General features: G+C 51.4%; 89 protein-coding genes (2 of these 89 cut by a window edge). 47 read left to right on the forward strand and 42 right to left on the reverse strand.

Going from position 1 to position 115,343, the window contains the following annotated elements; genetic code table 11:
* Positions 1 to 1,868: the 3' portion of a PAS domain S-box protein gene (locus ACYVK4_RS32735; protein ID WP_461131794.1), read on the forward strand. 1,837 nt of this gene lie to the left of the window's left edge; only the last 1,868 of its 3,705 coding nucleotides appear in the window; its start codon lies beyond the left edge, outside the window; it ends in the stop codon at positions 1,866 to 1,868.
* Between the two features lie 151 nt (positions 1,869 to 2,019).
* Here ACYVK4_RS32735 and ACYVK4_RS32740 read toward each other — a convergent pair whose 3' ends face one another.
* From ACYVK4_RS32740 to namA, 4 genes are all read right to left on the reverse strand, one after another.
* Complete coding sequence (locus ACYVK4_RS32740; RefSeq protein WP_461131795.1) at positions 2,020 to 5,295, reverse strand: CotH kinase family protein; 3,276 nt, start codon at positions 5,293 to 5,295, stop codon at positions 2,020 to 2,022.
* 172 nt (positions 5,296 to 5,467) lie between these two features.
* On the reverse strand, positions 5,468 to 6,001 hold the full coding sequence (locus ACYVK4_RS32745) for a collagen-like protein (RefSeq protein WP_461131796.1): 534 nt from the start codon (positions 5,999 to 6,001) through the stop codon (positions 5,468 to 5,470).
* Between the two features lie 242 nt (positions 6,002 to 6,243).
* On the reverse strand, positions 6,244 to 7,098 hold the full coding sequence (gene ypfJ, locus ACYVK4_RS32750) for a KPN_02809 family neutral zinc metallopeptidase (protein ID WP_461131797.1): 855 nt from the start codon (positions 7,096 to 7,098) through the stop codon (positions 6,244 to 6,246).
* Between the two features lie 96 nt (positions 7,099 to 7,194).
* A complete protein-coding gene (namA, locus tag ACYVK4_RS32755) occupies positions 7,195 to 8,265 on the reverse strand; it encodes an NADPH dehydrogenase NamA (protein ID WP_461131798.1) in 1,071 nt (356 codons plus the stop codon).
* Positions 8,266 to 8,347: 82 nt separating this feature from the next.
* Between namA and ACYVK4_RS32760 the strand changes: the two genes are divergently transcribed.
* Positions 8,348 to 8,605, forward strand: a complete 258-nt coding sequence (locus tag ACYVK4_RS32760; RefSeq protein ID WP_461131799.1) for a DUF6582 domain-containing protein — start codon at positions 8,348 to 8,350, stop codon at positions 8,603 to 8,605.
* A 108-nt stretch (positions 8,606 to 8,713) separates the two neighbouring features.
* Here the strand turns inward: ACYVK4_RS32760 and ACYVK4_RS32765 are convergent, their stop codons facing one another.
* Positions 8,714 to 8,998, reverse strand: coding sequence for a hypothetical protein (locus ACYVK4_RS32765; protein WP_461131800.1), 285 nt, complete (start codon positions 8,996 to 8,998; stop codon positions 8,714 to 8,716).
* Between the two features lie 120 nt (positions 8,999 to 9,118).
* Positions 9,119 to 10,168: an SDR family NAD(P)-dependent oxidoreductase gene (locus tag ACYVK4_RS32770; protein ID WP_461131801.1), complete on the reverse strand. Its 1,050-nt coding sequence runs from the start codon at positions 10,166 to 10,168 to the stop codon at positions 9,119 to 9,121.
* A gap of 131 nt (positions 10,169 to 10,299) precedes the next feature.
* Between ACYVK4_RS32770 and ACYVK4_RS32775 the strand changes: the two genes are divergently transcribed.
* Complete coding sequence (locus ACYVK4_RS32775; protein WP_461131802.1) at positions 10,300 to 11,067, forward strand: cupin domain-containing protein; 768 nt, start codon at positions 10,300 to 10,302, stop codon at positions 11,065 to 11,067.
* Positions 11,068 to 11,113: 46 nt separating this feature from the next.
* Here ACYVK4_RS32775 and ACYVK4_RS32780 read toward each other — a convergent pair whose 3' ends face one another.
* The 3 genes from ACYVK4_RS32780 to ACYVK4_RS32790 all read right to left on the reverse strand — a co-directional run bounded on the left by ACYVK4_RS32780 (position 11,114) and on the right by ACYVK4_RS32790 (position 13,477).
* On the reverse strand, positions 11,114 to 12,007 hold the full coding sequence (locus ACYVK4_RS32780; protein WP_461131803.1) for an alpha/beta hydrolase: 894 nt from the start codon (positions 12,005 to 12,007) through the stop codon (positions 11,114 to 11,116).
* 239 nt (positions 12,008 to 12,246) lie between these two features.
* Positions 12,247 to 12,702: a YybH family protein gene (locus tag ACYVK4_RS32785; protein ID WP_461131804.1), complete on the reverse strand. Its 456-nt coding sequence runs from the start codon at positions 12,700 to 12,702 to the stop codon at positions 12,247 to 12,249.
* Positions 12,703 to 12,802: 100 nt separating this feature from the next.
* Complete coding sequence (locus tag ACYVK4_RS32790) at positions 12,803 to 13,477, reverse strand: YMGG-like glycine zipper-containing protein (protein ID WP_461131805.1); 675 nt, start codon at positions 13,475 to 13,477, stop codon at positions 12,803 to 12,805.
* Between the two features lie 272 nt (positions 13,478 to 13,749).
* Here ACYVK4_RS32790 and ACYVK4_RS32795 point away from each other — a divergent pair, with 272 nt between their 5' ends.
* A complete protein-coding gene (locus ACYVK4_RS32795) occupies positions 13,750 to 14,247 on the forward strand; it encodes a DinB family protein (RefSeq protein ID WP_461131806.1) in 498 nt (165 codons plus the stop codon).
* A gap of 74 nt (positions 14,248 to 14,321) precedes the next feature.
* Here the strand turns inward: ACYVK4_RS32795 and ACYVK4_RS32800 are convergent, their stop codons facing one another.
* The 3 genes from ACYVK4_RS32800 to ACYVK4_RS32810 all read right to left on the reverse strand — a co-directional run bounded on the left by ACYVK4_RS32800 (position 14,322) and on the right by ACYVK4_RS32810 (position 18,252).
* On the reverse strand, positions 14,322 to 15,275 hold the full coding sequence (locus tag ACYVK4_RS32800; RefSeq protein WP_461131807.1) for a T9SS type A sorting domain-containing protein: 954 nt from the start codon (positions 15,273 to 15,275) through the stop codon (positions 14,322 to 14,324).
* 360 nt (positions 15,276 to 15,635) lie between these two features.
* Positions 15,636 to 16,778, reverse strand: coding sequence for a DEAD/DEAH box helicase (locus ACYVK4_RS32805; protein ID WP_461131808.1), 1,143 nt, complete (start codon positions 16,776 to 16,778; stop codon positions 15,636 to 15,638).
* A gap of 130 nt (positions 16,779 to 16,908) precedes the next feature.
* Positions 16,909 to 18,252 carry a DEAD/DEAH box helicase gene (locus ACYVK4_RS32810; protein WP_461131809.1) on the reverse strand — a complete coding sequence of 448 codons (1,344 nt, stop codon included), beginning with the start codon at positions 18,250 to 18,252 and terminating at the stop codon, positions 16,909 to 16,911.
* 207 nt (positions 18,253 to 18,459) lie between these two features.
* Here ACYVK4_RS32810 and ACYVK4_RS32815 point away from each other — a divergent pair, with 207 nt between their 5' ends.
* On the forward strand, positions 18,460 to 19,785 hold the full coding sequence (locus tag ACYVK4_RS32815; RefSeq protein WP_461131810.1) for a DEAD/DEAH box helicase: 1,326 nt from the start codon (positions 18,460 to 18,462) through the stop codon (positions 19,783 to 19,785).
* Positions 19,786 to 19,802: 17 nt separating this feature from the next.
* Here ACYVK4_RS32815 and ACYVK4_RS32820 read toward each other — a convergent pair whose 3' ends face one another.
* Both ACYVK4_RS32820 and ACYVK4_RS32825 read right to left on the reverse strand, forming a co-directional pair.
* A complete protein-coding gene (locus tag ACYVK4_RS32820; protein WP_461131811.1) occupies positions 19,803 to 20,453 on the reverse strand; it encodes a hypothetical protein in 651 nt (216 codons plus the stop codon).
* Positions 20,454 to 20,486: 33 nt separating this feature from the next.
* Positions 20,487 to 20,708 (reverse strand): serine hydrolase, encoded by a 222-nt coding sequence (locus ACYVK4_RS32825; RefSeq protein ID WP_461131812.1) that lies wholly within the window; start codon positions 20,706 to 20,708, stop codon positions 20,487 to 20,489.
* Between the two features lie 131 nt (positions 20,709 to 20,839).
* Here ACYVK4_RS32825 and ACYVK4_RS32830 point away from each other — a divergent pair, with 131 nt between their 5' ends.
* The 3 genes from ACYVK4_RS32830 (at position 20,840) to bla (ending at position 24,459) form a co-directional block, all read left to right on the forward strand.
* Positions 20,840 to 21,955 carry an aminotransferase class I/II-fold pyridoxal phosphate-dependent enzyme gene (locus ACYVK4_RS32830; protein ID WP_461131813.1) on the forward strand — a complete coding sequence of 372 codons (1,116 nt, stop codon included), beginning with the start codon at positions 20,840 to 20,842 and terminating at the stop codon, positions 21,953 to 21,955.
* Positions 21,956 to 22,170: 215 nt separating this feature from the next.
* A complete protein-coding gene (locus tag ACYVK4_RS32835; RefSeq protein ID WP_461131814.1) occupies positions 22,171 to 23,352 on the forward strand; it encodes a cystathionine gamma-synthase family protein in 1,182 nt (393 codons plus the stop codon).
* A 63-nt stretch (positions 23,353 to 23,415) separates the two neighbouring features.
* Positions 23,416 to 24,459: a class A beta-lactamase gene (gene bla / locus ACYVK4_RS32840; protein ID WP_461131815.1), complete on the forward strand. Its 1,044-nt coding sequence runs from the start codon at positions 23,416 to 23,418 to the stop codon at positions 24,457 to 24,459.
* 193 nt (positions 24,460 to 24,652) lie between these two features.
* Here the strand turns inward: bla and ACYVK4_RS32845 are convergent, their stop codons facing one another.
* The 6 genes from ACYVK4_RS32845 to ACYVK4_RS32870 all read right to left on the reverse strand — a co-directional run bounded on the left by ACYVK4_RS32845 (position 24,653) and on the right by ACYVK4_RS32870 (position 32,455).
* Positions 24,653 to 26,524: a proton-conducting transporter transmembrane domain-containing protein gene (locus ACYVK4_RS32845; RefSeq protein ID WP_461131816.1), complete on the reverse strand. Its 1,872-nt coding sequence runs from the start codon at positions 26,522 to 26,524 to the stop codon at positions 24,653 to 24,655.
* Between the two features lie 9 nt (positions 26,525 to 26,533).
* Positions 26,534 to 29,029, reverse strand: a complete 2,496-nt coding sequence (locus ACYVK4_RS32850) for a YbcC family protein (RefSeq protein ID WP_461131817.1) — start codon at positions 29,027 to 29,029, stop codon at positions 26,534 to 26,536.
* A gap of 657 nt (positions 29,030 to 29,686) precedes the next feature.
* Positions 29,687 to 30,382: a hypothetical protein gene (locus ACYVK4_RS32855; protein WP_461131818.1), complete on the reverse strand. Its 696-nt coding sequence runs from the start codon at positions 30,380 to 30,382 to the stop codon at positions 29,687 to 29,689.
* Positions 30,379 to 30,756 carry a GntR family transcriptional regulator gene (locus ACYVK4_RS32860; protein ID WP_461131819.1) on the reverse strand — a complete coding sequence of 126 codons (378 nt, stop codon included), beginning with the start codon at positions 30,754 to 30,756 and terminating at the stop codon, positions 30,379 to 30,381. Before ACYVK4_RS32860 ends, ACYVK4_RS32855 begins: the two co-directional genes overlap by 4 nt.
* Before the next feature lie 2 nt (positions 30,757 to 30,758).
* Positions 30,759 to 31,493: a hypothetical protein gene (locus tag ACYVK4_RS32865; RefSeq protein ID WP_461131820.1), complete on the reverse strand. Its 735-nt coding sequence runs from the start codon at positions 31,491 to 31,493 to the stop codon at positions 30,759 to 30,761.
* Between the two features lie 89 nt (positions 31,494 to 31,582).
* The gene (locus ACYVK4_RS32870) at positions 31,583 to 32,455 is read right to left on the reverse strand and encodes an ABC transporter ATP-binding protein (protein ID WP_461131821.1); all 873 of its coding nucleotides are present in this window, start codon (positions 32,453 to 32,455) and stop codon (positions 31,583 to 31,585) included.
* A 315-nt stretch (positions 32,456 to 32,770) separates the two neighbouring features.
* On the opposite strand from ACYVK4_RS32870, the gene ACYVK4_RS32875 reads away from it, so the two are divergent.
* The 5 genes from ACYVK4_RS32875 to ACYVK4_RS32895 all read left to right on the forward strand — a co-directional run bounded on the left by ACYVK4_RS32875 (position 32,771) and on the right by ACYVK4_RS32895 (position 35,171).
* Positions 32,771 to 33,049 (forward strand): hypothetical protein, encoded by a 279-nt coding sequence (locus ACYVK4_RS32875; RefSeq protein ID WP_461131822.1) that lies wholly within the window; start codon positions 32,771 to 32,773, stop codon positions 33,047 to 33,049.
* Positions 33,050 to 33,152: 103 nt separating this feature from the next.
* Entirely contained in the window at positions 33,153 to 33,419 is a 267-nt protein-coding gene (locus ACYVK4_RS32880) for a hypothetical protein (protein WP_461131823.1), read from the forward strand.
* Positions 33,420 to 33,435: 16 nt separating this feature from the next.
* Positions 33,436 to 34,533 carry a DKNYY domain-containing protein gene (locus ACYVK4_RS32885; RefSeq protein WP_461131824.1) on the forward strand — a complete coding sequence of 366 codons (1,098 nt, stop codon included), beginning with the start codon at positions 33,436 to 33,438 and terminating at the stop codon, positions 34,531 to 34,533.
* Between the two features lie 42 nt (positions 34,534 to 34,575).
* On the forward strand, positions 34,576 to 34,782 hold the full coding sequence (locus ACYVK4_RS32890; protein WP_461131825.1) for a hypothetical protein: 207 nt from the start codon (positions 34,576 to 34,578) through the stop codon (positions 34,780 to 34,782).
* Positions 34,783 to 34,835: 53 nt separating this feature from the next.
* Positions 34,836 to 35,171 carry a hypothetical protein gene (locus tag ACYVK4_RS32895; protein ID WP_461131826.1) on the forward strand — a complete coding sequence of 112 codons (336 nt, stop codon included), beginning with the start codon at positions 34,836 to 34,838 and terminating at the stop codon, positions 35,169 to 35,171.
* 31 nt (positions 35,172 to 35,202) lie between these two features.
* Here the strand turns inward: ACYVK4_RS32895 and ACYVK4_RS32900 are convergent, their stop codons facing one another.
* The 5 genes from ACYVK4_RS32900 to treZ form a co-directional block, all read right to left on the reverse strand.
* The gene (locus tag ACYVK4_RS32900) at positions 35,203 to 35,397 is read right to left on the reverse strand and encodes a hypothetical protein (protein ID WP_461131827.1); all 195 of its coding nucleotides are present in this window, start codon (positions 35,395 to 35,397) and stop codon (positions 35,203 to 35,205) included.
* Between the two features lie 108 nt (positions 35,398 to 35,505).
* Positions 35,506 to 35,877, reverse strand: coding sequence for a hypothetical protein (locus ACYVK4_RS32905; RefSeq protein WP_461131828.1), 372 nt, complete (start codon positions 35,875 to 35,877; stop codon positions 35,506 to 35,508).
* Positions 35,878 to 35,908: 31 nt separating this feature from the next.
* On the reverse strand, positions 35,909 to 36,889 hold the full coding sequence (locus ACYVK4_RS32910) for a TIGR03885 family FMN-dependent LLM class oxidoreductase (RefSeq protein ID WP_461131829.1): 981 nt from the start codon (positions 36,887 to 36,889) through the stop codon (positions 35,909 to 35,911).
* Between the two features lie 38 nt (positions 36,890 to 36,927).
* Positions 36,928 to 41,208, reverse strand: a complete 4,281-nt coding sequence (gene treY, locus ACYVK4_RS32915; RefSeq protein ID WP_461131830.1) for a malto-oligosyltrehalose synthase — start codon at positions 41,206 to 41,208, stop codon at positions 36,928 to 36,930.
* On the reverse strand, positions 41,150 to 43,075 hold the full coding sequence (treZ, locus tag ACYVK4_RS32920) for a malto-oligosyltrehalose trehalohydrolase (RefSeq protein WP_461131831.1): 1,926 nt from the start codon (positions 43,073 to 43,075) through the stop codon (positions 41,150 to 41,152). The genes treY and treZ overlap by 59 nt, the downstream gene beginning before the upstream one ends.
* 396 nt (positions 43,076 to 43,471) lie before the next feature.
* On the opposite strand from treZ, the gene ACYVK4_RS32925 reads away from it, so the two are divergent.
* The 8 genes from ACYVK4_RS32925 to ACYVK4_RS32960 all read left to right on the forward strand — a co-directional run bounded on the left by ACYVK4_RS32925 (position 43,472) and on the right by ACYVK4_RS32960 (position 50,651).
* Positions 43,472 to 44,131: a DUF6766 family protein gene (locus ACYVK4_RS32925; protein WP_461131832.1), complete on the forward strand. Its 660-nt coding sequence runs from the start codon at positions 43,472 to 43,474 to the stop codon at positions 44,129 to 44,131.
* 28 nt (positions 44,132 to 44,159) lie between these two features.
* On the forward strand, positions 44,160 to 45,017 hold the full coding sequence (locus ACYVK4_RS32930) for a hypothetical protein (RefSeq protein ID WP_461131833.1): 858 nt from the start codon (positions 44,160 to 44,162) through the stop codon (positions 45,015 to 45,017).
* Between the two features lie 101 nt (positions 45,018 to 45,118).
* Positions 45,119 to 46,744 (forward strand): sensor histidine kinase, encoded by a 1,626-nt coding sequence (locus tag ACYVK4_RS32935; protein ID WP_461131834.1) that lies wholly within the window; start codon positions 45,119 to 45,121, stop codon positions 46,742 to 46,744.
* Entirely contained in the window at positions 46,741 to 47,493 is a 753-nt protein-coding gene (locus tag ACYVK4_RS32940) for a LytR/AlgR family response regulator transcription factor (protein WP_461131835.1), read from the forward strand. The genes ACYVK4_RS32935 and ACYVK4_RS32940 overlap by 4 nt, the downstream gene beginning before the upstream one ends.
* A gap of 187 nt (positions 47,494 to 47,680) precedes the next feature.
* Positions 47,681 to 48,469, forward strand: coding sequence for a hypothetical protein (locus ACYVK4_RS32945; RefSeq protein WP_461131836.1), 789 nt, complete (start codon positions 47,681 to 47,683; stop codon positions 48,467 to 48,469).
* Positions 48,470 to 48,586: 117 nt separating this feature from the next.
* A complete protein-coding gene (locus tag ACYVK4_RS32950; protein ID WP_461131837.1) occupies positions 48,587 to 48,925 on the forward strand; it encodes a hypothetical protein in 339 nt (112 codons plus the stop codon).
* Positions 48,926 to 48,967: 42 nt separating this feature from the next.
* Positions 48,968 to 50,122 carry a zinc-dependent alcohol dehydrogenase gene (locus tag ACYVK4_RS32955; protein ID WP_461131838.1) on the forward strand — a complete coding sequence of 385 codons (1,155 nt, stop codon included), beginning with the start codon at positions 48,968 to 48,970 and terminating at the stop codon, positions 50,120 to 50,122.
* Positions 50,123 to 50,132: 10 nt separating this feature from the next.
* Positions 50,133 to 50,651, forward strand: a complete 519-nt coding sequence (locus ACYVK4_RS32960; RefSeq protein ID WP_461131839.1) for a hypothetical protein — start codon at positions 50,133 to 50,135, stop codon at positions 50,649 to 50,651.
* 316 nt (positions 50,652 to 50,967) lie between these two features.
* Here ACYVK4_RS32960 and ACYVK4_RS32965 read toward each other — a convergent pair whose 3' ends face one another.
* Positions 50,968 to 51,597, reverse strand: coding sequence for a DUF4142 domain-containing protein (locus tag ACYVK4_RS32965; RefSeq protein ID WP_461131840.1), 630 nt, complete (start codon positions 51,595 to 51,597; stop codon positions 50,968 to 50,970).
* A 225-nt stretch (positions 51,598 to 51,822) separates the two neighbouring features.
* On the opposite strand from ACYVK4_RS32965, the gene ACYVK4_RS32970 reads away from it, so the two are divergent.
* From ACYVK4_RS32970 to ACYVK4_RS33020, 11 genes are all read left to right on the forward strand, one after another.
* Positions 51,823 to 53,139, forward strand: coding sequence for a sensor histidine kinase (locus ACYVK4_RS32970; protein WP_461131841.1), 1,317 nt, complete (start codon positions 51,823 to 51,825; stop codon positions 53,137 to 53,139).
* Positions 53,140 to 53,264: 125 nt separating this feature from the next.
* Positions 53,265 to 53,780 carry a DUF2231 domain-containing protein gene (locus ACYVK4_RS32975; protein ID WP_461131842.1) on the forward strand — a complete coding sequence of 172 codons (516 nt, stop codon included), beginning with the start codon at positions 53,265 to 53,267 and terminating at the stop codon, positions 53,778 to 53,780.
* An 85-nt stretch (positions 53,781 to 53,865) separates the two neighbouring features.
* Positions 53,866 to 54,267, forward strand: a complete 402-nt coding sequence (locus ACYVK4_RS32980) for a hypothetical protein (RefSeq protein WP_461131843.1) — start codon at positions 53,866 to 53,868, stop codon at positions 54,265 to 54,267.
* 473 nt (positions 54,268 to 54,740) lie between these two features.
* Entirely contained in the window at positions 54,741 to 55,079 is a 339-nt protein-coding gene (locus ACYVK4_RS32985; protein WP_461131844.1) for a hypothetical protein, read from the forward strand.
* A 504-nt stretch (positions 55,080 to 55,583) separates the two neighbouring features.
* Positions 55,584 to 58,385, forward strand: a complete 2,802-nt coding sequence (locus ACYVK4_RS32990) for a TonB-dependent receptor (protein ID WP_461131845.1) — start codon at positions 55,584 to 55,586, stop codon at positions 58,383 to 58,385.
* 214 nt (positions 58,386 to 58,599) lie between these two features.
* Positions 58,600 to 59,502, forward strand: a complete 903-nt coding sequence (locus ACYVK4_RS32995) for an SDR family oxidoreductase (protein WP_461131846.1) — start codon at positions 58,600 to 58,602, stop codon at positions 59,500 to 59,502.
* Positions 59,503 to 59,540: 38 nt separating this feature from the next.
* A complete protein-coding gene (locus ACYVK4_RS33000) occupies positions 59,541 to 59,789 on the forward strand; it encodes a hypothetical protein (RefSeq protein WP_461131847.1) in 249 nt (82 codons plus the stop codon).
* A gap of 74 nt (positions 59,790 to 59,863) precedes the next feature.
* Positions 59,864 to 60,604, forward strand: coding sequence for a succinate dehydrogenase/fumarate reductase iron-sulfur subunit (locus tag ACYVK4_RS33005; protein WP_461131848.1), 741 nt, complete (start codon positions 59,864 to 59,866; stop codon positions 60,602 to 60,604).
* Positions 60,605 to 60,778: 174 nt separating this feature from the next.
* A complete protein-coding gene (locus ACYVK4_RS33010) occupies positions 60,779 to 61,165 on the forward strand; it encodes a hypothetical protein (protein ID WP_461131849.1) in 387 nt (128 codons plus the stop codon).
* A 190-nt stretch (positions 61,166 to 61,355) separates the two neighbouring features.
* A complete protein-coding gene (locus ACYVK4_RS33015; RefSeq protein WP_461131850.1) occupies positions 61,356 to 62,225 on the forward strand; it encodes a glycosyltransferase family 2 protein in 870 nt (289 codons plus the stop codon).
* Positions 62,226 to 62,291: 66 nt separating this feature from the next.
* Positions 62,292 to 62,900 (forward strand): hypothetical protein, encoded by a 609-nt coding sequence (locus tag ACYVK4_RS33020; protein ID WP_461131851.1) that lies wholly within the window; start codon positions 62,292 to 62,294, stop codon positions 62,898 to 62,900.
* 29 nt (positions 62,901 to 62,929) lie between these two features.
* Here the strand turns inward: ACYVK4_RS33020 and ACYVK4_RS33025 are convergent, their stop codons facing one another.
* Entirely contained in the window at positions 62,930 to 63,109 is a 180-nt protein-coding gene (locus ACYVK4_RS33025; protein WP_461131852.1) for a hypothetical protein, read from the reverse strand.
* Positions 63,110 to 63,594: 485 nt separating this feature from the next.
* Here ACYVK4_RS33025 and ACYVK4_RS33030 point away from each other — a divergent pair, with 485 nt between their 5' ends.
* Complete coding sequence (locus tag ACYVK4_RS33030) at positions 63,595 to 65,349, forward strand: hypothetical protein (protein ID WP_461131853.1); 1,755 nt, start codon at positions 63,595 to 63,597, stop codon at positions 65,347 to 65,349.
* Positions 65,350 to 65,524: 175 nt separating this feature from the next.
* On the opposite strand, the gene ACYVK4_RS33035 is transcribed toward ACYVK4_RS33030, so the two are convergent.
* On the reverse strand, positions 65,525 to 65,848 hold the full coding sequence (locus ACYVK4_RS33035; RefSeq protein WP_461131854.1) for a nuclear transport factor 2 family protein: 324 nt from the start codon (positions 65,846 to 65,848) through the stop codon (positions 65,525 to 65,527).
* Positions 65,849 to 65,897: 49 nt separating this feature from the next.
* Positions 65,898 to 66,686 (reverse strand): SDR family oxidoreductase, encoded by a 789-nt coding sequence (locus ACYVK4_RS33040; RefSeq protein WP_461131904.1) that lies wholly within the window; start codon positions 66,684 to 66,686, stop codon positions 65,898 to 65,900.
* 129 nt (positions 66,687 to 66,815) lie between these two features.
* Here ACYVK4_RS33040 and ACYVK4_RS33045 point away from each other — a divergent pair, with 129 nt between their 5' ends.
* Positions 66,816 to 67,181, forward strand: a complete 366-nt coding sequence (locus ACYVK4_RS33045) for a winged helix-turn-helix transcriptional regulator (protein WP_461131855.1) — start codon at positions 66,816 to 66,818, stop codon at positions 67,179 to 67,181.
* 36 nt (positions 67,182 to 67,217) lie between these two features.
* On the opposite strand, the gene ACYVK4_RS33050 is transcribed toward ACYVK4_RS33045, so the two are convergent.
* On the reverse strand, positions 67,218 to 67,574 hold the full coding sequence (locus tag ACYVK4_RS33050; protein ID WP_461131856.1) for a winged helix-turn-helix transcriptional regulator: 357 nt from the start codon (positions 67,572 to 67,574) through the stop codon (positions 67,218 to 67,220).
* Positions 67,575 to 67,671: 97 nt separating this feature from the next.
* Here ACYVK4_RS33050 and ACYVK4_RS33055 point away from each other — a divergent pair, with 97 nt between their 5' ends.
* From ACYVK4_RS33055 to ACYVK4_RS33065, 3 genes are all read left to right on the forward strand, one after another.
* Positions 67,672 to 68,586, forward strand: a complete 915-nt coding sequence (locus ACYVK4_RS33055) for a pirin family protein (protein ID WP_461131857.1) — start codon at positions 67,672 to 67,674, stop codon at positions 68,584 to 68,586.
* Between the two features lie 68 nt (positions 68,587 to 68,654).
* The gene (locus ACYVK4_RS33060) at positions 68,655 to 69,203 is read left to right on the forward strand and encodes a YceI family protein (protein ID WP_461131858.1); all 549 of its coding nucleotides are present in this window, start codon (positions 68,655 to 68,657) and stop codon (positions 69,201 to 69,203) included.
* 453 nt (positions 69,204 to 69,656) lie between these two features.
* On the forward strand, positions 69,657 to 71,579 hold the full coding sequence (locus tag ACYVK4_RS33065) for a glycoside hydrolase family 97 protein (RefSeq protein ID WP_461131859.1): 1,923 nt from the start codon (positions 69,657 to 69,659) through the stop codon (positions 71,577 to 71,579).
* 1,065 nt (positions 71,580 to 72,644) lie between these two features.
* Here ACYVK4_RS33065 and ACYVK4_RS33070 read toward each other — a convergent pair.
* Complete coding sequence (locus ACYVK4_RS33070; RefSeq protein ID WP_461131860.1) at positions 72,645 to 74,969, reverse strand: hypothetical protein; 2,325 nt, start codon at positions 74,967 to 74,969, stop codon at positions 72,645 to 72,647.
* Positions 74,970 to 75,225: 256 nt separating this feature from the next.
* On the opposite strand from ACYVK4_RS33070, the gene ACYVK4_RS33075 reads away from it, so the two are divergent.
* On the forward strand, positions 75,226 to 75,879 hold the full coding sequence (locus tag ACYVK4_RS33075; protein ID WP_461131861.1) for a hypothetical protein: 654 nt from the start codon (positions 75,226 to 75,228) through the stop codon (positions 75,877 to 75,879).
* Between the two features lie 314 nt (positions 75,880 to 76,193).
* Positions 76,194 to 77,075 carry an AraC family transcriptional regulator gene (locus ACYVK4_RS33080; RefSeq protein ID WP_461131862.1) on the forward strand — a complete coding sequence of 294 codons (882 nt, stop codon included), beginning with the start codon at positions 76,194 to 76,196 and terminating at the stop codon, positions 77,073 to 77,075.
* A 70-nt stretch (positions 77,076 to 77,145) separates the two neighbouring features.
* On the opposite strand, the gene ACYVK4_RS33085 is transcribed toward ACYVK4_RS33080, so the two are convergent.
* The 4 genes from ACYVK4_RS33085 to ACYVK4_RS33100 all read right to left on the reverse strand — a co-directional run bounded on the left by ACYVK4_RS33085 (position 77,146) and on the right by ACYVK4_RS33100 (position 85,719).
* Entirely contained in the window at positions 77,146 to 80,550 is a 3,405-nt protein-coding gene (locus ACYVK4_RS33085; protein WP_461131863.1) for a DUF5107 domain-containing protein, read from the reverse strand.
* Positions 80,551 to 80,746: 196 nt separating this feature from the next.
* On the reverse strand, positions 80,747 to 81,466 hold the full coding sequence (locus tag ACYVK4_RS33090; protein WP_461131864.1) for an SGNH/GDSL hydrolase family protein: 720 nt from the start codon (positions 81,464 to 81,466) through the stop codon (positions 80,747 to 80,749).
* 8 nt (positions 81,467 to 81,474) lie between these two features.
* The gene (locus tag ACYVK4_RS33095; protein ID WP_461131865.1) at positions 81,475 to 84,246 is read right to left on the reverse strand and encodes a sugar-binding domain-containing protein; all 2,772 of its coding nucleotides are present in this window, start codon (positions 84,244 to 84,246) and stop codon (positions 81,475 to 81,477) included.
* A 132-nt stretch (positions 84,247 to 84,378) separates the two neighbouring features.
* On the reverse strand, positions 84,379 to 85,719 hold the full coding sequence (locus ACYVK4_RS33100) for a sugar porter family MFS transporter (protein ID WP_461131866.1): 1,341 nt from the start codon (positions 85,717 to 85,719) through the stop codon (positions 84,379 to 84,381).
* Between the two features lie 341 nt (positions 85,720 to 86,060).
* Between ACYVK4_RS33100 and ACYVK4_RS33105 the strand changes: the two genes are divergently transcribed.
* From ACYVK4_RS33105 to ACYVK4_RS33115, 3 genes are all read left to right on the forward strand, one after another.
* Positions 86,061 to 89,120 (forward strand): SusC/RagA family TonB-linked outer membrane protein, encoded by a 3,060-nt coding sequence (locus ACYVK4_RS33105; protein WP_461131867.1) that lies wholly within the window; start codon positions 86,061 to 86,063, stop codon positions 89,118 to 89,120.
* A gap of 29 nt (positions 89,121 to 89,149) precedes the next feature.
* Positions 89,150 to 90,718 carry a RagB/SusD family nutrient uptake outer membrane protein gene (locus tag ACYVK4_RS33110; RefSeq protein ID WP_461131868.1) on the forward strand — a complete coding sequence of 523 codons (1,569 nt, stop codon included), beginning with the start codon at positions 89,150 to 89,152 and terminating at the stop codon, positions 90,716 to 90,718.
* Positions 90,719 to 90,812: 94 nt separating this feature from the next.
* Positions 90,813 to 94,172, forward strand: coding sequence for a VCBS repeat-containing protein (locus ACYVK4_RS33115; RefSeq protein ID WP_461131869.1), 3,360 nt, complete (start codon positions 90,813 to 90,815; stop codon positions 94,170 to 94,172).
* Positions 94,173 to 94,587: 415 nt separating this feature from the next.
* Here ACYVK4_RS33115 and ACYVK4_RS33120 read toward each other — a convergent pair whose 3' ends face one another.
* A complete protein-coding gene (locus ACYVK4_RS33120; protein ID WP_461131870.1) occupies positions 94,588 to 96,342 on the reverse strand; it encodes a hypothetical protein in 1,755 nt (584 codons plus the stop codon).
* Positions 96,343 to 97,098: 756 nt separating this feature from the next.
* Here ACYVK4_RS33120 and ACYVK4_RS33125 point away from each other — a divergent pair.
* Positions 97,099 to 99,867 (forward strand): DUF1553 domain-containing protein, encoded by a 2,769-nt coding sequence (locus tag ACYVK4_RS33125; protein ID WP_461131871.1) that lies wholly within the window; start codon positions 97,099 to 97,101, stop codon positions 99,865 to 99,867.
* A gap of 1 nt (position 99,868) precedes the next feature.
* Positions 99,869 to 101,377, forward strand: a complete 1,509-nt coding sequence (locus ACYVK4_RS33130; RefSeq protein WP_461131872.1) for a DUF1501 domain-containing protein — start codon at positions 99,869 to 99,871, stop codon at positions 101,375 to 101,377.
* 231 nt (positions 101,378 to 101,608) lie between these two features.
* Here ACYVK4_RS33130 and ACYVK4_RS33135 read toward each other — a convergent pair whose 3' ends face one another.
* On the reverse strand, positions 101,609 to 104,497 hold the full coding sequence (locus ACYVK4_RS33135; protein WP_461131873.1) for a glycoside hydrolase family 2 protein: 2,889 nt from the start codon (positions 104,495 to 104,497) through the stop codon (positions 101,609 to 101,611).
* Between the two features lie 509 nt (positions 104,498 to 105,006).
* Here ACYVK4_RS33135 and ACYVK4_RS33140 point away from each other — a divergent pair.
* A complete protein-coding gene (locus ACYVK4_RS33140) occupies positions 105,007 to 106,119 on the forward strand; it encodes an acyltransferase family protein (RefSeq protein WP_461131874.1) in 1,113 nt (370 codons plus the stop codon).
* A gap of 159 nt (positions 106,120 to 106,278) precedes the next feature.
* On the opposite strand, the gene ACYVK4_RS33145 is transcribed toward ACYVK4_RS33140, so the two are convergent.
* Complete coding sequence (locus tag ACYVK4_RS33145; RefSeq protein WP_461131875.1) at positions 106,279 to 107,319, reverse strand: ScyD/ScyE family protein; 1,041 nt, start codon at positions 107,317 to 107,319, stop codon at positions 106,279 to 106,281.
* Between the two features lie 680 nt (positions 107,320 to 107,999).
* Between ACYVK4_RS33145 and ACYVK4_RS33150 the strand changes: the two genes are divergently transcribed.
* Positions 108,000 to 110,456, forward strand: a complete 2,457-nt coding sequence (locus ACYVK4_RS33150) for a sensor histidine kinase (protein ID WP_461131876.1) — start codon at positions 108,000 to 108,002, stop codon at positions 110,454 to 110,456.
* 261 nt (positions 110,457 to 110,717) lie between these two features.
* Here ACYVK4_RS33150 and ACYVK4_RS33155 read toward each other — a convergent pair whose 3' ends face one another.
* Genes ACYVK4_RS33155 through ACYVK4_RS33165 form a run of 3 tightly spaced genes read right to left on the reverse strand, consistent with a single transcriptional unit; the run spans position 110,718 to position 113,786 of the window.
* The gene (locus tag ACYVK4_RS33155; RefSeq protein WP_461131877.1) at positions 110,718 to 111,146 is read right to left on the reverse strand and encodes a nuclear transport factor 2 family protein; all 429 of its coding nucleotides are present in this window, start codon (positions 111,144 to 111,146) and stop codon (positions 110,718 to 110,720) included.
* 46 nt (positions 111,147 to 111,192) lie between these two features.
* Positions 111,193 to 113,097, reverse strand: a complete 1,905-nt coding sequence (locus ACYVK4_RS33160) for a sensor histidine kinase (RefSeq protein WP_461131878.1) — start codon at positions 113,095 to 113,097, stop codon at positions 111,193 to 111,195.
* A 53-nt stretch (positions 113,098 to 113,150) separates the two neighbouring features.
* Complete coding sequence (locus ACYVK4_RS33165; protein ID WP_461131879.1) at positions 113,151 to 113,786, reverse strand: response regulator; 636 nt, start codon at positions 113,784 to 113,786, stop codon at positions 113,151 to 113,153.
* Positions 113,787 to 114,169: 383 nt separating this feature from the next.
* On the opposite strand from ACYVK4_RS33165, the gene ACYVK4_RS33170 reads away from it, so the two are divergent.
* Positions 114,170 to 115,018 (forward strand): hypothetical protein, encoded by an 849-nt coding sequence (locus ACYVK4_RS33170; protein WP_461131880.1) that lies wholly within the window; start codon positions 114,170 to 114,172, stop codon positions 115,016 to 115,018.
* A 172-nt stretch (positions 115,019 to 115,190) separates the two neighbouring features.
* Here the strand turns inward: ACYVK4_RS33170 and ACYVK4_RS33175 are convergent, their stop codons facing one another.
* A protein-coding gene (locus ACYVK4_RS33175) for a nuclear transport factor 2 family protein (RefSeq protein ID WP_461131881.1) crosses the window boundary here: on the reverse strand, positions 115,191 to 115,343 show its 3' end. It continues 291 nt past the right edge of the window; only the last 153 of its 444 coding nucleotides appear in the window; its start codon lies off the right edge, out of view — the gene reads right to left on this strand; its stop codon occupies positions 115,191 to 115,193.

A 115,343-nucleotide genomic window follows, 5' to 3' on the forward strand; every position in this document is an offset into this window, starting at 1 on the left:
AGCGGATGGGCTATACGCCCGATGAAGTATTAGGGCAGGACATCACCCAATATTTTATCGACGAAAACGACATACGTCATGCCATGTTCAAACTGGGTCGCAATCGAAGCCTCCGCAACTTCGAAGCGAGTATGCGACGGAAAGACGGCACCGAGCGCCAGTTTATGTTTAACATGCTCATGCTCCACGACGGTACCGGCGAATCGAACCGGGGTAGCGATTCGGTGGTGGCGGTCCTCGCCCGCGACATTACTGAACTCAAACGGCAATCGGCAGAATTGGTGAAAGCCAAAAACGAAGCCGAACGGTCGCTGAAGGTAAAAGAGCAATTTCTGGCCAACATGAGCCACGAAATCAGAACACCCATGAACGGGGTCATTGGCATGATCGACCTGCTCAACGACACGAAGCTGGACGAGGAGCAACGCAGTTACGTAAAAACCGTGAAACGCTCGTCGGAAACGCTGTTGAATATTCTGAACGATATTCTGGATCTGTCGAAGATGGAGGCTGGCAAGATGGTGCTGCACGAAGCGCCCGTTGCGTTCAAAGAAATATTTGAGAAGCTGATCGCCCTGTTCGGGCAGCAGGCCAATTCCAAGAATAATCAGCTCACGTACCACCTTGGCCCCGACCTGCCCACCTTTGTCATTGCCGACCAGACCCGACTGTTGCAGGTTCTGTCGAATCTAACCTCCAACGCCATCAAATTCACCGAAAATGGCACGATACGGATCGAGGCAAAGCTGCTGAGCAAGCACGGCAAATTCAACCGGATTCGGGTGTCGGTGAATGACTCCGGCATTGGCATTTCTCCGCAGAACATTAACCTGCTCTTCAACTCGTTCAGCCAGGTAGACACGTCCTCCCGAAAGTCGTTTGGTGGAACGGGACTGGGTCTGGCGATCTCGAAAGAATTGGCCAGCCTGATGAAAGGGGAAATTGGTGTCGACTCGACGGTAGGTATGGGCAGTTCGTTCTGGTTTACCATCGAGCTGAAAGAAACCAGCATTAGCCCAACCCAGCAGGCGACCGAAGTGGCCGAAATTGCCCTGGCCAACTTCTTCAGCGATTATCACCCCAGGGTGTTGCTGGTCGATGACAACGCGGTGAACCGTAAAGTAGCCAGCGAAATTCTGCGCAAATCGGGCTGCGTGGTCACCACGGCCGATAGTGGACCCGCTGCGATTATGGAGGTTCAGAAATCGTATGAACGCCAGGAAGATGACAAACAAAGCGGCTTCGATGTGATCTTCATGGACATTCAGATGCCCGACATGGATGGTGTTGAAACGACAAAAAACCTACGTGGTCAATTTGGTAATCTTTTACCAACCATTGTGGCAATGACCGCCTACTCCATGCGCGAAGACCGCGAACGCTTCATCAGCCAGGGACTCGATGATTACATAGCCAAACCCATTCGGGCGCAGAGCCTGGTAGCGAAAGTAAAGGAACTGACGGATGCCAACCGGGCGAAACACGCATCGACAACACCCGCTCCACCCAAGCCCGCACCCGTTACCGAAGAGCCGAAACTTCCGATTATCGACGAAGAAATCATTGGCCAGCTGCGGGACATTGGCGGCCAGGAACTGGTTGACAGTATTCTGGAGGAATTCGTAACGGAGGCTTCTGATTTGGTTAATGGGGCCCTGTCGGCCTATGACCTCGGCGACATACCCACGGTAAAAAGCCACCTGCATACGCTGAAAGGCAGTGCCGGTACCATTGGCGTAGCGCGCATGGCCGATATTTCCCGGACTGCCGAGGGCAAACTTAAAGTCAATGATACCAGCGGTTTATCAGACGCACTTCAGGCCTTAAAACAGGCGTTTGATGAATTCCTGACCGAATGGAAGAAGTAACGAAGCAAGCTTAAAACAAACATGACCCGTGTCTCCACGGGTCATGTTTGTTGGGGTATGCATAACGAAAAATACGTAGCTTGTCGGAAGGTTTCCTTTATATGTGTGACACAAAACCGATTTCTTTTTTCATTCCGGAATTGTCTCAGCGCTATTGTTGGATCAGCAATGAGGCTACCGGCGTCGTGTATTGAAGACGGGCATTTGAATCAAATCGAACGCTTTTGGCAACAGCACCAGCCGTTGCCAAATTAACCGTATGGCCCGTACTTATCCGGACATCATCACAAACGGTGGGCACCCGCCCGCAAGACCAGGTAGCGGGTGTACTCCAGTCGCCCGAAGCAAGGCTTTCGCAGCGACCCCGGCTAATAACGATGTCATCGATTCGAAGTTGGTCGCGCGCGCCCGATGAGCCAACCCCGGTCCAGTAATACTGCCACAACAATTGAATATAGGGTCGATTGAGCAGGTTGGCGGGTAGTGCCACCGGACCGATCAGTTGGCTGTGCCCGGCGGTTGCATTTCTTACATACTCGACCGGGTTGTTAGACCCATCCAATAAGTCAGTAAAAACACCACTATTACCAATCCGGTACCGTAACCGAATCCTGTATTGGCGCGGATTGGGCGTAACCGTACCCCCAACCCATTGTATGGATGCCTGGGTTAAACCCGTTGTCCGCAAGGCTAGCAAAGCCCCACCTAATGCGCTGCCGGTAAAGCCGGGAGTTCCTCCGCCCGTGTTGATGAAAGAAAATCCTGACGCCCCTAGCCCATTGATGCGCGTTCCGCTGGTTAAGTTGTACACACCGGTTACTGTATCGGCAACCGTAGCGGTGAGCGGTGGATCGGTCTGGCTCATCGTCACCAGCTGCATGTTGGCCGGGTACGTACCAGCCGCTGCCGTTGACGGCCAGCCGGTCAACGTATAGTTGCAGGTAAGCAGATTGAACGAACGTGGATTGGCGTTGAAATTATCATCCAGGTCGAAAACCGCCAGTAACGTACGGTCTGACGTAGGGTTAAAACTATAGGCCGTATCGGTCGAGACAACCGTGTTCCCCTCTTTCCAGGCTTGAAATTTATAGCCCGATCTGGCTTTAGCGACAATACGAATGGTATTCCCCTGAAAGTAAACGCCCGTCCACGGATAAGGATTTTCGGCCACGCCCAGTGTCGTTGGGAGAATATCAATGGTATTGACTTTGACATAACCCTGACTGGTATTTGACACATTGACCGTCAGATTACGGTTGGCAGTTAAACCAAACTTGTTGCGAAAGTGATCACGCACGTAGGTAGGGCGCTGCTCGACGAAGGTTTTGATATTGCTGACCTTAGACAACCACTCCGAATAAGTATTACTGGCAGGCCAGCGGTTAAAATGTTCCTGCATATGCGGCTGGTACTCGTCTTTGAATGACGTCAACAGCGAAACGGTTTGGGAAGGAATGAACGTGGTGTTGAGCAGATCAGCAGAACGGTTAATGAAGTAACTCTTAAATTCAGGAATGTCGAGCAGCCGCCGGAAGAAGAGCGTAAACTCATTGTTATCCGTAGCATGATACAGCGTGGTGTGAGTAAAGTCATTGACCAGACTAAGGCCATAGTCCATATCTTTCAGCATCCACCGCCAGCGGCCATCCTGCCCGCGGGGAGCGCCCGGCGTGTACTGGCTGGTTCGTTTTCGCCAGGCAAGCTGGTTGTTTTGCGGCCAGTCGGTGTTGGCCGAATAAATCTCCGAGATTTGATAGTCAGCCATATTCTCCACATCAATCTGCGTTTTCGCGTAGGTATAATTGATGGGGCTGTTTTGTTGGAAGTAGGTTTTCAGTTCGTTGTATTTAACCAGATCGCCTTCGTCGGCAGAGTAGCCAGCCCGGATATCGACGACATCGACACTATCGGTATCCACGGCGAAGTTTCGGTTTAAATAATATTTGTCGTACCGTTCATTAAGAATATGTAAGCCCCAGTATTCCCCATTCAGAAAGACAATACTGGGGCGACTCGACTGGGTTTCGACGTTTAGATGACGCACCATTGTCTGCATATACGAGTCGATCATCAGGGAATATGCCCAGTCATTTCCGCTATTTCGCAGCAACAGCCGATTATAAAAAATGGACGATGACCGATTGGAAAAGAACGGGTATTGAAAATCAGTATCGCCATACAATCGTAAACTTTTCCGGGGAAACGTTCTCGAACAACCGCCATGGATGCGTAATGCCATTTGCTGATTAATGACCGGCGAATTATTCAGAAAAAACTCTACGTTGCCGGGCCGCTCCCACAATTCACCTTCCATGGTGTAGTTGGCAGTCGTACAGAATTCGGCCGGGCCGCCCGGATACATTGCCCGCCAGTTATCAAATACGGCACCAGCCGTGTATATACCGGTGTTGTAATCGAAAAGGTGCTTTTCGTTCAGTGAAATGGAAACGACCGGAATGGAGTAACGGCTCGTCGACGGCGTAATAAAGTAGGTTTGCGTACTAATGTCGCTGGCAATCGAATTGGCCTTATACGCCACAGCCCGCACAACGGTTCCCTTAAAAACTGGTGTCGTTGGAAAGTAATTGGGTGAAAAATTAAAGGTAGATGACTTTACGGAAAGCCGGTTCGCACTGCTCGTTCGGTCGCTGATGGGAATGGCCCCCGAGTAGGTATAGGTTCTAAACGACTCTGTCAATAAAGGCCCGAATGGCTGCCCGGGCTGATCGGGATAACTATTTTTATAAGGGAATGCAACGGCGTTGGGATTAGTTGGATCAGGGTCCGAACCGTCCAGCGTATAGTAAATCGTGACCGTCGAGTCAGCTGATGTAATGGATAAATTAAAGTCGGTAGTATAAAAACCACCTTTCTTGGAAAAGAGTGGAGTCTCTACAAACCCCACATAGCCCGTTTTCCCCTGGTTAGTGGCACCAGGGCTTACATTATTGCCCTGAAAGTAGAGCCAGTCGGCGCTGCCATCGGGCTGACGCCCCCGCGACACATCGCTGCGTTGGGGGCCAAAGCTCAACGTGTCGACCAGCGTTGTGCCGTCAGGTCGATACAGACCAATCTGTTCTCCCTCAGCTCCCAGTTTAAAACTCACATGAAGCGGCCCCCGGCTAATTTCTCCACTGGCCCAGATGATCAGGTACCCGTTGGCCGGGATAATCGTTTGGGCCGAACCAGTCGGCAGTTTGTACTTGGTAGGATTTGCCAGATTATCAGTCAGGTAGTAGCCACCTAAATCCAGCGGAGAAGACGTGGGGTTGTAAAGTTCGAACCAGTCTTCGTAAGCCCCCGTAGCATCAGCCAGGGTGCGGGTGTTGGAGGCCATCAATTCATTGATGTATACTTTTTGACAAATACCTACATTTTTAATTACGAGTAATAAGAATAAGACAAGGGTGTAAATAGAACTTTTCATATTGATCATGATGAACAAATACAATCAGCTTATATGTTAACTGATCGCCTTGTTTACCTACAAAGAATATGCCTAACACCTTATTCCTTTAAAAAATACATATAGATTGTATAATGAACTTTCATTATTGCCTCCTTTGGTCAATGAAGCAATGACCAAAGGAGGTAAGCACTCAATCCGGTATATTGAAAGCTTCCTTAACAGCGGCATAGTTGCTTAAGTCAACCGCGGCTACCCGACCGCTCACACTAACAGAACCGGGTATAATCACGTATCTGAATTGCTGGGTAGTGAGTGCGTAAGAGGCTCTGAGTTCGATACGTCCTACATAAATACGCTGGTGAACAGTGTAAGTAGTGGAGCCAAGCGTCTCGGCATAGGGCAAGCTCAGGATCCGTCCACCCTCATTCCAGTATACGCGAACATCTGCTCTGTCGAGCACGGTTTGCGTAATGGGCGTAGCCGTTATATTGCCGGTATACAAGGTTCCACTGCCCGTAAACGTTGTTGAGATCCAGGGAGAATACTGCACGTTCGCCGTTCCGGTGGGTCCGGCCGGGCCAGCCGGGCCGGTAGCTCCGGTTGCGCCAGTGGCACCGGTATCGCCCTTGGGACCTGGATCGCCCGCTTTGGGCTGGCAGCGCTGGAACATGATTGAGCTAGTGAGTAAAGCAGCGGTAACAATAAAAATTTGTAGACGTTTCATAGCAAATTTGTTTGATAGGTAGATACCAGTTTGGCACATCTAATGTCGAAACCGGGTTACCAATCGTCAACAAAACTCCCCCAAATCAGGTAGTAATACGCTCACATACAGTGCTTTTCCGCAACAAACCTTACCGTTCCCTCATGATTACCCGTATAAATCAGGATAGCGTGAAACGCCTGGTAAACAGAAAAGCCAGACTCCATGGAGCCTGGCTTTATTCATTAAACGGTTCATTGACCTTACAGATTCGAATCCTCACGACTATTGAAGGTGTCGCCCTGCTTCAGATCGCCGGTTTTTAATCCTTTTGAGAACCAGTACACGCGTTGGGCGGAGGTACCGTGGGTAAAGGCATCGGGAACCACAGTACCCCGGGTTTCCTTCTGAATCCGATCGTCGCCAATGGCATTCGCTGCGGTGAGTGCACTTTCTACGTCGTTCTTGTCAATGGATATACTTTGTCCCTGGGCGTGGTTAGCCCAGACGCCCGCAAAAAAGTCAGCCTGCAATTCAAGCCGGACCGATACTTTATTATACTCTTTCTCGCTCATCCGACTCCGCATGGCATCTACCTTATCCATAATGCCAAGCTGCTTTTGAATATGGTGGCCTACTTCATGGGCAATCACGTAGGCCATGGCAAACTCACCCGGCGCATTGAAGCGATCCCGAAGCTCGTCATAAAAGGACAGGTCGATGTATAGCTTCTGATCGGCGGGACAGTAAAAGGGTCCCGACGCTTCTGAAGCGGTTCCGCAACCCGACTGGGTGACCTGCCGAAACATCACCAGGGTCGGGGCCGGATACTGCGCTCCCTGATCAGCAAAGATCTTACCCCAGACATCCTCTGTGCTGGCCAGTGTTTTCCGCGTAAATGAAGCCGCAGCATCGTCGGCCTGTGGACCAGCGGGTGCCTGCGACGTAGCAGGTTCGGCCGAACGTTGGTTCAGAATCTCCGACGGGTCGCCACCCAGCAACATGACAATAACAGCAATGACAACCGAGCCAATGCCACCGCCCACGAGTAACCCGCCCCCACCGCTTCCCCGGCGGTCGTCGACATTATCGCTTTCACGTCCTCCTAACCAACGCATAGTTTTCTTCAGTTAATTAATAGTGAATTTACAAGTTTGACTTCTGCTGCAAGATTACTGTTTCCAGCGGCAAATTGTTTGTTTACCTCCAATTATTCATCGGGGCTTTGCCCGCTCGTACTGAACCGGCCAATTTATTTCGCTACCCAGTTCATGAGCCGCATGCAGGGCAAAGTACGGATCGCGCAAAAACTCACGGGCCAGCAAAATCAGATCAGCCTGTTCATTTGTCAGAATAGCTTCGGCCTGCTCAGCCGATGTGATCAGACCCACCGCACCCGTCAGGATGCCCGTTTGCTGTTTGATCTGTTCCGCAAACGATACCTGATAACCAGGACTGAGTGGGATAGTCGCCTTTGCTACATTGCCGCCCGTTGAGCAGTCGATCACATCTACCCCTTTCCCTTTCAGAACACCGGCCAGTTTGATCGAATCCTCTATCGTCCAGCCGCCTTCGGTCCAGTCGGTAGCCGATATACGAACAAACAGTGGTAACGTTGACGGCCATACCGATTGGACGCGGTCAACCACCTCGAGTAACAGGCGGATCCGGTTATCGAACGACCCACCGTACGTATCGTTCCGGTGATTGCTCAAGGGCGACAGAAACTGATGCAGTAAATACCCGTGGGCTGCGTGAATTTCGACCACCTGAAAACCAGCCTCCAGCGATCGATGGGCTGCCAGCGCAAAATCGTTCCGAACTTTCTCAAGTCCTTCATCGGTCAGGGCCAGGGGTTCCGGGGCTCCTTCCGTGAAGGGAATGGCACTGGGAGCCACCGTTTGCCAACCCGTTGCCTCGTCAGGGAAAATACCCTTCCCTCCTTCCCACGGACGACGGGTGCTGGCCTTGCGACCGGCATGCGCCAGTTGAATGCCGGCCACTGACCCCTGCTCCCGAATAAAATTTGTTATTCGTTTTAGTCCATTAATATGCTCTTCTTTCCAGATACCCAGATCGTTGGGCGATATGCGGCCTTCCGGCGAGATGGCAGCGGCTTCGGTAATGATCAGGCCCGCACCCCCAACGGCCCGGCTGCCCAGATGGACAAGATGCCAGTCGGTCGAAAAGCCGTCCTCGCTGGAATACTGGCACATGGGCGAGACAACAATACGGTTTTTGAGCTGAAGGCTACGAAGGGTAATCGGTGAAAACAGAACAGACATGATTGGGGATTAAGACCTTGTTTCTAGTAAAACATTCAATTCGGGAAACGGTTAAGTTAATCCAACAAAAACCGCAACAGATATGGCAACCAATTCGAAAATTGACCGCCGGGACGACGTTAACCCAACCGAAGGTGAACACAAATATGGGGATGTCGACTTTGCCGACCAGACGAACAATAAATACCCGATCGACACGCCTGAGCACGTTCGAGCTGCCTGGAATTATATTCATCACAAAAATAATGCAGCCAAGTACGATGCCGATGAGGTGACCACGATAAAAGACCGGATCAGGAAAGCAGCCAAAAAGTTCGATGTGTCTATTGACGAAGAATAGATAAGTGCCTTTCGTCCTGACAGCGGCAGTACCATTTATTGACCTGTTAAACGACAGGAAGGCCCGTCTTTTACAAGCCGGGCCTTCCGTTGATAAGGGCTAAAGTGATTAGATTTTCTCCTTCACCACTTTCACGTCTTTCTTAGCGCGGTCTTTGATCAGTTCGCCTTCTTTCTTGACGCGATCCTTCCGGGCCGCCTTAAGAGCCGCCTTATCGCCGGTCATCTTAGCGGCTTTACGCTCGGCTTTATTCATTTCCAGCGCGGCCTTATCGCCCGCTACTTCAGCTTTGGCTTCAACAACATCCGCTTTTTTCTTCATCTTACTATCCTGAGCCTGCGCAGCAGACAGGGTTAGGGCAAGGGCGGCAAAAACAACAAGTACTTTTTTCATAACGCTTGTGGGCCTTCGCCCGTTAGTGAGTGATGACAACCATTATCAGGCCGTTGCCTAACAACTTTGTCAATACTAAACACATTATGTCTCCTGTTGTTTTCGCCAGCTTGTTATTGGTCAGCTAAACTCATTGTTTCGCTCAGCAGCCTGATCGGTCAGTGTAGTTAAAACAGATTCCGACAACTTGCTCTCGCTGTCTTTTCCGAAGGCCCGTTGTTCGCCAATGCCGCCCGGATCCGGGAGCCGGTTGTTGACAAGGGTCATGGTTTCGGCCATCAGGTTGGGCGCTACCCCTTGCAGCGCAGCACCCACTTTAGCGGAGAGTGTGATTGTACGTTCGGCTTCGCCATACCGGCAGGCATCCACGATCTGGCGGGCCGCTTCGGTGGAGTTGATGGTGAAGAAGGGAATGGAATCGCTGATCTTGAAGGCCGCATATTCCTTTTCATTCTGTCCCTTGAAAATAGCGTTACGGGGGCTACCCGTCCGCATGAGACCCGGACAGACGGTTGTCACGTAAATATCCTTGTTCATCAATTCGGCCCGTAAGCCTTCCGAATAACCCACCATAGCAAACTTACTGGTCGCATAAGGCAGCAGGTGAGGTACCGCCAGTTTTCCGCCAATGGACGTAATATTGACGATACTCCCCCGTCGTTCACTCTTTTTACCAGGCTCACGCGACAACATCTGGGGTAATACCGCATTGATCATATAGAACGACGCCCAGAAATGCGTATCCATAGCCTGCCGGAAATCGTCTTCCGTTGCGTGTTCATACGGGGTTACGATAATGGTACCTGCATTGTTGATCAGCACATCGACCGGCCCGAACACCTGCCGGACATTTTCGGCAAAATGATCGATCTGAATTTTGTTTGTCACATCACAAACCTCCGTGTATACCGAAGCGCCAAGCTCTTCTAACTCGGCTTCGGCGCGGTCGAGTTCGTCGGCATCGCGGGCGCAAAGGGCCAGATTGGCCCCCTCTTTAGCCAGCAGACGGGCCAGTTCGAGGCCAAGGCCGCGCGAGCCACCGGTTATCAGAACCGTTTTGCCCTGAAAATCCATTTTACGTTTCTGAGCCAGTGATGCTTTAACGGCTGTCCAGGCGCCTACACCGGCAAGCCCCCACAAGAGGACTTTGGTTGAAAGGGGTACATTCATGGTTTGTTGTTCATATCGTTGAACTACCATAACCACCCAACAGCCGGAAGGTTATTCTTTGCTCGTGCCGGGAGGAGAAAGAGTAATCCATCGACGCCCTTTACTTTCAGAACCAGAACCCAGCCTCCCTTATGAAACGACTCGTCTTCTGCCTGATGGCCCTTAGCCTGTTTATCAACGCCGACCCTACTCAACCCATTGTCTCGAAAACGTACGTCTGGGCACAGGCTCCGGTAACCCGAAAAACAGTCTCGGAACAACGGGCCATTCTGGAAGGGACTTCGACCGACTTCAAACACATCGAAATTCACGCGACTACTCTATCCCCTCATCAGGCTCCCCACCCCGCGCATAAACATGACGACGAAGAATTAATCATCATTAAAGAAGGAAAACTTACCGTCACGATTGAAGGTAGAACAAAAACGCTGGGTCCCGGCAGCATAGCCCTGATGATGCCGGGCGACGAACATGGCTTCGACAACCAGAGCGGCTCGCCGGCAACCTATTACGTCATGCGCTATGCTTCCAACGAGCCGGTAGACAATGAGCGCGGCAAAAAAGCCGGGGGTTCTTTCTGGATAGACTGGAATGAGGTGGCGTTTCAACCCCACGACAAAGGCGGCATCCGACGTATGTTCGACCGGGCAACGGCCATGTCCAAACGTTTCGAAATGCACGTCACGACTCTGAATAAGGGACTGTGGAGCCATCCGCCCCATACACATAAGGCTGCCGAGATACTACTGATGATGGACAATTCGGCCCAAGAGAGTATTGACGGAAAGCTGCATCCGGCTACTACCGGCGATCTTATCTTTCTGGAGTCCAATGTACCCCACGCCATTCAGAATACCGGCCAGAAACCCTGCACGTATTTTGCGTTTCAGTTTGAGTAAAATCAGTAACTAAACTGGTGCGTCGGGCTGTTTCTGCTTTCTGACCTTACTGTTCAGCTCCCACAAACGGCAGCAACTCCCGGTAAATGATATTATGCTGCCAGAAGAGCTGCGTTACCATAGGAATGTGTTTCTTGCCCGCTAAAATCTTGTATTCATGCTTTACATGATGTTCCAGCAGGCGCTGGTGAAAGCGTTTCGAACTGCCGGCAATACCGGGGTAAGTCCGCTCACCGACATAAAGCAGCATGGGTGGTGTAGCATCACTAACCGAATAAATGGGCGACACTGATCGCCACTCAGCCGGGTCTTTCCCGTAAGGAATCAGATATTGCTGATCATTAGGGTACTCCATTTTGGTCAGGTAATCGAACATATCCAGCCCGGCCGGATCATCGAGAATCGCCCCCTTGACCGGATTTTTAGTCAGGCCCAGCTGGCTAAACAGCTGGCTGTCGGTAGCCAGCAGGGCTGCCAGTCCGCCACCCGCCGAGTGCCCCATCACGAATATACGATTGGGGTCTCCACCATACTCCGCGATGTGCTGCGCGGTCCACTGCACGGCCCGGGCACAATCGTCGGCCATGGCCGGTACTTGCACAGCCGGTGCAAGCTGGTAGTTGATGATAACAGCAACAACCCCCTGTTTGGCCAGCCTTCGCCCGATAAAGGCGTACAGATTTTTATTCCCGCTGTTCCAGCTACCACCATGGATAAACACCACAACGGGCATCGGTGTCGACCTGGAGGCTTTCCGGGGTGTATACACATCCAGCAAGTGCCGTTCGGCATCGACACCGGGCGCATTGGTCGCTACATAAGAAATATCCTTTGTTCGCTTACTGGGCCGGGCAGTCGCGTATTCATTTACAAAAAGCAGCACGGCACCTACCAAAATAAGCGTGCACGGGATCTGCCAGAGCAGTCGAAAAATAAACATTCTGAAAACGTATGGTTGATCTATGTAGCAATACGTTTGTCAGCAACGTATAGTTTGTTGCGCAATCTGGTTACGCCAAGCCAAATTCCTTGCACTAAAAATTTTTAGACTTTTACCAACCCATCAGGCCGCCCCAGGCCAGGTAATGACGGGTTGGGCGACAGCGCATTATCGGCTTGAGCATGCTGGCGCGGGCATTTACCGCGTAGGCGGCCCTTCCGCGCCAGCAAACTGTTTATTTAATTCTTAGCCTGAACGGGCAAATCTTCCAATTGAGCATAGCTGAGCTTCCAGTTGCCATCATCGCCTTTTTTCCAGAGGAGCATGAAGTTGCCTTCACCAAAGGCGCGGGGTTTATCCGGAAGGTCCGTCAGAACATCCACGGCAAAGGTGCCTGCCTCATAAGCGGTTCGGGTATCCGACGCCGAGCTGACCACGTTTGTTTTTAAATTAGCCAGCGTTGGCAACGTGGCCTGTACCCATTTCTGAGCTACCTCCGACTTCCCTTTGTAATGAACATTTCCCTGAAGAAAATCCACATCATCCGCCATGAGTGCGGTGATCTTATCAGCATTTTTGTTATTCCAGGCATCAATAAACTGCCGGTTGAGGTCCTGTACATTGACCGTTTCGCCCGATTGCGAACAGGCCGATAACAGCACCGAAGCGATTAGTATTCCAAGAAAGGATTTCATAAACGTATATGTTAAAATGGTGAGAAAATAGTATCTCCTGTTCAGGCAGGATTTCTTTCGAAATCCTGCCTGAACAAACGAAGACCCAGAAAGAAATTGATTACCAGCTTTTGCGTCGGTACTCCGATGTGCCGTATGGAGCGGTTGGATCGCCGTAGGTTTCGTTTTCCAGAAAACCAGCGTTCAGCATATAAGCGGGTGTATTTGTATGGGCGGCCAGCATGGCTACCGGCTGAACAGCATTCGGGCTTGTTCCTTTCGGATGAGCGGCTGCAATTGCTGGCTTACCGGCACTGGTCGAAGTGGTTCCGGCGGCTCTGGCAGCGGCTCTTTGCTGGGCGGCTGCACGCTCGGCGGCTGCTACACGGGCGGCCTCCTTGTTTTTGTTGTCTTTAATTTTGCCGATAGCATACCCGGCCGCTCCACCTGCCACACCACCAATGACACCACCGACCACTCGGTTTCGTTTATTGATGACAGCCCCGGCGGCTCCCCCAACGCCCGCACCGATGGCGGTTCCTTTGGCCTGAGGGCTCCAGCGCTTTTTACCATTCTTACCGATGACATAGCCACCGGCACCACCGGCCAGCCCGCCAATAACACCGCCAACTGCGCGGTTTCGTTTATTAATGATTGCACCGGCTGCGGCTCCAACACCAGCGCCAATGGCAGTACCTTTCGCTTGGGGACTCCATCCCTGCGCTTTCGTTTCGACAGGTTGGGCAAGAATGCCGGTTGTCAGCATGACCATTGCCAGTTTATTGATCGTTCTCATAGCGTCATTATTTGGTGAGTGATATACTTAAAACTTAATTTAATACACAATCAACACGCCTTGTGAAGTGATTGTTTTATTCTCAGACCAATATGAAACCAGATGGTTTAATGGCCCACTGTATTATGACTTATTTACGAAGTATGAATAACCGGCGGATTTACCAACTGAAAAATGGACTGGGAAAATTGTGTTTTTAGCTAAACACTACTGACATAAGGCTGTCAGTGGGTGCCGCTACCTTTGACTCATCAACCAAAAACAATCGCCTTATGTCACTGATTCAAATGCTGGTTAAGGAAATGCAACAAGAAGCGCAGACGACCCGAAAAATGCTCGAACGGGTACCGAATGACAAATACAACTGGCAACCGCATCCCAAAAGTATGACCATCCGCCAACTGGCGACCCATATAGCCGAGTTACCGAGTTGGGTGTCATTGGCCCTCACCACCGATTGCCTTGACTTTGCCACCAGTCCATATAACCCGGTTACCATCCATAACACCACAGAATTACTGGACTTGTTTGAACGTTCGCTGGCAGAGGGCGAGGAAGCCTTGAGTCAGGCTACCGACGATCAGTTGGCGCCTGAGTGGATCCTTCGCAATGGCGATCAGATTTTAAGCCAAACGACCAAGGGTGAAATGATCCGCATGTCTTTTTCGCAAATTGTTCACCACCGGGCGCAGCTGGGCGTCGACCTTCGTTTACTGGACATTCCTATTCCCGGAAGCTACGGCCCCAGTGCCGATGAACCTGGTTTTTAGCGTTCTTCAAGCCAAAAAAGGCGTGCCACGGTTATACCTGTGGCACGCCTTTTTAAATAGTTAGTTTATCAGGCCTACTGCTGGTTTATCAGCACTTTCCTGACTTTTATTTTGGAACCGTCTCCGGGATTCACTTGCAGGTAATAGATGCCGGGTGATAGGTGTATACGAGACTGGATGTTAAGCGCCTTTTGTGCTTTATTTTCTTCCGTGTTGATGGGAATATCAGCACCGGCCGCGTTGAATAACCTAACGTTTGCGGGTGGTACCGCCTGACCCAACAGAGAAAAGCTTCCGTCGTTTGGATTGGGCGCTATACTTCCCTCCTGCTGCTCTGTAGCCTCTGCCAGCACGGCTATGATCTGTGATAAGGCACTTTCTCCGCCAGCATCTTTTTGTTTGAGACGGTAATAATAAATCTGTCCCGCCGTCACATGCTGATCGACGAACGCATACTCAGATTGCACTTGCGCGTTGTATTTACCGGCTACCATGCCAATACGTTCAAAACTTTTGGCGTTGGTACTCTTCAGAATTTCAAAACCCTGGTTTTCTTCCTCCCAGGCCGTCAACCAATTCAGCATAACCTCATTATTGCCGGATTTGCCCGTAAACGAAACAAGATTAACCGGTAAAGGCGATGTCCCGATAAGCGAAACATCGTCGACGCTGAATGTTCCTGTAGTGCCCGATGATGTTCCTGTACCCAGATCGGCACGCTGAGTGCCATAGGGATAAAAACGAAAGGTCAGCGTTGTACCCGAAGGAACAGAGAAGTCAGCAAAATTCCACGTAATAGAGGCTCCGGTCGTTGGCGTATTTGGAGCAGCGCCCCAACTGGTAAAGGTGGCAAAACCATCCGTACTATACCGGACTTCCAACTGGTTGGGCGCGCTATTGCTGGCATCACGCTTAAAGCTCAGAGAAGCTACATTTAACTGAGCGTTGGCATTGGCCGTTACAGAAAACTCAATGTATGAGGAGTTGTTAACCGAATTGGTGTTATTGAGTGTTGCGGAGTTAAACACACCGGCAGACGCTGTGCACGTTACCGTACTTCGGGTGAAGGGTGTACCTGTTGCGTTAGCTGATACAATAGGTGCGTTACCCTGTGTGGGACAAGCGGTGACACCCGTGAAGGTATTGCTGTAAATAGTTTGTCCAGTGCTTATGAATGGTAGGTTTACGAAAATGATAAAGCCTATAATCCACTTACTGATTTTGGTACGGCAAGGGTGATTCTTTGTGAAGAGCATTGTACATGAGTTTCTTTGTAACCTATTAGACAATAAAATGTAATAATAGGCAAACACAATTACCTCACAAAGATTAAGTATATCTTTTTTACATAAAATGACACATAAATAATCTGACCCCTATTTGATCTGTTAGTAGCCCATCAGGTTGAGGTCATCTGTTTCCAGTACCTCGACCCGTTTGCCCATCTTTTTCTGAATTATTTTAAAGTGGTGTTCATCATCCGGGCAAATTAGCGAGATGGCTTCGCCTTCAGCTTCGGCGCGCCCCGTCCGGCCAATGCGGTGGATGTAATCTTTGGGCGAGCGAGGCAGTTCAAAATTAATAACGTGTGGCAATAGCTGAATGTCAATGCCTCTGGAAATGAGATCGGTAGCTACCAATACCGTCAGGTGTCCCCCTTTAAATTTAGTGAGCGCATCGGTACGGGCGCCCTGCGTTTTACCACTGTGGATGGCGGCCGCATGAATACCGTTTTTATTCAGCTTTACAACAACGTTGTCGGCCGTTCGGGTAGAAGAAACGAAAACCAGCACCTGCTTCATTTTTCCCGCTTTGATCAGGTAGCGCAGTAGAGGCCCTTTTCGATCGGGGTGAACACGATAGGCAGTCTGCTTGATCAGATCGAGGTTTTGCTCCTCCTCGACCACGTCAATTTTGACGGGATTACGCAGCAGGTTTTTGTTGATGTCCTGGATAGCGTCACCCAGCGTGGCCGAGAACATAATCGTTTGCCGGTGGCGTGGGAGTCGGTCGAAAATCTGCTCCATTTCGTCCTCGAACCCCAAGTCGAGCATTTTATCGGCTTCGTCCAGCACCAGCGTATCAACGTCTGTCAGCTGAAGCGCGTTGGACGCCATCAGGTCCAGCAAACGGCCGGGCGTAGCCACCACGATTTCGGCATCCCGAAGTGCCATCATCTGCGGATTGATGGATACCCCTCCGAAAACCGCCACTGTTTTCACCGGTCGGGGCAGGTTAGCGCCAAACGTTTGGAACACCTCGCCAACCTGAACGGCTAACTCGCGCGTTGGCACCAGCACAAGGGCTTTTATGTATCGGTTTCGGGCGGCACTTTTCCGTTGAAACTGTTCCAGAATAGGCAGCACGAAACTGGCTGTTTTTCCCGAACCCGTTTTAGCAATACCCAGCACATCTTTCCCCTGCAAAATAGCCGGAATAGCCTCCTGCTGAATAGGATATGGCTTCGGGTAATGCTGAGAAGCTATCGCTTTGAGGAGAGGTTTGGATAAACCGAGTTCTGAAAAGGGCATAAAGAAATAGATTGAAATTGTTGAAAACCACCCCCAACCCCCTCCTAAAACAGGAGGGGGCTTAGACAAAGGTAGTCCATTAGAAAGCCCCCTCCTGTTTTAGGAGGGGGTTGGGGGTGGTAAATGCGACCTACTTATCCCGCTTCTTCTTCCCGCCAACGCGTTTGATAGGGCGGCCGTATTTGAGCATTTTCTCTTCGGCAATATTCCGCCGGACGTTTACTTTCTGATTCTTGGCGCTTTTTTCGTGGAAAGCAGGGCCAACATCTTCGCGTCTGACAATTTTAACCTCTATCGACTTCATGTGCACCTTCGGCTTTTCGTCGTCGGTGAGTTCGTCGGAAATGACCAGATTCTCGGGTAAGGGCTGCATCGGGATTGGCTGATTCATCAACTGTTCGATGGCTTCCTGCTGTTCACGGGTATTTTCGGTCATGAACGAAATAGCAATGCCCTCGCGGTCGGCTCGGCCCGTTCGGCCAATACGGTGAATGTAGTTTTCGGGTACTTCGGGCAGATCGAAGTTCACTACGTGCGACACGTCCGTCACGTCGATACCCCGGGCAATAATATCCGTGGCAATCAGGATTCGGTAGATACCGGCTTTAAAATTATTAACGGCCTCGAACCGCTTGTTCTGTGCTTTGTTGGAGTGAATGACGCCCACCTGATCGGGGAAACCGGCTTCCAGTTGCTCATACAACTGATCGGCGAGTTGCTTGGTTGCCACAAAGACCAGCACTTTGGTCATGGCCGAATTCCGATTAAGCAGCAGAGTCAGCAGGTTGACCTTGGTGTAGAAATTAGGTACCCGGTAGCCCGACTGATCGATTTTTTCCAGCGGTGTACCCATCGGGGCCGCTTCTACCCGCACCGGGCTATTGAAATAATCATTGACCAATTGGTCGACCTCGTCTGTTAAGGTAGCCGAAAAAAGCAGGTTCTGCCGTTTGGGGGGCAGTAAATCCAGCACCACTTTCAACTGGGTACGAAAGCCAAGATTGAGCATCTCATCAAATTCGTCAATGACGAGCTTTTTGATTCCTTTCGTTTTCAGGATGCCGCCCAGCATGAAATCGGCCAGCCGGCCAGGGGTGGCCACCAGCACGTCCAGTCCCTGCTGAATCTCAACGGTCTGCGCCTTCATGTTGACGCCACCGTACACGCCAACGACCGTAAGGGTCATGTAAGGCGTCAGTTTTTTTACCGCTTCGACCACCTGCACAACCAGTTCGCGGGTGGGCACAATGATCAGAAGCTGGGGCGTTCTGTCCTTCGAAAACTGCATCTGGCGAAGCGTAGGCAACAAATAGGCGAACGTTTTCCCCGTACCCGTCTGCGCGATGCCGCACACATCCTTACCCGACATCACCACCGAAAAAACCTTTTGCTGTATGGTCGTTGGTGCGGTGTACCCTAAATCGTTGAGGGCGTTCAGTAGGGGTTTGGTCAGATTCAGTTCGTCGAATGTCATAGCGGTACCAGTCAAATAGAGTACGAAGGTACGGCTTATCCCTCAACCCACCGCGTCTAGCCACGCCTGTAGGAACGCAGATGGAATGGATTGAGCGGATAAAGACAAATAATAAACCGTTTTAATCCGCTCAATCCGTTTCACTTGCGCGCAGGCCCGGCCGTGTTCTTATCCTATTCTCGGCATATTTTGCGCTACTTTTGCAGGATGATAACCCCCGAGCAGCAAACACAATTCCTGACAAACCTGGGCATTTCGGCGTTGAACCCGATGCAGGAGGCCGCCCTAAACGCCATTACGCAGGATAACGATACATTTTTGATTGCTCCCACCGGCTCCGGCAAAACGGTTGGATTTCTGTTGCCCATTCTAAACCTGCTCAAAGCCGACCAGAAAACGAGCGTTCAATGCCTGATTCTGGCCCCTTCCCGAGAGCTGGCGATTCAGATCGAACAGGTCTGGAAGAAAATGGCGACGGGTTTTAAAGTCAACGTCTGCTATGGCGGGCACCCGGTCGAAACCGAAATAAAAAACCTGAGCAATCCCCCCGCTCTGCTCATTGGCACGCCCGGCCGCATTGCCGACCACATCACCCGCCGAACGTTTTCGCTGGACGGTATTCAGACGCTGGTGCTGGACGAGTTCGACAAATCGCTGGCGCTGGGGTTTCACGATGAGATGGAGTTCATCGTTCGGGGGCTGCGCAACCTGCGGAAACGCGTACTGGTTTCGGCCACATCGGGCATCAGCATCCCCGAATTCATCCGGCTTAAGTCACCCACTAAACTGACCTTTTCGGCGGAGAATGATGAAGGAACCGGCCTGACGACGAAAGTGGTTTACTCCCCTTCGAAGGATAAGATCGACACCTTAGTGGAGCTGCTGTGCTCGCTCGACTCAGCGCCTGCCCTTATTTTCCTGAATCACCGGGAAGCGGCCGAACGGACCCGCGAACTGCTGGCCGAACGGGGTATTCATTCACTCGTGTATCATGGCGGCATGGAACAGCCCGACCGCGAACGGGCGCTGATCCAGTTCCGAAACGGCAGCACCCGCTACCTCGTCACCACCGACCTGGCCGCCCGTGGGCTCGACATTCCCGAAATGAAGTACGTGATTCATTATCACCTGCCGTTGCAGGCGCATGAGTTTACGCACCGCAATGGCCGCACCGCCCGCATGCACGCGTCGGGAACGGCCTACGTGATTCTGTCCGGCGATGAAACCCCGCCTGCTTACCTCGACCCATCGCTCGAAGAGTTTCACGTTTCCCCAAAAAAAACGTTACCAGGCCCACCCGAGTTTGTGACGCTGTACATCAGTGGCGGCAAGAAGAATAAGCTTAATAAAGTGGACATCGTCGGCTTTTTCTCTCAGAAAGGCGGCCTCGAAAAAGGCGACCTCGGCCGCATCGACGTGCAGGACTTTATCTCCTTTGCCGCCGTGAAGCAGGACAAGGCAAAAGCGCTGCTGGCGAAAATCAGTCAGGAAAAGATGAAGGGAAAGAAATATAAAATTGAGGTGGCGCGGTAGGCCACGTAGCCTGTCAATCACCGGCAAAACTCATTATACGCCAGCACCATGTCTCCCAACCGGCTCCAGTCCCGGCGGGTAACGGTTGGATAGGTACGGATTAGTGTCGGGCAATCGCCAAAGAGCTGGTCGTGAACGGCTTCGATATCGCCACGTTTGGCGAGCATCGACTCACTCCCGTTTTTAAGCACGATGTAGCTAAGGTCCTGCCGGTCCAGCTCGAAAACGAAATTACCGAAGGTATATTCCGACGTTTTTTTCCAGCCCGAGGCATCAAAGTATAAGGCAATGCGTCCGCCAATCGGTGTCAGGCGTTCCAGCAGCATGGGCTTTCCGTTATGCCGGGGGTTGGGTACCCGCTCAAAAACGATCATCTCCCGCTGTCGGGGAATGCTGCCGGTGGCGTAGGCAAAGGCGGGTAACTGCTGCGCCATCAAACGCACGTCCCCGCCTTTTATTCTGGTTTTCGTGCCGTCAGGATTTTTGATGTGTATGGATGCCGGGGAGTCATTGACCATCGACCCAACCCGTATCTGTCCACGCAGGGTATCATTTTCCAGGGTCACCACATAGCCGTCGGCCCACATGGTCATCGCGCCAAGGGGCATGTACTGCGCCCGGACCAGTGCGCTGCTGAGTATGATAAAAACAAGTAATATAGCTTTCATTTCGACTGTGAATTATAGCGGCAAATCAACCCGCTATAATTCACAGTCGAAATGAGGTTTGGGATGAACTGTCAAATAGGCTGGATGAAGTGTTTTAATGTATCCATCTTCATGCACATTCATGATGGCCGTTGCGGTAAAGTTTTTCGTATTACTGGCAAACCGAAAATTGGTCGTTTTTGTGATCGGTTTGCCGCCTGATGACACGAATGTTTTTCCGGTCGGTGTTTGAATCAACACGCTAAGCGAAGGCACCTTGATCTTGAGATCTTCCTCCAGGCGAGACCGGACATTGTCGACCAATACCGATTTCTATAACTCACAAGCTATCTTGCTCATGGTTAAGGCCCCTGGCCTGCTTACAATACCCTGCTCTCACGTCTCCTATGCGCTACACCCGAATGCCCATTGAAATTGAATCGCCGGAAGAGGTTGGCTATTCGACGATCAAGTATAATCTGGCGGAAAGCTCCGTTCGCGACATTCAACTGGGCGAGCTAAATCTTAGCTTAAACGACCTCGTTCTGAGTTACGGCCACCACCGGGGCCACCCCGACTTACTCGACAGCATTGCCAGCGAGAGTGCCCTGCTGAAACCCGACGATGTGCTGGTGTGCCCTGGTGCCGCTACGGCCTTGTTTATCGTTGCCACCACCCTGCTCAGCGAACAGGACCACCTCATTGTGGTGCGCCCTAACTACGCCACCAACCTCGAAACACCCCGAGCCATTAATTGCGACATAAGCCTCATCGACCTGACATTTGACGAGCAGTTTGCGCTGAATGTTGAGCAAATCCGACAGGCCATTCAACCCAATACCCGGCTCATCAGCATCACCAACCCGCACAACCCCACGGGCACGGTCATTCCCGAAGCCGTTTTGACTGAACTGGTCGCTCTGGCCGAAGCGCATACCTGTTACCTGCTGGTGGACGAAACCTACCGTTACCTGAATTTCCAGATACCGCGTCTCCCCTACCTGGCCGAGAAAAGTAAGCATGTCATATCGGTTAGTTCGCTGTCGAAAGCGTTTGGTGTGCCGGGTATTCGTATCGGCTGGATCATCTGTCGGGATGCATCGCTGATGCACCAGTTTCTGGCCGCGAAGGAACAGATCATGATCACCAACTCGGTGGTGGATGAGCAGATTGCCCTGCACATGTTACAGAATCAGACCAGCCGACTGGCCGAAGCCCACCAGCATATACAAACTAATTTTGCCATTATGAAGCACTTCTTCGCCCAAACGCCCTATCTGGAATGGGTGGAGCCAACGGCCGGAGTTGTCGGCTTTCCCCGCCTGAAAGCCAGATATTCCCTCAACACCGACAGTTTTTACCAGTCTCTTTACAGCACTTACCAAACCATTGTCGGGCCGGGGCACTGGTTCGAGCTGGACAAAATATACATGCGTATCGGCTTCGGCTACCCCACGGCCGACGAACTACGAACCGGACTCCAGAACATCGAACGCTGTTTGGAGGAGCATGTAAAGTCATAAATCAATTCGTTTTTTGCGTATTATTACCTCCTGCTCAACTCCTCACGGGAAATCAATCTAATTTTCCGTGAGGAGTTATTTTCCGACAACAAAAAGAGGATAAAATGCAACAGAGGCAAAAATCTCCACGGTATCACACTTCGAAAGGGAGACAATAACAATCTCTGTGCATCTCTATTTTTCTCTGTGAATCTCTGTGTCATAACTACATACTAATGGATTTTTCGAAATACGAAAAGAGTACAACTTCCGTATGGGCGGGCGAAACCGACCCGCTGCCCAACGGAGCCGTCACCACACCTATCGTCAAAAGCGTTGCCTTCGCCTATACCGACCTGGACGAATGGCACGAAGTGGCCTTGGGCAAGGCCGACGGTTTCATTTACAGCCGCAATACCAACCCAACCGTCCACGTACTTGAAGAGAAAATCCGGATTCTGGAAGGGGCCGAAGCCGCTACGGCCTTTGCCACCGGCATGGGAGCCATCAGCAATACGCTGTTTGCTTTGCTGGGACCGGGCAAACGGGTGGTATCGCTCAACGATACCTACGGGGGGGCCAGTCGGCTTTTTCTGGATTTCCTTCCCCGCTATCAGGTCAACGTCACCCTCTGCGACACGACAGATTTCGACCAGATCGAAGCCGAAGTCGCCAAAGGCTGTGATGTTCTCTACCTCGAAACGCCCACCAACCCGACGCTTAAAGTGGTCGATATTGCCCGGCTTGCCGCTGCCGCCAAAAAAGTGGGTGCCATTACGGTTGTCGATAACACCTTTGCCACGCCCATTAACCAGAATCCGCTGGCCCTGGGTGCTGACCTTGTGCTCCATAGCGCGACCAAGTTTCTCGGCGGCCACTCTGATGCGATGGGGGGCGTCCTGTGCGGCAGTAAAGAGCTGGTCAGCAAAGTATTTCAGTTTCGCGAGATCAACGGAGCCAGCATACAGGCCGATGCCGCCTATATGATTGCCCGGGGTATGAAAACGCTGGAACTGCGCATCGAACGGCAAAACGCGTCGGCTATGACCATCGCGCGCTATTTGAAAGCCCACCCCAAGGTCAGTGACGTTTTCTATCCGGGACTCGAAACGCACCCCGGCCACGACATTGCCAAAGCGCAGATGTCGGGCTTTGGCGGCATCATGAGTTTTTCGCTGAATGGCGACTATGACCAGGTCAAAAAGTTTTTGCCAAAGCTCCAGTTCGTGCATCTGGCCGCCAGTCTGGGCTCGGTGAGTACGCTGGCCGGACCACCCCGAACCACCAGCCACGTCGAACTCACGGAAGAGCAGCGCCGGCAACTGGGTATCCCCGAAAGCCTGATCCGCTACTCCGTCGGTATCGAGAATGTGAATGATTTGCTGGCCGATCTGGAACAGGCGCTGGCGATTTTGTAACTGACTTTTTGTACGGAACAGCATCCTGCTGTTTCGTTCATGTATATATCAAACTTGCATACAATGACCTTAACTCTTTCCAAAATCACCCCCCTGCTACTAAGCGTATGGCTGTTCATCAGTAGCCCGTCGCTTGCCCAAACGGGCACCGCTGGTAAAAAAGACGTAGCCACGCAGCGGCTGGAACAGGAGCTGAATCGCATTGCGGCAATCGCCAAAGCCAAAGTGGGCATTTGCGCCCTTCACCTCGAATCGGGTAAGCAGGTTAGTTTAAATTTACAGGAGCGGTTCCCGATGGCGAGTACCGTGAAGGTCGCCATTGCGGTGCAGTTGTTCACCCTGATTGAGCAGGGTAAACTGTCGCTGATGACGATGGTGGATCTGCAGCCGTCCGACCTGCATCCGGGCAGTGGTACACTTGAGGTCCTGTTCGCCAAACCCGGCGTTCAGTTATCTGTGCAGAATTTGCTGGAACTGATGATGGTCATCAGCGACAACTCCGCCACCGACATTCTGCTTCGGCTGGTAGGCGGTACCGAAGCGGTCCAGAATCGGCTTAAGACGCTGGGAATTCAGGGCATGTCCGTCGACCGGACGATCATCCAGCTGATCGCTGATCTCGAAGGCATTACGTTACCACCTGCCGACAAGTGGACAGTTGGATTTTACGCTAAACTGGACAGCACTACAACCCCGGAAAGCAGACGAGCTGCGGCTGCCAGACTCAAAGTCGACCCGCGCGATACCTCGACCCCCGATGCGATGGTCAATCTATTAGCACAAATTTACCGGGGTACGGCCCTCAAACCCGAAAGCCGGGCGCTGCTGCTGGGCGTCATGGAACGCTGCCGGGGTGGTGCCGCCCGTCTCAAAGGGTACTTGCCCCCCAACACCATCATCGCCCATAAAACGGGCTCGCTGGATGGCAGCGCGACCGACGATGTAGGCATTATCACCCTCCCCGGCGATGCAGGCCATATCGCTATTGCCGTTTTTGTGGGTGATTCGCCCATGCCTCTTGCCGAACGGGAACAGACGATTGCCCATGCCGCCCGGTCCATTTATGATTACTTTTTGTATCAGCCGGTGGTCGTCTCGACTAAGTAGTTCAACTAAATTAGTTTAGTACTTATGAGCAAATAGATCAAGTTTCGTAAAGGATTTTTAACCACAGAGGCACAAAGAGCACAGAGGTTCAAATGGATATTTTATACCCCATTTGAACCTCTGTGCTCTTTGTGCCTCTGTGGTTAAAAATCCTTTTGTGGTAATCCTATTTCATGAACTCCTAAACACCCAATCAATACGACTTATAGGCCATTTCGTACATCGACTTCTCGTAAGGTCCGAGGAATATACGGGCGTAGATGCGGATGATGGCCAGACCGTCGATGATGAAGCTCAGAGAGGTGAAGAAGGCCAGAACAGCCTGATTTTCGTGAATGTGCGTGAACATTAAGTCCTCACCAATAAACGTTGGGGTAATCGGAAAACCCGAAACGCCCAGACAGGCCAGTAAGAACAGGAAAGCAAGTTTGGGGTACTTGTGCGAATACCCGTGAAACTGCTGCAGGTTGATACTTTTCTCCATCGACTTCAATCGGCTCAGGCAGATAAATCCGATCACACCAGCCACAGAAACACCACTCAGATAGAGAAGGCCCTGAGACACGTAATTAAATTCCTCGTTGAATGAAATGGCCAGCACCACAAAAAAGTGGTTCATGATCGTCAGTAGCCAGGCCATACGCGCCCGTTTCCGCTTCGTAAACGATTTCAGCACCATCACAACAGCAGTGAACGAAAACGCTACCGGCAAACAATCCAGTATCGGTTGGGGGATAATATTCCGGTTGTACAGACAAAACAATCCGACGAGGTAAAACGGCACGAATACGATCAGGATGCCCTTTAGTGTCATGAAGTCAAGCAGGTTGCCCACCCACTTAACCGGGTTCCATAAATACCGGTACAGGAGCGAATCCAGGTTCCACTCTTTAATTCCCAGCATGTAGAACGTGTTGGCGAGTTTCTTCGGCAGGAAATCCTCCAGCGACCGCTGCGAGGGGTAGAACGTATAAAATTGCTCCCGAATCAGATAACTTACGACCGAAGGCGACACCAGAAGCTGGTAAGTTCTCAGGAACGCATTGCCCGCAAAGTGGAACAGCGCCAGACTTTCCAGACCAGCCGCCACCTCTATGAACATGAGCCCAATCTGCGCGATGGATGCGTAGGCGATCTGCGCCTTAATGGACGACTGAACACGGGCAATACCTGTTGAAATGACAGTTGTTATCAGTCCCAATATCGCAATCAGCACCCGTACCGATGTCTGCTGCTCCCAAAACGGGAACGTTCGCAGCAGCAGGAACACGCCCAGGTGTACCGCCAGCGACCCGTAGAAAATAGCGCTGGATGGCGTGGGGCCTTCCATAGCGCGGGGCAACCACGATGAGAACGGTAACTGAGCCGACTTTGCCGATGCCGACGCCAGGATCATGAGCGATATAAATACGCCAATGAAACTGTGCGTCTGGAGGTGTTCATGCACCAGCGCATAATCGCCCAGCTTCATAAACGTGATGTTTTCGTGCCACAGGTGGTGGCTCATCCACATGGCCAGCAACAGGCCCACGTCGCCAATTCGGTACACCGAAAATACCTTCACCGCATTTTTAACAGGGAGGTATTTATTCCGATAGAACGCAATGAGCAGGAATGACGTAATTCCCAAAATCTCCCAGCCAATGAACAGCGTCTCGAAATTTCCGGCAAAAATGGTGGTGTTGTAGCCAATGTAAAAAAAGAGGATGGTTGTAAAGAAGCGCTTGTAGCCCGTTTCCCGATGCAGGTAATAGCGGCTATATACGGTTACCAGAAACGTCAGTATCGAACCAACGAACAGATAAACCGCAGTGATCTTATCGAAGTAGAAGTCAATCAGAAACTCGTAGTCATCTGCACTGAGCAGCAGGATGTCTTTAAGGTTGAGCTCAGCACGGCTGGTAAAAAGCCAAAAAACAATAAAACTCATGGACAACAAAAAATGCAAGCCCACGATCCCAAAGCATGTCCAGGAAATAAACTTCTCCTGCTTTTCGGGAATTAATAGCAGGATTAAAAAACCCAGTACTGGGAGTACTATGAACACTTGTAAAAAGGATGCCATGCGTAAATCTTAAGAAAGTAGGTAAACCGGTAGATCTTCCTGATGCGTTTCGATCAGGGGAGTTATATCGCTGATGGTGTCCACGTGCTGCATCATGGGCAGATAGGGCGTAAAGGCGCCCTCTTTAAAGACGAAGAACTTCCGGGTGTCCGGGTCAACAACAGCCAGGTGTACCCACTCATTGATGAACCATTCGTAGGTGGCGTACAAACGCTTGATGACGTCCAGTACCAGATCAGGATACTGTTCGATAATGAAGAACATGCGCACCGGGTCATGCACCTCGATCATCTGATGGGGTAATCCCGGCCGTAGATCGCCATCCATTCCGTTGGCAACGCCAATCAGTCCCATCACGTTATGGGGCAGTTTGGTACCCGCGCCGAGTTGCTGATTATCCACTCTCGAAAAGAAATATTCGAGGTTGATACCGCCACAAACGGGCGCGGCCGCTTTCAGAATGTTGAACAGGTACTGACCATCCGGGTCAACCCGGTAATCGTAGGAGTTCAGAAATGACCGTCGGTCCAGAAACAACCCTTTCGACAGTGATCGCCGACCTACGATGGTGAGGGCATTGGTGGCGTGGTTTAGCTCCGGCCGTGGCTCGAACAAGGATACCGACCGCTCCCGAATTTTCTCGTGAATCCGCTTCAGGCTGGCCCGGCTGTCGATGGACTCAAAACGACGCGACCGTTCTTTGGCGTTGTAATCGAGCGCTTTATCGAATAGTACTTTATTTTTCTTGTGTTTCTCCCGGTTTTCGGGAGTCAGAGACGCTTCATCGAAGAAAACCACTTCATCTCGTGTCGTATCATGCAGCGCACCAATGAATTGGGTCGTGTCCGGAATGGTGATCCCTCGCTCAATCAGGATGGCCCGAACGCTCGGGTGATTGGCCATGTACGACAGCGCCCTTGCGTTGACCGACCCCGCCCGACCACAACACGCGCCACAATCGTAGGCCGCATAATGGGGGTTGTTGACACTGCTCGCCCCGTGCCCAACTACGTAAACGAGCGTTGCGAAGTGATCGACCATACCGATACTTTTCAGGAGCCCTTCAACCCGCACCACCATCTCGTCGATGGTGTAACCAATTTGCAAACCGTTTTCCTTGTCGTCGGCCTGCTGGTTCTCAATCGTCAGCTTCGACAGGTGGTCCATGTGCTTGAACGAGGACGCGGCTGCGGGCGTCATGGTTGGCTTGAAAATGTTGGAAACTAACCGCAATGCGGCCCAGAAGCCCAGCGTCTGCGAGATCAGCCAACCGCTATGGAAAGAATGTGCGTGTTTGTTGAAATGGTAGTCCTGTTTGCGTTTATTTTTCGCATCGACCTCTTTGATCAAATGTTTCGGCGAGATGGGAACCGGGCATATTTTGGTGTAATACTTGCCATCCTGGGGTTGAAAAAAACAATCTACGCCAAAGAAACCGGGCGTACCGAACGTTTCGCAGGTGGGATCAAACTCTTCCAGATAGCGACGAAACGAGCACTCCCGATCGTCGATGCAGAACAGGGCCTGAAAACTTTTGTTGGCGATGGGTGTCTCGTCCCGAATTTCCAGTTCCAGCCCGGCCATCACCTGATCGTAATAACTCCACTCAAAAGCCTCCTGCCATATGGTCAGCACCTCACTCAATTCGGTTTCGGGAATTTCGGCAAAAAGCGGTCCCGGATTCTGCGTCAACCAGCTTCCCATGGGTGCCCAGTCGTTTCCGAACTGATAATTGAGCGCATCGATTTCCAGCAAAAGCTCGAAGACAATCAGGTCGTGGAGCGATATTTTCCGGGCATCGAGGAGGGTTTGCGGCAACTCTTCCACGACTCCCACCATACCCGACCAGCCGGAATGAGCAAACTGCTGATCGAACAGATAGTGCTCATACAGCGCTTCGCTGCCGATCAGTCTGTCCAACAAAGCTTTAATAGCGCAATCGCCATGCAGAAAAAGGTCTTTGGCAGCACGGGTCCTGAAAACGCTGGTGAAGCTGGTTTGCTCCATTTCGCGCATGGATGACAGAAAATCTTTTTCCCGAACGGGGAAGTTCCATATCGAAATGCCCTGATCGAGGTAGCTGCACAGAATCCGGAATAAAATGGGGTGCACCAGCGAGTCAAGATCAATATGCTGCTCCCGTTTCCAGTTAGCCCGCAAGGAACCAACGCGGGGCAGGAACCTCGTTTTGTACGGTTTACGCAGCACTCGCTCGGTCCAGTCAGACGCCAGGGCTTCGCCCTTATGCTGAACGATGACTCGTTGGAGTACGTCTTCCCGAATTCGTTTCGACTCATACAACGACCGGTATTCACTCAGCGACAGCAACGTTTTGTATCCGAACAGTTCGGAGGCCTTGTGAAGGGCCCTGTCGAACCGTAGATCCTGAAAGGAGTGTAGCGTATTATGATGAACGAAGTCCTTGAGCGGTGCCTGTGCGGGCAAATAGTGCTTTAATTCGTGAAGCACATGGTGTTCATCAAATAATGCATGGTGTGTTGTCATAGCGAATGAACGAAGGTAGGCGGGCGACTTTCAGAAGTTACCACCCGGCCAGGCTTAAGGACTAAGCATTAAAGAGAATGAGCCACACACGGATGCGGTTAGCTCAAGTGAATTAGCCTGAACAGACGAAAAGAGAAGTCGTTGAGAAGGGAAAAATGATCAAGACAGGAAGCTCACCATCCTGACTCTTCATTTCCGGTAAATATTGGTTTCAGTATGCGAAACATGCCGATTGACGAAAGGTAGTCTAACCGGAAAGTGGGTTTATTTACAGAAACCCAAGCCGCTTAATTGTGTATTGGAATACATCATCAACCTATTTTTAGTACACTTATGTTGTTTAAGTTACGTTGACACGCGACCCTTAGCCAAACTTTTTCATAGCTTTTTAATACCATTCGGCAAGTTCCCGTAAATGGTCAATTATATCTTCCTATAAACAAACTTTTCTTTAATATTCTTTTAATTATTTTAAGAATTCTTTAACATGTCTATGGCTTTTGTTCCAGCGTCTTTACCGGACTTTTTTCTCTACCGTTCGGGTATATACTTACCCGACAGCAAATCAGAGAACGCAAAAAGTGCCTTTCAAACGGACTTTATCCGTTTGAAAGGCACTATCAATAAAACGAAGCGAGTAAGAGTTGTCCTATCAGCTTATTTCATCCACGTCAACGCTCGTCCGTTTAAATGGATGTCTGCCTTAGGCGACAATTCCTTTTTAAACACATCAATCTGACTATCATTCAGTTGAATACCACTCGAATCTTGCACAACAGCCCGTAATGACTTGTACTGATCGGGCCCCAGTTTAGCAAAGCTGTTCTGACTTGCCGTCAGGGCGAAATCGTCTGCTACAGTCAGTTTTTGAGTGCGTAAACGCGTGTTTTGAAGGGACAGGGTCAACTGATTCAGGTGGCTGTTCCGAAGGGTTAGCCTACCGTTTGTGACGCGCAGACTTTTCAAATCAGGCAGGCGCAGCACCAGACCGGCGGGTAGTTCATACTCAATATCATTGTGAGGGTTTCGACGCTCTCCGTCGTAGTTCATCAGATACGAAATAAACAACGTATCGCCCTGCTTCCGGCTCCGAAACGAGTTGGCCATGGAAGGCAGTAAAAAAACCTGAGCTGAATCCCGGGTATACTTACCCGTCTCGACAATTATTTCCGAAGTCGGAGCCCCCTCAATAACCACATGACTGGCTATGGGAACCACCCGACGGTCGAACTGTTGGTAAGGATTACTCCAGTCCATTTTTTCATATTGCTGAAGCAGCAATAGATCAGTGGCAACCATACCCGTTAATGTGATGATGGCGAGAATCGCCAGCAGTATATAGCTTGTTTTCATTGAGCGTTCGTTAAGGTGTTTACGTATTCGTCGTAGCGGGCTTCTATTTCGCGCAGGTCGATGTGAAGCAACGTCAGATTTTTAAAGAACTGGGGCAGGTCGTTCTGCAAAAACTGCTCGCGCCGAAAGGTGCGGATCTTCTCAGCGGCATCGTCGGCCGCAAAATAGCCGATACCCCGTTTATTGGCAATAACGCCCTGCTGGTTCAGTAACTCATAGGTTCGCATAACGGTGTTGGGATTTACTTCCAGATCAGCCGCCAGTTCCCGCACCGACGGAATTTTCTCTCCGATGGGCCAGCGGCCCAGCAAAATCTGCTCGCTGACGTATTCGGCGATTTGAAGGTATATAGCTTGTTTGTCTCGAAAATCCATTGTTATACCTCCCGTTCTTTAAGCCTGAAATAGCCAATCACGTATAAAAATATGACTGCTAAAATGCCAACTGAATAGCGTATCTGACTACCCAATGGTTCGGGCAGTTCCAGGTCACGAAGCACATTTGTCCTGATGATGCCCGAATCAGCAAAGGGAAAACTCATTCTTACTCTCTCCCCGTTTAATAACCCACCCATAAAATAATGATTGGCAACCATGCCCAACACTAAGGCCCCGATAATAACTACAGTCACTAAGGGTAACGTCAGGCGACGAAGCAACAACGCAAACGCCAGCGCAACCGGATGCAGAAGAATTGTTAACACCCAGATAGTGGCTGGGATATCAGTCATCGCTTTTGATCTGTAATACGGGTCAATCTGTAAATTACCATTCACTCTTTTAATCCAGTCAAGTGCATCTGATGGCCAATGACGGTGATTTATATACGAAACTCCTACTGCATCGACCAGGGTAAACATGGTCAGATAGACCACAACAAAGCCAACGCCCGATATCAAAACGATAAGTAGATATTTCTCCATCACTGAAGCTGGTCGCAGCAAATACGTAATAGCCCGCTCCTTTTCACTAAGCAGGCTCACCTGCTGTACCGTGAAAACATATAAGGCGGTCCAGCCAATAAAAAAGAAGATTAAAGGGCGTTTCTGGTCAACATCATCCGGGTAACTAATGTAAAAAAACAGGGCCATTATACACAGAATACCGCCCATAAGGAGCAGATATGTCAGCAGTAAGCCCCGGTTATCAGACAGATAAGTCCGTAGTAATCGACCAAAGCGGTTCAGGGAAAAGGTCTGGTTCATGTAGTAGCGAAGGTAGAAGTAGACGAAAATAGTTGCTGAATACGGGTGGGTTCGGCTTGAACGGTGTTAAACAAACGTTCCAGATCCAGTCGGCTTGGCTCGTTCATGGGGTTCTCGGCCACGATGGCGTATCCGCCCACGGCCCGCTCAGCGTAGAGAATTGAACGGTTTTTGTCCAGTTCGGGCACCATGCCGAACCACAGCCGCGCCGTGATTTCCTCCACGCTGGCCTGGAGAGCTACCGTCATCCGGGAGCGCGACCGCTCGCCCAGAATCACAATGGGATCAATAAGGGCTTCGAGGTCGCGCACCTGATGGGTAGAGATAACGACCGTGCGGTTTTCATCTACCGCCCCGGCAACCAGCCTCCGAAACTGGCTTTTGGAAGGAATGTCCAGGCCATTGGTGGGCTCATCCATGAGCAGGACCGCCGTGTTGGTAGCCAGCCCAAACCCGATCAGAACCTTCTTTTTCTGCCCATACGAGAGCTCATTTAGTTTTTGATCGTCGGTCAGGCCAAATTCCCGGATGTAGCCCGCCATTTGGGAACGGTCGAAGCGGGGGTAAAAGGGAGCGTTCGACTCCACAAACTGTCTGATACGCACGGCTGGCATGAAAAACTCTTCCGGCACCAGAAACAGGTCTTCCAGAAAGGCCGGTTGCCGATGTCGGGGTTCGTATTGACCAACCTGAATAGTTCCCGTTTTGGGATACAAAAGGCCCGCCAAAAGTCGTAACAGCGTCGACTTTCCGGCACCGTTCGGTCCGAGCAACCCATAAATGGAACCGGGGGATAATGTCAGGTTTAAGCCCTCATACAAAGGTCTACCCCGCTGATACCCGAATGAAACACTCTCAAACTTAACCATAATCACCAGGCGCTATAGTGTATTAGATAAATAGTACACTACAATAGTAAGGAACATACTGAATACATGTCAAGCTTTTAACAAAATTTTATTTCTACGTATTGATTTAAGTTGATAGTCAGCTCTATAAAAAGGCGCATGAACTTATTCCACAATCAAACTCATCTGTTTTGTATGGTCCACTGGACAATTTATAGCCACTCGATTGAAAGTTTTGACAGGCAACTCATTCAAGAACCATCTTTGACGTACTCAATCCGCTGGTAAAGGGCCAAAACCAACGAATGCAGTTAACCCGCCGAAAACATCCGTACCATGATTAGTCGCTTTTTTAGCCAGGTAACTGCTTTCGGCCTGTTTTACATGCTTGCAATGATGGGTATATTCCCGTTCCTGATCTATTTCGGCAAGCCCAAACCATGGCAAAAAGCCGCTCAGTTTCTAATGTCATTTCCGGTCGATAACGAGAAAATTGGGGCTTATTCTTTTTTCGGGGTGACTGCCGTTTTTTTCCTGAATGGCCTGCTTTGGGGCCTGCTCGTTATCGGCCTGTTTAGCGTATTCAGTGTCCTCCGAAATCTGTTTACTGGATAGACAGAATTGATGCATACTCAGCGATAAATATCCTCTAGAATACTTCAAATCGTTCACTGGCTGGTCGTTGCCGAATCAGACGGGCCAACCCATCTTTACCAATATGTCGATCCTAAAAATCATTACCACCGTCAATTGGGTACTTATCAGCGTATACGGTGGGGTCATCGTTTGGGTCTTTTTGCAACAAGCCAATCCCTACAACGACGCGGGTGGGGGCGAGATGGAAACAGCCCTGAAAGGACTGGCGGCTTTTATGCTGGTTGTCCTGATCGGGCTGAATCTGCTAGCCTATTCATGGACGAAAGTAGCGGCCCTACTGCTGGTATTGTCGCTGCTACTGCTGGTACGCTATATAGCCACACATTAACCGCGGTTTGTCAATCATGCGACTATTTCACATTCTATTATCCATCGTTGGCCTGGGCGCTCTAGTGTCCTGCAAGAAGTCTGCTTATGAGACCAAAAACGGGTTGGTCTATTATAAAGACAAGGTGATCAACTCAGCCGATTATTCGTCGTTTCAGCCACTGAATGCGGTTTTCGCTAAAGATAAAAATCAGGGATATTACCGGGGCATTCCCATTACGGGAACTGTCGGCACGCGGTTCGAAGCACTTGACGAGCATTACGCCACCGATCGCAGGTCCGTTTTCTATTGCGATAATTATCTTGATTTCAAGTTATTTGAGTCAAGTCGAAAGGACAAAATCAGTCAGATTGCGAATGCAGATGCCCGTTCGTTTGTGGTGCTCAAAGAGGAGTATGCGAATGATAAATTCCGTGCTTATTACAAAGGTGTGGGGTTTGCTGTAGCTGATGTTGCGTCCTTCGAGCCCCTCGATTATATGTTTGCCCGCGATAAGAAAGTCGGCTATTTTTCCCTGAAGCCGATTCCCGGTAGCGAGGGCCGTTCGTTCACGGTTTTAAGCTCGAACTACGCCAAAGACAGTCATCACGTTTATCATTCCCGGACCATCGTCGATGGGGTATCAATACCCGAAATTCACGCGATCGAGACTGCTGAACCAGCCTCGTTCACCGTCATTGACCTGTATCATGGAGTCGACAAAAACCACGCTTATTTTCGTGATAAGCAGCTGGAAGATGCCGACCCGACCTCATTCAAAAAGTGGGACGCGTACTCCATTGATTATAGTACCGATACGACACACGTTTACTTCCGGGACAAACTGATTCGGGATGCCCATAAACCCCTGTTTAAACTAATGACTGAGAGCTACGCTCAGGATGGCCAAACCGTATTTTATGAGGACAAGCCCCTAAAAAACGCCGACCTGACCTCTTTTACAGTGCTTGAATCCGGCTACGCCAAGGACGCGAAACAGGTGTTTTACGCGGGCAAGGTATTGACCCATGCCCATCCGGCTTCCTTTACCCTGATTGCCAACGAGGCTGGCCGCGATGCCGCCGACAAGACGCACTCGTATCATCAGGGGCAGCGGGTTAGGCTGGACGACTAACGGGCAGGCAGCACATTTTTTTCACCACCAACTTACAAAACCATGAAATACATTGGTACCGGATTCCTTGCCGGCATTATTGGCTTCGTCGTCGTCGCCTTTCTGGGTTACTTCCTGATCTCCCTATTTTCGGCAAACCGACACGATAGAAGCGTGGAAGCCAGTATGACAAGTATTTTTGTTTTTGGCCCTATTGGGTTCATTCTCTTCTTCATCATTGGCTACATATGGGCTAAAAACTCCCTTTAAGTAATTTCTATAAACAGCCACTAGTTCCATAATTCACTCACGCAGCAAACGGCATGACCACAGACACTAACTTGAACGCCGACACCACCCCCCAAATACGCTACTCCGAAAATGGCAGGAGCGGCACGATTTACTATACGAACCACGAAATCAGTTTCGATGTGTGGTACGAGTTTGCAATGCCACCCGCGCTTGTCCTCATCGGCATCCCCGAACCCCGTCATTGGGAGGCCCAAACAAATACGCCATTATCAGAACGGCCAGCCATCCTTGACTTTATTGGCAACAGCGTCATAAAGGACAAATTGCAGAGTGGCGCCTACGCCCGAATCGAACAGGACAATATCATGACGATTTACACAGGAAAAGACCCGGACCTTGATTCGTGAAAGGCGAATTGCTCTTCACAGACCTGCTCCGCTAACCGGGCAATACCTTCATGGTATCAAAGTCGCCCACTTTTTGCAGGTACAGCAAGCGGTTCATCACGCCGTGAATGTTACTCACCAACCCATACGCTTCGGGCAGGGTGGCAATCAGTAGCTGCGTATGCTCGTTCTCGCCCTCGGCACCCGTCGATTTACCGTTCAGCGCCTGAATGTTGGCTAAGGGCATTCGTCGTTCGAGGTAGAAGAAATGGAGTATTGTAATCGCCAGTTCTTGTATTAAGGCGCGTCGTTGAGTGGTTGCGAATACATACCTTATGACGTTTAGACTGGTGAATCAGGGCTGCTTCGACAGCATGATTTTTGTAGAATCCGATTTAAGAATAAAGCCTTTGTCCTGCTTTTGAACTGCATAGGCCTTCTGATCGATATAAAGGCTATCCTTTTCGAGCTTCCAGGTAAACGGCGTGTCTTTGGACAGCATGCCCATCTGAATATGATTCAGCCCCTTTCCATCTTCACTAAACGCAAAGACCGACTTTGATCCCATCAGGCTGGCTAAATTCGTGCTATCAATCCCTTTGGTTGAATCGACATTGTATGTAGCTGAAAATTGCTGACTAATAAAATCTATATCCCGAACACCCGTGTTGCAAGCGGCAAACAAGCCAATTGCAAGACTCCAGATGATAATTGACTGACGGTTCATAACATAGTTTGTTTAAGTTGTTAGCCCGGACTTATACGTTCAGATGGGCTGGTTTTAGCAACTCGGGCAAGACATGCTGACCGAAATCGTCGATAAACCGTTCATGTTCCAGATTGACATTGTGCAGAAAAAGCTGCTCGAACCCTAGCTCAATATCTTCCCGAAGCCAGGCCAGTTGCTGGCTGGTATCGTCCGAAATCCGAACCATTCTGTCGACTTCATTCAGATTCACAAGGTCCCCGGCCATATCGAACTGTTCGGGTCGGCGTAGATCGGTCAGCATGCCGTTGGGGAAAATATTGCCCCGCCACTGGTCGTAAGCACCCTGCCGGGCCTGCTCTTTGGTTTCGGCATATGAAAGCTGCACTTTCAGGTGCATCGGTTTGCCTTCTCCGCCCCCCTTTCGGAAAGCGTCCACGACCGCCCGCAGCTCATCGGCGGGCTGCGATATGGTGAGCAGCCCATCGGCCCAGCTACCCACCCATTCGGCCGTTTTGGGCGTAACGGCTGCTCCAAACAACCGGGGTTTTACAGCGGGACGCGTGTATAGGGTCGCTTCTTCCACCGTAACCAGTCCTTTGTGGGTTACGGTCTCGCCATTCCATAAAGCGCGGATAATGTCGACGCACTCCTTCAGGCGGGCATTCCGGTCGGCTTTGGCGGGCCACTTATCGCCGGTGATGGCTTCGTTAAGGGCCTGCCCGGTACCAACGGCCATCCAGAATCGGTCGGGAAACATGTCGGCCAGCGTGGCGGCTGCCTGCGCAATGATGGCCGGATGGTATCGCTGACCGGGAGCGTTGACCACCCCGAACGACAGCGATGTTGCCTGCAAGGCCGCCCCCAGCCACGACCATGCAAAGCCGCTTTCGCCCTGTCGATTACTCCAAGGGTGAAAGTGATCGGACGACGAGCAGGCCGTGAACCCTGCCTGTTGCGCCCGCTGTGCGTATGTCAGCAGGGTACTGGGTTTAAATTGCTCATGGGATGCGTGATAACCTATTTTCAGCATAACGTTGAGGGTCTTTCAGTCGAGTTTTCGATTATCAACTATCGGTCATAGACGGTAACCCATTCCCGAAGCTGCTCTTCCACAGCGGCATTGACCTGTTCGGGTACTATCCGCCAGGTCCAGTTGCGGGCCGTAGAAGCCGGGGTATTGATCCGGGCCGATTCGTCCAGCCCCAGCACATCTGCCATAGGCAAAATGGTAACATTGGCGACGGACGCATACACCATCCGGGCCAGCACCTGATGCACGTTTTCTTCCGAAACGGGATGACCCACGTAGCGTTCCAGTTGTCGACGGTGTTCATGACCGGCATCCTGCCGATACCAGCCCCGGATCGTATTGTTGTCGTGCGTACCGGTATAGGCAATGGAGTTGGGCGTATGGTGATGCAGGCTGTTGACTGTTTCGGGCATGTTGTCGCCAAACGAAAACTGAATGACCTTCATGCCCGGCAGACCAAACTCATCCCGCAGGTCGTAAACGGCCTTGTCGATTTTCCCCAGGTCCTCGGCAATGAACGGGAGTTCACCCAATTCCCGCTGCAACACCTTGAAGAAGTCGGCACCCGGACCGGGTATCCATTCGCCGTTGATAGCTGTTTCTTCATCGGCCGGGACTTCCCAATAGCTGGCAAACGCCCGAAAATGATCCAGTCGTAGTCGGTCGTACCGCTCCATATTTTTACGAATCCGGGCCACCCACCAGGCGTAATCCTGCTTTTTCAGTTTATCCCACCGAAAAATGGGCATCCCCCACCGCTGACCGTTGGCGTTGAAATAATCGGGGGGTACACCGGCCACACAGGTCATGTTTCCGTCTTTATCCAGTGTAAACAAGTCGGGGTGCGCCCACACATCCACCGAATCGTAGCTCATGTAGAACGGCAGGTCACCAAATAGTTTAATGCCCAGACCATTGCAATAGGCTTTCAGGGATCTCCACTGTTTATCGAAGATGAACTGAAGCCACTGCACTTTCCGAATAGCGTCGGTCTGCCCGTTTCGAAACCGGCTCACGGCCGATCGCTGCCGAAGTTTCAGTTCGTCCGGCCATAGAGTCCAGGAGTCATCGTTGTGGTGGTCTTTTATAACCGCATAGAGCGCGTAGTCGTCCAGCCAGTAGGCTTCCTGCTGACAAAACCGCTCGAATTCCCGTTTCTGGCTGGCCGTTTGTTTGTCCTTTGCCGTCTGCCAGGCTTTCGTCAGCAGCTCTTTTTTGATCCGGCTGGCGGTGTCATAATCAACCTGCTGCGTGATTGGCTGTATGTGGGCATGCAGGTCACCTTCCTCCAGATAACCCTCTTTGGCCAGCAGCGCCGGGCTGATCAGCAGCGGATCGCCGGCCATACTCGATGTGGCGCTGTAGGGCGAATAACCACAATTGGCCGCCACCGGATTCAACGGCAGAACCTGCCAATAGCTCTGACCGCTACGCGCCAGAAAATCGGCAAAGGTGGTTGCCTCAGGGCCAAAATCACCGACACCAAAGGGCGACGGCAGCGAAGTGATGGGCATCAATATACCCGCACTACGCTCGCCGGGCCGTTTTTCCAGTTTGAGCAGGGCCATCGGCAGGGTGTAGAACAAATCACCGACGGCTATCCCATCCTCCACTTTACCGACACTCTTCAGCAGTCGATGCTCCCAGGTGGTGGGGGCTTCGGGCGGCAGGATGATACGGGTGTCCTTCCAGTCCAGATTAAACACCGTCTCGGTTTGCTTGCTGGACAACTGCGCTACGCCCAGCGGCACCGCCACCACATACCAGGTTTGTTCATAGCGCCGGGCAAAGGCCAGCACGTGTTTTTTATAGCGTCCCTCCACCTGTAAGGGAACATAGTGCCCATAGGCAAACAGGTCGGGGTTCTGATTACGTTCGGTCAGCAGGGTATGAATCAGCCAGAGCTTGATGCGGGCATCGTATCGATTTTCCCACAGTTCTGACCATACTGTTTTGGCGTCGTTTTTCAGCAGTTCGTCCAGTCCTTTCTGGCGTACGGCAAAGTCAACGGGACGACGATTGTCGGGATCAACCAGACTTAAATCCCAGCCTTCGCAACCCTGATAGACGTCGGGCAGGCCGGGGCTGGTACATTTAAGCACCACCTGCGCCAGCGAATTGACGATACCGAAGTCAGCCACCCGCCGGTGAAACGCCTGGAAACTATCCCAGAACGGCCGTTTTCTGTCCAGCAGCGCAACCGCAAAGTTTTTGGTTGCCTCTTCATAGTCCTCGTTGGGGGCACTATAGGTCGAGTTACGTTTGGCTTCCCGCATCGCTTTCTGCAGATATTCCGTCAGGCGGTCCGGGAATTCATCTTCGTCCAGACTGGGCAAATCAATGTCTGTTTCGGAAGATTCGCCCGGCATTGGGTAGGCGCCTACCAGTGTCTGGTAAATGAAGTACTCGTCGTTGGCATCGGGTGCCCCTTCGTCCGGAATATCTTCATTGCCCTTACCGGGTTGTTTAAGATCCTGATTAAGTTGCTGCCATTCTTTCACGACGGCGATCCATTCATCGGTCAGGTCGGTCAGCACATTCAGTCGGCTGCGGACATCTTCGCCCCGCTTGGTATCGTGGGTCGAGGTAGCGTTCAGTGTCAGCGGCCATTGTGTTTGCCGGTCGATCATCTTTCGGTGATACTCGTCGGCGGTCAGGCCAAAGTATTCCGGGGAGTCGCCCACTTCATCGTGCCCGATAAACCGGTTGTAGGTGTACATGAGCGTATCTTCCACACCCTTGGCCATCAGCGGACCCGTGAACTGCATGCACCGCTGGTAGAACCGCAACGCCCGGCCGTTGTAGTCGTCGTTACCGGGCCGGGGCTTTTGGAGAATGGCCTCTTCGAGGATACCCACCGCCGTCATCAGTTCTTTTTTATTCTTCCGAACGCGATTGAAAATCGCCTGTACGGCGGTGGCCTCTTCGACACTCAGCGGCATCTGGTTGCCATAATAGCGATACACCGGGCACTGGATCAGGAAATCGCCAATGGCCGTTTTCAACTCTTCGGGGGGCACCTCCGCCAGTATATCGGCGTCGATTAGGTTCAACGACCGGAAAAGCCCATCCAGATTATCAAGTTCACCGTTCATGTGCTCATACAGGATGTACGCTTTTTTGTCGTGCAACTCCTGACGAACCACGGTCTTTTCGCCTAAAAGTGTCTGGTAAAACCGGGTGAAGCTTACCTCGCTGTTCGTTCGGGTAAACAGGTTGTTGACCATCGACAGGTAGGCATAGCCGGTAGCTCCCTGAATAGGCCAATGGGTGGGCATCTGTTCGTCGTTTTGCAGAATCTTCTCCACAACGATATACGCTTCCTCACCCGCCAGCTCACGCAGCCGCTCCAGATAGCGGGTCGGGTCGCTAAGGCCATCGATATGGTCAATACGCAGCCCGTGAAAAACACCCGCTTCCAGCAGGGCTTTCGGGAGTTCGTGCACGGCATCGAAAACGACGGGGTCCTGGATATTCAGACAGATGAGCGAGTTGACGGTAAAAAACCGCCGGTAATTGATCTGCTGGTCCGTCTCTCCGTGAAAACACAGCCGATAGGCTTGCTCATCGGTGATCTGCCGGATGCAGGAAGGCGTCGTATTGACCACCTCCAGGCATCGTTTGATATAAGCTTTGCTCTTGCTGTCCTTCATCAGACCAGCCAGCGTTGTCTGGCAGTCGGCCATATGCTGGGCGTAGGCCTCCGGTTTTCGCAGCTTTCGACCCTGATGAACCCTGTCTACCAATTGCTGAACAGCGTCGGGCAAGTTTTCTTTACCGGCCTGCAAGATGGTCGCGTAAGAGCGCAGGTTTAGTGGATAAGGCGTATCGAAATAATTGATAAAGAACTGATTATCCTGATAGGCAACGGCCAACTGGCTCTGGTCGATCACCTCTTCCAGCGGAGATCCCAGGAACGGAACCATCAACCGGCCTTTGTGAACCGGACTTTGCCAGTCGATGTCAAAGAATGAGGCATATCGGGATAACTGACCTTTTTCCAGCACATCCATCAGCCACTTGTTGTGCGGATCGAACGCCATGTGGTTCGGCACGATGTCCTGTATCCAGCGCATACCCCGATCCGTAAGCTGGCGACTGATGTTTCTAAGCTGGTCTTCGGTCCCGATTTCGGGGTTGATGCGTTGTGGATTGACCGAATCATAGCCATGAACACTTCCCGGAACGGCTTCAAACACAGGTGATGCGTACACCGTACGGATGCCAAGTTTGTCCAGATAAGGGATGATCCGCTCAAAATCACGGAAGGTAAAGTTGCGGTGAAATTGGAGCCGGTATGTGGAAACGGGATTGTTCATGATGTTGAGCATATATGAGTAATGACTCCGGTTGCAGCGAAATAGTTTTGGAAGCCGGAATGGATTCGGGAGTCAGCTCAGTCTCTGATTCGTTGTGCAGCTGCCACCGGGAGTCCGCGGAGTCGAGTAGTTTTTGCCAGTCGGTGCCCTCCAGGCCAACGGCTGGTAAGGCTACAGATTGGGGCTCCTTAGAGAAATTCATCAGACAAAGCACGTGCTGCTCATCGTGCCAACGGTGCACGATGAGCGTTTCTTTTTCCGTATCCGGAAAGACATCGATCTGTTTACGATTCAGCCGATAGAGCGCGGGTAAATGTTGCCGCAGCGCAATCAGCGTTTGGTAATAGTGGAGCAGCGTCCGGTGCGGTTCCTCTTCCAGCACACGCCATTGCACTTTAGCCTGTTCATAGGTTTCGTCGCTTTCCGGATCAGGCACCTCACCCTCCGAACGGAAATCCGCAAACTCCTCCCGACGGCCCTGCCGGACGGCCTCCACCAGTTCGGGTTCGGTATGGCTCACAAAATAATAGAACGGATTTTCCTCGCCCCACTCCTCCCCCATAAACAGCAGCGGAATATACGGGCTCACCATCACGGCCCCGGCCAGTAGCTTGAGGGCTTCGTAGCTATATAACTGACTCGACCGTTCGCCCAGCTTCCGGTTGCCGATCTGGTCGTGGTTCTGCGAAAACACAATAAACTGATGACCAGGATTGTCTTCTGCCTTGCGGCCGAAGAGTTTATGGCGAACGGGTGAGAACTGCCCATCATATACGTAACCATCCTGAAAGGCTTTTGCCAGATGATTGATCCCGTCAAAGTCGGCATAGTACCCGACCTTACCTTCGCCAACGGCTACCCGCAACGAATGGTGAAATTCGTCCATCCACTGCGAGTCCATCCCGAAACCCTGCTTGTCCAGCGGGTCGATGTAGCGGGGGTCGTTGAGGTCGTTTTCGATAAGCAAGTAATGCCGACGCCCGGTTTGCGCCATCAGCCGGTCGACTTCCTCTTTCACTTCCCGAAGGATATGCACCGGACTAAAGTCCTTGATGGCGTGGACGGCATCCATCCGCAGGGCATCGATATGAAAATCGCGGAACCACATCAAGACATTTTCAATCACATACCGCCGGACGCCATCACACCAGGCATCGTCGAAATTCATCGCCTTACCCCAGGGTGTGCAGTATTTATCCGTGAGATACGGGCCAAACTCGTTCACGTAATTCCCTTCGGGTCCGAAGTGGTTATAGACCACATCCAGCACTACGGCAATGCCCCGGTAATGGCAGGCATTAACCAGGTGTTGCAGCGCATCGGGACCGCCATAGGAATTCTGTGCGGCAAACGTGTAGACACCATCATACCCCCAGTTTCGGGAATCTGAAAACTGAGCAATGGGCATTAGTTCTATAGCGTTGACACCCAAGGCCTTCAGATAATCCAGTTTACTCTCGATGGCCTGAAACGTGCCTTCGGCGGTGAACGTTCCGGTATGCAGTTCATACAGCAGGTAACTGTCCAGCGAGTGGTTTACCCAGCTCTCATCTTCCCAGTGAAAAGCGGCTGTATCTACCGCCTGAGAAGGGCCATGCACGCCCTGCGGCTGAAACCGCGACGCAGGGTCGGGGTAATCGTGGTCACCATCGATTATGAACGTGTAGAGGTCACCGGGAGTGAGCTGCCCGGTTTTTAGCGTCCAGTAGCCAAGGTCTACCTTTTTCAGGGGAATGGCCGCTGGCTGCCCATACACTTTAATGGCAACATGGTTGACGAACGGAGCCCATAAACAGACATTCGCTTCGTTTTCGGTCGGAAACGTAACCCCAAGCGAACATGGACCGCTAGTGTCGAAGTGAATCATACAGATAATTAGTTTGTGGCATTCGAGGTAGGCATAACAGCCCTGAGACGGCTTGCCTGGTCGTTCCCGTCCTGTTTCATCAGGACGTGATTCGAGCAGTGTGCGCTGGGCTCATGCCTTTGTTTTCAGAACCGCTGTTTAGGTCCCAAAGCCTGTGTGGCGCACCAATAAATTAGGGAACGGCTCATTTGAATGACTGAATTGGCAACGTATGACCCCGCCAGCAGGGCTGTCTGGGGCCGACAGGCGAAACAAACAACTAACCTCCGAGTTACAGGACTCAACAACTGTGAATAGCTCCCTCAAGCTTTCGTAGCACTCATTTACTAACCCAATCATGCGTTTTTCAAGCGGCCATCAGCGTCCCTTGAAAAACCCTGTTAAACCTGTTCACTAATGAAAAAATACCTGCGTGAAAATGGCCTCTCGATCCTGTTTCTGCTCATTACTATAATCACCTTATCAGGCCAGATCGTGGTAGGCTGGCACGACTTCAATAACGACCTGAGTGATTACGACCGGGCACCTGTTTCGTTCAGCACCTACCTGACCAGCGGGCACTGCATCGAAGCCGTCTTTGAAAACTGGGAAAGCGAATTTTTACAGATGGGTCTTTATGTGCTGTTGACCGTTTCGCTTTATCAGAAAGGTTCATCGGAATCCAAAAGCCTTGATGAACCGGAAGAGGTAGACCGAGAGCCATCGCCCACCCGGAAAGGGGCACCCTGGCCCGTTCGGAAAGGGGGGCTGGTGCTTAAACTTTATGAAAACTCGCTGAGTATTGCCTTTTTTCTGCTTTTCGGCTTTTCGTTTTTCCTGCATGCGCTGGGAGGTGCAAAAGAATACAATACCGAACAGGCCCTCAAAGGAAAAGCGGAGATGCTCACGATGTGGGAGTTTATGGGCACCAGTGAGTTCTGGTTTCAGTCCTTACAAAATTGGCAAAGTGAATTCCTGTCGGTTTTATCCATCGTCGTCCTCTCTATTTTCCTGCGCCAGAAGGGATCACCCGAATCTAAGCCCGTCGACGCGCCAAACGCTGAAACAGGCGAATAATTAATTAGTGAAGAACAAAAGAGTGCCCATGGGAGCGACTGTCAGTGGACCTGCCCGGCAAATCGTTCACCTTTCGTTCTTCATGATTCACGCTACATTTTACATGCTTCCCGTTACTTTTTTACTCTTCACTTTTCATTCATTACTCTTCACTATTTTATCCATCAACGTGAAAAAGCTTTTTCTTTTATTGAGCCTAGTAAGCCCGAGTCTGTCGGCCGTAGCCCAGCAAACGTTCTTTAGTGTTCCCTCGTCCGACATTACGCCAAAACGTAAATTTCTGGCTCAGCAGCAGGTCGATATCAACGGCGAACAGCTCCGTTTTTCTACCACGATCGACTATGGGCTGGGGCGCAACTGGGAAGTGGGCGTAAACCTGTATAACGTGGATTATCAGCGGCCGGAACGCACCTGGTTACGTAACGACACCACCCTTCAACTCCCCTATGCGCCCTTACTGCTTCTCAACGCCCAGCGAACGTTTAACCTGACCGACGCGCTGCACATTGGCCTGGGTGGCCAAACGGGCCTTAACCTGCTCCCTACTCAATCGCACAGTTCATGGGAAGGCTGGGGGTACGCCAATCTGGGCGGCAGCTTCAGGAACGAGCATTATAAAGCCGTTATCGGTGGGTACGCCGGGAATCAGCGCTACCTGGCCGAAGGATCGACCATTGGCATGCACATGGGTTTCGACGCGGGAATCTGGTACCAAAAAGTTCACATCCTGGGCGACTGGGCCACGGGCACGCATGAATACGGGCAGTTGGTGGCGGGTCTGGAAGTGTATCTGCAGGAGCACCTGCCGCTGGCGCTCGCCTGGCGTCGATCCAATCAGGATGGAAATCAGGGGGTGGTCGTTCAGCTTACCTACACCCCAAAATAACCTGATAAGTAAATCGAACTCACAGTAAGACCTGCCGAATTCACATTGCCTCACCTTATCATCAGAAAAGTACCTTTTTTTGATGCACTAACGGCGAGGATATGAGAACGGCAGTCTTATTCATTTTTGGCGCAATGCTTAGCGTCGCTTCGGTACACGCTCAGATCAAATGGAGCAACTACTCGCACAGCTATCCGGACGGAGTAACCGATACCCCACCCTCTGTCGGCCTGATTTTAGCGCTGCGGCAGGGCAACGATTTTTTATGGTCTATTCGTAAAACGAGTAAACAGTTCGATGTACTCGATGAGGTCTCTTTCCGAAGGTTACGCCCCAAAGACATTGTCGCACGAACCACGTTTGATACGACCCGTGCGCAATTCTTTTTGGCGGGTGTTGGGCCGGGCAATGCCCATCAGTACCAGTTCCAACTCACCGAATACCCCGGCAATCGCGTTGTGGTACCCTGGTGCGGCATTACCCGGTTTACCGATTCAACCCTGACCCACGATTCCGGGCTGCCCACAATGGGGTATCTGGGCGGCTACCGAACGAGTCTGGGCAACATGCTGATGATGGATGTCCGGAAAACAACCAACAACCAGATCGTTGCCACGTCGCTGGTTGCGTGGGAGTCGATCAAGCCGGTAGTCACGACGGTGTACACATCCGAAACTATTGACGAATTCCTGAAAAAACTGCAATACCCCTGGGCGTCAGTCAAACAACCCACCAGCCCGCCGTCGCCGGTGCTTACCGTACCCTCCACCAACAGCACCCTGATCCTTGTCTTAAAGGGTGACATTTTCGATAAAAAGCAGCTCCAGTATGAACTGGTCCGTAACGGCAGCGTGTATACTCCCTGGCAATTCAATGACTATGCCAACAGCTTTGTCTGGCTCAAAAGCTATCCGCCCGGTAGTTATGTCGTCAGACTACGCTATTCCGTTCAGCCACAGCACATCACTGAATACCGCTTCGATGTGGCACCTGCCTGGTACCAGACCTACTGGTTTCGAATTGTAACCGGTATTTTTGTAGCGGCCTTGCTGGGGGCCTGTTTATTCCTGTTGCTGTTTATTCAACAGCGACGCAAAACCCGGCAGGAACAAATGGACAGAACCCGGGTACAGCTGGAGTTAAAGGCCATTTATGCCCAGCTGAATCCGCATTTTGTCTTCAATGCACTCAGTTCGATTCAGGGCCTTATCAATAAACAGGATATCAAAGGGGCGAACCGCTACCTCTCCGACTTCGCCAGGCTTCTGCGGGAGTCACTCAACCAAAGCAATAAAGATGAGCTGTCGCTTCAGGAAGAAATACAAACCATAGACACGTATCTGAAGCTGGAACAACTGCGGTTTGGCTTTCAGTATAAAATTAAGGTTGATGCTGGGGTTAATGTATACGAAACGAATATCCCCGCTCTGCTTTTACAACCCCTGGTCGAAAACGCCGTGAAACATGGCGCTTCCTCATTACAGGAAAAAGGGTATATTGACGTTGCCATTGACCGACTGGAAAACACCATGATGGTTTATATTACTGACAACGGCCCGGGCTACACCGCCGGCAAATCGACAAGTGGGTTCGGCTTAAAGCTGACGAAAGACCGTATTGATCTCTTGAACGCTCTCCACGCCAGCCAGCCGATCACCCTGGCGATCAGCACGCCCATATCCGGTGGCACGCAAATGACGCTCACGTTTACCGATTGGTTTTTATGACAGCAAAAGCCATTTTGATCGATGACGAACAGCCTAATCTGGACAACCTTCAAGCGCTGCTCAGCACATACTGTCCGCAGGTGACTGTTTGCGGAACGGCCCTGAATGTGGAAGATGGCCAGCGTCTGGTATATGCCCACCAGCCCGATCTGCTCTTTCTGGATATACAGATGCCCGGACACAATGGATTCGATTTGTTACGCCGACTGCCGGAACCTGCCTTTGAGGTCATCTTCGTAACGGCCTACGATCAGTATGCCATACAAGCCATGCGGTTTGCAGCGGTCGATTATCTGTTGAAACCGATCGACATCGGTGAGTTACAGGCAGCGGTAGACCGGGGAATTGCCCGACGTCGGCGAAACGTCCGAAACCAGCAGTTTGAAAACCTGATGGACTTGCTGGCAGCTGGTCAGCCTCCAGCCGGGCACCGTCTTGCCCTGGCAACGGCAAAGGAAACACGCTTTGTCAAAACCGGCGACATCATCCGTTGCCAGTCATCGAACAACTACACCACCTTTTACCTGGCTGATGGCGAAATCCTGCTCGTCTGCAAACCCATTTATGAGTACGACGATTTGTTGAAAGGGCATGATTTCATCCGCTGCCATCAATCGCACCTGGTCAATAAAACATACGTCAAGAGCTGGAAAAAGGAGTTTGGCGACTTTTTGCTGCTGGCCGATGGAACCGAAGTACCCATATCGAAAGGCAAAAAGGAAGCCATAAAAAAGGCGCTTAAACTCTGATTCCGTTACCGTTCCGGGCTGTAGGCGTGTATGTGTTTATCCCGCTTTCCCGGCGTATTTCCTATCCCCTTTTCCTCACAATTTCAATATATTTAATCCTATCGGCCGGTGTCTTTCAGTTAGCTCGTTGATACATGAATTTATTTCACCAGCCTCAACTGGTGTCGTCTGTCATACCAATCAACGAATGAAACACGCAAAGCTTTTACTGCTTGGACTAGGCCTGGTAGCCTGCTCCGGCAGAGATTCGTATCGGGACAATATTGACATGGGCAATGCCGCCGGTACCGGCGACGCAAATTCGAGCGTTGCCAAACGCGTAAGCGGAGTGTGGTTACTCAGTACTGACTACCATTATATGGAGCAGTGCAACTACCTTCCTGAAGAGTTCGTACGGAACCTGTTTAAGCTGGGAGAAGATGTCGAACTGACTAAATACAGCGGACGCAACGACTGCGAGCTGCGCTGGGGTTCCAACAAGATCGGCTTCTCGCTGGAAAGTAAGAAACCCTTTGAGTCCACCTTCCAGTCCGAATACTTCTTCAACAAACTGTTTGAGCCGGAAGCCAACAAAGAAGCCGACGAAAACAGTGAGTCCAGGCCAACGATTTTTGGACAGGCACCCCAGGGCACAAACGCCGAATTCCCGGCAACGACGGAAGAGCCGACCCAGGGACAGGATTCGACCCGGGGCGCCGACCCATCGGCCCCGCTGGCGGGCATAACCAGCCCGACCCCGCCTATTGCCACCCCGGCGAAGAACACGGCTACCGGACAGGCAGTTACCGAAGTGGGCGATAAAGCCATCTGGGAACCAGGCAAAAAATCCCTTCACGTACTGTATAACAATCACGTTTTCAGCGTTATGGCGCAGGTTCCGGGAAGCCCGGCTCAGGTGAAGCAGGGCGCCATAGGACTGGCGAAGCTGGTTATTCACTCGCTCGACGATCCCTCTGACGCCGTTCATAATAATTAAGTCAGCCGATCGGCGGGTCGGGCACCGTTCCCTTATTTATTGGAAAAGGAGTGGCCCATCACCCGTTGGTGCGGGTTCCTGAAGCATCGGCATTGCCTATATAACTCAACTCAACGTATGAAACGACTAAGCATTGCACTCATTATCATACTGCTGGCGGGCACATCAGACGCCTGGGCACAGGGAGGGTCTTTTCCCAGAAACAGCAACTCGGGGCGGCAGGGCTCTTCGCTGCAAAATAACGCCCGAAAGGCCAATACCAGCCAGACCATGGGCAACGGGGTTCCGTACAACAAAGATGCCGAGCAAAAACGGGCCATAGCCAAGGGATCGACCTCAACAAACGGCGGGCCCACGGTGAACCGGTCGCAATCAGCTTCCGCATCGGCACCCGCCACTGCCAAAGGCAAGAATATGGCTGGCAGCAAGTCATCCCAAAAGACGGGTAACCAGTAAACTCCATTAAACAAACAACAACTTAACGAACGAAAAACACTTATGCTAGCCATGAACTACCGAGGGCCGTTCCGCGTACGGGCCGCCCGAAAACCATACCCCGAAATCCTCCATCCGAGTGATGCGATTGTTCGGGTTACCCGGTCCTGTATCTGCGGGTCGGATTTGCACCTCTACCACGGGCTGGTACCCGACACGCGGGTAGGTATGACCTTCGGCCATGAATTTATTGGGGTGGTTGAAGAAATCGGCTCATCGGTAGAAAAGCTGTCGGTAGGTGATAACGTCATTGTTCCCTTCAATGTGGCCTGCGGCCAATGTGCGTTCTGTAAGCAGGGCCTCTTCGGCAACTGCCATGAATCCAATCCGGAAGCCACGGCGGTTGGCGGCATTTTCGGCTATTCGCATACGGCAGGGGGCTACGATGGTGGTCAGGCCGAATTTGTTCGGGTGCCCTATGCCGATGTAGGCCCCACGATCATTCCCGACTGGATGGACCATGACGACGCCGTTCTCCTGACCGATGTTGTCCCTACGGGCTACCAGGCAGCAGAAATGGGCGGCATCAAAAAAGGCGATACAGTCGTCGTTTTCGGAGCCGGGCCGGTAGGTATTATGGCTGCCAAATGCGCCTGGCTGTTTGGGGCCGGGCGGGTCATTGTGATTGACCACCTGGAATACCGTCTGGACTTCGTGAAGAAATACGCTCAGTGCGAAGCGTATAACTTTCGGTCGATGGATGATCCCGTTCTCTTCATCAAAAAAACCACCGACTGGTTTGGAGCCGACGTTTGTATTGACGCTGTGGGGGGCGATGCTTCCGGCAGTGCCCTGCAAACCATTACGGGCAAAAAGCTTCTGTTGCAGGCAGGCTCGGCCACGGCCCTTCACTGGGCCATCAACTCGGTGAAGAAAGGCGGTATTGTATCCATTGTGGGTGTTTACGGCCCAACGGACAACCTGGTGCCCATTGGCAATGTGCTCAATAAAGGCCTTACCATTCGCGCCAATCAGGCATCGGTGAAACGGTTGCTGCCCCGGCTCATCGACCATATTCAGGCCGGTCGGCTCAACCCGAAAGAGATCATTACCCACCGGGTGCCGCTGGAGGAAGTGTCGGATGCTTACCACATTTTCTCGGCCAAGCTCGACAACTGCATCAAACCGATCCTTATTCCCCCATCTGCCAGACAATAACCACCCGATCATGGAATCACCATCAATAATTGACCAGACACCAGCCGAATACGCGCACATCAAAGGATGGGGCGTAGACGCTGACCCAAATAACGAACCTACTTACCCGATCAAACACTATACGGGCGACGATCACAACCGGCTAAACTGGGAAAGACCACCCCAGCAGGCCGAAACGGTCGAAATCCTGCATTCCAACGAACGGCCTAACCTGACGGCCGTCTTTGGTACCTCATCGCCCCCGTCGGGCCTGAGCGGAGCGCTTCGCCGGTATGCCTTTACGTTCAGCGAGTCTGAATACGGCCATTGGCTCCCGCTCCTGCTGGCCGACCGAATCAATGTGGTTGAAGGTATTGTAGACGATCTGGCACACGGCCATATCCCCAACATATTTGCCGAGAAAGGCTGGAAAGCGGACTGGAAATATAACCGGACGGGACTGATTCAGAATGTACTGATCGGCGTTGCAGTGACCTCGCTCACCATCGCACTGCTTCGTCGGGATAAGAAGAAAAAGATATTTCGTTAACTGACCCAGGTTTCTATAAAACATTTGTGCGGTTCTTTTGGGGGTTCTACCCCACTCCACCCTTTGAAATAAAAAAAGGAGCTAAAGAGAATATAGCCGAAGCCCCTCCCCTTATTTCAAGGGGAGGGTTTGGAGTGGGGTGAATAACTAAGTATTTATTATAACCGACTAAAGAAAGGCCCCCAGCTCACTTTTGAACTGGGGGCCTTTCTTTGTAAGCACGTTGCTACAAACAAACTCGCCTGAACAGGAAGGGTATTCGTGGCAACGGCTGTCAGCGTCCCTGGTCGATACAAACGCCGACGTTGCTGACGCTTTACAACTTATTCAAAATCTCCTGAGACACTTTCAGGTGTGTTTTTATCAAGGGATGCGCGGCTTTGGCCACTCCTTTCAGGCTACTGTCCGATGCTCTGGACTCCACCGTCGACATAACGCCATCCAGTTTCTGGTGTCCCTTTACGCCACTTTCGCTCACATACATCCGGTCCAGTTCCTGCCCCGACATACCCTGTAGTTTGGTCACCATTGCCTGCGTTTCGGCATCGGGCGATGTAGGCAGCGTCACGCCTTTCGCCGACGCAATTTCCGTCAGCTTGGCCGACAGACCCGTTTGCTCATCCACTTCGGCCTGCGCCAGTTGCCGCACTTCGGGATTCGTCGCTTTCTGAACGGCGATCCGGCTCACCTCCAGCTGCATCATGCCGCCTTTGGCCACCTGCATCATCAGGTCTTGATCTGCCGACGATAGTTTTGTGCTGGTTGCCGAAACCGCACTGACGGCCGCAGCGCCTTTCTTATTCTGGCTGTCGAACGTCGACATACTCTCTTTTCCAACCATATTGGTTGTGCCGGCGCTCATAGCGCCACTGTTTTGCTGGGCCAGCGATACGCCCGTTACCGACAAGGCAAGCATACAGCCTGCGGCAATCGACTTAGTTTTCATAACGTGTTTTTTTGAGTTATTCCAGCCTAACAGCCTCGTCGGTGCAACTGTTTGTTTGCCTGCTTTTGCCGGACCGCTGCCTCACCCTCCCCTGATTTTGCAGACCGGAAGTACATAAAACAGTTCTCTTTAGTGAGTAAAACGAGTTAGTTGAGCGATCGCTCCGACTGGTTCCTTTTGTAGTTCACAAATCCATTCGTTAACCACAGCATCACGATGAACGATATGAACCCCCATTCTGCGGATGAGTACCCGGCGGCTGCCGACCTGGTCATGTTCTTATTGAACCGACGCGAAACACTGCTCAACAACTGGCGGACTGTTTGCGAAGCCGACCCTGAGCTAAAGAAAATCAGTGCACTCAGCCGTGAAGAGTTCAACAATATTATCCCCATCATCCTCGACACCCTGGATCAACTCCTGCAGGGTAAAAAGCCGGAGACCAACCCCATCATAGCGGCCCAATCGCACGGGTTGCAACGCTGGCAGAAGTCACTCGAATTGCCGGAATTACTAAAAGAACTGAGCCATTTATCGATCATTCTCTTTAACGAGATAAAACTCTTTCGGCAGCTTTTCCCCCAGTCCGACCCGGACGTTATTTTACAGGCGCAACAACATATTCTGGTGTTGATGAACGAAACGATCAGCGGCAGCATCACCAAACATAATGAACTCCAGCGGCTGGAAGCTGCAAACCGGGCGGCCAGCCTGGAGCAGGCCCTGCGCGAAATGGAAGACCTTTCCCGCCAGCGTGGCGACCTGCTGCGAACCTCCTCTCACGACCTGCGCAGCGGCCTTAGCCTGAGCATGGGCGCGGCTTATTTCCTTAAAATGGACGATCTGAGCAGCGAAGACCGTCAGCAATATGTCGACATGCTGAACCGCAACCTGACGACAGTTCAAACGCTGATTACGGGCCTGATGGACCTGGCTCGTCTGGAAGCGGGCCATGAACCTCTTCAGCTGGAGGAGTTCGATGCGGCTCAGTTACTGACTGATCTGGTCGCCGATGTTCAGCCGGTAGCTCTGGAGCGGGGTCTGATCCTGCGGGCAGATGGCCCCGCCAGCTTACGGGTCAAAACGGACCGGCTCAAAATCTATCGCATCGCGCAGAATTTACTCATCAATGCCTTACGATATACCCCATCAAGGCCCAACCATCCGGGCATGATCTCGGTATCCTGGTCGGCGGAGAGCGATTGGCGGTGGGGCTTTAGCATTCAGGATTCGGGCCTCGGCTTACCAACGGGCTTGTTACAGGCCTTTCGGAAACAACTTAATCCTACCGTAGAAGGAACGAGTACCCTCTCCGTGGATGAAGCTCAGCCGGTAGCGGTCAGGCCAACGAACGAGCATCAGCTACCCGATGATCTCCTGCGGGAGCGCACGGCCACTTCCAAAGAAGAAAAAGGGGAAGGTGTTGGCTTACAGATTGTGAAACGTCTTTGCGAATTGGTGGGTGCCAGTATGGAAATTGAAAGCATATCCGGTCGGGGCACACTCTTCAGAATTCGAATGCTGACCCAACCCGCGAAATAATACGCTTGAGACGACGATAGCCAGAACCAGCCCCCAACCGTGTAACCGGGGGCTTATCCTCACAATTGGTTCGGCCAAAAAACTACGCAAGCGGGGCGTTGGTTAGCGCGTTAAACGCAATACGTATGGAAAGCAAAGCAAAAATAGTTGGCCATCCGGCCCACCCGATACTCGTCGTTTTTCCGTTCGGCCTGCTGGCCACCTCCTTTATTTTCGACGTTGTTCGTCTCCTCAATAAAAACGCAACGATGGCCGAAGTTGCCTATTGGATGATAACGGCCGGTCTGATCAGTGGTGTGCTGGCGGCTGTTCCCGGCCTTATTGACTGGCTGGCCATTCCGGCCGGAACCCGTGCCAAACGCATTGGTCTGCTGCACGGAGTTGGCAATGTGGTGGTACTGGCCCTGTTTCTGGTCAGCTGGTTTCTCCGACATGACGAGCCGTCGCACACACCTCCTGCGCTGGCCTGGGTGATTTCGCTGGTAGCCTTCGGACTGGCCGCCGTAACAGGCTGGCTGGGGGGTGAGCTGGTCGACCGGCTGGGTGTAGGGGTTGATGACAATGCAAATCTGAATGCGCCTAATTCGCTTTCAGGTCGACCGGCAGCGGGCAATCCACCGGTCACCCGGTCGTCTATTTAAATGCATTGATGGAGTCCCGTTCTAAAAGTATCAAACATCAGGACTACGTTATGGGTTAAACGGATACATATACAACCTAAAACAAATGAAAACGCTCCATTCGATAGCTATTCTAGTCATCACCTTGCTCACGCTTGCCTCCTGTTCTACTAAAATGAGTTTTCTCAACTCGACCGTTGCCCCGGCCGCAACGGGGCAGGTGAACGTGAAAAAAGATAAAAATGCGAATTACAGCATCAATGTCCGGGTAAGAAATCTGGCTGAACCCAAGCAGCTGACACCCGCCAAGGAAACGTACATTGTCTGGATGGAATCTGATAAGGACCCGGTTAAAAAGCTGGGGCAGATAAAACCATCGTCCCGGGCATTGACCGGTAGTCTGACGGCTACTGACATTGGAAAACCCATTAATGTATTCATCACGGCGGAGGACAACGTTGATGTACAGTACCCTGATGGACAAACCGTGCTGACTACCAGAAAATAAACAAAGAGCCGAAAACAGAGAGCGCTCAAACGGTTTCGGGGAGGTGGTTATCCGCTATATCATAACGATGTGCGGGTAACCACCTCCCCGGAACCGTTTCTGTTGAATCTATTAACCAGACAACGAGGACTAACGTCATTGTTGTGCCAACAGCTTTCAATCGCCTGAGATTGGCGATACGGAAGTATTATTCTGTGTAGTGTAAAAAAACACTCCCTGCCCGTCCTGTCCGGGAATTCACCAGAAAAATCCAGCTTATTCGATAGCCAGGTCTGGCCATGCCACTGACAGGGTATACCTTTTTACCGACTCAAAAACATACCGCTTAGTAAATAGAAAGATATATATATCATTTGTTAATTTTTCAATAAATGAATAATCAGAATATATTTCTACATTAACCCCATAATCCACTAGGATATATCGACAATGTATTCATCTACCCATGTTTCAATCTGTTAACCAACAAGAATATGCTTATTACGCTACTGGTATTGGTGTACACCACTCCTCTTATTTTATCTTTGGCTTCACTGGCATGGATTCAAAAAACCAATCCCGAATCCTTTGACGATTTCCCGATTCTGTTCCGATCTGAATTTAAGACCCCTCACGAATCGGATTTTAGTCGTCGGTTTATTGTTACCATGTTCATGTTTGGGGCCTGTGTGCCCATTGCCAACTGGTTCGAACTAGGCTACATGGTTGAATGGTTTGTTGTCCAGTATACTTACAAACTAAAAACACAAAATACGTTAGCGCCAGAATCTGATAGCGCTTTCCCTGTGCTAAGTGAGGTTAATGACGCTTAGGCACACCACATACCTGCATGGCATGGCAATGACCATCAAAAAGCCCGACTATACGTATAGTCGGGCTTTTTGATGGTCATTGCCATGCCAGACCTACCCAAACAGTACGCAACTCCCATCGCCCCCTCCCCTGCCTCACGAATTAATTACCAGTTAGTGAGTTACTATAACGCTGGACCTTAATTCATATCCAGCCCTATTTTCCGGCAATTCTGGTGGTACAAATGATTATTTGTTAATTGGTACCCAAACGGGATTTTCTGAATAAAACAAACTACGGTCGTTTGGTAAATATCAAAAGGTGCGCTCTTGCTAGCATATTAATGTTCACACTGGATAAATAAAGCCATTGGCAGGGTCCATTCACTCACTTTGCCATACTAACAAAAGAGAAAGTAGCGCACAATGGGTTGTTAGTGCAGCGAGATTTATGGTCTGTCAGGCCCGAACGAAACCATACGGTTTGGCTGGCAACGCATAGAAACCCCTCGCAACTATTCAACTATGAGAAACACATACTTACGACGCTGGCTGATTCTGTCCAGCATTTTCTCTCTATTTTTTTCCTTCAACGCCCTCGCTCAAACCATTAGCGGTCAGGTGACGGATGCGACCACGGGGACTAGTTTACCCGGTGTTTCGGTGCTGGTCACCGGCCAGACAGCCGGTGCCATTACCGACGCCAATGGGTTGTATACTGTATCGGTCAGCCCCGGCAGTTACACCCTTCGCTTTAGTTTTGTGGGCTATACCACCCAGAACATTCCGGTTCAGGTAACGGCTGGCAATACCAGTACCGTATCGGTAAAGCTCGTTGAAGGGCTGGCGAGTTTGAATGAAGTGGTGGTGGTGGGATCTCGCTCCACGCAGGCCCGAACCAGTACCGAAACCGTAGCCCCGGTCGATGTTATTCAGTCGCGGGATTTACAGGCAACGGGACAGATCGACCTGACCCAGCAGCTGAACTTTGTGGCCCCGTCGTTTAATTCGTCCCGGCAAACCGTGTCGGACGGCACCGACCACATCGACCCGGCCACCCTGCGCGGCCTCGGCCCCGATCAGGTGCTGGTGTTGCTCAATGGCAAACGTCAGCACAACCAGGCGCTTATCAACATCAACGGCACCATCGGCCGTGGTTCGGTGGGGACAGATTTGAACGCCATTCCGAGTTCGGCTATTGAGCGTATTGAAGTGCTGCGCGATGGGGCGTCGTCGCAATACGGGTCCGATGCCATTGCGGGCGTCATTAACCTTCGGCTGAAAGAGCGGCCCGGCACGACGGTCAACGCCCAGTTGGGGCAGTATTACAAAGGCGATGGACAGGTAGCACAAGTTGGCATCAACCACGGTTTTAAACTCGGCGAAAAAGGGTTCCTGAGTCTGACGGGCGAGTTTCGCCATCGGGGCTCCACCAACCGGGCGGGCGATTATACCGGGCCGGTGTATGTGAACTGGAACGTAGGCCAGCAAACGGGCGAGAGTGCAGCCGCGTATATAGCCCGCCGACAGGGGCTTTATCAGCAGGACCAGACGTTGATTCAACAGAATAACTTCAGCCTGAAAAATAACCTTCTGGTCGGCAACGCCCGCATCGAGAACGCCGGTTTCTTCCTGAACGCCCGTGTCCCGATTGCCAACAGCAACGCCAGTTTCTATGCGTCGGGCGGGCTGAACTACCGACGGGGTGTGGCGGCTGGTTTCTATCGTTACCCCTACCAGACATCGCAGGTTATCACGGCCCTTTATCCCAATGGATTCCTGCCCAATATTCAATCGAGTATCAACGACCAGTCGCTGCTGGTGGGCGTCAATGGCGAAACGAACGGCTGGCGCTGGGACATCAGCAATGTGTATGGCGGCAACTCGTTCCGCTTCGACGTGACTAATTCCAACAACGCGTCGCTGGCGTATCTGGGCACCTTTAACAACCCCACTTCGTTCTACGCCGGTACACTGAGTTTTTACCAGAATTCGGCCGATGCCAGTGCCGCTAAAGATTTCGGGAAGCAACTGGGGCTGACCTCATTTAACGTGGCCACCGGCATTACCTACCGCAACGATCAGTACCGGATCAATCCGGGCGAAGCGGCATCTTACCTGAACTTCAGCCCCACGTCGGGGCAGATTGGCGGTTCGCAGGTGTTTCCCGGCTATCAACCGGCCAACGCCGTCAATGCCACCCGTAACGTATATGGTGCCTACATCGACCTGGAGTCGGATCTAACGACCCGGCTGCTGCTTAACGCAGCGGGGCGCTACGAGTATTACAGTGATTTTGGCGGAAATCTGGCCGGAAAAATTGCGGCCCGTTACCGGTTTAGCGAAGCCTTTTCGCTGCGTGGCTCGATTAGCAATGGCTTCCGGGCGCCTTCGCTGCACCAGCGGTACTTTAGCGCCATCAGCACGGTCTTCGTCTCGAACGGCACCATTCTGGAACCCCGTCAAACGGGTACCTTCCGCAACGACAGTCCCATTGCCCAGGCTTTCGGTGTACCCCCGCTGGGAGCTGAACGCTCCACCAACTACAGCATTGGGATCACCTCGCGGCCTTTACCGAATGTGAGCGTGACCGTCGATGCCTATCAGATCAACATCACCAACCGCATTATCTACAGCAACCAGTTCTCGCGCGGCACATCGGGGGCGGGATTGATCGTGGCCAATATCCTGAACGGAGCCGGACAGACGGATGTGAACAGCGCCCAGTTTTTTGCCAATGCCGTGAACACCCAAACGCAGGGTATCGACGTGGTTATAGCCACAAACCCACGCCTGAGAACGGGTACGCTGGACATAACGCTGGCCGCCAACTTCAACCAGACGAAGCTCGTGGGCGACATAAAGCGGCCCGCCAACGTTCCAACGGATGCCACGTTCGGTAACTTCCTCTTCAACCGGCAGGATAGCGCCCGGCTAACGGTAGCTCAGCCAAAGAGCAAAGTACAGCTGACCTTCAACTACCGGCTGCGCAAGTTTGGTGCGGTGCTGCGTTTCTCGCGCTTCGGCACGGTGCAAGCTTACGACCCCGCCAACCCGGCCCTCGACGAGATCCAGAACCCAAAGCTCATCACCGACCTGAGTTTCTCGTACCGGATTCACAAGAATCTCAATATGACCGTCGGCGCTAACAACCTGTTCGATATTTACCCCGATCCGCTACGCGTGACCAACTACCCCACACCGGAGCGGTATGGTTCGGCAGCACTGGACAACTCGTCGTTCGGCCGGTTCGTTTACAGCCGCAGTGCCACCCAGTTTGGCTTCAACGGCGGGTATTATTTTGTGAATCTGGCGGCAAATTTTTAGAAGCGAGAGCGGGTTTGGGGAACAGGTCAAACGCCATATCTTGACGATATGGCGTTTGACCTGTTCCCCAAACCACGCCCTGCAAACATGTAATCTCAGCGGGCATCCGTCATTTATCAGGAACCACTCCCTCATTCCTGCCAATGCCTGCTAAACGATTTGACTGGTCAGGGGTATACTACCGTGTACAGTTACTCACAAAAGTCATTACGTTATGAATTTAACTTCCGCAACCAGCGCCCCAACGCTGCAGGACCCGCTCACTAAATACCCGCAACCGCCTTATTCGAATGAGGAGCAGCCAACGCCCGGAACTGAAGCGGAGATGCAGCCCAAAGCCGACCATGGCGAGACCTCGTATAAAGGGTCGGGCAAGCTAACGGGCCGCAAAGCGCTCATTACCGGGGGCGATTCAGGTATTGGCCGGGCGGTGGCGATTGCTTTTGCCCGCGAAGGAGCCGATGTGCTGATTTCTTACCTCAACGAAGATGAAGATGCTCAGGAAACCGCTCGTTACGTGGAAGAGGCCGGCCGAAAAGCCATACTCGTACCGGGCGACATCAGCGACGAAGCGCACTGCAAACAGCTCATTCAACGGGCCGTCGATGAACTTGGTGGGCTGGACATTCTGGTGAACAATGCCGCTTACCAGATGGCCCATGAGTCGTTGCAGGATATCAGCAGCGAAGAGCTGGACCATACATTCCGCACGAACATTTTTGCGATGTTTTACCTGTGCAAAGCAGCCGAAGAACACCTTAAGCCCGGCAGTACCATTGTGAATACGACCTCCGTAAACGCCTACAAACCCGGTCCTCAGTTGCTGGCCTATGCCGCCACCAAAGCAGCTATCCAGAATTTCTCAGCGAACTTGGCGCAGGTATGGGCCGAAAAAGGCATCCGGGTCAACTGTGTAGCTCCGGGCCCTATCTGGACTCCGCTTATTCCTTCGACCATGCCGCCGGAACGGGTCAAAAACTTTGGACAGGATGTACCCCTTAAACGGGCTGGTCAGCCTGCCGAACTGGCCCCTATATACGTACTGCTGGCCTCCGACGAATCGAGTTACATGACCGGCAGCACCGTACAGGTAACGGGTGGTACGCCAACGATCTAACGAGGCAAAAGCGGACTCGAACAAAAACTTCCCGCACCATGAAATTAGGCGAACGGCTGCTTAAGCAACTTAGTAAAAAGTACGAACCGTCTGCGATGATTGCGTTCCGATTCGGGCGATACGACGTGGCAACTAAAACCGATGAGGAAGGAAATCCCCGGCTGGCCTTCGTCGGCAAAGCCGATGAACGGGGTATTATCAAAGGCGATCAGTTTACCCGTCGGCTGGTCAAAGACAGCCATGGAGTTACGGTTAGGGATCATTGGGACTATAAAGGAAAAGTATAAAAAAACGGCTATTCGTACATACCCGGCATATTTATCAGGCCTGTACGAATAGCCGCTATTTTTCAATTAATAGTATGAATATCACCCTGAAAGTCTGGCGCCAGAAAAACACCAGTTCGCCGGGCAAATTAGTTGAATACAAACTGGCAAATATCGACCCGGACATGTCGTTTCTGGAGATGTTTGATATCCTCAACGGCGAACTAACTACGAAAGGCGAGCAGATCATTGCCTACGATCACGACTGCCGGGAAGGCATCTGCGGCTCGTGTGCCATGTACGTGAACGGCCGGGCGCATGGGCCGCAAACGGGCGCTACGGTCTGTCAGCTCTACATGCGCAGCTTTAACGATGGCGACACCATTGTGGTCGAACCCTGGCGGGCACGGGGATTTCCGGTCATCAAGGATCTGTCGACCGATCGCTCCGCCTTCGACCGGATTGTACAGGCGGGGGGCTACATATCCGTCAACACGGGAGCGGCTCCCGAAGCCAACGAAATTCTGGTACCCCTCGATGTACAGGAACGAACGATGGATGCCGCTTCCTGCATTGCCTGTGGTGCCTGCGTAGCTGCCTGTAAGAACGCATCGGCTATGTTGTTTGTAAGTGCGCAGGTATCCCGTTTTGCCCTACTGCCGCAGGGACAACCCGAACGCAGAATGCGCGCTGAGCGTATGGTGGCCCAGATGGATTCGGAAGGCTTTGGTGCCTGTTCATTTACGGGGGCCTGCGCGGTAGAATGCCCGGCGTCGGTATCGCTGGAGAATATAGCCCGGCTGAATCGGGAATATCTGGGCGCTAAAATCCGATAAACACCTGTCTTGGAAGGCAAATAAACCGCTGCCTGTTCATTGCTTTTTCGGTCAGCAACCAACAAAGCGCCGTTTCCTCACAGGATCGAATGAGTAAGGCCCTTTTTGCCGGACAACGCGTTTTTCTGATGAGTGCATAAACCGATGAACGCTTAACAAAATCAATTCAACTTTATGAAAACATCAATGATGGCGGTTGCGCTGCTTATAGCAGTGGCCGTGGGTGCTCAGGCACAATCGGGTAGTAACACAGGAAATACATCCACGGGAACGACCGGTTCAGGTTCGGGCAACACCCGGTCAGGCGCTACGACTTCAGGTCGCAATTCGGGGCAAAGCGGAACATCCGGTATGTCGTCGGGTGGTTCGGGCCGCAGTGCCAATTCAACCGTAGGTTCCGGCACGAGTGGTTCGGCTTCGGGCGCTGGTGTTGGTACCGTCAGCGGCCAGTCGGGCAGCACGTCCGGTCAGGGCAGCATGAGCGGCAGTAAATCGGGCAGCAAAAACAAAAAGCAAAAAACAAGCAGCAGCAGCGGTTCGGGCTCAGGGAGCAATCAGTAGTAAATACCCGGATTCGAAAGAACCGATTGATCTTATGACGTAGTGCAGGCCTGACCCATCTTACACGGGTCTTGCCAAAGGTGTTCAACAAGGATAGATAAATGATCGCCTATGAGAGTCCGAATCTGTTCATAATCATTTGTTCAGATTTGGACTCTTCTGCGAATGGGTAGAGGATTATTTGATCAACATGCTGACAGTTAAAGATATTACGATCGTTATCGTTACCCGAAACCGCGTCGGTACGTTACTCCGGACGCTGGGCAAATTAAGTGCCCTTCCGCAGCAGCCGCCCATTATTGTCGTCGATAATGCTTCGACGGATGGCACGCCGGATCGGGTCAAAGCGGCCTTTCCATCCGTAACCGTACTGGCTCTTCATGCGAATAAGTTTTGTGCGGCACGCAACGAAGGTGTTCGACTGGCTAAAACCTGCCTGATTTCATTTTGCGATGACGATTCGTTCTGGCAACCCGAAGCCCTGGGCAGGGCAGCGGCCTACTTTAGTAAATACACACACCTTGGGGCGCTTGGCGGGAAAATACTGATCGGTGAAAAGGAAGAGCTGGATTCTGTTTGTGACGCCATGCTTCACAGTCCTTTAACCGACCCCCGACCATTACCAGGCCCGGCTGTTCTGGGCTTTGTCTGCTGCGCGGTGGTGGTTCGTCGGGAAGCATTTCTAAGCGTCGGGGGTTTCGACAGCCGGTTTGCCATCGCGGGCGAAGAGCGTATGTTCTCCGTTGATATGCGCACAAAAGGCTGGAGTTTAGCGTATGCCGAAGACATGGTCGCGCACCACTATCCCTCTCAACTGCGAAATGTAGCGCAGCGCACCCAGCACATAACCCGGGATACGCTTTGGTACTACTGGCTGCGTCGACCCGCTTACTATGCCATGCGTCACACCCTGTTGATTCTTAAACAACTCAAAAAGGACGTCAACATTCGCCAGGGCTTTTGGGAAGCGATAAAAGCGGCACCTAATATACTGCTTGATCGGCGGGTCGTGCCGCAACCGATTGAAGAACAGATCCTTAAAATAGAAAGTTTTTATTGACCGATATATCCATTCTGACGTTGTCTGCCTATCGATAACGTACTGCATCACCTTAACGTCAAATGCATGAAAATCAAACCTATCGTCGACCAGATTCAGCACGAGATCAACGTAGCCAAAGGCGAGGAAACGAGAGATCTTTTTTACTCAAGTGAACGCACTTATCCAACAAGCGAGGAAGCCCTGAACGCCTTTGCCCGATCGGTCGAAAAGCTGCGGCATGTGAATGACTGGTCGTCTTTATCCAGCCTGACGGCAGACTTTGTTCTGCACGATTCAACGGGAGGGCCAAAGTCCGCTACCGGACCCGAAGCAGGCGATTATATACAGATCATTCTGCCCGGCCCGATGCCGGAGAACTGGGTTCGGGTGACTCACGTGGCCTTTGGCGAAAGGCAGGCAGAGTTTACGGTTCAGCCTAGCAAAGACCCTCGAAACAACGATTCGGACCAGATTGAGCACTTTTTCCAAAAGGAAGCCAGCAGCACGTTCCGGGTGGCGGTGGCGGGCAACACACTTACGGCCTGCGAAATTGGCAAAAATGAGGCTATCAACAACCAAGAGCCTGAAGCCGGGGACCGATCGGTTCTCAACACCCTGTTAGCCGAAGGAGGCTGGCTTTTTTACCAAAAAATGCAGTGGAAACTACTGACCGATTACCTCGTTCATTTGTAGACTTTTCCCTGCACCGCTTCCAAACTTTTTTAGGATAGCTGCGGCACTTCAGAACCGCCCCAGTACGTGTCTGAACGCGCATTGCGCCAGACCCAATACGACACGCATACCTCTTTGTAAACCAGCCCTCTCCCCCGCCTGACCTTCCGGCGAATAGTCTCTTCACAAGAGCAGACAGCACGGCATTTATCCGTTCGCTTAATAGGCATACGCTTCTACTTAATTTACGAACAGGTGTGCCTGTCATGGCAGCCATTTTACCTGACTGGCGACGACCGGGTCTGTGCAAACGGGAATGCTTAGTCTGCGGATTGATTCGATAACCATTGGCACCGAGGCCTCGAGGCCATTTAGGCAAAATCCGAACTACAGCGCAAAATACGCCAGTATATTTTCTCGGAAGCCCCTAAAACCATCGCTCGGCAATACCTCATAACGGGCGTTTGGAAGGACGGCTTATTGGCCAATGGGCCATTACACAACCCCAGTTTATAGACTGTTTGCTACAAACAAAAGACGTAGAAATCTTAACAATTCCTGATTGACTAACTTTTTACTCACCAACCGATTAGTAAACATTTTTTATCAAATGTTACTACGTATGTATATATATAGTCTAAATGTTAATCTACCTAAAAATCTGCCCTGGTCTTTCAGTTAGTCAATATAATATTGACATATGATTTAATAGAAAATGGAAGAAGTCGTTAATTTTTTAACTCATTACTCATCTTATTTGTATTACGGGTGTTTGCTGGGACTTATCACCTTTTTAAGTTACCATGTAGCCCCAAAGCCTGACTCCTTTTCTTTAAATGATCGCTGGTTTTTTGGGTTGGCCATAGTAGGGCTGCTCATTGCCCGGCTACCCAGTATTTTCTTCGCCGATTTGTTAAACGTGGATGAAACGCAGATGATTGCCGAGGCCCTCACACTGCTGCAGGATCCCGTTTACTGGCGATCGGTTGACGGTACAACCATCGGACCTATCAATAGCTATTTGCTGGCCTGGCCGGGGTTACTTCACCTACCTATTACTTACGTAACCTGCCGGTTGACGGCCATCGCGCTGCTGGGCCTGACCAGCTGGCTTTTGTTCACTGCCATGCGGGAGTGGCTTTCGCCAGTATCCAGTCGCCTGAGCTTACTGGTCTTTATGTTATTCCTGTGGTTCACCACCTATTTTGATTATTTACATTGCAGCAGTGAACTCCCGGCTTTACCCATCATCGCCTATTGCTGGCTGATGCTGGTCAGATTATATAAGCGGCCAACGTATTTTAAAGGCAAGCCTATAAACTGGTTAATGACCGGCTTTTTGGCGGGCCTGATTCCGTTCATCAAACTACAGGCTGTTCCTATCATTGCCATCATCGTATTAGCCCTGGTCGTTCGCCTGGCTAATCAGAGTACCAGAAAGCCGTTTTTTTCAGCGACAAACAAGCCCTTGGGATTAGTATTGGCCGGAGGGCTACTACCCAGTTTGTTGGTTATTGCCTGGGCTACACTGTTGGGAGTAACCGACCGAATGTTTGTGTTCTACTTTAAGTCTAATCTGTTTAACTACAGCGAATACTATAAAGATTTGTACCCAAATACCCAGTTGCCGATCTGGTCAAAGTTGGCCCGTCTGCCTTCTTTTTTTGCAGCTGAACCCACGTTTGGCCACTATGTCTGGTTATGCCTCCTGGCCACATCGCTGGCCATTGCCTGGCGGCTTTATGGTCAACATCAACTAACAACTGCTCATAAATGGCTGATTGGATGGTCTTTGTGTTGGCTGGGTATGGCCTGTTACGCGGTGGCCATGCCCGCTACTGAATATGGTCATCATTTATGGTTTGTGCTTTTGCCGCTCACCTGGCTGCTAAGCTTAGCTGTTCAGGAGCTTCTGGCAAACTGGAAAAGCCTGAGCATAAACCGGGGCCTGCTGGTAGCCATCACGATTGTACCGAGCCTGCTTCAGGTTGCAGCGGTTCATCAGGCGGGTATTAAAGAGGCCAATTACTACCTATATCAACTGGCTCACCAGCAAACAGCCAGGATGAACCCGGTTTCGTCCATCATCAGTTCCCGGGCCCTACCCGGTGATCGCCTGGTCGTTTGGGGGTGGCAAAACCGCTACCATGTCGACACCCAACTGCCGCAGGGTACCAGTGAGAACACCAGCTTTCGCAGCATGTATCCCCACTCGCTGCGTCAGGCTTACAGGCATAAATATCTGACGGATATACTGAGCAGCCAGCCAACCTTTTTTCTGGATGCAACGGGCCCTAATAGCCTGTTTATGAGCGACACAACCCGCTATCGGTTTGAGAATTTCAAACCACTGGCCCATTACATTGCTACGCACTACCAACTGGTTGGTCAGCTCGATCATGTGCGTATTTATCAACGGACCGACCGTGTCAGGCATTCCCAGCTCCTGGTGGGCAACGCTAATCAGTAGCCAACCACTGGCGACATAGTACTGAATGGGTTGATTTAGATGAGATCGTAAAAATCAACGGCTTAATAGACCCCTGCCTGCGACGAAAACGCTACAGGCCATCCCTTTTCGGGTAGGTCAAGGGACGGCCTGTTCTGGAATCTGTCAGTGACGATCGATAACACACGGGAAGCGTTTACCCTGAGATTCGTAACGAGCAGATGAGTGGCCCATCCAGTTCGAGGTGGTAGTGCATGATAGCCGGGCTGCCGGGGAACGTGCCGCTTACTTCGACGGTCAGCTCGGCCGTCGATCCGGTTTGACTGAAATCGACTGGTTTTAGCTGCGTATGGTACTTTTCGGTCGCCTGTAGTATCCATTGCTGGATTTCGTCCCGGCCCGAATACGACGCTCCTTCGTCGGACACGGTGGCTTCTGCGGTAAAAAACGCAGCAAAGGCTGGGCTATCCAGGTCGTTCTGTGCCCTAACGAGGCCTTGAATGTTATCAGGGAGTTTCATATGCATTGAGATTAGAATTTCGATTAATACCTGTTTGGTCAATACCCGCCTATAGCGTGGGGATGGTACCGCCGTCAATGACAAAGTCGGTGCCGGTGAGGTAGGCCGCCCGGGGCGAAACCAGGAAGCCGACCAGATCAGCTACTTCCTGTGGCCAGGCGGGTCGGCCGAAGGGAATACCCCCCAGGGCATCCATCACCCCCTGAGCCGCCTGTTCAGCCGTTCCCCCTGAGCTTTCGGCGATACGCTCCATCATGCGGCTCGATGCCGTGGTCATAATCCAGCCCGGCGATACAGTAAGCACGCGTACCCCTTTCGGTGCGACTTCATTCGACAGGCTTTTACTATAATTGACCAGGGCAGCTTTGGCAGCGGCATAAGGCAGCGTGGCGTCATAGAGAGGTAATTTCGCCTGTATGGACGCAATGTGAATAATGACTCCTTCCCCGCGCCTGATCATGCCGGGCAGTAATCCGCGGTCCAGCCGTACGGGCGCCAGCAGATTCGTCTGAAACGATGTCTCCCAGTCCTCATCAGCGAGCGCGGCAAACCCACCCCCCGGCGTTTCCGAGCCCCCCATATTATTAACCAGGATATCCAGATGGCCGAATGTATCGAGTATCTCGTCGATTACTAGTTGGGTGCCGTCCGGTTTGCTTAAATCGGCAGCGATAAAATGGGTGCCGATTGTTTGGTCTTCCGGCTTGTTTCTGGCCGTAATGATTACCGTGGCCCCCGCTGCCAACAGGCGATCGGCGATGGCCTTACCTGTTCCTTTACTGCCTCCGGTCACCAGGGCAATTTTGCCCGTCAATTCGTTGTCAACGCTAAAGTCCATAACGCGGTTGATTTGTTCAGGGCAAATTTCGGGCGTACGACAGGCGCTGACAAGTACGGACATACGAATCAGATAGGGATAAATTTATCCCTATTGACCGGCCACAGCGCCTATGGTTATCTTTGTCGTATGTACGAACGAAAGACACTGCCCGAGTTGAACTGCGGACTCGACCTGATTGGCGAAGTCCTCTACGGGAAATGGAAGATGCGGCTTTTGTGGTTCATCCACGAAGGCTATCAGCGCCCCAGCGAGCTGCAGCGGAAAATTCCGGGGGCTTCCCGGCGCGTGCTGAACGTACAGTTAAAGGAGTTGGAAAGCCATGAATTGATTGGGAAAGTGATTTACCCAGTGGTCCCGCCCAGAGTGGACTATTACCTCACCGATTTCGGGAAATCGCTCATTCCCGTTATTGCCGCCATCGGGCAATGGGGCGATCAGCATGACGGGCGCTTGCGGACACTCATTCTGAAGAACATCAACCCCCAGTCATGATAACAGCCCCCATAGGTGGTTACTAATCGCCTTCGTTCACACTTCTCCCGAGAGAATTTTTTTCCGGTGCAACTCGCCCCAGCTGCGCAGGGATTCAATGACCCCACCCAGGGTTTCACTATGCGGTGTCAGCGTATAGGTGACTTTGACTGGATAGGTATCGTAGACGGTTCGTCTGACCAACCCGTTTACCTCCATATCCCGTAACTCTTTCGAGAGCATTCGGTCCGTAATTCCATGGACTTCTTTGGAAATTTCGCCAAACCGCTTCTCCCCAAAGGTGAGGGCCACAATAATGGGCAGCTTCCATTTACCATTCAATACGTCCAGCGCATCCCGGATAGGCCGTAATGTACTGATGCACTCGGAGTGCTTTAGATCCGTCGTTTCCATTTTAGGTAGATGTCCTGTTTACTATACTCAAGTATAGGGCTATACTATAGTATAGTACTTACAAAAGTATAGCTTAAGGCGTAAATTTGCATCATCAATGATGAGCGAAATTTTCCGCTGGATCAAAAAAGACAGGAGCATGAATAGTCATAGGAAACTAGTCAAAATATATACTCCTCCTACGCAACAGGGGTTTTTGGGGCCTGGTCATTTGGCCAGACCGGTTATTCAGGTCGACTTCACAGAAAGTGATCCATTTATCATGTTGATGGATGATCGACTCAACAAGCAGGATGAGCAAGCCGTGGGCGGTCCGCATCCGCATGCGGGCTTTGAAACCGTATCCCTGCTCCTGGAAGGCAGCCTGGGCGACGAGGCTTACCAGATGAAAGGGGGCGATTTACAGCTCATGACGGCAGGTAGTGGTATTGTCCATAGCGAAACCATCGAAGGGGAAGCGTCCATGCGCCTGTTGCAGTTATGGCTGAATCTACCCAAAAAAGATCGCTGGGCCACGCCACGCGTACAGGATCTGCCGGTAGAGAAAGTACCTGTTGCAACCCATAATGGTATAGCGATAAAGGTTTATAGTGGTTCGCTGGCGGGAGTAACGTCACCCATTCAGAATTATACACCCCTTATCATCGCGGATATTCATTTGCAGCCCGGCACCTCTACCGTTCAACACCTCCCGGCCTCGTTTACTACGTTTCTGTATGTGCTGGAGGGCAGTTTGCGGGTGGGCGACGAGGCCCAGGAACTCCATCAGGATCAAGTCGGCTGGCTGGATAGATACGATGAGGAGACAGGAAGCGAACTTAAGCTGACAAGCGGTGAAACCGGAGCGCGGGTCATTCTTTATGCCGGAGAACCGCAAGGGGATGCCATCGTGTCGCATGGTCCCTTCATTGGCGATAGACAGGAGGATATCCGCCGACTCTATCAGGAATACCGACAGGGAAAAATGCACCCGATCGCCACCGTTGAGGCTTCGCAACGGATTCTCTACTGACCATGACTTTGCCTCGGGCAGAGTCCAGACACGTTCTCAACACGTACAAATCAATAATTTTCAGTCACATGTCAACAACCAAATGGGTCCTTGACCCCACGCACAGCGAATTAGGCTTTAAGATCAAACACCTGATGATCAGCAATGTCTCGGGTTCTTTCCAACAGTTTCAGGTAGAAGCTGAAACCCAGGATGACGACTTTAGTACCGCTCAAATACGGGCCACTGCCGAGATTGCGTCCATCCATACGAACAATGAGCAACGCGACCACCACCTGCGCAACTCCGATTTTTTTGCAGCCGAAACCTATCCTCAGTTAAGCTTCCAATCGACAAAAGTCGAGAAGCTGTCTGATGACCTGTTCACGGTCTACGGAGATCTAACGATGAAAGGCGTTACCAAACCAGTCGCATTAACGGTTGAATACAGTGGGGTGACGAAAGACCCGTGGGGTGGCGTCCGGGCGGGCTATACCATCAGTGGAAAAATCAACCGTAGCGATTGGGGCATTACCTTCAATGGCGTTCTGGAAACGGGCGGGGTGGCACTCGGGGAAGAAGTAAAGGTTAACAGTGAAATCCAGCTGGTCAAACAGCTTGAACCGGTAGTCGCCTAAACATCGGTATTGTAGTAAGCAGCCGTTTAAAATCGATGCCACAAGCTGGCGAAGGATTTAAACGGCTGCTTACTCGTTTTTGGTTAGCCGAACCCAATCAAAAGGGTTAGCCCCAAACAGCTCGGTAAGCTCGACAAGGTCTGCCGATATCACAGCTGAGCGAGGGCCAATTTGACACAGGTAGAGTACGCTTTATCGAAGGTCTTAATTGGTATTAACCCAGTCAGGCGGCTTATTCAGAGACGCGTTGACAGTTCAGTTTTTACCCCCGCGCCTGGCGGTTAACCCACGCAGACCAGTTACTAAACATGTGGAGTATACGCCTTAAGAAAAACTCTTTACGCTACAGAGCCCTGGTAGACTCCCTCTCGAAAGGGAACAAGTGCATTTAGTGACAAATTATGTTTTTTAACGGGCCGCCCCACTTTGGTGCGGAGAACTCCAGTCAGTAGCATGAGAAATCGATTGATTTACAAAGTCCTTCCCTTTTTTGCCGGTGTAATTTTTCTTTTCAGCAGTTTTAAGGCGACAAGCCAATCGATGAGTTTAAGCTCGAAGGTTGGCTCCAATAACATCACCTTGTCACTGAACAAAAATGGAGCGTTGCATTACAGCGTATCACACCGAAACAAACCCATTATTGCCGATTCTCCACTTGGCCTAACCTGCGACGATCAGAATTTTACGACTGGGTTATCCGTCGTGACCGTTTCACCCATTGGCATAAGAAAGGAGCAATACGATTTGAAGGTGAGTAACGTCAAAACGATAAATCAGGTTTTTGACACGAAGAGTGTAACGTTTAAAAATCGTTCGGGGGCGCTCATGATCATCGATTTGGTGACCGGAAAAGAGGGCGTTGCCTTCCGCTACCGGTTTCCGGATCAGGATAAAAAAACACGGGTGATCAACAACGAAATAACAGGATTTCAGATTGAAAAAGATGCCAGGGGCTGGTTGCAGCCTTATAACAAAGCGGGAAAGGTCACCCCGGGCTATGAAGATTTTTACCTCAACGTACATCCCGGCGACTCAATCAGCCATCCCCGCAATCCTTCGGTGGGGTGGTGTATGCCTGCCCTTTTTCAGGTAAATGAGAAGAAAAACTGGGTTTTGCTGGCTGAGTCCGGAACGGATAGGTCGTTTCCAGGTTGCCATTTGCAACCCGATTCCAAGGGGGGGCTGTATAAAATCGCTTTTGCGGAAAAAGACGAAAAATATAACCTTCCCCTGGGCAACGACAATCGGCCAACATCGAGTCTTCCCTGGACGATGCCCTGGCGGGTGATCATCATTGGTGACCAGGCCGGAGATATCCTGCTGTCAAGTTTGATTACGGATTTGGCACCAGCCTCTAAACTTGACGATACGTCCTGGATCGAACCGGGCAAAGCCACCTGGTCCTGGTGGTCACATCCCGAAGATCATACCCCTGGAATGTATAACGCCTTTACGGATCTTGCGGCCTCTTTCGGTTTTGGCTACACGCTGTTTGACGCGGGCTGGGAGAAGGCCAACGCCGAAGGAGGTATCATTGCCAAAGCGACTGCCAGGGGGATCAAGCCCATGGTATGGGCGTACTCGGCTGCGTATTTCGACCCGGAACAAAGAAGAAAGAAATTTAAAGAATTGGCGGCAATGGGCGTCAAGGGGGTTAAAATCGACTTTTGGTGCTCAGACCGCCAGGAGGTGATGGGATGCTTCCAGTCACTTTTTGAAGATGCCGCCAAAGCGCATTTATTGGTCAACCTGCATGGCACGACCGTTCCCCGAGGCTGGCATCGAACCTGGCCCAATTTTATGACAGCCGAAGCTGTTTTGGGCACGGAACATTATTTTTATGAAGCCCGATATCCAGCGTTAGCCGCCGAGCAGAATACCGTGTTGCCCTTCACCCGAAATGTAGCCGGCCCTACCGATTACACCCCGTTTGCGCTGACTATCCGAAAATACCCCCGATTGAACACCGCGGTCCATGAACTGGCTACGGCTATGATCTACACATCGGGGATCATCAATTTTGCGGATTCTAAAGAGGTATTTGATTCACTGCCGGTGCCGGTTCGACAGTTATTGAAAGACATGCCTGCCACCTGGGATAAAACGGAAAGTATTGTCGCTGAGCCGGGGGAGCAGATCATCCTCGCTCGTCAGAAGGGGAGCCTTTCGTATATTGTCGGAATCAATGGGACGGATAAAGCAGTACCAGTCAAACTGAATCTGGCCAGGTATGCCAGGGGCTTTTCGAAATTTAGCGTCATTTCGGAAGGCGAAAATCCATTGATGGGCTTTAAAACGGAGACATACCCCATTACCTCTACCTGGCAATACGCTTTCGCTCCCAAAGGCGGCTTTATTATCCAGTTTGTTAAGTAGTAAGGCTGATCGGGTCAGGGCATTAACCTTTCCGGTAGTCAACGCCAAAAAACGCTCTTGCCTGAGAGAGGAGAGCTCCTTTTGTCTGCTTCTCAAGATGGAGCATTCTAAGAGACGGCCTGTTTTGGCACCCGCATGCGCGTGAAACAGGTTTACAAACCACCGCTATAACGCCCGAAAGACTGGTTGTACTTGGTGTCCAATTCCTTCATTTTTAAACTACTCAATAGCTGAGTATTTCGCTATTCAGTAAGCATGAGCAACGTATGTGCTAATTGAATTGTATCCGCCTGTACGTTACTAAATACCACTTCAGCGGCTTTCGATACGTACTAATAAGCTTCAGCTAGGGCTGTGTTGCCTTTATCCGTTAATTTGATGAGTTTAGCGCCCCTATCGGCCGGATCAGCCCGTTCAACAATATAACTTCCTTCCGGTTATCCACTAGTCGCTTTCATGCCCGTCGTATACTCGGCGCCCCCAAAGGTCGTTTAACCATTCTTCATTTTATCGCTTCAAGCGCTGACCTATTAATTGCTGTTTATCTTGACCAGTCGTAAACAATCCCATGAAAATTACAAGCTTTACGTATGCATGAATGGTGGCAAGACCTTGTACTTTTTATCGAAACAATACTAATTAGTTCTGTGAAGAGGGTAGTCCACTGGTAGCAGTGACCGCATATTGCAGACTTTCGTTGATTTGCCCGGACCTGAGTCCTCCAACTTTTACGCTGCATAAACCCGTTATGTGCGGCTATGCTTCAAATTAATGCTGATTCAGGCGTCAGGATGGATTACCAATCGTATGATAGAAAAGCATGAATTTTACACATCTAGTAAAAGGTACAATTGAAGAAACCATTAATACTTATTGTTGACGAACCCACCTTGAGAGTGAAATCTGGTACACTGTCTTCAAGTAACCATCAATCTGAGTCTAACCAGATTTACCGGGATTTTAATTTTGTGCGATAGTAATCAAATAAGGAAGTTTCTTTAGTTGTCAACTTTACTTTATTGAGCCGTTAAGACTTAAATAAAGTACGACGCAATAGAATATATTCTACTCTATATCCCAAAGGCTTTTAACAATAGCTCTTGCCTTGGAAAAATTAAGCGCTTTTCCCAATTCACTAACCAGCATCTCCCGATCCTGCCTAAGTTCTTCCGGAAAGTTCTCTGAATCCAACTTGGCTTTCGCAAACTGAGGCATAGCAAACGCATGCCGGTAAGAGCGCACCAAATTATCAAGGCATTCCTTTAACGCTTCTTTTCGTTGAAGCTCTCTCTTTACCTTTAGATTTTCCTCGACATCATCTACTCTAAGCAAATCCTGATATTTTCCTCCCCAGTAACAGGCAGCGGCCCAAAATGTACGGCGGTAGGTCGAATAACGGGGGAGAAGTTTTCGGTTCGCAGTTGATGGAACCCGTATGAACCGGTTCCAGTCTGCAAACAAAAATGACGCAATTCCTTCATAATCAACCTCAAGCTTCATTAGTTTAGCAAGGGTATCGTACTGTGTGTAGTATAAGGTGTCGAACGGCTTCTCCACTTTTATCAGGATTGCAGCACTGGCCTCAGGGTATTTTTGGTGGACTGATGAGACAACGCCAAACATATGCCTTAAATGATCGGATCGATTACTTCCTGGTACTGGAATTGTAAAGGTGAGTGTATAAAGTTTGTCAGGAAATACTATGCGAAACCAAGTGTTTCCGTCATAATACAGATTACCCCGTACCTCTTTACCATAATATCTGATTTTAACAACATCCCCTTCTATGTACAGAGGTAAAAGCTCTAGAATTGGTCCTTTATCGGGTAGCCTAAGACCAGTTTCAGTGTCTTTCGTTAAGCAATAACATTCAAATACGCCTGAAAGCTTTGGGTGAGTATTGGTACGTTTAGACGGGCCCTGAGACTGCCCATTTGCTTCCCGTCTGCGTTCAGGAATGTAGTCAAGCAACGGAATGTCTGTGAAATGGTCGTAAGCCCCAACCCCATCCAAGCCAAAAAACTCCTGAAACGTTGAATTTGCCAATTGATTTTTGATAGCTACCCCAAGTTCGCGCCGACTGAGTCGAATAAATTCATTTGATTCGTCTTCATCATCCCCAAGTTGCTTTAGGATGATTTTTCCAGATGTGATCAGGCCATTATCAGCAACACCTGCAAAAATTCCGCGTAGATTATTTTTGTCACTCGTTTGTAAATAGTAATGGTATTTATGTGAGTCTTGCTGTGCATTATAGGAAAATTGAATTGTGATCACATCGCCATATTTGCGCATGTAACCAACATCAATCTCATCTATGTTCTCCGTGTTAGCCGACGCATTGTTTTTGCTAACATGCCGAGTGTAGCTGTGCACAGTTCCATCCTCCATAATGATGGTGCGCCGACTTTTAAAGTTGTGTTCGCTGGAGTGAAATGTGAAAAAGTAGGCTTCGTAAGTGCCCTTAAATCCCTTTAATCGTTCGTATTGATCAAATAATGGAAGTTCTGCATCTGTTTGAATAGTGCGTTCAGGCACTTTTATTCGCCTGTTAGCCAACAAAAACGAGATGTAATCCGGAACGTCTTTTATTTTTCGCTGATTGCTATCAGCGCTTATATTTTCCAGATAAGGTGATTCTTCAATAGAAGACTGATTAGATAGACGTAGTACCACCATACCACTTACCGGAATGTGGCTATCCCGATTGACCCCATTAAAACAGCCCAGCATTATCTGACGTTTATCCTTGTCCTTCGACGCGTACAGGACTAACAGACGACCACCTGCTCTATGCGGAGATTGCCGTACTTTATCATCCTCCAACAGGATAAACAGGTTTTCCTCGTCCTGCCAAACCTTTCCCTCTAAATACGATTTTGTTTTCGACTTCTTCTTGTAGTGATAAACCATCCTGGCACCACTCCAATCCTGGTTGATGAGCAGACTGGAGATACCAATCTGGTCCTGGTCTGTCCGCCAATAAAAGCAGTCATATAACCGTCCTGGCTGTTGCTCATGCTTCCGTATCTCAGGTACCGGATCAAGCCTAATAAAGGGCCTATCTGAATTTGTTGGCTTCTGGTAATTGATATAGTAAGTATACTCATCGAGAAGAAACACCAGAAAATTTACCAGTGTATCCTTGTGATTCGTCTCCCGTTTTAGCTGACCAGGCCACAACGTTTCGAGAGTATAATTTTTGAGTGTGCTGTAGCTTTCACATCTTTTCTTCTTATGTCCGGCCTGAATGGCTATTTCCAGGTCCTTTTTGCGCCCCCTTCGTGGCGATTCCAGAATAGTGTCAATGACTCTGACCAGACAGGTACGAATTTGTTCAGCAGCAAGATCATATAAGGCTGTTTTGTAGTCGTTTAGCTCAAAAATCATGTGGCATGGAAAGTGTAAAATCAACACATTAACTTAATATTAGCTACAAAAAACTGAATTAGCTGTAAAATACTCCATTTCGAGAGGTTTGTCTGAATATTCAGACAAAGCCAACATCTACCCCATTGGCGTTAACTGATTTTGCACGAAATTTTATTGCGTTTAGCTGAAAAATTCTAATCAACAAATAAGTCAACAAAGGCTTTAGAAGAATTTTATACTGATATCTGTTGTTTTAATAGAAACGACTTTCACCATGATACAGATACTGACCCGACTTGGCTTGTGGATCGCTCGTGTCACATGGGCCTATTATTTAATCAATGACTTAAAGCTTCTGCACTTACCAGAACATTTAGAGCCTATGGCTTTTGCCTTGTACGTTGGACTTATGTTATGGAAGATTAGTGTGGCTCATGCGGATATTGAGCATGACGATGAGCACAATACCCACTTAAGCAAACTAAACCGGATTGCACTCGGCATACTGGTTGTTGCCTGTGTGTCTGAATTTTTCCGTATTACAGACCTGAATGATTCTTCAGCTATTATTAATAACCTAGCTCACTGCGCTTTAACCATTCTTTTATTTGTGGGTGGTGAGCTGCTGTTCGATGCACTATTACTGACACGTGCCAAGAACAAACGTCTATCCTGGAAGGCAATTATGCGACAGTTGAAGAAATCGTTCAATGTTAAATCAGTAACCGGTAAGTCAGTAACTGGCGTTTCAAAGCCGCCAAAAAAAAGCAAGTCTGTTAATCTTTCTCAGACGTTGGCTGTCGATGAATCAGGCCGGTTGCTAGACTCAGGCAATTCAATCACGCTTACCGACATTACCACAGAAAAGTCAGATGATGATGACCTTAACCAACCGACAAACAATTTAAATAATACACCAATTCTATAACAGCTAACTACGTGATGTTGTGGATTAACGTCCAAGCGGTATCCAGGATTGGACGTTAATCCGCCATCTGTCATCTGAGTAACTCCCCCAACGCTGGTCATCCAATTTGTAGTTGGTGAGGTAATCTGCACGTAGCCGTTTCCGGCACCGGCAAAACGCCTGTCATCATATTGTCGGCAAATGGCCATTTATGAGTCATTCACCAGATCGGTATTACGAGTCGGTATAAAGCCGCCAGACCGTACTTTATCAGGTAATATTATTTCCTGCTGCGTACGGCATCAGAATTTGTGGTACTTAGACAGAAAAGGGGTATGCTAAAAAAAAAGGAAGGGTTTGCCGGACAGCGCAGTTGCGTGTTGCCAGCGGAACTGACACGACAAATTGCCGTACATCCTCTTTGCGAAGCGCTCTACATTACCGATATGGGGTATTACCCCCATGCGGCATTTCACAGCCGGGAACGGCGGAAAGGCAGCCATCAGCACATCCTGATTTACTGTGTGAAGGGGGAAGGCTGGTATTACCTGAACGATCAAAAACACACGGTAAAACCGAACCAGGTCTTTATCCTGCCCGCTCATAAAGCCCATCGATACGGCACAGACGATACAAATCCCTGGACTATTTACTGGCTTCACTTCACGGGTTCGCGGGCGCAGCACTTCCTGGATTTTCTGCAACAGGAATCGGGCAAATTACTCATAACCGTCTCCCCCCAACCCGAACGGTTTCAACTTTTCGAGGACATCCTGTCGCATGTGGAGATGTCGTACAACATGGATAGCATCGTGTACGCCAACAGCAGTCTGGCCCGTTTTCTGGCGACGTTTAATAACGCCGTGTACAAGCCCAATACCATCAACCGCGTAGAACAGGATCCGATTAGCCAGACCATCACGTTCATGAAAGAAAATCTCAGCCAGTCGCTCAAGCTGGAAGAACTGGCGGAGATAGCGGGTATGTCGGCGTCTCATTATTCGGCGGTTTTTCGCGAGAAGGTACAGAGTGCGCCGATCAATTTCTTTACGTTCCTGAAAATTCAGGAAGCCTGTCGGCTTCTCGAAAACACGCAGTTACGCATTAAAGAAGTGGCGTATCAGATTGGCTACGCCGACCCCTATCACTTCAGCCGGGTCTTCACGAACGTTATGGGCGTTTCGCCCCGCGATTTTCGTAAACTGAGGAAGGTTTAAGGTGCTGAACGGATGTTCTCGCATAACCTTCAGTCAATACCGTAACCCTTCTTCGTCAGGTTCGCGAACGCTATTCGGTCACTTCGTGTGTGAGCAGGAAATCGACCATGTCCCGGTGGATGATAGCGCCCTGATGGTTGGTATCCAGCTTCAGTACTTTATCAAAATAAGCGATGGCCTGACTCATGTTGCCGTTGCCCAAACCCAGGTTGCCGAGGGCTATCAGGTAATAACAGTGAATCCGGTTGCGTTCGTTGAGGTCCGTGTCGAAAACCAGCATGTCGGGCAGTGATACAGCAAAATAGTCGAGTTTGATCTCGTCGTTCAGGTGTGATTCACCGTACTGAATCAGCTTCGTGAACAGCCGTTCGGCCCGTTCGTGATCGTTTAGCTTTTTCCAGGCTAACCCCTGATAAACAAGTTTGTCGGGTTGCTGATCGTTATAGAAAATGGCCTGTACGGGCGCATCAAGGCCCTCCGTGGCTCGTTCGAAAAACGCGGTGGCCGTTGCCGTATCGCCCAGCGCTTCGTAAGCCAGCCCTTTCAAATAGAAAATGTCGTTCTCCTGTACGCCGTACAGTTTCCCTTCGCCCAGGTTATGCGGATAGGTTTCGGCGGCCGTCAGCAGCTCAAGGCTTGTCGCCGGATCATCAGCCCGCAGCGCCTGTTTGGCCAACTCGATATGGCTTATCAAATACTGACCGACGACTTTACCCTCGCCCCCCTCCCATGGGTGAAACTGCCGGGTGGCCAGCAACTGCCGGGCGGTCTGGTACTGGCCTAACTGGTTATACAGCGTGATGCGTTCGAGGTATAAATCATCCCGCTGCTCGGTGGCCGTAAGGTGTTCTTCCAGCAACGCCAGCCTGCCCTCGGGGGCGTAGTTCAGCTTTTTGTATAACTGATCCAATTCCATCAGCACCCGGGCATCGGACGTATCGAGCGCGAACGCTTTCTCCAGCATTCGAAGCGCATCGTCTGACCGTTGCAGCTTGTTTTGATAGGCCAGCGACAGGTTGCGGAACACCGTCGGAAAGGTATCGTCCAGCTGGGTCGATTGCTCCCAGGCGGCAATGGCTTCGGGGTATTGCCGGTTGCCGTACCAGAAATTACCGAGGTAGTAGAGCGTACGGGCGTGGTTGTAATCGGTCTTCGTTGCGGCCCATTGCAACACAATCAACTCGTCGAGCCGGTTGGGAAATACAAAATCCGGTTTCGCTTCCGTTGCTTTCTTTAGATAAGTCGCACTCCGGTCGTTTTGCCCCAGCCGGTCATAGAAATAAGCCAGAAAATAATAAACGATGGGGTAAACGGTGGATGATGAGTCGACGAATTTCAGTAGTAATTCAGCTGCTTCCTCATACAGCCCGGCGCGGCTGTAATCCAGCGCGTACTCCAGGTAGTTGTGAACATACTGCCGCATGAGTTTTTTTAACGCCTGCTGTGCTGTAGACCCGGTCGGCTCAGCCAATCCGGATACATGTTCAGTCGGCAAAGGCGTCGCGTTATGGGCATCCTTACCCGCATCGATCAGCACCCGCTCGAACAGACAGCCGAAATGAAATTTATCAATGGCCAGCGTATCGTCAATGAGCCGCCGGGCCTCCTCCGTTTGGCCTGTTTTGCGGAGCAGTGCGGCCTTCAGATGCCGGGCCGAGTGCCCATGCCAGTTTCGTACCAGCGATTGTTCCACCAGGTCGAGGGCTTGTGTGTAGTTTTTCCGACGGGTAGCAATACGGGCGAGTTCGAGAAAACTGGTATCCTGCCAGGCGGCATTCCAGGTGGCTTTGTAGAACGCGTCGAAGGCGTCGTCGTACCGGCCCATACGGGTCAGGCACAAACCCAGGTTGTAATACGCTTCGCCATCGTAGGGGTTCGGGTTGCGAGCCGTTAGCGTGTGGATAGCCGCCCGGAAATGCGGTTCGGCTTTGGCAAATTGCCCATGTTTGTGGTACCACAGCCCCATCGCGTTATGGCAGCGGCTGTCGTTCGGGTCCCGACGGAGGGCCTCTCCGTAGTAATCCGTTGCCGAATAGGTGGCGTGGCGATACTGCTCGATGTGCTGGCCCGTCAGGAATAGCTGTTCATTATTTTCAACATCGGCCGGGGCTTTGGCGGCAATGGCCGGTTCCGGAATGGTGGGTTCAGCACTGCTCTTGTCGGGCTGGTAAGCTACCAGCTCAACGCCCTCGGCGGTGGTCACACGCACCCGAACATCGGTTTGGTTGCTTACCGGTATGGATATAGAATACAGGAACGGATTAACTGGCGAGAGATCAGCGCGCTGCTCAAAAATGATCCTACCGGCATCGGTCACCTGTATCGAAGCACCCGGATAAGAAGCTGTCGTATAGGCGCTTATTTGTATTTCGTTCGCCTTAAACTCCAGATTAACAGCCGCATCCCTGGTAGCGTTTTTAACAATACCAATTTCGCTGTAGGGCATGAAGTACTGCACAAACGTGCGTTCTTCATTGGGCATAATCCACGAAAAATCAGGCTGATTGTCGGTAAATACACCCGTCATTAACTCCACATACGGGCCGTCTTCATCGGTCAGGTTACGGTCCCAGGCATACCCAAATTCGCCGTTGCCCCACGTCCACTGCTTTTTACCGGGCGACAGGTGGTGACTGGCTACGTGCAGCAGCCCCCCTTTGGTATCGTGCTCGTACCCACCCACAAAATCGTACTTCGACTCGACCGCCATGTAGGATGTCGGAACTTGAATATTTTTGTAGCGCGAAATATCCGTTCCCGGCGAATAATCGACTTTGTAATAGGTGCCTTTTGCTATTGGAAAGGATGAAACGTCCCGGCGGCCGTGGTCGAAAACAGCATGCACATCGGGCGGAAACACCGACTGGTAATGGTCGTTCACTTTCAGAGCGGGGTTGCTCCACCAGAGAAACGTCTGCGGCACGTCGGTCCGGTTATAGAGAACGCCCTGAATTTCGAGGTAAGCCTTACCGGGATGCAGGCGGAAACCAGCCATGCCTTTCGTGCCGAACATCCGCTCCACCTCGCTCACCCACACCGTTTTAGACCCGTCGGCATGTTCTTCCGTCGTGAAATCGACGGCCTCGAACGTACTGGGCCGGTGGTGCTGCGGCCAGTTGAACTCAATACCACCCGAAATCCAGGGGCCCGTCAGGCCTACGAGGGCGGGTTTGATAACCTGGTTGTAATAAACAAAGTGGCGATTTTTGACCTTGTCGAACGCCATCTGAACCCGCCCGCCCAGTTGCGGCAGAATCATGATTTTAAGGTACTCGTTTTCCAGATAGACCGCCTGATAGGTCTGGTCTTCTTTCTGGTCAGAAATCTTTTCGATAACAGCGTTTGGGTATACCACGCCACTGCTTCCCTGATACACCCGTTTCTCCAGAAACATCGGATTTTTTTCGGGCGTCCCTACGCCATATGTGGGGATAGTTACGGGTTCTTCCCAGACACGAACTTCCTGTGTGGTCATGTTATGATGTGTTTACTAAAGGTCTATTAAGTATATGTGTAGTCGTAATCAGGCAAACAGGTAAATATGTAAGTACTTGACAACTAAAGGCTTGACGATCAAATGTCAATTCACCGATTACCTATTTTACCAATCAGCGACTACTTGAAAGGGGTGACCAATTGACTTGGATACACCCATTATTATTATCCATCGACTAAAACCACTTCATCAACTCATCAACAATCAGGGCATGCCCGACTTCGTTGGGGTGGTTGACCTGCGACATATACCGGCTCAGACTATCGCCCTGCTGACGTTTGGCGTCGAACGCCTGATAGCTGTCTATCAGTCCCGTCTGGTATGTATCCGCTAGCCGGCGAATCTGGTTAGTGTGTTGAATCAGTTCGTTATCGGGTTTACTCATGTCTACGCTCAAATCGGGCGAGGGCGTGAGCAGAACAACTTTAATCCCAGCCTGCTGGGCCTGTTCAATCATCGTCTGCCATGCCTGCAGGGCCTTTTTTAAGCCGATTCGACGGTCGTTGAGGGCGTAGTCGATGAACAGAACATGGGGTTTGTGGGGCAGTACATCGGTCTTGAACCGGGCGGCTCCCTGTTCGGATTGCTCCCCGCCGATGGCCGTTACCAGCACATTGATCACAGCCATGGGATACCGTTCTTTCAGGCGTTTCAGCAACTGATTTGGGTACGCTCCCAGGGTGTTGACAACGGGCGTTTTGAAGTACCCCGCCGGAACGCTGTGCCCGTGAAACAGCAGCGTAATGGACCTGTTTTTCGGCCACTCTTTTGTCAGTTCAGTCTTGATGTCGGCCAGATACGTGGCCGGGTCAGCCACACCGGATGGCCTCGGGCGGGAAGCCGTCAACAGAGCAAGAAGGACAAAAACAGCCGCCAGCTGAGGGGTTCGTTTCATGAGATAATTTAGTTTTTAAGCGCCTGCCCGGCTTTTTTTGCCGTGAGGGCATTGACCTCGTCAGCAGAAAGCGTGCCGGTCGGGTCAAATGCCTTCGTATTCATGTAGTTTAGTAAGCTGTGCCGCAGTTGCCGGGCAACCGGGCGGTTTTCCAGGTCGCTGCTAATGTCGAAACTACAGAGTATTAGCCTGCCAGTGCCCACTTTCGCTTCCACGATGCTTGCCAGATACCGGTTATTGGCGAAGTTGTCGATTTGCCGTACAATGGGGGTCAATTTGTTATCGGGCAGGATCATCGTAGTCGATTTAGTACACAAATCCCACCACTGCCAGTCGGTATGAAAATCGGTCGGGAAGTCGCGGAGTGCGGGGTGCCGGGGGTCGCAGAGCAGCCCCATCGTGATGGCCTGCGCCGGAAAGTGAACCGGGCTCCAGAACACAGGAACGAACTTCCCTTCCATCCCCTCCATCTGTCTGTAGTCGGGATTGAGCAAAACGTTCCTGCCTTGCGCCAATGCCTGCATAGCCTCGCTGGTTGATTGAGTGAAGACCACATCCGCCGAAGCCTCGGGTATGCTGGCCGGGTACACCCAGACGTGCCAGGTGTTTTTGTAAGGCGTTCCGGGCAAGGACAGGGTCAGCGTGAGTAGTTTGGCGGTTTTAATGCCCGACAGGTTGGCGACGATCCGGCCGAGTGCGAAGCCGTTTCCCACCGGTACCGTCGTTTTTGGGAGCTTCCCGCCAGCCAGTTGCTTTCCGGTTTCGTCGCGCAGTGCCCATTCCGGCGTTACGTTCGTCAACGGGGCAGCTCCGAAGTTAGCCAGTTCAGCCGTAGCCGTGAACGTCTCGACGTTGGTATAAGTCGCCTTGGGGAAGCGGACCAACGGCACGACAGCCGAGCAGAACTGCCGGAATTCGTCAGCGGTCAGGATGCCCTTACTGTCCCAGAAAGCATCCAGCAACCCAATATCCGCCGTACCCTGTCCCGGAAAATCGTGCAGATCGAGCAGTTGAATCCCGCTGGCGCCTTTGGTACGCAGCAGCCGTTCCAGTTCCTCTTTATAGAGAATGGCCGCCAGTTTTCCACTGGCTTTCAGATAGCTGTCGGCAAGCGGCAGCAATCCTTTCTTTTGCAGATCATTTCGAATTGACACCAGACTAATCGGTTCCAGCACACCCGTATATTTACTGATTTCAGCCATGTTTGGGAACACCGCATACTGCCCCACTTCGTGCGTCACGAGTGGTACGGGCATACCCACTACAGAGGCCGAATAATCATCGGCGAAGGCGGGCGGTTGCTGGTTGAAAACGCCCTGTCCGCGAACCCAGCCCAGCTTGGTCCGTTGCGTGATAAAGTAGTCGTCAGCGGGTTCGGGCCAGTTTCCGTGGGGTGGCTGAAACGAGTAAGATGTGGTGGTGTACAAATGTCGTTTGTCGGTCTGCTGAAGGTGCCTCATCAGATCGGTCAGGAAGGGGATTCGCCCTTCCAGCTCGTTGCCCATCGACCAGAAACAGAACGACGGATGATTGCCGTATTCCCGGCTCATGCGGGCCGCTTCATTCCGGATAAACTGGTCAGCTTTCGGATCTTCGCCCACCTGCAGGCTCCATAAGGGCAGCTCAATCTGCAAATAAAAGCCCAGCGAATCTGCCACCTCGAAAGCCGCTTCGGGCGGGCACCAGGAATGGAACCGGATATGGTTCAGGCCATATTGTCGGGCCGTCTGAAATACCTTTCCCCAACCCGCGCGATCGGTGGGTGGATGGCCCGTAAGCGGGAAGATAGCGCATTCGAGCGTACCCCGCAGAAATAACCGGCGACCGTTGATGTGCAGCAAACTACGCTCATTCGTCAGCTGCCGAATACCGAATGTCGTTTTGGCCGAACTCTTTATAGGGGCATTGTCGGCGACAAATTCGGCCATCAGGTGATAGATTGACGGCGAGAATTCATCCCAAAGCTGTTTGTTCTTACCCAGATCATAAATCACGTTTACCTGTTGCTGCCCTGTATCCACACGTATCGTTTGCCTGGAAACGGGCAGATCTTTCCCGTTCACGCGGGCTTGTAGGTGCAGCGTTCCGGAAGCCGCCCGGCCCGTTCTGTTTTGCAGCTCTACCTGCACCCCAACCGTGGTTGTGTTCGACGTTTCTGTGCGGAGGTGACGGATATAAACCGGGTCGTGAGCGGTAAGGGTAAGCTTACCAATGGCTCCGTTCCAGATCGTTTGCGTGCCATCGGTGTAGGCATGGGCTAAATTCTGGTAGCTGATTTCGTACTGCCGGCTGTTGTTGATGCGGAGCAGAATCGTATGTGTGCCCGGCGTCAGCAGGGTTGTCAGGTTGTAACGGTGGGGTGTGGTCAGGCTTTCCTGTTGCCGGGTACTCGCTTCGTTGCCATCGACAAATACCCGACTTTGCCAGAGTACCCGTTCCAGCATTAGCTCAATTTCTTTGCCCTGCCAACTGGCCGAAATAGTGACGGTGCGCCGATACCAGGCCGTACCGATATAGCGATGTTTACGGGCGAGTTGATATAAGGCTTCGCGGTCGAGCGATGGCCTGAGGGTGAGCGAATCGCCCAGCCCGGCTTCATCCGTGGTGCCCGGCAACGCCATCTTATAAGGATAGGTAGCGTTCAGCCAGCGGTGTGCCCCGCCATCCAGATTCGTATCAAAAGCCACGTCCCATGTCCCTGCCAGTGATAACTCATTCTGGGCAAAGACAGATAATGGCAGGCAGATAACACTGAGGAAGAGGAAAGCAGGCAGGCGCATAGGTAAATGGAGAGTTCAGCGTAGATACAGGGGATAAAGGGTCTGTTTTATGTCTAATGGGAAGCCATTCCTGCCTCGACGTTCGGTAAAATAGAGTGGCAGTTCCTCGCTGGTCGGAATGTTCAAAAACGGTTAGTGAGGCATGAAAACTTCTTCCATCTCTTCCAGTGTCTTGCCTTTGGTTTCGCGTACGTTGCGGAGAACAAAAACAAACCCAATCAGGCAGATACCGGCATACAGCCAGAAAGGCCCAAAAGTGCCCATCGTTTCGGCGAGGATGGGAAAGGTGAAGACAAGAATGAAGTAGGACCCCCACAGCGCCAGGATCGCCACCGACGAAGCCAGGCCACGTACCCGGTTCGGGAAAATCTCGGAAATAAGTACCCAGGTTACTGGCGCCAGTGAGGTGGCGTACGTGGCAATGGCGAGCAGCACAAAGATGGATAATAATCCTGCTGACGCGCCGGTTTGCAAAAGCGTCGCAATGATGACGTACAGAACACTCAATCCAATGGCCCCAAACAGCATCAGCGGCTTACGACCCAACCTGTCGACTTGCCACATCGCGACCACGGTAAACAGCAGGTTGACGATGCCAATGGCCACCGTTTCGAACAGTTGCCGATCCAGGTTAGCGCCAACGGTTTCGAAAATGGTGGAGGTGTAATTGAATACGACATTGATACCGCACAACTGCTGAAATACTGCCAGCCCGATCCCCACGAAAACAGCCGCCCGGATGCCCGGTACCAGTAATTCAGACAAAGCGACCTTTGTCCTGTTCTCCGCCGAAAGATGAACATCGGCCACTGTCTTTTCAGCAAAAGCGGCACCGCCAATACGCTCCAGAATAACCGTCCCCCTGTCGACCATACCGCGCTGAATCAGCCAGCGGGGGCTCTCCGGCAGCCAGACGACACCGAACAGGAATAAAAGCGATGGGACAGCCCCCAGCCCGAACATCAATCGCCAGGCATCAGGACCATTATCAGCCAGACCGTAGTTGACCAGATTAGTAATCAGAATACCAATGACGATGGTCAGCTGGTTTATGGCCACATTACGCCCCCGAATTTCGGCGGGTGAGACTTCGGCAATATACATCGGACTGAGCATAGAGGCCATTCCCACGCCAATACCCGCCACGAAACGGGCTACCATAAACGTCGTCAGCGAACCGGCCAGCGCCATACCGATAGACGACACAGCAAAGACACCGGCGGCTACCATCAGCGCCGGTCGTCGGCCGTAACGATCCGCCAGTCGGCCCGCTACGATGCATCCCGCCATACACCCCAGGGCCAGCGTCCCCGTCAGAAAACCCTCCCACCAGGCCGTCAGGCCAAACACATCCCGCAGCAACGGCAAAGCTCCGGCAATCACGGCGAAGTCGAACCCGAAGAGGTAACCGCCCAACGCTGAGATGAAGGAAATGCCCAAAGAATAATTCGTATTGATGCGGGTGTCTTCCATGTGTAGTTTTTAACTATTCGGTTATAGAGTTGCAAAAATATCAGTTCGTTTTGGCCCTATACATAGTCATTCTTACGGAAAAGTTGGATGAAATGATGAAAACGAACAGGTCGATAGTAGTACCGGCTGATTTTCAGGGAACCAGATAAGGCATAGTGTTAAAAAATCATTAAATCATCCATTATTATCAAGATTCTCTCCATTGAATAAATGAGCCTGGCCCGTCAATTTTGCAAATAATAGACTTAACCTGATAAAAGTTTGTATTTTATCAGTACCAACAAATCAACAGATTCTCATTCTCTCCCAATCCAGTCCTATAATTTAACGCTCATAAGCTTATGCAAAACACTTTACGATGCCTGCAACTAATCTGTTTGCTGGCCATGTCAACACTCACCGTTCTGGCCCAGTCTCCTGTATCGGGACGGGTGACGGGGGAGCAGAATGAAAGCATTCCCGGCGTAACGGTGTCGGTAAAAGGCACCACTCGCGGAACGACAACGGATGCTACGGGAACCTTCAAAATTAACGCAACCAGCAATGAAACGCTGGTATTCAGCTATGTAGGGTACATCAGTCAGGAAACACTGGTAGGCAGCAAAACGGATTTCGCCGTTAAACTCGTCCCCGACACCCGGAGCCTGGAAGAGATTGTGGTAGTGGGGTACGGTACCGTTAAGAAAAGTGATTTGACCGGTTCCGTATCAACCATCAAAGCCGAAGCGATCAAAGAAATGCCGGTGGTTTCTGTCGACCAGGCCATTCAGGCACGGGCAGCGGGTGTACAGGTCACACAGAGTTCAGCCGCTCCGGGCGGGGGAATATCCATCCGGGTGCGCGGGGCCAACTCCATCAACAGCGGTAGTGAGCCGCTCTATGTTATTGATGGCTTTCCTCTGTATCCAGACAATGGCGCTATCGGCACCGGGGGCAACCGCCAGCCAACCAACGCCATGGCGACCATCAACCCAAATGAAATTGAGAGCATCGAAATTCTGAAAGATGCCTCGGCAACGTCTATTTACGGCTCGCGGGGCGCTAACGGTGTGGTGCTCATCACCACCAAACGGGGTAAGGAAGGCCAGAGCCGGGTCGATTATGAAGGGTCGTATTCGACGCAAACCATTGCCCGCAACATCGACGTGCTGAACGGTGCCGACTACGCCCGTTACCTGAATATTCTCGAAAAAAGTCAGGGCGGTAGTCCGCGCTTTACCGATGCCCAGATCAGTCAGATTGGGCAGGGCACGAACTGGATGGATGCCATTTCACGTACGGGCGGCCTGTCGAATCACCAGCTTTCGTTTACGGGCGGAAACAAATCCATGCGCTACGCCGTGGTGGGTAACTACGTAACCAATAAGGGCGTTATCGAAAATACGTTCTTCAAACGTTACGGTTTCCGGCTCAATCTCGATAATGATTTTCTGAATGGCCGGGCTACGCTGAGCAACAGCTGGTCGTACAACCGGACGGGAAACAGCAACGTTCCGACGGATCGGGGTGGCCCGGGCGGTATCATCATTACGGCACTTGGCCTCGACCCAACGGTGCCGATTTACGACACCAACGGCAACTACAACTACCCCAGTTACGATCAGCGGTTCAATACCAACCCATTGGCCGAAGCACAGCAGGGCTACGACCGCGACAACCTGAACCGGTTGTTTGGTACCACCGCCCTCACGTTCAACATCATTGACGGCCTTAAATTCCGGACCAGCATAGGAGCCGATGTACTGAATGCCGAACGAACTACATTTTATAATAGCTCTACGTACCTCGGTCGGCAGTACGATCGGCAGCTGGAGAAAGCAGACCGGAACGTAACCAGCCTGTTAAACGAAAACATCCTGAGTTATAACAAACAGCTCGCACCGGGCCATACCATCGACGTGACGATGGGATATACCTACCAGAAAGAGAACAACCTGTACAATGCGGTGGCCACGCGGGGACTACCTTCCGACGACGCACTGTCGGTAAACCTGCAAAACGGCAGCAAGCCGCAGATTCCATTTTCGGGTCGGCAGGACTGGACCCTGCAATCCATGCTGGGCCGGGTGAATTATAACCTCAACGACCGGTACCTGCTCACGTTCACCTTCCGGCGCGATGGTTCGTCCAAATTCGGGCCAAACAACAAATGGGCTACTTTCCCGTCGGGCGCTATCGGGTGGCGGGTCGTTAACGAGAACTTCTTCCAGAACTCATCCCTGGGTAAGGTATTCAACGACTTCAAGTTCCGGGCCAGCTATGGCCTGACGGGTAACTCGCAGATTCCGGTGTACCGGTCGGTGGGTGGTCTGGTGCCGTACAACTACGTGTTGGGCAGCAACCTGGTGGCGGGCTACGGCCCCGACCGGATTGCCAACCCTGACCTCAAATGGGAAAGTACGGCCATGCTGGATCTTGGTCTGGACCTGGCTCTGCTGAATAACCGGCTCTCTATGACCTTCGACGTATTCAGCAACAAAACCAGTGATCTGCTACTCGATGTGTCGATTCCACAAAGTACCGGATTCAGTACCATCCTGCTCAATTCGGGGTCGCTGACCAACAAAGGCATTGAGTTTTCGACCAACTACAAGGTCATCAGCAGCAAAGCCCTGACCTGGGATGTGAGTGGCAACATTTCGGTGTTGCGCAATGAAATCACCAGCCTGGGACAGAGTACGCCCTTCTTCGCCAACAGCACGAGCGGTCACCTGGGCGTTTTCGGGAGCTGGGTAGAAGCGGGCAATCCCATTGGTGTGTGGAAAGGCTATAAGTACACGGGCCTTTTCCAGACCGACGAAGAAGCCAAAACCTTTGCGGCCCGCGCAGGCTACCCGAAATATGAAGACGTGAACGGCGATGGTAAATACACGTCCGACGACTACCAGATCATTGGCAATCCGAACCCGAAGTTTACGTGGGGCCTGAACTCTACCGTGAAGGTCAGCAACTTCGATTTCTCGATTTTCTTCCGGGGCGTACATTGCAATCAGGTGCGTAACCTGCAGCAGTCCGAAATGGGGGATGGTGTTCAGAAAATCAACCAGATCGCCAACATCCTGACCGATTCCTGGACGCCCACCAACACGGGTGCCAGCCGCCCCGTTATTGATGGTCGCCGGGACTTTATCTCCTTCCGCCGGTCGTCGTTCTTCATCCAGGATGGCTCGTTTGTCCGGTTGCAGAATGTGGTACTGGGCTATACCGTACCCGTCAGAACGAAGTTTATTCGCAGCGCCCGCGTTTACGCCAGCGGCCAGAATCTATTCCTGATCACAAAGTACAAAGGCTTCGATCCCGAGGTGAACAACCAGGGACAGAACAACCTGAACCGGGGCGACGATTATGATGCGTACCCCCGCGCCCGAATGCTGACATTCGGTGTAAATCTTGGCTTATAACCTCAGAACCTTTAAAGACAACATTCAGCATGAAAATCAATCTGTCTCCCCGAATTGCTTATCCGCTTGTGGTGGCACTGATGGCCGCTGGCGCCGGTTGTTCGGACCTCAAGGAAACCCCGGACTTCATCAACCCGGACACATTCTATAAATCGGCCAAGGAACTCCAGTTGGGGGTCAACGGCGTTTATGACGACGTGAACTCCGGCTTCTCCGGCTATTTCTACGATCGCTACGTATTCGAGTGCCTCACCGGCGACCAGATCGGCTGGGAAAAAGGGCCGTTGCAGTATAACCTCGGCAACGTCAGCTCGGCGGATGAGTACATCGAAGCATACTGGTCCATCAGCTACCGATCCATCAACCGGGCCAATGCCGTTATCGAAACTGCCGACGCGATGAAAGATCCCACCAACGATGCGCTGGTGAAGCGTTTGAAAGGGGAAGCGCAGTTTCTGCGGGCTTTTTATTACTACGGTCTGTTGAGTTATTTCGACAACCCGCCCCTGACCACCAAATCGACAAAAGGCATCAGCGAACTCCCCAGTAATACGGGGGGCAAACGGGCGGTTATCGACCAGATCTATGCGGATGCTAAAGCCGCTGCCGAGGTGCTGCCCGCTTCCTATACGGGTGCCGATGCCGGCCGGGCGACGAAATGGGCCGCCAAAGCGATTCTGATGAAGGCACAGCTGTGGGACGAGAAATGGGCCGATGCCAAAGCTACCGCCGAGGATATTGTCAACAACAGCGGCATTCAGCTGTTTGACAACTTCGCCTACAACTTCGACCAGGCTCACGAAAATCAGGGGGAACGTTTATTTGAAGGCCAGGTATCGGCCGCAGCCAACGCCAACGAATACAATGTGCATTCAGCGCACTTCAACCCGGAAGACTACCCAAGCGAACTGGGCGGAGCGGGCTGGAGCTGGCTGAGTGCCACGCAGGAGTTTCGGGCTTCGTACGATGATAAGGACAAACGAATTGATGGCACTTTTATCGAGACGTACCCTACGGGCCGCTTTGGTAAAATTGACGGGGCTTACCCAATGGTAAAATGGAGTCCAAAAGCAGACTTTAACCTGTCGCGCTTTGGCGGCATTGTCAAGTCGGATGCGAACCCCCGCGACCCTGCCCAGATGATTTTTGGTAAGGCATGGGCCGGCAAACTCGTTGAGCTGGGCACCAACTGGACCAACACCGAGCGGAATACCATTTACCTGCGTCTGGCCGATGTGCTGCTGGGCCATTCGGAAGCCTGCAACGAAAGCGGCCAGGGGGATAAGTTTATGGGTATCAACAAGGTGCGTGCCCGTGCGGGGTTACCTGCCCTGAGCGGACTGAGCCAGTCGGCCCTGCGGGATGCCATCATCAAGGAGCGCGAGCAGGAGTTCGTTTTTGAGCAGGTGATGTATCCGGAGTTACGGCGGAAGAGTAAATTCGGGGGTACGCCAGATTACCTGGGCAGCCACATTAACCATTACATTACCAAGTACGGCGCGGGCCGGACCCTCAAAGCGCGTGATTATGTGCTGCCTCTGCCGCTGAAGGAATTACAGGGCAATACCAAGGTGACTCAGAATAAAGAGTGGCAATAGCAGGCACAGGGTATGAAATCAAAAAAGGGCTCATTATGGCCCTTTTTTGATTTCATACGCACTAATTATTCCCGTTTTAGCAATAACTTTCCCCATGAAATACGTAGCAGCGGTCTGGTTTCTTTGTTGTTTGATGGCCTGTTCGCGGAAACCCGATACGTTATTTACGACCCTTTCTTCGGGCGAATCGGGGGTCGATTTTCAGAATAGCGTTACCGAAAACGACACCGTCAACCTCGTCGACTACTACTACGTCTACAACGGCGGGGGCGTGGCTGTAGGAGATGTCAACAACGACGATTTGCCCGACTTGTATTTCACCGGCAATCAGGTCGGCGATCGACTATACCTGAATATCACGAAACCCGGCGCTGCCCATCCACAATTCAGAGACATTACTCAAACGGCGGGTATCCGTAAAGCGGGCTGGTCAACAGGGGTAACCATGGCCGATGTCAACGCCGATGGCTTACTGGATATCTATGTCTGCAAATCAGGCAACTACCCCGGCATCAAACGAAAAAATCAACTGTACATTAACAAAGGCAGCACTGCCGGCGAATCGCCCCGCTTCGAAGAACAGGCTGATCAATACGGGCTGGCCGATACAACCTATACCAATCAGGCAGCTTTTTTGGATTATGACCACGATGGTGACCTCGACGTTTACCTGCTGACCAGCACCAACCAGATTCGTAACCCCAATCAGGTAACCCCCGTTATTGCCGATGGCACCGGACTGGCCAACGACAAACTTTACCGCAACGATTCTGATGCCCGCAGACACCGGTTCACCGACGTGACAACGTCGGCCGGGATTCTGCACGATGGGTTTGGCCTGGGACTGACGGTAGCCGACTTCAATCAGGATGGCTGGGAGGATATTTATGTAGCGAACGATTTCCTGGCGAATGACTTTCTATACCTCAACAACCGTAACCCAAAGGCAGGCGAACCGGCCTTTAGTGAGGTGGGCAAACGCTATTTCAAGCACCACAGTCAGTTCTCCATGGGCTGCGATGCGGCCGATATCAACAATGACGGACTAACGGATCTCGTCGTGGCCGACATGTTGCCCCCGGACAATGAGCAACGGAAGAAAATGGCAGGACCGGCTAATTATCAGCAATTTGAAGCCATTCTCCGGCAAGGTTACCACCCGCAGTTCATGCGGAACATGCTCCAGATAAACGGAGGAAAAGCCCCCGACGGACGCATGGTCTTCTCCGAAATAGGACAGTTGGCTGGCGTGTCGGCCACCGACTGGAGCTGGTCGCCGTTGCTCGCTGACCTGGACAATGACGGTTGGCGCGACCTGTTTATCACCAACGGCTACCTTCGCGATATCACCGACCTGGATTTCGTTTCGTATAATAACACCATGGCGCAGAACGGGAGTCATGACCCGACCGAAATAAACCGGTATCTGCGGCAGGGGGCCACCAAAATGCCCAGCATCAGCAAGCCAAACCGCTTTTTTCGGAATCAACATGACCTAACCTTCGACGACGTGACGGCAAATTGGTTCGGGGCTGAACCCTCCCTCTCCAACGGAGCCGCCTACGCCGACCTTGATCGCGACGGTGACCTTGATCTGGTGGTCAACAACATCAATCAACCGGCCTACATCCTTCAGAACAACACGGCCAACACACATTACATCCAGCTAAAATTACGGGGACCGGCACGGAATCCTTTCGGTCTGGGAGCCGATGTGACGGTGTACAGCCGGGGGCTGACGCAAACCTATCATCAGGCCGTTACCCGTGGCTACCAGTCATCAGGGGATTACATTATTCATGCCGGGCTGGGAGCCGCCAATCGGGTTGATTCCGTGCGGGTGGTGTGGCCCGACGGGAAGACGCAGACACAAACGACCCCACCCATCGACCGGCTGCTGACGCTGGACTATGGGCAGGCACGACCGGTACTGGGTCAACCGGAACCTCCATCGCCCACGTTACTGACGGACGTGACACGTAGTTCCGGCCTGACCTTTACCCATCAGGAAGAGGGTTATCTCGATTATAACCAGGAGCCGTTGCTACCTCATAAACTCTCGCAGCAGGGACCGAAACTGGCCTCGGGTGACGTTAATGGTGACGGGCTCGACGACCTGTTTGTGGGTGGCTCATTCCGGCATTACGGGAAATTGTTCCTCCAGACAACGACGGGGCAGTTTATCGAAAAAGCGTATACCGATGAGTCGCAGCCGAAAGATGAGGAAGATGTGGGTGCCTTGCTGTTCGATGCCGATGGCGATGGTGACAAAGACCTTTATATCGTGAGCGGTTCCAACGAGTACTACGATGGCTCCGGCTACTACCAGGACCGGCTCTACCTCAACAACGGCAGCGGAACGTTCACCAATGCCACGGACCATTTGCCCGCCATTCGTCACAGCGGTTCGTGCATTGTGGCGGCTGATGTTGATAAAGACGGCGACCTCGATCTGTTTCGGGGGGGGCGGCTACGGGCGCTGCAATACCCGCTGTCTGGTGAAAGTAGTTTGCTGATCAACGAGGGCGGGCGTTTTCGGGATGCCACCGATGCGCTGGCTCCCGGCCTGAAGTCGGCGGGAATGGTCACCGATGCCGTCTGGGCCGACATCGACCGGGATTCGTGGCCCGACCTTGTGGTGGTGGGCGAGATGATGCCGATAACCGTTTTCAGGAGCAATCGGGGGCATCTGGACGTATGGAAAAGCCCGTCGCTGGCGGGTTCGGAAGGGTTCTGGAACTGCATTCGATCGGGTGATTTCGACCACGATGGCGACCCCGATTTTGTGCTGGGTAATCTCGGCATGAACAGTCGTTACCGGCTTTCCGCCAGGCAGCCCATGCGCGTGTATGCGGGGGACTTCGACGGTAACGGACGGCTGGATGCCATCTCGACCTATTATGTGCAGGGGCAGGAATACCCCATAGCCTCCCGCGATGAGTTGGGCAGGCAGTGGCCGGGTATCAAAAAACAGTTTACAAACTACGCACTCTATGCCAAGGCTAAACTCACAGACCTCCTGTCGCCGGAGCAGCAGAAGACCAGCACCCAGTTGCAGGCCTGCGTTCAGCAAAGCAGCCTGCTCGAAAACGTTGGGAACGGCACCTTTCGGTTAAAACCCCTGCCGATGGCGGCACAGTGGGCACCCATTCAGGATTTTCTGGTCGACGATGTTGACCGGGACGGTCACCTGGATGTGCTGGCCGTTGGCAATGCGTATGATACCGAATCGATAGCCGGGCAGTACGACGCCCTGACGGGGCTGCTGTTACGGGGCGACGGACAGAGCCGATTTAAGCCAGTACTGTTCCCGAAAAGTGGCTTTCTGGCCGATGGAGACTGTAAAAGTGTTGTGCGATTGACCAGTAAGACGAGACCGCTATATGTGGTGTCGGCAAACAAGGCCCCTTTACGACTATTCGAGGGGCCAAAAGGGATAGCCCATACACATTAGGAAATTTATCATAGGTTGGTTGTATAAAGGCTGTTTCGGGTTTCCAGACAGTCTTTTTTTGTGCTCCCCTTGCGTGTGTCTCTAGCCGGATAGCTAATCCTTTAGCAAGGAAATGTGAGTGAAACAACAGGCCGCCCACAGTATCCATCACTTGACAAAAAGCAAGAAAGTTGATCAGCACCGATCACTAACCCAACCGGTAGCCGAAAATGATACATTGATCAAGGAGATAGCCATGAAAGACAACCGCAATTTTTCAATACGATCAGTCATCCTTACCAGCCTGAACAGATTGTCGCGGACAAACGGGCGTTAAAAGGGACACCTTATTTTAATACCTCTCCCCTACTACGGGTACAAGGGCTACCGGGCCTGATGGATGCTGTCTGTTTTGCGCATGCGCAGCATCCCCGCATCAACGAACCAGCAGCATGACGCGTGGAGCAGGAGCACTTTCAGCGTCCACCGCGAATTCGGTAACCGGCGCGTAAATCCAGAACGTTGCGCTGGTTTGGCCACGAGACCACCAGTGCACACCCCGCCCCGCCTTCGAAAACAACTTGCCAGAACTGCGCCAATAGATCGTAGTCGGCTTCCCTCTCTCTGTGTTATCTGCCAGTGCCAATCCTGCAGGGCGCAGGAGACGAATGCCATATACGAACCTCTTTTCCGGAAGCGTCCAAATTTCGTTCATCTTGCCGGTGCTGTCTGCATGTACCCTGGCCACATCCGTCAGCGGCACCTGGCGAAAGGCCATTTCAGACCCAAGGTGCGCCAGGGCGCCCGCGTGTTTCGTTCGGAGGGCCGCCAGCCGGCCTTCGAGAAACTTGTGCCCGTAGGCACCGCCGTCCTCCGGAAAGGGAAGGAGTGCCTTCTGATGCGCAGCGATGATCTGCGACGGTGGCTGGCCAGCGCGGATATCTGTCTCCATGGCCCTTACCGCCTGACGGCGGCCTTTTGCATACTCGCGACCCAGGTCAAAGTTCAGGCTGACCAGCGAGAGGACGAAGAGAAACAGCACGCCTTGTATGGCGCGCGCGATATCCGGACGGCTGAAGGCGCCCCAGGCCAGATAGATCCAGCAAAGCGCCGGTACGGCAAACAGCGCATAGCGGTTAGGAAAGCCGGTGCCCTGTCGTCCGATTCCCACGCTGAGCAACATACCACCAAAGGCACCCAGATAAAACAACAGGCAAAGCGCGTGGGAGCGCCTGGCACCGTCTGCACTTCGCAGCGCCCCCACGAGCACCAGTGTGGTAGCGACCATCATGGCGACGACGAACACTTCGACAAGCGGTTTGAACCTGCCAGCAGCGGGGCCGAAACCCTGTGCCAGAAAGGCCACACTCGTTTGCAGTACGGCCCACGGGTCGTGTGTAACGCGCGCCTTGATATGAAGGTCGTTGAAGTAGAGCGGGATAAGCGCTACCGCTATGGCGCCGATCGTCCAGATGGCAAACGCTCCAGCGCGGGCTTTTCGTTGAGGAGATTGAAAGAGATTCCGACCAGCCGCGAGCAGCCAGAGCGCAAAACCCGGCACAAACACCAGTCCAGCAATGCCGCAAAGTGGAAGTGCCGCTACGGCCACCGCAGCGATCAACGCAGTGCGCAGAGTCGGCTGCGCTGCCCAGCGTACGATCACCAGCAACAGGGCAATGGCAATACCAATCGGAATCACCTGCGTAACCTGCCAGCTCCAGAGCAGATTTTCGTAGTGCCCCCAGCTCAGCAGCGCCAGCGGAAAAAACGCATCGGCATAGCTGACGAAACCCCGTTGGCGTGAGGCCAGTTTTACTGCCCCCGCTGCGAGTGCGGCCAGCAACACAATATTGAAGTACATACCGGCACGGAAATCCCACCCGCTCAACGAGTAGAGCGCGATCAACACGAGCTTGGGAAGCGGAATACGATGTTCATTATGCTGGCTCCACAACCAGCCTGCGTCAACCGGCTGCTTGATAACCAGCGCGTCGGTCATCACCCAGTCATCGTAGTAAGGCACGTTGTGGGCGTAACGGATTACGAATACGAGCGCGACGAGGATTGACAACGCCCACACACCCCAAACAAAAGTTGGGCGTGTAAATTCCGTCCATTGGGTGTTGCTGCTGTTTTGTATTAGGGTTGTTCCCCCTGCCGGAACAAAGCGGGTGTGCTCGCTTGTGGCCATAGTTATACGGTGGGCAACAAAAAAAGTGCGCGTATACGGCCACTCAGGGAAGCAACTATTTGTAAAGAAGTTGAACCTATATTCGACATGTTATTTATTCGCAGTTGAGCCATCGTCAAAGGTCGGGTTAAAGGTGAATAGCCATGCACGCCTAATCGAATTTAATATACGACGCTTTTCATCAAAGTATCAGATGACCGTTTCATGATTCTCCGTAGATTTATTTATCGGTTGGTTTTGACGTACGCCAACTGGGAACAAGTTTTGATTTTACATGGTGAGTAAACCCCAGGCTTTCCCACGTCAATGGCATGATTGTGCATCTGCCCCAGCCAAATGCCTGAGACGCGGCTTCGTTATTGCGGGCATACCCATGCGGCACGCCTTCGCGGAGAAGTTAATTTTTCGGGTTGGGGCTGACTGGGCTAGCCATTCTGAAAGAACTATTCGGTGACTTATGTTGCATCCACCATTTGACCGTTACCGGCCAGCTTGTTCCAGTAAGTCTAACGATATGTCAGTAGTGATTGCCTTATCCTCGTTCGGTTATCTGTCTCGGCAGACGTTCAATTTTTGTTACACAAACTCCCTTAAGTCAGGTGATGAATTTTCCGGCCGGCCGGTACCGCATGAAACGGCAAAGGCACCCGCCAGCGTTTTCGTAATCATAAGAATGTCCATGAAAAGCGAAATTTGCTCCATTCCGGCTAGGATTATAATGGCTTAAATTTGTGCTGAGTCAATATTTCTCAGCGTATGCACCTAAAATCGTTCATCTTTATTGGAATAGGAATTGGGGTGGTGCTGGTGCTATCCTCTTTTTTCGGTTTGTTTGAGGAGCGAGTCGATTTCAACACCCAGGTTAAACCACTCCTGAATAAAAACTGCATTGCCTGCCATGGCGGAGTCAAAAAAGCGGGGGGCTTTTCGGTACTGTTCCGGCACGAAGCCGTTGCCCCTACCAAGTCAGGAAAGCCCGCAATTATTCCCGGCGATGCCGATGCCAGTGAGATGATTCGACGGCTCACGCTGGAGGACCATACCGAACGGATGCCGCTGGAAGCCGCCCCTCTTAAACCAGACGACATTGCTTTGCTTCGGAAGTGGATCGACCAGGGCGCCGACTGGGGTGACCACTGGGCTTATACGCGCATCGAAAAACCCGACGTACCTGCCATTGGCACGTTCTGGAGCCGGTTAGGGCTAAGCACCCATACCGAACTGGACTGGGCCAAAAACGAGATTGACCATTTTACGCTTCAGAAAATGAAGGCACAATCTCTGCAGCCTTCACCCGAAGCAGACCGGGCAACCCTGCTCCGGCGCGTATCGCTCGACCTGACGGGCCTTCCCCCAACGGAACAGGAAGCCGCTGCTTTCTACAACGACAAATCAGCCGATGCTTACGACAAAGTAGTCGACCGGTTGCTGGCCTCACCCGCATACGGGGAACGCTGGACGGCACTCTGGCTCGACCTGGCCCGGTACGCCGACTCGAAAGGTTACGAGAAAGATACCGAACGAAAAATCTGGCGTTACCGCGACTGGGTTATCAATGCCTTTAATCGCGACAAACCTTACAATCAATTTGTGGTGGAGCAACTGGCGGGCGATCTGCTCCCCAACCGGACGGATGCCGAATTGATTGCCACCGGTTTCCACCGCAATACCATGACCAACGACGAGGGCGGCACGCAGGATGAAGAGTTCCGTACGGCGGCCGTTATCGACCGGGTAAACACCACCTGGGATGTATTCCAGGGCACTACCTTTTCCTGCGTACAGTGCCACAGCCATCCTTATGACCCGTTCACACACGATGAATATTACAAATACCTGGCCTTTTTCAATAACACCCGCGACGAAGACGTCACCACGGACACGCCAACCCTTCGTTTCTTCAAAGACCAGGATTCCGTTCACGTAGCAGACCTTAAACGCTGGCTTACAACCCATCATACCCAGCCGAAACAGGTGGAGGAGTGGGTCAATTTTGTCCGGCTTACCGAGCCCAAGATCAACTCGCATGACTTTGACCAGTATGTAAACGCTTCGCTGCTGGATGCCAAATACTTCGGGGTGCAGGATGGAGGTTCGGCCCGCATCAAACCCGTTAACCTGAGCGGCATCAACCGCTTTATCATGGCGATTGGCACTCAGTCGAAGGACGCTGTCCTGACAGTGCATCAGGATAGCCCGAATGGCCCTTCTTTGCTGACCATACCCGTACCGAATACGGGAAGTCAGGGAAAAGATACGGTCATGATGTATGCCCTGCCGCAGGTTACCGGCCGACATGCGCTCTACCTGACACTGGCTAACCCCGGGCAGCCCAAAGACTGGGTTGTTATAAAATGGGTATCCTTCCGTCCCGCGCTGCCGGGAACGCCGTCCACAGCGCTGGATGCTATGGACGTGAAACTTCAGGCTTTGTTGAACGCGAAACCCGAGTCGACCCCAGTACTGGTTGAAGCTACGGGCGATCTGGCGCGAAAAACGCACATTTTCGAGCGCGGGAACTGGCTGGTAAAAGGAAAACAGGTACAGCCGGATGTACCAAAGTCATTACCTCCCCTACCCCCCGATTCGACCGGCAAGCCGCTGCGAAACCGGCTGGGACTTGCCCGGTGGATGGTCCAGCGCGAGCATCCCCTAACGGCGCGGGTAGCAGTTAATCGCTTCTGGGAACAACTGTTTGGCACGGGGCTGGTTGAAACGGTCGAGGACATGGGTACACAGGGGATTCAGCCCACCCACCGGGAATTGCTCGACTACCTGTCGGCAGCATTCATGGACACCGACCATTGGTCCATGAAACGCCTGCTGAAGCGTATGGTAACCTCCGCTACGTATCGGCAGCAATCGGTGGCTTCGGCCGATCTGGTCGCCAGAGATCCGTTCAATACCTGGCTGGCGCGGGCCCCCCGCGTTCGGCTGACGGCCGAGCAGGTACGCGACCAGGCACTGGCGGTGAGCGGCCTGCTGAGTCACAAACGGTTTGGTCCCAGCGTGAAGCCCGTGCAGCCGGACGGCATCTGGCAATCGCCTTACAACGGCGAAAGCTGGAAACTGAGCGACGGAGAGGATCAATACCGCCGGGCCATTTATACCTACTGGAAACGCACCGCACCCTATCCGTCCATGACTACCTTCGACAGCCCCAGTCGGGAGTTTTGTCAGGTACGGCGCATTCGAACCAACACGCCGTTGCAGGCACTGGTTACGTTGAACGACCCGGTATTTATGGAGTCGGCACAGTCGCTGGCCAAAAGGATGCAACAACGTGGAAAAACCCCGGAGCAGCAGATAAAGGCTGGTTTCCGGCAGATTACCCAGCGGGATGCGTCCCCGCAGAAAATGACTGTACTGCTGAAATTATACCAGCAGTCAGAAGCATACTACAAAGCGCATCCGGCCGATACCCGAACCTTCCTGGGCCGTGCAGATGCCAAGCCGCACATGGCCGCGCTGACCGTTACGGCCAACACGTTACTCAACCTCGACGAGACAATCACGAAAGAATAAGATGAAAAAGTTACTCGATGAACTTCAGCAGGCTGCCCTCCAGCGCGAAACGCGTCGGCATTTTCTGCATACCTGTTCCACCGGGCTCGGTGCCATGGCACTGGGGTCTTTTCTGGAAAGTTGTGGGTTTGGCGATAAAGCCGCAGATAAAAAAAGCGTACAGGCACCCGTTATAGGTAGTCCTGATGCATCGCCGATGGCGGGGCGACCGGCCCAATTTCCGGGTAAAGCCAAACGGGTGATTTATATTCACATGGCGGGGTCGCCCTCGCAGCTTGAACTGTTCGATTATAAGCCCGAACTGGTCAAATACAATGGTAAAGACTGCCCGCAGGAATTGCTGACGGGCAAAAAATTTGCGTTTATCCGGGGCGTTCCCAAAATGCTGGGGCCGCAGGGGAAATTTGGCCAGCACGGCCAGTCGGGGGCGTGGGTCTCTGATTACCTGCCCCATTTGCAGGGCGTGGTCGATGATATCACGTTCCTGAAAGCCATGCACACCGATCAGTTTAACCACGCTCCGGCGCAGTTGCTGATGCATACGGGTTCGGCCCGCCTGGGCAGGCCCAGTATGGGCTCCTGGGTAACGTATGGCCTTGGTTCGGAGAATGACAATCTACCCGGCTACATCGTGCTCGCATCGGGTGGCAAGCAGCCGGATGCCGGTAAATCGGTTTGGGGAAGTGGCTTCCTGCCGTCGGTCTATCAGGGCGTACAATGCCGTACCGATGGCGACCCTGTCTTGTATGCGTCCAATCCGGCAGGGATGTCCCGGGATTTGCGGGGCAAGACGATCGAGGCTATATCGGCCATTAATCAGCAGCAATACAACGATGTAAAAGACCCGGAAATTCTGACCCGGATTGCGCAGTATGAGCTGGCTTACCGGATGCAGATGTCGGTACCGGATTCCATGGACATCAAAGGCGAACCACCGTATATCCTCGATATGTATGGCGTTGACCCAAACAAAGGATCATTTGCCCGGAACTGCCTGCTGGCCCGGCGATTGGTGGAGCGCGGTGTTCGTTTCGTACAACTCTTCGACTGGGGCTGGGACACGCACGGCACCAGCGCCGACGGGTCCATTGATGTGGGCCTTCACGATAAGTGCCGCCAGTCGGACCAGGCGGTAGCGGCTTTATTAAAAGACCTGAAACAGCGCGGATTGCTGGACGATACATTAGTCGTGTGGGGTGGCGAATTTGGCCGGACGCCCATGCAGGAAAACCGGGATGGGCAGACACTGCCCTTTATGGGTCGGGATCATCATCTGGACGCGTTCACGGTTTGGATGGCGGGCGGGGGCGTTAAGAAGGGGTTTTCCTTCGGCGAAACGGACGATATTGGCTACTACGGCGTGAAAGATCAGGTACACGTTCACGATCTCCAAGCGACGATTCTGCATCTATTAGGCTTCGACCATGAAAAGTTAACCTATCAGTTTCAGGGCCGCCCCTTCCGGTTAACCGATGTGGCCGGGAAAGTAGTAAAGCCCATTCTTGCCTAGTACATACTTAAAAATATACCCCTGGGGAGCTATGGGTTGAGTCAGGCTAACCGGTACTTCAACCATAAGCTAAACCATGGTTTCAGTTGCCCCGTAGCGAGGGTGCTCAAGCGATCGAAGAAAACCCGTTGCGCTGACAGGCATGTCACCAGGGAGTGTGATACACCGGTCGAAAGCATACCAGCCCATTGACTGCACTTCGACGCACCGTGTTTTAGTCAGAACGTATATTTATTTCTCTGCAGGTGCATAAGCCTTAACGTTTTCCTCGCTGAAAAGCGACCGAACGTTGTCCAGATCGAGTTGCTGAACTGGCGTAAACTTCGAGCTATTCATATACTGCAGTAAGCTGTACTTTAGCTGTCGGGCAACCGGGCGTTTTGCCAGATCGTTTTCGAGATCGATCGTACACACCATCAACTTCCCTTTTCCGACTTTTCCCTCAAACGCCAGGGATAGGCGTCGGTTTTCAAACCAGGTATCGATGGGTTGTATCAGGGGGCGAAGCTTTGTCGGAAATCCGTCCAGAATGACTGCCTGCGAGTGGCTGACGATATCATGCCACTGAAAATTGCTGTGCGATTCGGTAGGAAACGAAGCAAAAAGCGGCTGAGCCGGATCACAAATAAGCCCCAGTGTATGAGGAGCCTGGCCTTTGGTCCAGGATGTATTCCAAAACACAGAGGAAAACCCAATCTTGACCTCGGCCCCCTTACCTTCTTTGACGTGGCCATAGGGTAGCAGCAATACCGAAGCGCCCTCCTGTAGCTTCTGAACTATGTCGTTGGTCAGTGCCTGGGTGATTAGCACCTTTCCCGTTACCGCTGCCGGATCGGTTCCGGCGGGATAAACCCAGATGTCCCAGCTGTTGGTAAACTCGCTGCCTTTCAGCACAACGCTTAATTTCAACTGCTGGGACGTTTTAATCATCGATAGCGGAACTTCGATGGTACCTATAAACTGGGCGTTGTCGATGCGAATTTTATCTTTGGTAAATTGTCCGCTGCGTTTAATGGCCCCTTTCGCATCGGTAAGCCGCCAAAGAATCGTCTGATCTCTTAACTCTGATGCGCCAAAATGAGCGATCTCTAAAGCTGCCGTCAAGGTTTGGTTATTCTGGTAAACCAGTTTATCCATCCGGGCCAATAGCACAGTCGGATTACAGAATGTCCGATACTCGCGGGCGTTGGTATACGATTTGGGTTCGTAAAATGTGTTCATTGCCCCCACCAGCGCCGTCCCTTGACCGGGAAAATCGTGTAGTCCGAGCAACTGAAAACCGCCAAATCCCGGCGTTCGGAGGGCTGCTTCGATATCAGCTTTGTAACACAAGGTTTGCAACCGTCCAGATGACTGTAAAAAGGCCTCGGCCTGATCGCCCATGCCATTGGCTTCCAGGGTTTCTTTAAAAATTTCGAAGTTCGTTGGCTTCACCACCCCCGTGTACTTGCCCATTTCTTTGAAGTCCGGATAGACACACCATTGCCCGATTTCGTGGCTGATGTAAGGGACTGTGGAAGTCTTGATGGTATCCCGCCAATCGTAACTGGTTTGGGGGGCTCGTTGATTAATAATACTGGCAAGCCCTTCCTCCCAGTGCTGAATGCGGGCATTGGAATGAATATGAAACTGATTCTCCGGGAGCATGGGCCAGCCCGCTCCGCTGGTATAGAGTCGACGAGGGTCCGCCTGTTTAAAGTGGTCGACCCACCGACCCAAAAAGTCATGCTGATGGCGGCCACCTGGCTCATTGCCGTATGACATCATACAGAAAGAGGGATGATTTCCATATTGCCTGATGATACGCTCAGATTCCTGATAAATAAACGTATCAATTAGCCCATCGGTCCCCACGGCACTACCCTGATTGGCCCATAAAGGGCTCTCGACGTACAAGTATAGTCCCAATTTATCGGCTACCCGGAATGCGGCATCGGGTGGGCACCAGGAATGAAACCGCAGGTGGTTAAGGCCATACTGTTTCAGAGTGGTCATAATTTTCTCCCAGGGAGCTTCGGAAGTTGGCGGATAGCCTGTCAGGGGAAAAGCGGCACAATCCACGTCACCCCGTAGAAAAACCGGTCGGCTATTGACCGTAATGCGGGTACCTTGGGTACTAATCTCCCGCATCCCAAAGTGTATTTCCGTTTCACGAACGAGTTGCCCCTGTTGATCGGTCAGCTGAGCCACTACCTGATAGAGATTGGGCGTGAACTCGTCCCACAAAACCGGATCCGGAATAGAATAGGTGGCCGTCAGGCTGGCAATTTCAGTAGAGAATGATACTTGTTGCACCTTAAGGGGTAAAACTCCGCCCTTCTTCGATGGGTTTTTTACCTGTACGCTAAATTTACCTGTAAACTGTTGGTGCCGAGGCTGCCGAACGGTCACAGCCAGGCGAATGGTCTGATTTTTAAGGTTTGGATAAACCTGAATATCGTCAAAAAATACGGGATCGGTGGCTTCCAGGGCTATGTCTCCAACAATGCCGTTCCAATTTGTTTGCGTGTGATCGGCGATGCTGTGTGAATTAGGGCCAATGTGGAGTTTTATGCGGTTATCAACCCGAATAGCGATTGTATTCACACCTGGCTTAAGATACCCGGATACATCAAACTGGTGAGGAGTAACCAAACTATTGCGGGTTCCGCAAAACTCTCCATTTACGTATACCATCGTTTCCCAATGGCAGCGTTCGAGGTTTAGAACAATTCGTTTTTTGCTCCAGTCCGCCGGAATAGTTACCTGACGTCTATACCAGGCGGGTCCAACATAGTAGTTGACCGGTTTCAGCCAGAATGGAATCTTTATATCGCCCTGCCGGTATTTTTGATATTTGGGGGAAACAAAATATGTACTATCAAAAATGTCACCCGTCCAGGGTGTGTCCAGTGTAACAGGATTGCCTTTGCCCTGTTCAGTCAATGATCCCGGCAAATTGATCTGGTCCGGGTAGGCGCCAAACCAGTAGTGCTTACCTAGTCCGGAATCGGTCGGATCTAATCTAAGGTTCCATGAACCTGCTAATGACACCTTCGATTGGGCTTGTACAGAACGATTGCAGACGCTGAGGCAATAACCCACCGCCAATAAAAAGTAGCATACAGAACGATAAGGCATTCGGGTATCAATAAAAAAAAGGTTAGGATCAGGGGGCTTTGTTGTACACTGATTTTAATGGCAAAAAAAAACCATCAATTCCCCGTAAACCATAGTTGTTCTTCGGAAAATGATGGATGATTTTAAAACCGGCACGCTTTGCCGGCTCGTTAACTTAGAGAAAGCCCAGTTTAGTTGGTATACATGAACCGGTTGACAATTATGTCAGGTGTGATCAGGTCCGAATAAGGCCGGTTGGGTCAAATCATATGTCTGTTCGGCTTTCGCTATCAGGCATTTATTTTCCAATATGCCCCTCAACTAATTTGGTCGAGTAGTTTATAGACTACTATAACTCCTATAAGGGGCTTCGATCTGACTGATGTACCAATTTTCATTTGAAAGCAAACGAATGAGCTATTGGGTCGTTACGAGAACACCGAGTTGCCTGGCCGTAAAGAAAAAATAAATATAGTAACCATTACTCATGGTGGGCACCCCCTTGATTTGCAACAAATTGCCAGCCATTGATGAATAAGCACCACTTGGGTACAAAACCGCATTATCAACTATTAGATGGACTTCGGGGAGTAGCTGCTCTCATTGTGGTAGTCTTCCACCTGACCGAACCATTGGCCCGCAGCCACCTTGACAATGTGGTAAACCATGGGTATCTGGCCGTTGACTTCTTCTTTCTCCTGTCCGGCTTTGTCATTGGGTATGCGTATGATGACAGATGGGATAAACTAACCATCGGCAGCTTTCTACGGCGACGGGTCGAACGACTCCAGCCACTCGTTGTGTTAGGCATGACGCTGGGTGCCATTGGCTTTTATTTTGCCGACTCAACGATATGGCCCCTGATCCACACCGTTCCTTTGTGGAAGCTGATCGTCGTTATGCTCATCGGCTACACGCTGATTCCCATTCCCCTGTCGATGGATATTCGCGGCTGGCAGGAAATGCATCCGCTTAACAGCGTTGGCTGGTCGTTATTTTTTGAATATATAGCGAATCTGCTGTATGCGTTGGGGCTAAGGAAATTATCGAACAAAGCATTAGCTTATTTTGTCGCTCTGGCTGGAGCCGTGCTTTTGCATTTTGCCGTTACGAGTCCGGCCGGAGACATTGCCGGTGGCTGGACACTCAATGCGGAACACATGCGGATCGGAGTCATACGCACCTTGTTTCCATTTTTTGCCGGCTTGCTTTTGTGGCGGGTATCGCGGCCTGTCTCTATCAACAAGGCTTTCGTATGGAGTAGCCTGCTGGTAGCAGTTGTTTTGTTTATGCCAAGACTAGGCGGAGCAGAACATCATTGGATGAATGGCCTCTACGAAGCTTTTTGTATCATCATTGTCTTTCCAGCGGTCGTCTACATTGGGGCCAATGGTGTGGTACATACGCAAATGGAAGCTAAAATTTGTCGCTTCCTGGGTGAGCTTTCATATCCCTTGTACATGACACACTATGTGCTTGTCTATTTTTATGTGGCCTGGGTAAGCAATCACAAGGGCATTACCTTATGGCAGGCCTGGCCTTATGCGTTACTCACTTTTTCATGCGCAGTCGGCTTGGCTTACGCCAGTTTGACGTGGTACGATAAACCGCTGAGGGCCTGGCTACGGAAAAAGGTGAACTGATGGAAAGGCACTTACATAGCGGCAATCGGGTATGTCAATTAGGAGTGTTTTGAACGACACGTTATTGTTTGTTTCGTTTGAGGATCGTAGGTGCACCGGCATTTTCACTAACTGTCCGGTGGTCCGCCATCACGGCTCAATCAGCGATAAAGGCATCAATTAAAGAGTCACTCGCTGAATCGTTCCATCGAAAGTCCGGGCGATGTAGTAAGTATTGGCGCTGCTCCGTTTAATGGAGTTGGGGAAGTTAAGGCCACTCAGCAGGCGGGTATTACCCTGAGACGTGGACCGGACGATCGTTCCCGATTGGTCTGCAAAACCCTGGCCCGTCCAGGTGCCGTACTCCAGCACAAGTGGCTGTTGGTTTTCGTCCAGTTCCAGATCGGTCAAAGTGGTCAGACCCGTTTGATACGTCGATTCGTTGCCCTGCAGATCATACTGATAAATGGTGGCTCGTCCACCTGGGTATGGGTAGCCCGTAAAGTTGCTGACCAGAAAGCGCTGCCCATCGAAAACAATACCCGTGGGTACGGCTTCCAGCGTATCAGCGCCCGGCGTTATAATGGGCGGAATGGTGGCAAAGACGCTCAGCGCATGGGTCGTCGCATTACGGCGAATAATGGCGTTGGCTGCAGCGTCCACGATGAACAGGTCGCCCCCGGGTCCGATCGTTAAATTGAATAAATCTGACGCATCCGTATCATCGGCAAACGGATACGCTTTCACAAACTCACCCACAGCCTCGTAAGTCAGCGATTGAGCCGACACGGGCGGGTTACCCGGCTGAAACGAGGTAATATCGAATGAATAGAGCCGACCTTCAACACCGTGAACCAGATAAAGTGTCGTTCCCTGCAACAGCAGGTGATTTAAGCCAAAGACAGCCCCCTCCGGACTGACCTGTGAAGTAAATCCGGTTACCACCGGCCAGACTTTACCCTCTGGTGTAATCATTGACAACTGGCCATCATTGGCCGTACCACTCCCTGCCTGGGTAACCCAGACTTGTCCCTTGCCATCGGTTTCAACGCCCAGCGGAGCAACCAGTCCACTAGCGAATGGAGCAATTTGGGGTTCAGGCAGGTCTCGATGATCCTGACAACCCATACTGCCAACCAGAACCCAAAGCACTAAACGAAACGAAACGAACAATCCGGGAAACCGATTATCGAAAGCAAGACGTTGGTAGATGGATTTCATATCGACATAATTATATGAATATATGTATCACTCTACAATATAACCATTCCTGCCAATTACCTGGTCAGTTAATCCATTCAAAATGAGCCAACGGAAATGAGTAGTACTTTTTGAGGTTTGTAAGTACATCAGTAAGTTCCAAACGCTTAAATAGATCCGTTTAAAAGGCGGTCGCGGTGTGTAGCCTTAAGCTGCTTCGTCTATAATGAGCGGGTTTCAAGCGTTTTACTATCTGCCTGATGTAATCAGTAACACAAAGAATTAAAAGTGGTCCTCATTTCACTTGAGATGAAATAAATTACATCTAAATATAAATACTTAATTCTCTATTAATCAAATGGGCTACCGTAGCCACTGTTGCCAACCGTATAAACCTGTTATTCACTTTAATAGCCCACGTTTTTGTTAATAAAAACCCTATTTAGTTTCTTCTTATTAAAAATTTATTTACATTAATAACTAATTTTGAAAAGTTATTCTCCCACTTGTACAAAGAAAATTGAGTATAAATGCCTTAAAGGAGTGTTTGGTTCAATTCGTCCCTTAATCAGGCACCCTGTTGACGTCCGCCCAACAGGATAATCCGACGTCTGCTTTAACACATTCATGAGAACAATTCCGTATCGCCTGATCGGAGGGGGTGCGCTGATAAGTTGTGGCCCCACGTGGCCCGCGAGACTATGACCGACCCTCAAAACGAAACCGATCGCATCCAGGCCCTGCGCGAGTATCAGATACTGGACACCCTCCCCGAGGCAGCCCTTGACCGCCTGACCCAGTTGGCTTCCCTGTTGTGTGAAACTCCCATCTCGCTGGTGACACTGCTGGATGAAAACCGACAATGGTACAAGTCCAATGTTGGCATGCCGGGCTGCGAAACGTCCAGGGAGGTGGCCTTCTGTAATTATGTGGTGGCCGACAGAGCGCCCCTGGTAGTGCCTAATGCCACCCTGGACGAGCGGTTTCGACAGAATCCACTGGTAACAGGCGAACCATCTATTCGCTTTTACGCCGGTTACCCCCTGACTGATCCGGATGGCTATGTGCTGGGCTCACTCTGTGTTATCGATCAACAGCCCCGCCAGTTAAGTCCCCAACAGCATGAAGCCCTCCAGTTACTCAGCCACGCGGTCATGGACATTATCGTCGGCCGACGACAGCAGCAGCGACAGCGACAGTTTGCGCAGCTTTTTGTGCAGGCTAACGATCTGATTGCCATCGTCAGCCCGGACGGCTACGTTAAAACGGTCAATCCGGCCTTTGAACGCGTATTGGGCTGGCGGGCCGACGAGCTGACAGGTGCTAACCTCTACGCCTGGGTTCATCCCGACGATCAGGGCAACAGCCGCCAGATACTCCGGGCTGTCATGACCGGTCCAATGGAGTTGACGCACCGGTTTCGCGCTCAGGATGGCACCTACCGGCACCTCCACTGGGTGATGAGCCCCGAACCGGGCACCGACAACCGCTTTGCCATCATTCGCGATGTGACCCTTCAAAAACAACAGGAAGACGCCCTGCGGCAGGCCCAACGGCGGGTAGACCAAACCAATCAGGTACTGGAACAGCGGGTGGCCGAGCGGACGGCGGAGATTCAGCGGCTCTCGGCCCTGCAACGGGCCATCTTTACCTACGCCGGGCTAGCTATCACCGTCACCGATCCCGAGGGTATCATTCAACTGGTCAACCCGGCCCTGGCAACCCTTACAGACTACCGCTCCGAGGAACTGGTAGGCCGGAGTCGCCCGCAACAGTTGCGGGATCAGGTGCGCCAGCGGCAGGTACAGGCTCAGTTGCGGGCCGAGCTGGGCGAGCCTGACCTTGCCGATACCGAGTTGTTGAGACACTACCTGCAGCATCACCGGGTGTTTCAGCGTGAAACGACTTTCCTCTCTAAAGCCGGCCGGAAGACCCCTGTTTATTCTACCGTTACGGGACTTTACGATGAGCAGCAAACCCTGTTGGGCTATGTGGATGTATCCGTCGACCTCTCTTCTATCAAGCAAGCTGAAGAAGCCCTGCGGGAAAGCGAACAACGCTTTCGGGAACTGGCCGAAAACGTCGATGAGTTATTCTGGATACGGGATGTGGCGGCCGGTGGCATTAGCTACCTCAATCCCGTCTTTGAAACCTTCACGGGCATACCGGTGGAGGAGGTATATAGTAACCCAATGCTTTTTTTCTCGGCCGTTATACCGGAAGATCAGCCATTGATTGAGGCAGCCAGCCAAAGTCAGGACGTCAGCGCAACGTTTCAGTTCCGCATTCGTCATCGGACGGGCCGGCTTCGCTGGTTAACGGTGCGTACGTTCAGTATTTTCAATGAGCAGGGCCAATTGACCCGCCGTATCGGAGTAGCCACCGATACGACCTCGCTGATCGAGAAGGGGCAAATCCTGGAGGAATCGCTGCGCAAAGAGCAGGCCCTGACGGCCCTGCAATCCCAATTTATTACGACCGCATCCCATGAGTTTCGCACACCCCTAACGGCCATCAGCTCGAGTGTCGAACTACTTCAGCACTACCTGGGCCACCTTCCGACTCACCCGGTTTTGCCCGTCATGGATAAACATTTAACGACTATTTTCACAAACGTTCAATCGCTCAACACGCTCATTGGTGATACGCTGACCATCAGCAAACTGGAGGAAGGGCAAATTAAAGTTTGCAGACAAGCCTTGGATATGGTGGATTTCTGTCAGGGGCTGATTCAGACAACCTTCGCTGAACGCCCTGATCATCGGCGGGTTGAACTGAGTACCCTGGGGGTGGCTAAACCTGTTCAGACGGACCCCAAATTACTGGGCCATATCCTGGTCAATTTACTAAGCAATGCGTTCAAGTTCTCCACCCATAATCCGGCGTTGACGATCCGGTTTGATGACGCGAGTCTGCAGCTGGCCGTGAGCGATACGGGCATTGGCATACCGGCCGATGAGCTTTCCCAAATTTTTGGTAAATTCTTTCGGGCACGAAATGCGGCTACCTATCAGGGCACGGGTTTAGGCTTGGTGATTTGTCAGGAATATGCCTCCTTGCTGGAGGGGCAACTGACGGTGAGTAGTGAGCAGGGAGTAGGCACCCGGTTCACGCTGAATCTGCCGTTGCTAAAATCAGCCCGATCCGGTGACGACTGAACGTTACGAGCGGCCGCTCATACTTTTCCGGAAGCGGTTTTCATGCCTACCGGCAGCTGCAAAAATAAGCACCTTAGGAGACCGCCTACCTATTGAGCCGCGGTGGATGGTGGGAGTGCCAATCCCGTGTCCACGCTCCGGTGTGGGGCCATGAGATGAATAGTAAAAACAGCGTTTTGCAGAGACGCTCATTTTTACCGTCTGTCAATCCCTATCAGTCACATACGGTACTGCCAACGTAGTTTTTCGCCGGTAATGCTGTCACTTTTTTGTTGTTGGTATGGGCGTATGCTGCGACATGGCAAACATCCAGCGGGCTGCCGAACCATTCCCTTTCTGCTTGACCAATGTATAGGTGAAGGCTACTTTACCGTCCCCTCCAAACGAATGAATACCACTGACTATGCCTAAGTCCCCAGCTCTGAGTACCTTCAAGTCTGATACTTCACTTTGAAGGCTTGGGCGACCTTCATTTTCCTTTAAAACATCGGATCTAAAGGAAAATCCACCATTTCCATTAAAGTACCGAAAATCATCCGTCAGGCGGTTCTTGAAAAAGTCATAAGGTGATTTGTTGTATTCAGTAATGAATTCCTTCAGGGCTGTTTCCACTTCGGCTGTGTTGGCAGACTGCGCAAAACTGCCCGTAATGAGGAAGAACAGGGCAAGAGTAAGGAGAATCGTTTTCATGCTGATTTGATTGTTTTTCGTGTGAATTGACAATCAAAACTACTGACTAGTAAACCACTGCACCATCCCCAATGTTGGTAGTTTGTACTAGCGGGACTTGTATGTCTACGGTGGTACCCTGACCCGGTTGGGGACAAACACGTACCAGAAACCCACCTTCGCTGGCCCGTTTCTGGAAATTCTTCAGCCCATTCCCTTCACCTGTTTGCGTCGACTCGAAGCCTGTACCATTGTCCGTAATTTGAATGGATAACCAATCGGACTGGCGGGAAAATTGGATCGAAACGCGGGTGGCCTGAGCGTGCTTGACAACGTTGTGCAAGGCTTCTTTAAATACAAAATAGATATGCCGCCGTTGGCTCATCGAAAATGCTGGCAATGTATCCGTTGCAATGTTGCTTTGGAATAATACCGCAATGGCCTGATGAGCCAGGAGTTGATGAGCCACCGCTCGTAGCCGTTCAAGGAGTTTTTCGGGGGTATCATTATCGGGATTCAACGCCCAAACGGTATCGCGGATGGCCGTGATGGTGTCCTGCGAATCGGTTTGAATTTGTTGGAGAAGGGGGTCTACGTCGGGTTGTTGACCGTTCACTTTTTTCTGAACGAGTCTGGTCGAGATGGCAATACTCGTGAGCGTAGCGCCAACCTCATCATGGAGGTCACGGGCAATTTCGTCGCGGATGTGAAGGAGTTTCGTTTTCTGACGGAGATTCTCCTGAAGCTGGTCGATGAGTTGCTGCTGGGTATGGGCTTGCTGTCGGCGGTGTTCATTGGCCCGCTCACCCAGTATATAACCCAGGATAATAATCTCAATGAGCGTGCCGGGAACGAATAGATTATTGAAGGGAACGTGCGGCAGCCACTCCAGGCTATATAAAGCAAACATGCTTATAATCATGGATACCAGACTGATGATGAACGCAATCGTATACAGAAACAAGTTTCGGACACTTTTCAGGCTTACGTAAATCAGACTGACCAACAGCAGGAATAAGACAATCTGAATGAAACCTCCCCAATCAATACCAAGCCAGTACAGGAAATCATAAAGTACCGAAAAATAGGAACCGGTAACCGTAGTTACAATCATGGATATAGGCCAGTCGATCCAATACAGAGCATTCACGTAAATAACAGCTCTGTACAGCACTTTAGAATAGTGTTTCAGATTTAAAAACTGAATATGGAAGAGGGACCAGCACAGTAAATAGATAAACGCGACGGGGATATATTGCCGCCAGAATGAATAGTTCAGATACCCATTTAAGAAGCCATAAAAGTCGATATAGAACACGATAAAACTACCCATTAACAGGGTATACCAACCTAACAAGTGATCCCGAAGGCGTATAAAAAAGACCAGGGCAAACAAAAACACGATCAAGAACGCCCCCAATGCCAGATTCTGCCAGCGACTGGTTTGCTGTTTATAAACGAATGCCTGACTTAGATCGCCGATGTGCAGAAAGTCACCACATGAATCAACCGTCAGCAGTTGAATATCCACCTGTTTGGGATGCCGCCCTAACGAAATGACGGGCGGATTGACGGCGATCTGCTGCCTGAATAAAGGTAAATCATACCCACCCTGAACGAGAATTGGTTGCTTGTTGGCCGCCTGCATAAACACATTCAATTGCTTGTATCGGCGGAAAGAAGAGATCAAGTACAAATCACTCTTCGTCTGATTGTTAATAGTAAACCGTAGCCATACGGTGCCCTGTCGATAACCGAGCTGGACAACTTTTTCACGCTTCATCGCCTGAAATGAGTCCAGCGGGAAACCAGAGACCTGCTCATACGTCAGCTTATGGGTAAAATCTTCCAAGAAATATACGTAAGGAGCAATCGGATTGGGTTTCCGGGCATCGGTAATCGTCAGCACGGGCTGGCTGAGGGCTTGTCCTGTCAGCAACAACAGGTAACAGCAAATGAGGCTACGAAACATGGCATGGATAAGCAACCTGGTGATTTCACATAAATATGCTGTTTTTCAAGACGTTAAACTAATTTCTGCTCGATGGCTTTCACGACGGCCTCCGGTGCGGAGTTGACATGAAGTTTTTCGTAGATGTGCTTGATATGATAATGCACCGTGTGGAAACTAATGGCGCAGGCATCGGCAATCATTTTGTAGCTCATGCCGCGTACCATGCAGGTGAGCACGTCGCGCTCACGTTCCGTCAGTTCTATGTACGTAGGCTGGTTTTTTACAAACTGATGCTGAAACATCCGTAACGCTTTGGCAGCAATGGTAGGCGACATATGGGCTCCGCCGTTATAAACATCCTCAATGGCCTGGAGCACATCGTCGGGGTCGGGACTTTTGAGAACGTAGCCCGATGCACCCGAACAAAGAGCAGAGAAAATACGATGCTCGTCCTCAAATACGGTATGAATCAGTACTCTGGCTTCGGGATAGGCGGCCATGATGCGCTGCATAGCTTCGATTCCCGACAGCCCCGGCATCTGAATATCCATCAGCACCACATCGGGTTGGTGCTTGCGGATTTTAGCAACGGCCTCACTGGCATCCTCGAAAGCCCCGGCCAAAAACACCTTATCGGTACTGGCGAAGTAGGCCGATAAACTCTTTCGCAGGCTTTTGTTGTCTTCAAAAAGTACGAGGGTAATCATAAGGGCCAGGGTGATGATCCAAATCTACGCACGAAGTCGCAAAGAATTACTCCCCAATATGGGTGGGTATTAGTAGCCCGATTCGCCCAAAAATAGGGTCAATTTTATCGTATGCTCTGAATTCGGCCCGGGTGGTGAACAACAGCTGAAACAGCCGTTACCTGTTATCCGGGAAAATGACCGGTTTATAAATTCATATTACTACGTTAAGGTATCATCCTATGAAATTTAGGAAATGAACAGAAAGAAAAATACCTTCACCGGAGTTTGACTCAGTATGTATTCCCTTAAAATACAACCGTTTACAACGCTATCTAACAGCGCGTTACTGAGCAGGCATCTAGCATTTTAATACGTCAGTTACAGTCTATTTTCACACGTCCATGAACATAAAACGTTTACTTCATTGTCTTGCTTCTTTAGCGCTATTATCAGGTTTTTTTGGATGTGGAGACCACCGAATTCCGATTGCACCTGGAGCCGAACATTTACGGATCAAAACGATCATTGAGGAGGGGCCTAACAGCACTACGCTGGTTAGCGCATTCAAATATGATCCACAAGGACGCCTTAGTTTACTTATTGGGTACCAGGCACCCGATAGTAGTTTGACACCTGTAGAGAACACGGTTTTTCAATACGATGGCCAGAATCGACTGGTACAGGCACGGCGTGAAATTGTCAGACGAGCAGGGAGTTCACCAAACCCCTTTGAGCTTTACCAATATGGCTATAACGGGGCTGGTTTGGTCTCGGGAGTTTCGTTCACATCAAGTAGCATGGGGGCTGTTACTCGCTGGAATGCCGGTATTCAATACAATGCTGCCAATCGGGCGGAGAGTGGTTCTGACTTCTTCGACATTCCGGGGGTTACCATCAGTGGTCGTAGTTCGTACAGCTACACCGGCAACAACATAACGTCAATCACCAGAACAGAAACGTCAAATATTAAAGGCCAACCCATAAATTCCACCAACACAACGACGTATACGTTTGATACAAATATAAATCCTTTCTACGGGGCATCCGTCATTCCCAGGCCCACCATGTTTGCCTATCCCCCAAGTGGAGACCTTAGAAATAACACCTATTTTGGAGGGCTTAATTTCCTGTCCACTTTAAGTCAGAGTAACTTACTTTCCGGATATTCGTACACCTACAATGCAGCCAATCTGCCAATTAAGCGCGTCTCGGGTAATGAAACGTTAACCTTCGAGTATGAAAACTTCTAGTGCCTTACGGGTTCTTTTAGTAAGTAGACCGCCAGGCGGGCCTTGAAGAAATACCCCAACCAGGGTGCACGCTTATCAATAGTTTTCAGAAATGAGCGTCTGCAGAGGTCGTGATTTTTTATATTTATCTGACTTAATCAATCACATTCGCTCTTTACAAGGGTCACTCATTCTATTGTTTAGGGAGCGTTGTTGAATGAAGCAGCGTTATTTTCCACTGTTTTTTTTGCTTAGTTAACACGGCACTCTCTAACCAGCGGATGGTTCCTTTTTTACCACTCATTTCCATATCTGCCTGATTGACATAAACCACCCAGGCAGTTGT

The sequence above is a fragment of the Spirosoma aerophilum genome, assembly GCF_054782495.1.

Coding starts and splice junctions, on each gene's coding strand:
- ACYVK4_RS32740 (WP_461131795.1), bottom strand. CDS start 5,295: ATGAAAAGTTCTATTTACACCCTTGTCTTATTCTTATTACTCGTAATT.
- ACYVK4_RS32745 (WP_461131796.1), bottom strand. CDS start 6,001: ATGAAACGTCTACAAATTTTTATTGTTACCGCTGCTTTACTCACTAGC.
- ypfJ (WP_461131797.1), bottom strand. CDS start 7,098: ATGCGTTGGTTAGGAGGACGTGAAAGCGATAATGTCGACGACCGCCGG.
- namA (WP_461131798.1), bottom strand. CDS start 8,265: ATGTCTGTTCTGTTTTCACCGATTACCCTTCGTAGCCTTCAGCTCAAA.
- ACYVK4_RS32760 (WP_461131799.1), top strand. CDS start 8,348: ATGGCAACCAATTCGAAAATTGACCGCCGGGACGACGTTAACCCAACC.
- ACYVK4_RS32765 (WP_461131800.1), bottom strand. CDS start 8,998: ATGAAAAAAGTACTTGTTGTTTTTGCCGCCCTTGCCCTAACCCTGTCT.
- ACYVK4_RS32770 (WP_461131801.1), bottom strand. CDS start 10,168: ATGAATGTACCCCTTTCAACCAAAGTCCTCTTGTGGGGGCTTGCCGGT.
- ACYVK4_RS32775 (WP_461131802.1), top strand. CDS start 10,300: ATGAAACGACTCGTCTTCTGCCTGATGGCCCTTAGCCTGTTTATCAAC.
- ACYVK4_RS32780 (WP_461131803.1), bottom strand. CDS start 12,007: ATGTTTATTTTTCGACTGCTCTGGCAGATCCCGTGCACGCTTATTTTG.
- ACYVK4_RS32785 (WP_461131804.1), bottom strand. CDS start 12,702: ATGAAATCCTTTCTTGGAATACTAATCGCTTCGGTGCTGTTATCGGCC.
- ACYVK4_RS32790 (WP_461131805.1), bottom strand. CDS start 13,477: ATGAGAACGATCAATAAACTGGCAATGGTCATGCTGACAACCGGCATT.
- ACYVK4_RS32795 (WP_461131806.1), top strand. CDS start 13,750: ATGTCACTGATTCAAATGCTGGTTAAGGAAATGCAACAAGAAGCGCAG.
- ACYVK4_RS32805 (WP_461131808.1), bottom strand. CDS start 16,778: ATGCCCTTTTCAGAACTCGGTTTATCCAAACCTCTCCTCAAAGCGATA.
- ACYVK4_RS32810 (WP_461131809.1), bottom strand. CDS start 18,252: ATGACATTCGACGAACTGAATCTGACCAAACCCCTACTGAACGCCCTC.
- ACYVK4_RS32815 (WP_461131810.1), top strand. CDS start 18,460: ATGATAACCCCCGAGCAGCAAACACAATTCCTGACAAACCTGGGCATT.
- ACYVK4_RS32820 (WP_461131811.1), bottom strand. CDS start 20,453: ATGAAAGCTATATTACTTGTTTTTATCATACTCAGCAGCGCACTGGTC.
- ACYVK4_RS32830 (WP_461131813.1), top strand. CDS start 20,840: ATGCGCTACACCCGAATGCCCATTGAAATTGAATCGCCGGAAGAGGTT.
- ACYVK4_RS32835 (WP_461131814.1), top strand. CDS start 22,171: ATGGATTTTTCGAAATACGAAAAGAGTACAACTTCCGTATGGGCGGGC.
- bla (WP_461131815.1), top strand. CDS start 23,416: ATGACCTTAACTCTTTCCAAAATCACCCCCCTGCTACTAAGCGTATGG.
- ACYVK4_RS32845 (WP_461131816.1), bottom strand. CDS start 26,524: ATGGCATCCTTTTTACAAGTGTTCATAGTACTCCCAGTACTGGGTTTT.
- ACYVK4_RS32850 (WP_461131817.1), bottom strand. CDS start 29,029: ATGACAACACACCATGCATTATTTGATGAACACCATGTGCTTCACGAA.
- ACYVK4_RS32855 (WP_461131818.1), bottom strand. CDS start 30,382: ATGAAAACAAGCTATATACTGCTGGCGATTCTCGCCATCATCACATTA.
- ACYVK4_RS32860 (WP_461131819.1), bottom strand. CDS start 30,756: ATGGATTTTCGAGACAAACAAGCTATATACCTTCAAATCGCCGAATAC.
- ACYVK4_RS32865 (WP_461131820.1), bottom strand. CDS start 31,493: ATGGGCGGTATTCTGTGTATAATGGCCCTGTTTTTTTACATTAGTTAC.
- ACYVK4_RS32870 (WP_461131821.1), bottom strand. CDS start 32,455: ATGGTTAAGTTTGAGAGTGTTTCATTCGGGTATCAGCGGGGTAGACCT.
- ACYVK4_RS32875 (WP_461131822.1), top strand. CDS start 32,771: ATGATTAGTCGCTTTTTTAGCCAGGTAACTGCTTTCGGCCTGTTTTAC.
- ACYVK4_RS32880 (WP_461131823.1), top strand. CDS start 33,153: ATGTCGATCCTAAAAATCATTACCACCGTCAATTGGGTACTTATCAGC.
- ACYVK4_RS32885 (WP_461131824.1), top strand. CDS start 33,436: ATGCGACTATTTCACATTCTATTATCCATCGTTGGCCTGGGCGCTCTA.
- ACYVK4_RS32890 (WP_461131825.1), top strand. CDS start 34,576: ATGAAATACATTGGTACCGGATTCCTTGCCGGCATTATTGGCTTCGTC.
- ACYVK4_RS32895 (WP_461131826.1), top strand. CDS start 34,836: ATGACCACAGACACTAACTTGAACGCCGACACCACCCCCCAAATACGC.
- ACYVK4_RS32900 (WP_461131827.1), bottom strand. CDS start 35,397: ATGCCCTTAGCCAACATTCAGGCGCTGAACGGTAAATCGACGGGTGCC.
- ACYVK4_RS32905 (WP_461131828.1), bottom strand. CDS start 35,877: ATGAACCGTCAGTCAATTATCATCTGGAGTCTTGCAATTGGCTTGTTT.
- ACYVK4_RS32910 (WP_461131829.1), bottom strand. CDS start 36,889: ATGCTGAAAATAGGTTATCACGCATCCCATGAGCAATTTAAACCCAGT.
- treY (WP_461131830.1), bottom strand. CDS start 41,208: ATGAACAATCCCGTTTCCACATACCGGCTCCAATTTCACCGCAACTTT.
- treZ (WP_461131831.1), bottom strand. CDS start 43,075: ATGATTCACTTCGACACTAGCGGTCCATGTTCGCTTGGGGTTACGTTT.
- ACYVK4_RS32925 (WP_461131832.1), top strand. CDS start 43,472: ATGAAAAAATACCTGCGTGAAAATGGCCTCTCGATCCTGTTTCTGCTC.
- ACYVK4_RS32930 (WP_461131833.1), top strand. CDS start 44,160: ATGGGAGCGACTGTCAGTGGACCTGCCCGGCAAATCGTTCACCTTTCG.
- ACYVK4_RS32935 (WP_461131834.1), top strand. CDS start 45,119: ATGAGAACGGCAGTCTTATTCATTTTTGGCGCAATGCTTAGCGTCGCT.
- ACYVK4_RS32940 (WP_461131835.1), top strand. CDS start 46,741: ATGACAGCAAAAGCCATTTTGATCGATGACGAACAGCCTAATCTGGAC.
- ACYVK4_RS32945 (WP_461131836.1), top strand. CDS start 47,681: ATGAAACACGCAAAGCTTTTACTGCTTGGACTAGGCCTGGTAGCCTGC.
- ACYVK4_RS32950 (WP_461131837.1), top strand. CDS start 48,587: ATGAAACGACTAAGCATTGCACTCATTATCATACTGCTGGCGGGCACA.
- ACYVK4_RS32955 (WP_461131838.1), top strand. CDS start 48,968: ATGCTAGCCATGAACTACCGAGGGCCGTTCCGCGTACGGGCCGCCCGA.
- ACYVK4_RS32960 (WP_461131839.1), top strand. CDS start 50,133: ATGGAATCACCATCAATAATTGACCAGACACCAGCCGAATACGCGCAC.
- ACYVK4_RS32965 (WP_461131840.1), bottom strand. CDS start 51,597: ATGAAAACTAAGTCGATTGCCGCAGGCTGTATGCTTGCCTTGTCGGTA.
- ACYVK4_RS32970 (WP_461131841.1), top strand. CDS start 51,823: ATGAACCCCCATTCTGCGGATGAGTACCCGGCGGCTGCCGACCTGGTC.
- ACYVK4_RS32975 (WP_461131842.1), top strand. CDS start 53,265: ATGGAAAGCAAAGCAAAAATAGTTGGCCATCCGGCCCACCCGATACTC.
- ACYVK4_RS32980 (WP_461131843.1), top strand. CDS start 53,866: ATGAAAACGCTCCATTCGATAGCTATTCTAGTCATCACCTTGCTCACG.
- ACYVK4_RS32985 (WP_461131844.1), top strand. CDS start 54,741: ATGCTTATTACGCTACTGGTATTGGTGTACACCACTCCTCTTATTTTA.
- ACYVK4_RS32990 (WP_461131845.1), top strand. CDS start 55,584: ATGAGAAACACATACTTACGACGCTGGCTGATTCTGTCCAGCATTTTC.
- ACYVK4_RS32995 (WP_461131846.1), top strand. CDS start 58,600: ATGAATTTAACTTCCGCAACCAGCGCCCCAACGCTGCAGGACCCGCTC.
- ACYVK4_RS33000 (WP_461131847.1), top strand. CDS start 59,541: ATGAAATTAGGCGAACGGCTGCTTAAGCAACTTAGTAAAAAGTACGAA.
- ACYVK4_RS33005 (WP_461131848.1), top strand. CDS start 59,864: ATGAATATCACCCTGAAAGTCTGGCGCCAGAAAAACACCAGTTCGCCG.
- ACYVK4_RS33010 (WP_461131849.1), top strand. CDS start 60,779: ATGAAAACATCAATGATGGCGGTTGCGCTGCTTATAGCAGTGGCCGTG.
- ACYVK4_RS33015 (WP_461131850.1), top strand. CDS start 61,356: ATGCTGACAGTTAAAGATATTACGATCGTTATCGTTACCCGAAACCGC.
- ACYVK4_RS33020 (WP_461131851.1), top strand. CDS start 62,292: ATGAAAATCAAACCTATCGTCGACCAGATTCAGCACGAGATCAACGTA.
- ACYVK4_RS33025 (WP_461131852.1), bottom strand. CDS start 63,109: ATGCCTATTAAGCGAACGGATAAATGCCGTGCTGTCTGCTCTTGTGAA.
- ACYVK4_RS33030 (WP_461131853.1), top strand. CDS start 63,595: ATGGAAGAAGTCGTTAATTTTTTAACTCATTACTCATCTTATTTGTAT.
- ACYVK4_RS33035 (WP_461131854.1), bottom strand. CDS start 65,848: ATGAAACTCCCTGATAACATTCAAGGCCTCGTTAGGGCACAGAACGAC.
- ACYVK4_RS33040 (WP_461131904.1), bottom strand. CDS start 66,686: ATGGACTTTAGCGTTGACAACGAATTGACGGGCAAAATTGCCCTGGTG.
- ACYVK4_RS33045 (WP_461131855.1), top strand. CDS start 66,816: ATGTACGAACGAAAGACACTGCCCGAGTTGAACTGCGGACTCGACCTG.
- ACYVK4_RS33050 (WP_461131856.1), bottom strand. CDS start 67,574: ATGGAAACGACGGATCTAAAGCACTCCGAGTGCATCAGTACATTACGG.
- ACYVK4_RS33055 (WP_461131857.1), top strand. CDS start 67,672: ATGATGAGCGAAATTTTCCGCTGGATCAAAAAAGACAGGAGCATGAAT.
- ACYVK4_RS33060 (WP_461131858.1), top strand. CDS start 68,655: ATGTCAACAACCAAATGGGTCCTTGACCCCACGCACAGCGAATTAGGC.
- ACYVK4_RS33065 (WP_461131859.1), top strand. CDS start 69,657: ATGAGAAATCGATTGATTTACAAAGTCCTTCCCTTTTTTGCCGGTGTA.
- ACYVK4_RS33070 (WP_461131860.1), bottom strand. CDS start 74,969: ATGATTTTTGAGCTAAACGACTACAAAACAGCCTTATATGATCTTGCT.
- ACYVK4_RS33075 (WP_461131861.1), top strand. CDS start 75,226: ATGATACAGATACTGACCCGACTTGGCTTGTGGATCGCTCGTGTCACA.
- ACYVK4_RS33080 (WP_461131862.1), top strand. CDS start 76,194: ATGCTAAAAAAAAAGGAAGGGTTTGCCGGACAGCGCAGTTGCGTGTTG.
- ACYVK4_RS33085 (WP_461131863.1), bottom strand. CDS start 80,550: ATGACCACACAGGAAGTTCGTGTCTGGGAAGAACCCGTAACTATCCCC.
- ACYVK4_RS33090 (WP_461131864.1), bottom strand. CDS start 81,466: ATGAAACGAACCCCTCAGCTGGCGGCTGTTTTTGTCCTTCTTGCTCTG.
- ACYVK4_RS33095 (WP_461131865.1), bottom strand. CDS start 84,246: ATGCGCCTGCCTGCTTTCCTCTTCCTCAGTGTTATCTGCCTGCCATTA.
- ACYVK4_RS33100 (WP_461131866.1), bottom strand. CDS start 85,719: ATGGAAGACACCCGCATCAATACGAATTATTCTTTGGGCATTTCCTTC.
- ACYVK4_RS33105 (WP_461131867.1), top strand. CDS start 86,061: ATGCAAAACACTTTACGATGCCTGCAACTAATCTGTTTGCTGGCCATG.
- ACYVK4_RS33110 (WP_461131868.1), top strand. CDS start 89,150: ATGAAAATCAATCTGTCTCCCCGAATTGCTTATCCGCTTGTGGTGGCA.
- ACYVK4_RS33115 (WP_461131869.1), top strand. CDS start 90,813: ATGAAATACGTAGCAGCGGTCTGGTTTCTTTGTTGTTTGATGGCCTGT.
- ACYVK4_RS33120 (WP_461131870.1), bottom strand. CDS start 96,342: ATGGCCACAAGCGAGCACACCCGCTTTGTTCCGGCAGGGGGAACAACC.
- ACYVK4_RS33125 (WP_461131871.1), top strand. CDS start 97,099: ATGCACCTAAAATCGTTCATCTTTATTGGAATAGGAATTGGGGTGGTG.
- ACYVK4_RS33130 (WP_461131872.1), top strand. CDS start 99,869: ATGAAAAAGTTACTCGATGAACTTCAGCAGGCTGCCCTCCAGCGCGAA.
- ACYVK4_RS33135 (WP_461131873.1), bottom strand. CDS start 104,497: ATGCCTTATCGTTCTGTATGCTACTTTTTATTGGCGGTGGGTTATTGC.
- ACYVK4_RS33140 (WP_461131874.1), top strand. CDS start 105,007: ATGAATAAGCACCACTTGGGTACAAAACCGCATTATCAACTATTAGAT.
- ACYVK4_RS33145 (WP_461131875.1), bottom strand. CDS start 107,319: ATGAAATCCATCTACCAACGTCTTGCTTTCGATAATCGGTTTCCCGGA.
- ACYVK4_RS33150 (WP_461131876.1), top strand. CDS start 108,000: ATGACCGACCCTCAAAACGAAACCGATCGCATCCAGGCCCTGCGCGAG.
- ACYVK4_RS33155 (WP_461131877.1), bottom strand. CDS start 111,146: ATGAAAACGATTCTCCTTACTCTTGCCCTGTTCTTCCTCATTACGGGC.
- ACYVK4_RS33160 (WP_461131878.1), bottom strand. CDS start 113,097: ATGTTTCGTAGCCTCATTTGCTGTTACCTGTTGTTGCTGACAGGACAA.
- ACYVK4_RS33165 (WP_461131879.1), bottom strand. CDS start 113,786: ATGATTACCCTCGTACTTTTTGAAGACAACAAAAGCCTGCGAAAGAGT.
- ACYVK4_RS33170 (WP_461131880.1), top strand. CDS start 114,170: ATGAACATAAAACGTTTACTTCATTGTCTTGCTTCTTTAGCGCTATTA.